Origin of the sequence: Kitasatospora sp. NPDC057692 (assembly GCF_042799475.1) — a bacterium.
Taxonomy (GTDB): Bacteria; Actinomycetota; Actinomycetes; order Streptomycetales; family Streptomycetaceae; genus Kitasatospora.
Map to the genome: position 1 here is coordinate 1 of NZ_JBHVIV010000013.1, position 113,194 is coordinate 113,194.

At 74.1% G+C, this 113,194-nt stretch carries 96 protein-coding genes, 1 tRNA gene and 2 riboswitches (1 of these 99 cut by a window edge); of the genes, 49 read left to right on the forward strand and 48 right to left on the reverse strand.

Features of this window, described 5'->3' with window-relative positions; genetic code table 11:
* Positions 1-299 precede the first annotated feature (299 nt).
* From ACFVFS_RS10595 to ACFVFS_RS10610, 4 genes are all read right to left on the reverse strand, one after another.
* Entirely contained in the window at positions 300-1,670 is a 1,371-nt protein-coding gene (locus ACFVFS_RS10595) for a S8 family serine peptidase (protein WP_380622375.1), read from the reverse strand.
* A 204-nt stretch (positions 1,671-1,874) separates the two neighbouring features.
* The gene (gene fabG, locus ACFVFS_RS10600; RefSeq protein WP_380622377.1) at positions 1,875-2,633 is read right to left on the reverse strand and encodes a 3-oxoacyl-ACP reductase FabG; all 759 of its coding nucleotides are present in this window, start codon (positions 2,631-2,633) and stop codon (positions 1,875-1,877) included.
* 110 nt (positions 2,634-2,743) lie between these two features.
* Entirely contained in the window at positions 2,744-3,931 is a 1,188-nt protein-coding gene (locus ACFVFS_RS10605) for a thiolase family protein (protein WP_380622379.1), read from the reverse strand.
* Positions 3,932-3,966: 35 nt separating this feature from the next.
* Positions 3,967-5,115, reverse strand: a complete 1,149-nt coding sequence (locus ACFVFS_RS10610; RefSeq protein ID WP_380622381.1) for an acyl-CoA dehydrogenase family protein — start codon at positions 5,113-5,115, stop codon at positions 3,967-3,969.
* Between the two features lie 124 nt (positions 5,116-5,239).
* Here ACFVFS_RS10610 and ACFVFS_RS10615 point away from each other — a divergent pair, with 124 nt between their 5' ends.
* On the forward strand, positions 5,240-5,989 hold the full coding sequence (locus tag ACFVFS_RS10615) for a TetR/AcrR family transcriptional regulator (protein WP_380622383.1): 750 nt from the start codon (positions 5,240-5,242) through the stop codon (positions 5,987-5,989).
* Here the strand turns inward: ACFVFS_RS10615 and ACFVFS_RS10620 are convergent.
* The 7 genes from ACFVFS_RS10620 to ACFVFS_RS10650 all read right to left on the reverse strand — a co-directional run bounded on the left by ACFVFS_RS10620 (position 5,932) and on the right by ACFVFS_RS10650 (position 14,231).
* Positions 5,932-7,212, reverse strand: a complete 1,281-nt coding sequence (locus ACFVFS_RS10620) for a nitric oxide synthase oxygenase (protein ID WP_380622386.1) — start codon at positions 7,210-7,212, stop codon at positions 5,932-5,934. The two genes, ACFVFS_RS10615 and ACFVFS_RS10620, sit on opposite strands and share 58 nt — an antisense overlap.
* A gap of 134 nt (positions 7,213-7,346) precedes the next feature.
* Positions 7,347-8,792 (reverse strand): sugar porter family MFS transporter, encoded by a 1,446-nt coding sequence (locus ACFVFS_RS10625; protein WP_380622388.1) that lies wholly within the window; start codon positions 8,790-8,792, stop codon positions 7,347-7,349.
* Positions 8,793-8,909: 117 nt separating this feature from the next.
* Entirely contained in the window at positions 8,910-9,905 is a 996-nt protein-coding gene (egtD, locus tag ACFVFS_RS10630; RefSeq protein ID WP_380622391.1) for an L-histidine N(alpha)-methyltransferase, read from the reverse strand.
* Positions 9,906-10,006: 101 nt separating this feature from the next.
* Positions 10,007-10,744, reverse strand: a complete 738-nt coding sequence (egtC, locus tag ACFVFS_RS10635; RefSeq protein WP_380622394.1) for an ergothioneine biosynthesis protein EgtC — start codon at positions 10,742-10,744, stop codon at positions 10,007-10,009.
* Positions 10,744-12,201: an ergothioneine biosynthesis protein EgtB gene (gene egtB / locus ACFVFS_RS10640; protein ID WP_380622397.1), complete on the reverse strand. Its 1,458-nt coding sequence runs from the start codon at positions 12,199-12,201 to the stop codon at positions 10,744-10,746. The genes egtC and egtB overlap by 1 nt, the downstream gene beginning before the upstream one ends.
* Positions 12,198-13,496, reverse strand: a complete 1,299-nt coding sequence (egtA, locus tag ACFVFS_RS10645; RefSeq protein WP_380622399.1) for an ergothioneine biosynthesis glutamate--cysteine ligase EgtA — start codon at positions 13,494-13,496, stop codon at positions 12,198-12,200. The genes egtB and egtA overlap by 4 nt, the downstream gene beginning before the upstream one ends.
* A 270-nt stretch (positions 13,497-13,766) precedes the next feature.
* Positions 13,767-14,231 (reverse strand): SRPBCC family protein, encoded by a 465-nt coding sequence (locus ACFVFS_RS10650; protein ID WP_380622401.1) that lies wholly within the window; start codon positions 14,229-14,231, stop codon positions 13,767-13,769.
* 177 nt (positions 14,232-14,408) lie between these two features.
* Here ACFVFS_RS10650 and ACFVFS_RS10655 point away from each other — a divergent pair, with 177 nt between their 5' ends.
* On the forward strand, positions 14,409-15,215 hold the full coding sequence (locus ACFVFS_RS10655) for an SAM-dependent methyltransferase (protein WP_380622403.1): 807 nt from the start codon (positions 14,409-14,411) through the stop codon (positions 15,213-15,215).
* Positions 15,212-17,344 carry a putative bifunctional diguanylate cyclase/phosphodiesterase gene (locus ACFVFS_RS10660; protein ID WP_380622405.1) on the forward strand — a complete coding sequence of 711 codons (2,133 nt, stop codon included), beginning with the start codon at positions 15,212-15,214 and terminating at the stop codon, positions 17,342-17,344. The genes ACFVFS_RS10655 and ACFVFS_RS10660 overlap by 4 nt, the downstream gene beginning before the upstream one ends.
* Positions 17,345-17,383: 39 nt before the next feature.
* Here the strand turns inward: ACFVFS_RS10660 and ribA are convergent, their stop codons facing one another.
* Positions 17,384-18,049 (reverse strand): GTP cyclohydrolase II, encoded by a 666-nt coding sequence (gene ribA / locus ACFVFS_RS10665; RefSeq protein ID WP_380622407.1) that lies wholly within the window; start codon positions 18,047-18,049, stop codon positions 17,384-17,386.
* Between the two features lie 331 nt (positions 18,050-18,380).
* Here ribA and gdhA point away from each other — a divergent pair, with 331 nt between their 5' ends.
* The 3 genes from gdhA (at position 18,381) to ACFVFS_RS10680 (ending at position 21,719) form a co-directional block, all read left to right on the forward strand.
* Positions 18,381-19,760, forward strand: a complete 1,380-nt coding sequence (gene gdhA, locus ACFVFS_RS10670) for an NADP-specific glutamate dehydrogenase (protein ID WP_380622409.1) — start codon at positions 18,381-18,383, stop codon at positions 19,758-19,760.
* Between the two features lie 260 nt (positions 19,761-20,020).
* Complete coding sequence (locus ACFVFS_RS10675) at positions 20,021-20,929, forward strand: NADP-dependent oxidoreductase (RefSeq protein WP_380622411.1); 909 nt, start codon at positions 20,021-20,023, stop codon at positions 20,927-20,929.
* A 13-nt stretch (positions 20,930-20,942) separates the two neighbouring features.
* Complete coding sequence (locus ACFVFS_RS10680) at positions 20,943-21,719, forward strand: VOC family protein (protein WP_380622413.1); 777 nt, start codon at positions 20,943-20,945, stop codon at positions 21,717-21,719.
* Here ACFVFS_RS10680 and lnt read toward each other — a convergent pair.
* Both lnt and cobN read right to left on the reverse strand, forming a co-directional pair.
* Positions 21,686-23,299, reverse strand: coding sequence for an apolipoprotein N-acyltransferase (gene lnt / locus ACFVFS_RS10685; RefSeq protein WP_380622415.1), 1,614 nt, complete (start codon positions 23,297-23,299; stop codon positions 21,686-21,688). The genes ACFVFS_RS10680 and lnt overlap by 34 nt on opposite strands.
* 76 nt (positions 23,300-23,375) lie before the next feature.
* On the reverse strand, positions 23,376-26,990 hold the full coding sequence (gene cobN, locus ACFVFS_RS10690) for a cobaltochelatase subunit CobN (protein WP_380622417.1): 3,615 nt from the start codon (positions 26,988-26,990) through the stop codon (positions 23,376-23,378).
* 243 nt (positions 26,991-27,233) lie between these two features.
* Positions 27,234-27,319, reverse strand: a riboswitch (cobalamin riboswitch).
* Between the two features lie 153 nt (positions 27,320-27,472).
* Between cobN and ACFVFS_RS10695 the strand changes: the two genes are divergently transcribed.
* The 3 genes from ACFVFS_RS10695 to ACFVFS_RS10705 are packed head-to-tail and all read left to right on the forward strand — an operon-like array spanning position 27,473 to position 30,902.
* Positions 27,473-28,768, forward strand: a complete 1,296-nt coding sequence (locus tag ACFVFS_RS10695; protein WP_380622419.1) for a hypothetical protein — start codon at positions 27,473-27,475, stop codon at positions 28,766-28,768.
* On the forward strand, positions 28,765-29,391 hold the full coding sequence (locus ACFVFS_RS10700) for a precorrin-8X methylmutase (protein ID WP_380622421.1): 627 nt from the start codon (positions 28,765-28,767) through the stop codon (positions 29,389-29,391). The genes ACFVFS_RS10695 and ACFVFS_RS10700 overlap by 4 nt, the downstream gene beginning before the upstream one ends.
* Positions 29,388-30,902, forward strand: coding sequence for a precorrin-2 C(20)-methyltransferase (locus ACFVFS_RS10705; RefSeq protein WP_380622423.1), 1,515 nt, complete (start codon positions 29,388-29,390; stop codon positions 30,900-30,902). The genes ACFVFS_RS10700 and ACFVFS_RS10705 overlap by 4 nt, the downstream gene beginning before the upstream one ends.
* 36 nt (positions 30,903-30,938) lie before the next feature.
* On the opposite strand, the gene ACFVFS_RS10710 is transcribed toward ACFVFS_RS10705, so the two are convergent.
* Both ACFVFS_RS10710 and ACFVFS_RS10715 read right to left on the reverse strand, forming a co-directional pair.
* The gene (locus tag ACFVFS_RS10710) at positions 30,939-31,205 is read right to left on the reverse strand and encodes a type II toxin-antitoxin system RelE/ParE family toxin (RefSeq protein ID WP_380622425.1); all 267 of its coding nucleotides are present in this window, start codon (positions 31,203-31,205) and stop codon (positions 30,939-30,941) included.
* Positions 31,202-31,465 (reverse strand): type II toxin-antitoxin system Phd/YefM family antitoxin, encoded by a 264-nt coding sequence (locus ACFVFS_RS10715; RefSeq protein WP_380622427.1) that lies wholly within the window; start codon positions 31,463-31,465, stop codon positions 31,202-31,204. Before ACFVFS_RS10715 ends, ACFVFS_RS10710 begins: the two co-directional genes overlap by 4 nt.
* A 129-nt stretch (positions 31,466-31,594) precedes the next feature.
* Here ACFVFS_RS10715 and ACFVFS_RS10720 point away from each other — a divergent pair, with 129 nt between their 5' ends.
* Positions 31,595-32,725 (forward strand): cobalt-precorrin-5B (C(1))-methyltransferase, encoded by a 1,131-nt coding sequence (locus tag ACFVFS_RS10720; protein ID WP_380622429.1) that lies wholly within the window; start codon positions 31,595-31,597, stop codon positions 32,723-32,725.
* A 150-nt stretch (positions 32,726-32,875) separates the two neighbouring features.
* A complete protein-coding gene (locus ACFVFS_RS10725; RefSeq protein WP_380622431.1) occupies positions 32,876-34,405 on the forward strand; it encodes a UDP-N-acetylglucosamine 1-carboxyvinyltransferase in 1,530 nt (509 codons plus the stop codon).
* 49 nt (positions 34,406-34,454) lie between these two features.
* Here the strand turns inward: ACFVFS_RS10725 and ACFVFS_RS10730 are convergent, their stop codons facing one another.
* From ACFVFS_RS10730 to cbiE, 5 genes are all read right to left on the reverse strand, one after another.
* Positions 34,455-36,611 (reverse strand): hypothetical protein, encoded by a 2,157-nt coding sequence (locus ACFVFS_RS10730; RefSeq protein ID WP_380622433.1) that lies wholly within the window; start codon positions 36,609-36,611, stop codon positions 34,455-34,457.
* Between the two features lie 216 nt (positions 36,612-36,827).
* Complete coding sequence (locus tag ACFVFS_RS10735) at positions 36,828-37,361, reverse strand: DinB family protein (RefSeq protein ID WP_380622435.1); 534 nt, start codon at positions 37,359-37,361, stop codon at positions 36,828-36,830.
* A gap of 82 nt (positions 37,362-37,443) precedes the next feature.
* A complete protein-coding gene (locus tag ACFVFS_RS10740; RefSeq protein WP_380622598.1) occupies positions 37,444-38,184 on the reverse strand; it encodes a cobalt-precorrin-6A reductase in 741 nt (246 codons plus the stop codon).
* Positions 38,184-38,945 carry a precorrin-4 C(11)-methyltransferase gene (gene cobM, locus ACFVFS_RS10745; RefSeq protein WP_380622437.1) on the reverse strand — a complete coding sequence of 254 codons (762 nt, stop codon included), beginning with the start codon at positions 38,943-38,945 and terminating at the stop codon, positions 38,184-38,186. Before cobM ends, ACFVFS_RS10740 begins: the two co-directional genes overlap by 1 nt.
* The gene (gene cbiE, locus ACFVFS_RS10750; RefSeq protein ID WP_380622439.1) at positions 38,942-40,201 is read right to left on the reverse strand and encodes a precorrin-6y C5,15-methyltransferase (decarboxylating) subunit CbiE; all 1,260 of its coding nucleotides are present in this window, start codon (positions 40,199-40,201) and stop codon (positions 38,942-38,944) included. Before cbiE ends, cobM begins: the two co-directional genes overlap by 4 nt.
* Before the next feature lie 167 nt (positions 40,202-40,368).
* On the opposite strand from cbiE, the gene ACFVFS_RS10755 reads away from it, so the two are divergent.
* On the forward strand, positions 40,369-41,829 hold the full coding sequence (locus ACFVFS_RS10755) for a catalase (protein WP_380622441.1): 1,461 nt from the start codon (positions 40,369-40,371) through the stop codon (positions 41,827-41,829).
* An 84-nt stretch (positions 41,830-41,913) separates the two neighbouring features.
* Here the strand turns inward: ACFVFS_RS10755 and ACFVFS_RS10760 are convergent, their stop codons facing one another.
* On the reverse strand, positions 41,914-42,354 hold the full coding sequence (locus tag ACFVFS_RS10760; RefSeq protein ID WP_380622443.1) for a gamma-glutamylcyclotransferase family protein: 441 nt from the start codon (positions 42,352-42,354) through the stop codon (positions 41,914-41,916).
* 131 nt (positions 42,355-42,485) lie between these two features.
* Here ACFVFS_RS10760 and ACFVFS_RS10765 point away from each other — a divergent pair, with 131 nt between their 5' ends.
* On the forward strand, positions 42,486-43,505 hold the full coding sequence (locus ACFVFS_RS10765; protein WP_380622445.1) for an EamA family transporter: 1,020 nt from the start codon (positions 42,486-42,488) through the stop codon (positions 43,503-43,505).
* On the opposite strand, the gene ACFVFS_RS10770 is transcribed toward ACFVFS_RS10765, so the two are convergent.
* Positions 43,459-44,055, reverse strand: a complete 597-nt coding sequence (locus tag ACFVFS_RS10770) for a dihydrofolate reductase family protein (RefSeq protein ID WP_380622447.1) — start codon at positions 44,053-44,055, stop codon at positions 43,459-43,461. The two genes, ACFVFS_RS10765 and ACFVFS_RS10770, sit on opposite strands and share 47 nt — an antisense overlap.
* Before the next feature lie 172 nt (positions 44,056-44,227).
* Between ACFVFS_RS10770 and ACFVFS_RS10775 the strand changes: the two genes are divergently transcribed.
* Positions 44,228-44,803, forward strand: coding sequence for a TetR/AcrR family transcriptional regulator (locus ACFVFS_RS10775; protein ID WP_380622449.1), 576 nt, complete (start codon positions 44,228-44,230; stop codon positions 44,801-44,803).
* A gap of 6 nt (positions 44,804-44,809) precedes the next feature.
* Here the strand turns inward: ACFVFS_RS10775 and ACFVFS_RS10780 are convergent, their stop codons facing one another.
* Positions 44,810-45,889: a PhlD gene (locus tag ACFVFS_RS10780; protein ID WP_380622451.1), complete on the reverse strand. Its 1,080-nt coding sequence runs from the start codon at positions 45,887-45,889 to the stop codon at positions 44,810-44,812.
* Positions 45,890-46,031: 142 nt separating this feature from the next.
* Here ACFVFS_RS10780 and ACFVFS_RS10785 point away from each other — a divergent pair, with 142 nt between their 5' ends.
* On the forward strand, positions 46,032-46,367 hold the full coding sequence (locus ACFVFS_RS10785) for a hypothetical protein (RefSeq protein WP_380622453.1): 336 nt from the start codon (positions 46,032-46,034) through the stop codon (positions 46,365-46,367).
* A gap of 7 nt (positions 46,368-46,374) precedes the next feature.
* Here the strand turns inward: ACFVFS_RS10785 and ACFVFS_RS10790 are convergent, their stop codons facing one another.
* The 6 genes from ACFVFS_RS10790 to ACFVFS_RS10815 form a co-directional block, all read right to left on the reverse strand.
* Positions 46,375-46,938 (reverse strand): EF-hand domain-containing protein, encoded by a 564-nt coding sequence (locus ACFVFS_RS10790; RefSeq protein WP_380622455.1) that lies wholly within the window; start codon positions 46,936-46,938, stop codon positions 46,375-46,377.
* Positions 46,939-47,075: 137 nt separating this feature from the next.
* A complete protein-coding gene (locus tag ACFVFS_RS10795) occupies positions 47,076-47,609 on the reverse strand; it encodes a hypothetical protein (protein WP_380622457.1) in 534 nt (177 codons plus the stop codon).
* A 115-nt stretch (positions 47,610-47,724) separates the two neighbouring features.
* Complete coding sequence (locus tag ACFVFS_RS10800; protein ID WP_380622459.1) at positions 47,725-49,512, reverse strand: dipeptide ABC transporter ATP-binding protein; 1,788 nt, start codon at positions 49,510-49,512, stop codon at positions 47,725-47,727.
* A gap of 28 nt (positions 49,513-49,540) precedes the next feature.
* The gene (locus ACFVFS_RS10805) at positions 49,541-50,533 is read right to left on the reverse strand and encodes an ABC transporter permease (protein ID WP_380622461.1); all 993 of its coding nucleotides are present in this window, start codon (positions 50,531-50,533) and stop codon (positions 49,541-49,543) included.
* A gap of 98 nt (positions 50,534-50,631) precedes the next feature.
* Positions 50,632-52,386: an ABC transporter substrate-binding protein gene (locus ACFVFS_RS10810; RefSeq protein WP_380622463.1), complete on the reverse strand. Its 1,755-nt coding sequence runs from the start codon at positions 52,384-52,386 to the stop codon at positions 50,632-50,634.
* Positions 52,387-52,495: 109 nt separating this feature from the next.
* Positions 52,496-53,476, reverse strand: a complete 981-nt coding sequence (locus ACFVFS_RS10815) for an ABC transporter permease (RefSeq protein WP_380622465.1) — start codon at positions 53,474-53,476, stop codon at positions 52,496-52,498.
* Positions 53,477-53,794: 318 nt separating this feature from the next.
* Positions 53,795-53,892, forward strand: a riboswitch (ZMP/ZTP riboswitch).
* Between the two features lie 21 nt (positions 53,893-53,913).
* Here ACFVFS_RS10815 and ACFVFS_RS10820 point away from each other — a divergent pair.
* Positions 53,914-55,371: a glycine hydroxymethyltransferase gene (locus ACFVFS_RS10820; RefSeq protein WP_380622467.1), complete on the forward strand. Its 1,458-nt coding sequence runs from the start codon at positions 53,914-53,916 to the stop codon at positions 55,369-55,371.
* Between the two features lie 174 nt (positions 55,372-55,545).
* Here the strand turns inward: ACFVFS_RS10820 and ACFVFS_RS10825 are convergent, their stop codons facing one another.
* On the reverse strand, positions 55,546-56,994 hold the full coding sequence (locus ACFVFS_RS10825; RefSeq protein WP_380622469.1) for an aldehyde dehydrogenase family protein: 1,449 nt from the start codon (positions 56,992-56,994) through the stop codon (positions 55,546-55,548).
* Between the two features lie 719 nt (positions 56,995-57,713).
* Between ACFVFS_RS10825 and ACFVFS_RS10830 the strand changes: the two genes are divergently transcribed.
* Positions 57,714-58,715, forward strand: coding sequence for a class I SAM-dependent methyltransferase (locus ACFVFS_RS10830; protein WP_380622471.1), 1,002 nt, complete (start codon positions 57,714-57,716; stop codon positions 58,713-58,715).
* Here ACFVFS_RS10830 and ACFVFS_RS10835 read toward each other — a convergent pair.
* A complete protein-coding gene (locus ACFVFS_RS10835; RefSeq protein ID WP_380622473.1) occupies positions 58,681-59,088 on the reverse strand; it encodes a hypothetical protein in 408 nt (135 codons plus the stop codon). The two genes, ACFVFS_RS10830 and ACFVFS_RS10835, sit on opposite strands and share 35 nt — an antisense overlap.
* Positions 59,089-59,696: 608 nt before the next feature.
* On the opposite strand from ACFVFS_RS10835, the gene lysA reads away from it, so the two are divergent.
* Both lysA and ACFVFS_RS10845 read left to right on the forward strand, forming a co-directional pair.
* Complete coding sequence (gene lysA, locus ACFVFS_RS10840) at positions 59,697-61,094, forward strand: diaminopimelate decarboxylase (RefSeq protein WP_380622475.1); 1,398 nt, start codon at positions 59,697-59,699, stop codon at positions 61,092-61,094.
* A 209-nt stretch (positions 61,095-61,303) separates the two neighbouring features.
* Positions 61,304-62,239: a LysR family transcriptional regulator gene (locus ACFVFS_RS10845; RefSeq protein WP_380622477.1), complete on the forward strand. Its 936-nt coding sequence runs from the start codon at positions 61,304-61,306 to the stop codon at positions 62,237-62,239.
* Positions 62,240-62,298: 59 nt separating this feature from the next.
* Here the strand turns inward: ACFVFS_RS10845 and ACFVFS_RS10850 are convergent, their stop codons facing one another.
* From ACFVFS_RS10850 to ACFVFS_RS10880, 7 genes are all read right to left on the reverse strand, one after another.
* Positions 62,299-63,315: a serine hydrolase gene (locus ACFVFS_RS10850; protein ID WP_380622479.1), complete on the reverse strand. Its 1,017-nt coding sequence runs from the start codon at positions 63,313-63,315 to the stop codon at positions 62,299-62,301.
* Entirely contained in the window at positions 63,312-65,033 is a 1,722-nt protein-coding gene (locus ACFVFS_RS10855) for an amidohydrolase family protein (protein WP_380622481.1), read from the reverse strand. The genes ACFVFS_RS10850 and ACFVFS_RS10855 overlap by 4 nt, the downstream gene beginning before the upstream one ends.
* Entirely contained in the window at positions 65,033-65,794 is a 762-nt protein-coding gene (locus tag ACFVFS_RS10860) for an amino acid ABC transporter ATP-binding protein (RefSeq protein WP_380622600.1), read from the reverse strand. Before ACFVFS_RS10860 ends, ACFVFS_RS10855 begins: the two co-directional genes overlap by 1 nt.
* Before the next feature lie 20 nt (positions 65,795-65,814).
* Positions 65,815-66,798 (reverse strand): amino acid ABC transporter permease, encoded by a 984-nt coding sequence (locus ACFVFS_RS10865; RefSeq protein ID WP_380622483.1) that lies wholly within the window; start codon positions 66,796-66,798, stop codon positions 65,815-65,817.
* Positions 66,799-66,881: 83 nt separating this feature from the next.
* Positions 66,882-67,778: an ABC transporter substrate-binding protein gene (locus ACFVFS_RS10870; RefSeq protein ID WP_380622485.1), complete on the reverse strand. Its 897-nt coding sequence runs from the start codon at positions 67,776-67,778 to the stop codon at positions 66,882-66,884.
* Positions 67,779-67,959: 181 nt separating this feature from the next.
* Complete coding sequence (locus tag ACFVFS_RS10875; RefSeq protein WP_380622487.1) at positions 67,960-69,621, reverse strand: APC family permease; 1,662 nt, start codon at positions 69,619-69,621, stop codon at positions 67,960-67,962.
* Positions 69,622-69,911: 290 nt separating this feature from the next.
* A tRNA-Leu gene (locus ACFVFS_RS10880) sits at positions 69,912-69,999 on the reverse strand.
* A 330-nt stretch (positions 70,000-70,329) separates the two neighbouring features.
* Between ACFVFS_RS10880 and ACFVFS_RS10885 the strand changes: the two genes are divergently transcribed.
* Positions 70,330-70,803, forward strand: coding sequence for an ATP-binding protein (locus tag ACFVFS_RS10885; RefSeq protein ID WP_380622489.1), 474 nt, complete (start codon positions 70,330-70,332; stop codon positions 70,801-70,803).
* A gap of 27 nt (positions 70,804-70,830) precedes the next feature.
* On the opposite strand, the gene idi is transcribed toward ACFVFS_RS10885, so the two are convergent.
* On the reverse strand, positions 70,831-71,544 hold the full coding sequence (gene idi, locus ACFVFS_RS10890) for an isopentenyl-diphosphate Delta-isomerase (RefSeq protein ID WP_380622491.1): 714 nt from the start codon (positions 71,542-71,544) through the stop codon (positions 70,831-70,833).
* Positions 71,545-71,905: 361 nt separating this feature from the next.
* Between idi and ACFVFS_RS10895 the strand changes: the two genes are divergently transcribed.
* The 15 genes from ACFVFS_RS10895 (at position 71,906) to ACFVFS_RS10965 (ending at position 89,905) form a co-directional block, all read left to right on the forward strand.
* On the forward strand, positions 71,906-72,661 hold the full coding sequence (locus ACFVFS_RS10895) for a sugar phosphate nucleotidyltransferase (RefSeq protein WP_380622493.1): 756 nt from the start codon (positions 71,906-71,908) through the stop codon (positions 72,659-72,661).
* Positions 72,649-73,722 (forward strand): iron-containing alcohol dehydrogenase family protein, encoded by a 1,074-nt coding sequence (locus ACFVFS_RS10900; protein WP_380622495.1) that lies wholly within the window; start codon positions 72,649-72,651, stop codon positions 73,720-73,722. Before ACFVFS_RS10895 ends, ACFVFS_RS10900 begins: the two co-directional genes overlap by 13 nt.
* A gap of 91 nt (positions 73,723-73,813) precedes the next feature.
* Complete coding sequence (locus tag ACFVFS_RS10905; protein WP_380622602.1) at positions 73,814-74,551, forward strand: CDP-alcohol phosphatidyltransferase family protein; 738 nt, start codon at positions 73,814-73,816, stop codon at positions 74,549-74,551.
* Positions 74,552-74,685: 134 nt separating this feature from the next.
* Positions 74,686-75,531 carry a glycosyltransferase family 2 protein gene (locus tag ACFVFS_RS10910; RefSeq protein WP_380622604.1) on the forward strand — a complete coding sequence of 282 codons (846 nt, stop codon included), beginning with the start codon at positions 74,686-74,688 and terminating at the stop codon, positions 75,529-75,531.
* A gap of 154 nt (positions 75,532-75,685) precedes the next feature.
* Complete coding sequence (locus ACFVFS_RS10915; RefSeq protein ID WP_380622497.1) at positions 75,686-76,621, forward strand: ABC transporter permease; 936 nt, start codon at positions 75,686-75,688, stop codon at positions 76,619-76,621.
* Positions 76,622-76,682: 61 nt separating this feature from the next.
* A complete protein-coding gene (locus tag ACFVFS_RS10920) occupies positions 76,683-77,459 on the forward strand; it encodes an ABC transporter ATP-binding protein (RefSeq protein WP_380622606.1) in 777 nt (258 codons plus the stop codon).
* A 288-nt stretch (positions 77,460-77,747) separates the two neighbouring features.
* Positions 77,748-78,782: a squalene synthase HpnC gene (hpnC, locus tag ACFVFS_RS10925; RefSeq protein WP_380622608.1), complete on the forward strand. Its 1,035-nt coding sequence runs from the start codon at positions 77,748-77,750 to the stop codon at positions 78,780-78,782.
* Positions 78,783-78,823: 41 nt separating this feature from the next.
* Positions 78,824-79,681, forward strand: coding sequence for a presqualene diphosphate synthase HpnD (hpnD, locus tag ACFVFS_RS10930; protein WP_376085942.1), 858 nt, complete (start codon positions 78,824-78,826; stop codon positions 79,679-79,681).
* 166 nt (positions 79,682-79,847) lie between these two features.
* Positions 79,848-81,284 (forward strand): hydroxysqualene dehydroxylase HpnE, encoded by a 1,437-nt coding sequence (gene hpnE / locus ACFVFS_RS10935; protein WP_380622499.1) that lies wholly within the window; start codon positions 79,848-79,850, stop codon positions 81,282-81,284.
* 170 nt (positions 81,285-81,454) lie between these two features.
* Positions 81,455-82,543: a polyprenyl synthetase family protein gene (locus tag ACFVFS_RS10940; RefSeq protein ID WP_380622501.1), complete on the forward strand. Its 1,089-nt coding sequence runs from the start codon at positions 81,455-81,457 to the stop codon at positions 82,541-82,543.
* A 7-nt stretch (positions 82,544-82,550) separates the two neighbouring features.
* The gene (gene shc / locus ACFVFS_RS10945; protein ID WP_380622503.1) at positions 82,551-84,644 is read left to right on the forward strand and encodes a squalene--hopene cyclase; all 2,094 of its coding nucleotides are present in this window, start codon (positions 82,551-82,553) and stop codon (positions 84,642-84,644) included.
* Positions 84,641-85,336 (forward strand): 1-hydroxy-2-methyl-2-butenyl 4-diphosphate reductase, encoded by a 696-nt coding sequence (locus ACFVFS_RS10950; protein ID WP_380622505.1) that lies wholly within the window; start codon positions 84,641-84,643, stop codon positions 85,334-85,336. The genes shc and ACFVFS_RS10950 overlap by 4 nt, the downstream gene beginning before the upstream one ends.
* Before the next feature lie 2 nt (positions 85,337-85,338).
* The gene (gene hpnH, locus ACFVFS_RS10955; protein ID WP_380622507.1) at positions 85,339-86,364 is read left to right on the forward strand and encodes an adenosyl-hopene transferase HpnH; all 1,026 of its coding nucleotides are present in this window, start codon (positions 85,339-85,341) and stop codon (positions 86,362-86,364) included.
* A 135-nt stretch (positions 86,365-86,499) separates the two neighbouring features.
* Positions 86,500-88,437 (forward strand): 1-deoxy-D-xylulose-5-phosphate synthase, encoded by a 1,938-nt coding sequence (gene dxs, locus ACFVFS_RS10960; protein ID WP_380622509.1) that lies wholly within the window; start codon positions 86,500-86,502, stop codon positions 88,435-88,437.
* Complete coding sequence (locus ACFVFS_RS10965) at positions 88,427-89,905, forward strand: aspartate aminotransferase family protein (RefSeq protein WP_380622511.1); 1,479 nt, start codon at positions 88,427-88,429, stop codon at positions 89,903-89,905. The genes dxs and ACFVFS_RS10965 overlap by 11 nt, the downstream gene beginning before the upstream one ends.
* Positions 89,906-90,050: 145 nt before the next feature.
* On the opposite strand, the gene ACFVFS_RS10970 is transcribed toward ACFVFS_RS10965, so the two are convergent.
* Entirely contained in the window at positions 90,051-90,323 is a 273-nt protein-coding gene (locus tag ACFVFS_RS10970; RefSeq protein ID WP_380281329.1) for a DUF6343 family protein, read from the reverse strand.
* A gap of 125 nt (positions 90,324-90,448) precedes the next feature.
* Here ACFVFS_RS10970 and ACFVFS_RS10975 point away from each other — a divergent pair, with 125 nt between their 5' ends.
* Positions 90,449-90,637, forward strand: coding sequence for an I78 family peptidase inhibitor (locus ACFVFS_RS10975; RefSeq protein WP_380622513.1), 189 nt, complete (start codon positions 90,449-90,451; stop codon positions 90,635-90,637).
* Here the strand turns inward: ACFVFS_RS10975 and ACFVFS_RS10980 are convergent.
* Together ACFVFS_RS10980 and fabG (ACFVFS_RS10985) are read right to left on the reverse strand one after the other, a co-directional pair.
* A complete protein-coding gene (locus ACFVFS_RS10980; protein WP_380622515.1) occupies positions 90,588-91,379 on the reverse strand; it encodes a phosphatase PAP2 family protein in 792 nt (263 codons plus the stop codon). The genes ACFVFS_RS10975 and ACFVFS_RS10980 overlap by 50 nt on opposite strands.
* A gap of 232 nt (positions 91,380-91,611) precedes the next feature.
* Entirely contained in the window at positions 91,612-92,379 is a 768-nt protein-coding gene (fabG, locus tag ACFVFS_RS10985) for a 3-oxoacyl-ACP reductase FabG (protein ID WP_380622517.1), read from the reverse strand.
* Between the two features lie 573 nt (positions 92,380-92,952).
* On the opposite strand from fabG (ACFVFS_RS10985), the gene ACFVFS_RS10990 reads away from it, so the two are divergent.
* Positions 92,953-93,819: a MarR family winged helix-turn-helix transcriptional regulator gene (locus ACFVFS_RS10990; RefSeq protein WP_380622519.1), complete on the forward strand. Its 867-nt coding sequence runs from the start codon at positions 92,953-92,955 to the stop codon at positions 93,817-93,819.
* A 205-nt stretch (positions 93,820-94,024) separates the two neighbouring features.
* Here the strand turns inward: ACFVFS_RS10990 and ACFVFS_RS10995 are convergent, their stop codons facing one another.
* The gene (locus ACFVFS_RS10995; protein ID WP_380622521.1) at positions 94,025-94,888 is read right to left on the reverse strand and encodes an aldo/keto reductase; all 864 of its coding nucleotides are present in this window, start codon (positions 94,886-94,888) and stop codon (positions 94,025-94,027) included.
* Between the two features lie 269 nt (positions 94,889-95,157).
* Between ACFVFS_RS10995 and ACFVFS_RS11000 the strand changes: the two genes are divergently transcribed.
* From ACFVFS_RS11000 to ACFVFS_RS11050, 11 genes are all read left to right on the forward strand, one after another.
* Positions 95,158-96,930 carry an ABC transporter transmembrane domain-containing protein gene (locus ACFVFS_RS11000; protein ID WP_380622523.1) on the forward strand — a complete coding sequence of 591 codons (1,773 nt, stop codon included), beginning with the start codon at positions 95,158-95,160 and terminating at the stop codon, positions 96,928-96,930.
* A gap of 118 nt (positions 96,931-97,048) precedes the next feature.
* Complete coding sequence (locus tag ACFVFS_RS11005) at positions 97,049-98,821, forward strand: ABC transporter ATP-binding protein (RefSeq protein WP_380622525.1); 1,773 nt, start codon at positions 97,049-97,051, stop codon at positions 98,819-98,821.
* A gap of 116 nt (positions 98,822-98,937) precedes the next feature.
* Positions 98,938-99,180 carry a lipopolysaccharide assembly protein LapA domain-containing protein gene (locus ACFVFS_RS11010; RefSeq protein ID WP_380622527.1) on the forward strand — a complete coding sequence of 81 codons (243 nt, stop codon included), beginning with the start codon at positions 98,938-98,940 and terminating at the stop codon, positions 99,178-99,180.
* Positions 99,181-99,224: 44 nt separating this feature from the next.
* Positions 99,225-99,959: an amino acid ABC transporter ATP-binding protein gene (locus tag ACFVFS_RS11015; protein ID WP_380622611.1), complete on the forward strand. Its 735-nt coding sequence runs from the start codon at positions 99,225-99,227 to the stop codon at positions 99,957-99,959.
* Between the two features lie 10 nt (positions 99,960-99,969).
* Complete coding sequence (locus ACFVFS_RS11020) at positions 99,970-100,869, forward strand: glutamate ABC transporter substrate-binding protein (protein ID WP_380622529.1); 900 nt, start codon at positions 99,970-99,972, stop codon at positions 100,867-100,869.
* Between the two features lie 14 nt (positions 100,870-100,883).
* Entirely contained in the window at positions 100,884-101,528 is a 645-nt protein-coding gene (locus ACFVFS_RS11025) for an amino acid ABC transporter permease (RefSeq protein WP_380622531.1), read from the forward strand.
* Positions 101,525-102,394 carry an amino acid ABC transporter permease gene (locus tag ACFVFS_RS11030; protein WP_380622533.1) on the forward strand — a complete coding sequence of 290 codons (870 nt, stop codon included), beginning with the start codon at positions 101,525-101,527 and terminating at the stop codon, positions 102,392-102,394. The genes ACFVFS_RS11025 and ACFVFS_RS11030 overlap by 4 nt, the downstream gene beginning before the upstream one ends.
* 196 nt (positions 102,395-102,590) lie before the next feature.
* Complete coding sequence (locus tag ACFVFS_RS11035) at positions 102,591-103,496, forward strand: LysR family transcriptional regulator (protein WP_380622613.1); 906 nt, start codon at positions 102,591-102,593, stop codon at positions 103,494-103,496.
* Between the two features lie 93 nt (positions 103,497-103,589).
* Positions 103,590-104,150 (forward strand): cysteine dioxygenase, encoded by a 561-nt coding sequence (locus ACFVFS_RS11040; RefSeq protein ID WP_380622615.1) that lies wholly within the window; start codon positions 103,590-103,592, stop codon positions 104,148-104,150.
* A gap of 7 nt (positions 104,151-104,157) precedes the next feature.
* Positions 104,158-105,216, forward strand: a complete 1,059-nt coding sequence (locus ACFVFS_RS11045) for a YeiH family protein (RefSeq protein WP_380622535.1) — start codon at positions 104,158-104,160, stop codon at positions 105,214-105,216.
* Positions 105,217-105,321: 105 nt separating this feature from the next.
* Positions 105,322-106,029 carry a spermidine synthase gene (locus ACFVFS_RS11050; protein WP_380622537.1) on the forward strand — a complete coding sequence of 236 codons (708 nt, stop codon included), beginning with the start codon at positions 105,322-105,324 and terminating at the stop codon, positions 106,027-106,029.
* A 33-nt stretch (positions 106,030-106,062) separates the two neighbouring features.
* Here ACFVFS_RS11050 and ACFVFS_RS11055 read toward each other — a convergent pair whose 3' ends face one another.
* From ACFVFS_RS11055 to ACFVFS_RS11070, 4 genes are all read right to left on the reverse strand, one after another.
* Positions 106,063-108,366 carry a glycosyl hydrolase family 18 protein gene (locus ACFVFS_RS11055; RefSeq protein ID WP_380622539.1) on the reverse strand — a complete coding sequence of 768 codons (2,304 nt, stop codon included), beginning with the start codon at positions 108,364-108,366 and terminating at the stop codon, positions 106,063-106,065.
* A gap of 317 nt (positions 108,367-108,683) precedes the next feature.
* Complete coding sequence (locus tag ACFVFS_RS11060; RefSeq protein WP_380622541.1) at positions 108,684-110,606, reverse strand: hypothetical protein; 1,923 nt, start codon at positions 110,604-110,606, stop codon at positions 108,684-108,686.
* Between the two features lie 133 nt (positions 110,607-110,739).
* Positions 110,740-111,606: a TetR/AcrR family transcriptional regulator gene (locus ACFVFS_RS11065; protein ID WP_380622543.1), complete on the reverse strand. Its 867-nt coding sequence runs from the start codon at positions 111,604-111,606 to the stop codon at positions 110,740-110,742.
* A 10-nt stretch (positions 111,607-111,616) separates the two neighbouring features.
* On the reverse strand, positions 111,617-112,162 hold the full coding sequence (locus ACFVFS_RS11070) for an NUDIX hydrolase (protein WP_380622545.1): 546 nt from the start codon (positions 112,160-112,162) through the stop codon (positions 111,617-111,619).
* A 61-nt stretch (positions 112,163-112,223) separates the two neighbouring features.
* On the opposite strand from ACFVFS_RS11070, the gene ACFVFS_RS11075 reads away from it, so the two are divergent.
* Positions 112,224-113,194: the 5' portion of a serine hydrolase domain-containing protein gene (locus ACFVFS_RS11075; RefSeq protein ID WP_380622547.1), read on the forward strand. The gene runs 250 nt beyond the window's last position; the window shows 971 of its 1,221 coding nt (coding positions 1-971); it begins with the start codon at positions 112,224-112,226; its stop codon lies beyond the right edge, outside the window.

Genomic DNA, 113,194 nt, shown 5'->3' on the forward strand with positions numbered 1-113,194 from the left:
GAGGTGGCGGGCCTTCCCCCCCCGCCCCCCCACCCCCCCCTACCCCGCCCCCCCAACCCCCCGCCCTCCCTGTACCCCCCGGGGCCCCCCCAACCCCCCGGGCCCCCCACGGCGCTGCTCCGTCACGACCGTTCGCCTGCAGCCTAGCGGTGCCTGGTTAAGGACAAGTCCGGCCCCAAGCTCGCCTTCTCTCCGGCCGCTTGGCGCTCCTTCGTCGAGTTCACACAGACGATCTGACGGAAGCGCAGCGGCCGTCCCCCGTCGGGGGACGGCCGCCCTCTGCACTGCTCCGCCGGGACCTACCGCCCGGCGAGGGCGTGGACGAAGCGGTGGGCGTCGATGGTGCCGAGGCCGCTGGCGAGGTCGTAGCCCCTGGTGGCCCGGTAGCCGGTGACGCCGTCCCAGGAATTGTCGCCGGTGGTCACGTCGACCAGGCCGCTCCACTGCTGCGGGAGCAGATCGAGGCCGTAGAGACGCCAGTTGAGCTGGCCGAGGCGACGGCCGGCGAGCTGGTCGGCGAGGGCGACCACGCCGGAGAAGATCGGCGCCGCCTCGCTGGTGCCGCCGGTGAGGTGCCAGCCGACCCGGGTGGGGTCGTAGGACTCGTAGGTCCAGGCGCCGCCGTCGACGGCCGCGCTCATGCTGATGTCCGGGGTGCCGCGGTGGTTGCCGGTGACCTTGGCGACGCCCGCCTGGTACAGCGGCCGCTCGAACACGCCGGATTCCCCGCCGCCGCCCGCGCCGTACGCGTCGTGCCAGACCTTGTCGGGCGCGGTGCGCTTGCCGGCGTCGTCCAGGGTGAGCTGGGTGCCGCCGACGGAGGTGACCAGCGGGTCGGAGGAGGGCCAGGAGTTGACCCGGTACGGGTAGAGGTCGGCGCCGTTCTGCTGATAGTCGGTGGCGCCGGCGTCGCCGGAGGAGGCGAGCACGGTGACGTCGTGCGCGGCGGCCTCCTTGAAGGCGTAGCGCAGGTCGGTCAGCGAGCGGAAGTCGCCCTTGTCGAAGCCGGGGAAGGTGTTCTCGGTGGCGCCGAAGCTCTGCGAGATGACGTCGGCCCGGCCGGAGCGGATGAGGGCCTGCTCGGCGTCCATCATCTCGGGCAGGCCGGTGGTGCCCTCGGTCTCGGCGACCCCGGTCTCGACCAGGATGATGTGGGCGTCCGGGGCGATGGCGTGGGCGTACTCGACGTCGAGGGTGGCCTCGCCCGCCCAGCCGGTGTGGTCGGGGTTGGTGGGGTCGAACGGCGGGACGTTGCCCCACTTCATGATCTCGACCTGGGTGTCCGGCAGGCCCCACTGCTTGTCGAAGACCTCCAGGTCGTGCTGGATGGTGGGGGAGCCGAAGGAGTCGACGATGACGATGGTGCGGCCCTTGCCGGTGACGCCCTCCTGGTAGAGGGGGTTCAGGTGGTAGGCCTCGCGGTACTGGAGCGGGGAGTAGCAGTGGATGCCGAGTTCGCTGACGCACTGGGAGGTGGTCAGCGGCGCCGTGCGGCCGGCGGCGTTCACCCGGCCGGCCGAGGCGGGGCGAACGTGGACGCCGGCGGCGCTCGGCGCGGTGGTCGCGGTGGTGGCCGCGCCGGAGCCGGTGGAGACGGTGCCGGCCGCGAGGGCGGTAGCCCCGACGGCGAGCAGGGCCAGGGCGCGGCGGAGGGTGCGGGGGCTGCCCATGGGACTCCTAGGGACGCTGGGCCCGGCCGGGATCGGACGGGTCGGTCCGGCCATCCCATCGAGTGCCGCATGATCATGCCATAGTCATTTCATGCTGTCGGCATGGTCGCCTCCGGCCACCGAAAAAGGTCAAGACCGTCCCAGGTGAAGGTAACCCACCACCAGGGACGGTCACCTGATGGACCGTCAGCAAAATTGCGCGTGTCAGCGCGCCCCGCCGTTGACGTACAGCGTCTGGCCGCTGACGTACGAGGCGTCCTCGCTCGCCAGGAAGGCGACGACCGAGGCGATCTCCTCCGGCTGCCCGACCCGCCGCAGCGGGGTGCGGGCGGCCACCTCGGTCTGGTGGTCCTCGGCTGTGGCGCCGACCCGGGCGGCCGTCGCGGCGGTCATCGCGGTGGCGATGTAACCGGGGGCCACCGCGTTCACGTTGATGTTGAACGGGCCGAGTTCGATGGCGAGGGTGGCCGTCAGGCCCTGGATGCCGGCCTTGGCGGCGGCGTAGTTCGCCTGGCCGCGGTTGCCGAGCGCCGAGCGCGAGCTGAGCGAGACGATCTTGCCCCACTTCTGCGCCACCATGTACTTCTGCGCCACGTGGCTGCAGTTGTAGGCACTGGTCAGGTTGACCGTCAGCACCGCGTCCCAGTCGGCCTTGGGCATCTTGAAGAACAGGTTGTCCCGGGTGATCCCGGCGTTGTTGACCAGGATGTGCAGGGCGCCGAAGTCCTCGTTGATCCGTGCGAACACCTCCTCCACGGCGTCGTAGTCGGCCACGTCGCAGCCGTACGCCCGGGCGGTGCCGCCCTTGGCGGTGATCTCCGCGGCCGTTCCGGCGGCCCGCTCGGCCGAGAGGTCGACCACGGCCACCGCCGCGCCCTCCTCGGCCAGCCGGCGCGCGGTCGCCGCGCCGATGCCCTGCGCGCCGCCGGTGACGACGGCGACCTTGCCTGCGAAACGCGTCATGGTGCTGCTCCTCGGGGAGAGGTCCGGCTGACAGCTGACAGAATCTGTCATCTGAAATCTGTCAGCTGTCATCTGATATCTGTCAGTTGTCAGTTGTCAGCCGTCAGCCGTCAGGCGGACTCCACCAGCACCGCCGTGCCCTGGCCGACACCCACGCACATGGTGGCCAGACCGCGGCGCCCGCCGGTACGGCGCATCCGGTGCAGCAGGGTGGTGAGGATCCGGGCACCGGAGCCGCCGAGCGGGTGGCCGAGCGCGATCGCTCCGCCGGTCGGGTTGACCAGCTCCGGGTCGATCCCCAACTGGTCGACGGAGGCCAGCACCTGGGCGGCGAAGGCCTCGTTCAGCTCGGCCTCCTCGACCTCCTCCAGCGACCAGCCGGCCCGGGCGAGCACCTTGCGGGTGGCCGGCACCGGCCCGATGCCCATCACGTCCGGATGCACGCCCGCCGAGGCGCCGGCCACGTACCGGCCGAGCGGCTCCAGGCCGAACTCGCCGAGCGCCTCCTCGCTGACCAGGACCAGCCCGGCCGCGCCGTCGTTCATCGGCGAGGCGTTGCCCGCCGTCACCGTGCCGCCGGGGCGGAAGGCCGGCTTGAGCCGGGCCAGCTTCTCCAGGCTGGTGTCCTCGCGGATCGACTCGTCCTCGCCGACGGTCACCCCGTCGGCCCGCTCGACCGGGATCAGCTCGGCGTCGAAGCGGCCGTCCTTGCGCGCGGCGGCGGCCCGCTGGTGGCTGCGCAGCGCGAAGGCGTCCTGGCGCTCCCGGGTGATGCCGAACCGGGCGGCCACCTGCTCGGCGGTCTCGCCCATCGAGAGCACACCGTGCAGCTCGGCCATCCGCGGGTGGGTGAGCCGCCAGCCGAGCCGGGTGTCGTAGGTCTCGATCCGGTGCGGCAGCGCCTCGTCGGGGCGGGGGAGGACGAAGGGGGCGCGGGTCATCGACTCGCAGCCGCCGGCGAGCACGACGTCCGCCTCGCCGGAGCCGATCGCCCGGGCGGCCATGGTGACCGCCTCCAGTCCGGAGGCGCAGAGCCGGTTGACGGTGGCCCCGGGGACGCTGTCGGGCAGTCCGGCGAGCAGGACGGCCATCCGGGCGGCGTTGCGGTTGTCCTCGCCGGCCTGGTTGGCGGCGCCCCAGTAGACGTCGTCGATCCGGGCCGGGTCGAGGGCGGGCAGGTCGGCGAGCAGGGCGCGCAGCACGGTGGCCGAGAGGTCGTCGGGGCGGACCGTGGCGAGCGCTCCGCGCAGTCGGCCGATGGGTGTGCGGCGGGCTGCGGCGAAGTAGACAGGACGCACGACGTCGGGCTCCTAGTCGAGAGGGGGGCGGTGGGTCAGAAGGCGCTGACGCCGGTGAGCGCGCGCCCGATGAGCAGCTGGTGGATCTGGCTGGTGCCCTCGTAGAGGGTCATCACCCGCGCGTCGCGCAGGTACTTGCCGACGGGGTACTCGTCGACGAAGCCGTAGCCGCCGAACACCTGGAGGGCGTTGTTGGCGGCCCGCACCGCCGCCTCGCTGGCGAACAGCTTGGCGACGGAGGACTCGGTGGCGAACGGCAGGCCGCGCTCGATGTGGTCGGCGACCTTCCAGGTGAGCAGCCGGGCGGCCTCGACGTCCACGGCGATCCCGGCGAGCAGCTGCTGGACCAGCTGGTGCGAGGCGATCGGCGCGCCGAACTGCTCGCGTTCGCCGGCGTACCGGACGGCGGCGTCCAGGCAGGCCCGGGCGATGCCGACGCAGCCGGCGGCGACCGACATCCGGCCCTTGGCGAGTGCGGCCATGGCGACGGTGAAGCCCTTGCCGAGCTCGCCGAGCCGGGCGGAGTCGGGGACGCGGACGCCGTCGAAGGTGAGCTCGGCGGTCGCCTGGCCGCGCAGGCCGAGCTTGCCGTGGATCTCGGTGCGGGTGAAGCCGGGCAGGCCGGTGGGCACCAGGAAGGCGGTGATGCCCCGGTGGCCGGGTTCGCCGGTGCGGGCGAAGACCAGCGCGACGTCGGCCCAGGTGCCGTTGGTGATGAAGGTCTTGCCGCCGCTGATCAGCCAGTCGGCGCCGTCGCGCACGGCCCGGGTGGTGAGGTTGGCGGCGTCCGAGCCGGTGCCGGGCTCGGTGAGGGCGAAGCAGCCGAGCGCCTCGCCGGAGGTGAGCCGGGGCAGCCAGTGCCGCTTCTGCTCCTCGGTGCCGAAGGCGTTGACGGACTTGGCGACCAGGCCGAGCGAGACCGAGACGATGCCGCGCACGGCGGAGTCGCCCCGGCCCAGCTCCTCCAGGACCAGGCAGTAGGCGAGGTGGTCGCCGCCGCTGCCGCCGTACTCCTCGGGGACGGTCAGGCCGAGGAAGCCGACCTCGCCGAGCCGGCGGACGATCGTGCGGTCGACCGACTCGGCGCGGTCCCAGGCGGTGGCGTGCGGGACGATCTCGCGGTCGGTGAAGGAGGCCGCGAGTGCGCGGACGGCGGCCTGTTCCTCGGAGAGTTCCAGGTCCATCGGGCGCCCCCAGTTAAACTAGCGCTGCAAGTTTTATGGGGGGACTGTAGCTCCGACCGGCCGTGCTGGGAAGGGGCACCTGCCAGAATCGGTCCACCCCCACCCGACCGGAGGAGCCGCGCCGATGCCCCGCCCGCGCACCCCCCTGCTCAGCCGCGAGCGCATCGTCACCGCCGCGCTGCGGCTGGTCGACGAGGAGGGGCTGGCCGCGCTCTCCACCCGCCGGCTGGCCGCCGATCTCTCGGTGAGCGGGCCGTCCCTCTACAACCACTTCGCCACCAAGGACGAGTTGCTGGACGCGGTGGTGGACGGTGTGATGGGCGAGGTCGACCTGTCGATGTTCGCCGCCGGCGCGCCCTGGCCGCAGGCGCTGCGCGACTGGGCCCGCTCCTACCGCGCCGCGCTCGCCGCCCACCCCCACATCGTTCCGGTGCTCGCCCAGGGCCCCGGGCGCCGGCCGAACGCGCTGAGGCTGGCCGACGCCGTCTTCGGCCACCTGGTGGAGGCCGGCTGGCCGCGCGGGCAGGCGACCAGGATCGGTGCGCTGATGCGCTACTTCGTCACCGGCTCGGCGCTGGCCTCCTTCGCGGCCGGCTTTCCGGAGGACGCCGGGGTGTACGACGCGGCCGACTACCCGCACCTCGGCGAGGCACACCGGCTGGCCGAGCACCGCGCGGCCGTCGACGAGGGCGCCTTCGAAACGGGGCTGGAGGCGCTCCTCGACGGACTGGTGCTGCGCTTCGAGCGGCTGGAGCTTCCGGAGCGCCAGGGCCGCCGGCGTCACCAGGACCACCGGGGAGACCGGGGAGACCGGGCTCACCAGGGCTCGCGGGCCACGAACGCCGGGCGCAGCGCGGGGTCCACCGGGTCGTAGTACCGGTGGTAGACGGGGGTCAGTCCGCCGGAGACCGGCGGCACGATCCAGCTCCAGTCGGCGGGCGTCGGCCGGCCGGCCCGCTTCTCCCGTGCCACGTGCCGCAGGAACCGCTCGGACTCGGTGTGGTGGTCGGACATGGTCACCCCGGCCTCCTGGAAGGAGTGCAGCACGGCGACGTTCAGCTCCACCAGCGCGCGGTCCCGCCAGAGCGTGCGGTCGCTGGAGGTGTCCAGGCCGAGCCGTGCGGCGACGGTGGGCAGCATGTCGTAGCGGTCGGCGTCGGCGAGGTTGCGGGCGCCGATCTCGGTGCCCATGTACCAGCCGTTGAACGGCGCGGCGGGGTAGCGCACGCCGCCGATCTCCAGCGTCTGGTCGCTGATCGCCGGCACCGCGTACCAGCGCAGGTCCAGCTCGGCGAACCACGGGTGCCCGGGGTGGGAGAGCGGGACCTCCAGCGTGGTGTCCTCGGGCAGCTCGTACCAGGCGGGCCGTTCGCCGGGCCGCTCCTGGACGAGCAGCGGCAGCACCTCGAACCGCTCCTCGCCGCCCTTCCAGCCGAGGTCCCGGGCCCGGGCGGCGAGCTGCCCGCCGGCCGGGTCGCCGGTCCACCGGCCGTCGGGGCCGGGGTGGCCGGCGTAGCGGACGAGCTGCTGGTTGAGGATCCGGGCGGCCGGACGGCCGGGCCGGTCGGGGGCGAACACCGAGATCACCGGGCGGATCCGGCCGCCGTTGGTGGCGGTGCGCAGGTGGGTGAAGCACTCGGTGGCGAGGTCGTCGGCGGAGGACAGGTGGCGCAGGTCGCGCACCACCAGGCTGCGCCAGTAGAGCCGGCCGATGCAGCGGGCGGCGTTGCGCCAGGCGAGCCTGGCGCCGTGGGCGAGTTCGTCGGGGGTGTGCTCGTAGGTTCCGGTGCGGTCGATCTCGTCGAGGACGGCGCGGATGCGGGCCTGCGGGTCGCCGGCGGCGGGTTGCTCGGCGTGGAACCGCCGGATGAAGTCGGCGGCCTGCTGCGGGTCGGTGAACGGTCGGTCGGTGAACGGCCGGTCGGTGAACGGCGGTTCGGCGGCGGGCTCCGGGGGCTCCTCCGGGACCAGGTGGCCGTGGACGTGGGCGTGCGAGTAGGGGCAGGCGCCGCCGGGTGCGGCGGCGGGGCGGCGTGTGCCGCGCTCACCGCTCCGGTTGCCGCTGCGGGTGCGAAGCCGGTCGAAGATCAAGGACATCCCTCCTGCCGGACAGGGATACCGGAGGTGCGCGCGGCATCGCAGGGAGTGAACGATTCGGCCCCCGCCCCCGGCGTCTTCGCGCTAGGGTGCGGGGGCCGGGCGCCAGGGGCCGGGGCCGCCGAGGGCGGCGGTCAGCCCATGTCCTCCAGGCGGACGCCCTTGGTCTCCTTGAGGAAGCGCGCCACGAAGACCACCGACAGCGCCGCGAACACCGCGTACGCGAGGTAGGTGGCCGAGAGGTTCCAGCGGGAGAGCGCCGGGAACGAGACGGTGATCGCCCAGTTGGCGATCCACTGCGCGGAGGCGGCCAGCGAGAGCGCCGCGGCGCGGATCCGGTTGGGGAACATCTCGCCGAGCATCACCCAGACCACCACGCCCCAGGAGAGCGCGAAGAACAGCACGAAGGCGTTGGCGGAGATCAGCGCCACGGTGCCCTGGAGGTCGGGCAGGGTGACGTCGTCGCCGCTGCCGGTGGCGGAGGAGAACGCCCAGGCGCAGGCGCCGAGGGCGACGGCCATGCCCGCCGAGCCGATGAGCGCCAGCGGCTTGCGGCCGATCCGGTCGACCAGCAGGATCGCGATCACGGTGCCGAGGATGTTGATGACCGAGCCGATGAAGCCGATCAGCAGCGAGTTGGACTGGTCGATGCCCACCGACTGCCAGAGGATCGACGAGTAGTAGAAGATCACGTTGATGCCGACCAACTGCTGGAAGACCGACAGGCCGACGCCGGCCCAGACGATCGGCAGCAGGCCGAAGCGCCCGCCGAGCAGGTCGCGGAAGCGCGGGCGATGGTCGGAGGCGATCAGGCCCCGGATCTCGGCGATCCGGGCGTCGGCGTCGACCTCCCGGCCCTCGACGTCGGCGAGGACGGCGCGGGCCTCCTCCAGGCGGCCGGCGGAGATGAGGAAGCGCGGCGACTCGGGAATGGTCGAGGCGAGCACGAAGTAGACGGCGGCGGGGACGACGCAGATGCCGAGCATCCACTGCCAGGCCTCCAGGCCGAGCAGGTGGCCGCGGGTCTCGCCGCCGGCGGCGTTCGCCAGCATCCAGTTCACCAGCTGGGAGATCGCGATGCCGAGCACGATGGCGGCCTGCTGGAAGGAGGCGAGCCGGCCGCGGTAGCGGGCCGGGGCGACCTCGGCGATGTAGGTCGGGGCGATCACCGAGGCGATGCCGATGGCCGCTCCGCCGAGGACCCGCCACAGGGCGAGGTCCCAGGCGGAGAACGGCAGCATCGAGCCGATCGCGCTCACCGCGAAGAGCAGCGCGCCGGCCTTCATCACGGTGGTCCGGCCGTAGCGGTCGGCGAACCGGCCGGCCAGGGCGGCGCCCACCGCCGAACCCAGCAGCGCGGAGGAGACGATCAGACCGGTCACGCCGTCGCCGACACCGAACTTCTCCTGGATTCCGGAGACCGCGCCGTTGATGACGGAGCTGTCGTAGCCGAACAGGAAGCCGCCGAGGGCCGCGGCGGCGGTGATGAAGACGACGAAGCCGAGCCGGCCGGACGGGGCCGGCCCGGTCTCCGCCTCCGGGGGCCCGGAGGGCTCCGCGGACTGCTGGGTGACGCTCACGATCTTGACTCCTGGTACTCAACGCTGAGTTCGGTGCCGCGATCGTAACCCCTCAATGTTCAAGTGTTGTACATGGGATAGCCATCAAGGCCCGTTTGAAATTAGTAAAGTGAACGATCAAATAGCGCTCCCGCCGGAGTCGGCCACCGGCTGGGCCAGCGAGAGCCCGAACCTCCCGGGCTCGTCGGTCCACCAGGCCGCGAGCCGCAGTCCGGCCGCCGCCAGCTCCTCGGCGACCCGCTCCCGGCGGAACTTCGCCGACACCTCGGTGCGCAGCTCCTCGCCCTCGGCGAAGTGCACCGGCAGGTCCAGCGCCGGGATCTTCACGGTCTGCGAGGCCAGCGAGCGCAGCCGCATCTCGATCCACTCCTGCTCGGGGTCCCAGTGCGCGACGTGGGCGAACGCCTCCGGCTCGAAGTCGGAGCCCAGCTCGCGGTTCAGCACGTTGAGCACGTTGCGGTTGAACTCCGCGGTCACCCCGGCCGCGTCGTCGTAGGCGGCGACCAGCGTCGCCGGATCCTTCACCAGGTCGGTGCCGAGCAGCAGGAAGTCGCCCGGGTCGAGCGCGGCGCGCAGCCCGCGCAGGAAGGCGGCCCGCTCGGGCGGCAGCAGGTTGCCGAGGGTGCCGCCGAGGAAGGCGACCAGGCGCGGCCCGCCGGCCTGCGGCAGGTCGAGGCGGTCGGTGAAGTCGGCCAGCAGGCCGTGCACCGCGAGGCCCGGGTACTCGGCGGCGAGCGCCTTGCCGGCCGCGGTCAGCGCGCTCTCGCTGACGTCCACCGGGACGTACGCCTCCAGGGTGCCGAGGCCGCGCAGCGCGTCCAGCAGCAGCCGGGTCTTCTCCGAGGAGCCGGAGCCGAGCTCGACCAGGGTGCGGGCCCGGGTGGCGGCGGCGATCTTGCCGGCCCGGGCGGTGAGGATCGCGCGCTCGGCCCGGGTCGGGTAGTACTCCGGCAGCCGGGTGATCTCCTCGAACAGCTCGCTGCCCCGCGCGTCGTAGAACCACTTGGGCGGCAGCGTCTTCGGCTCGGAGGTCAGCCCGGTCCGGACGTCGTGCCGCAGGGCGGTGCTGAAGTGGTCGGCGGGCAGCAGCCGGGTGAGATCAAAGGTGCTCATGACAGGTCGATCCTCTGTTCAGGCGTTCAGGAAGTGAAGAGACGGAAACCGCGAGTCGATGGCGGTCCCGCCGCGGACCCGCCGCGGCGGGACCGTCGCGGTCAGAGCGGTTTGACGGTCACCCCGTCCGGTCCGGCCAGCAGCAGCGACCGGTCCGGCACGGCCGTCCAGTCGGGATGGTCGTCGGAGGGCTCGGAGGCGACCAGCACGCCGAGCCCGGGCACCGTCCGGTGGTGCAGGGTGTCGCCCCAGGCGGTGGCGGCGATCTCCCGGCCGTCGGTGAGCAGCAGGTTGATCCGCCCGGTGGTGTGGGCGGCGGCCTCCGCGACGGTGTCGGCCAGCGCCTCGCCGAGGCCGGCGCCGGCGCGCAGCCGGTGCAGTGCGAGCGCCCACAGCAGGGCCGAGTCGGTGCGCGCGACCAGGTCGAGCAGTTCCTGCGGCGGCAGCAGCGCGGCGAGCGCGCCGGTCCGCTCCGGCCAGCCGGCCAGCGCCCCGTTGTGGCTGAACAGCCAGCGTCCGGCGGCGAACGGCGCGGCCGCCTCCTCGCCCGCCGCACAGCCCTCGGTGGCCGAGCGGACCGCCGCCAGCAGCGCCCGGGTGCGCAGGACCCGGGCGAGATCGGCGAACGCGGCGTCCGCCCAGATCGGCCCGGCCCGCCGGTAGCGGGCGGGTACCTCGTCGCCGTCCGCGTACCAGCCGAGGCCGAAGCCGTCCGCGTTGACGGTGCCGTACTGCTGCAGGCGCGGCGCCCAGGACTGCCGGTGGAGCCCGGACGGCGGCTCCACCAGCAGGGTCCGGGGCGCGACCGGCTCGCCGAGGTAGGCGAGGTGGCGGCACATCAGCCGGCCTCCGCGCGGGCGTCGGGCCGCCCGCCGTCGTCGGGGTCGACGTCGGCGGCGGTGCGGAACCCGGAGAAGATCTGCCGGCGCACCGGGTAGTCCCAGTTGCGGAAGGTGCCCCGGCAGGCGACCGGCGCCACCGCGAAGCAGCCGCCGCGCAGCACCTTGTACTCCGGGCCGAAGAACACCTCGGAGTACTCCCGGTAGGGCCAGGCCCGGAAGCCCGGGTAGGGCTGGAGGTCGCTGGCCGTCCACTCCCACACGTCGCCCATCAACTGCCGTACGCCGTAGGGCGACTGCCCCTCCGGGTAGCTGCCGGCCGGGGCCGGGCGCAGGTGCCGCTGGCCCAGGTTGGCGTGCTCGGGGCCGGGCGCGCCGTCGCCCCACGGGTAGCGCCGGGAGCGGCCGGTGGCCGGGTCGTGCCGGGCGGCCTTCTCCCATTCGGCCTCGGTCGGCAGTCGGCGCCCGGCCCAGCGGGCGTAGGCGTCCGCCTCGTACCAGCTGACGTGCAGCACCGGCTCGTCCAGCGGTACGGGCTCCAGCACGCCGAACCGGCGGCGCAGCCAGCCGCCGTCCGCGCGCTGCCAGAACAGCGGTGCGCTCAGCGAGGCCTGCTGCCGGTGCGCCCAGCCCTCGGGAGTCCACCAGCGCGGCTCGTCGTAGCCGCCGTCCTCGATGAAGCGCAGGTAGGCGGCGTTGGTGACCGGGGTGGTGTCCAGCCGGTAGGCGGGCAGGTGGACGCGGTGGGCGGGGCGCTCGTTGTCCAGCGCCCACGGCTCGGTGTCGGTGCCCATGGTGAACCGGCCGGCCGGGATCAGCACCTCGGCGGGAAGCGCGGCGGCGTCCGCCGGGGCGGGCGGCGGCGGGGGAGCGGCCAGCACGGGCTCGCCCCTGCGGAGCTGATGGGTGATCAGCATCGTTTCGTCGTGCTGCTGTTCGTGCTGGGCGATCATGCCGAAGGCGAACCCGGCGGTCAGCAGCGGCGGGCCTTCCAGCGGGCTGGCGGCGAGCAGGTCGAGCACCCGGCCGCGGACCTCGCCCGCGTACGCCCGGGCCTCGGCGGGCGGCAGCAGCGGCAGGCTCGGCCGCGCGGCGCGCGGGTGCTCGAAGGCGTCGTAGAGCGGGTCGATCTCCGGGTGCATCGGGTCCCGGCCGCCGACGTTGCGCAGCAGCCAGAGCTCCTCCTGGTTGCCGATGTGCGCGAGGTCCCAGACCAGCGGGGACATCAGCGGGGAGTGCTGGGCGGTGAGGTCGCGCTCGTCGACGCAGTCGGTGAGCGCGGCGGTGCGGGCGCGGGCGGCCAGCAGCTCGACGGCGATGGTCTCGCGCAGCACCTCCGGCGCGAGGGCGTCCAGTGCGGGGGCGGCCGGCGCGGGGGCGCCCGCCGGGGGAGCGGCCGACGGGGGAGCACCGCCGTCCTGGCGGGCGGTCCCGGTCTCGCGGGCGTCGTCGATCATGGTGCGGCCTCCTCCGGGGGAGTGCGTCGGGTGCCGGCGCGCAGGGCGTCCAGCTGGTCGTCGGCCGGGCAGCGGCCGCGCGCCGGGTAGCGCTCGGCGAAGGCGGCGACGGTGGCGCGCAGCCGCTCGGCGTCGGGCAGGCGGCCCAGGGCGGCGTCGGCGGCGGCGAAGCAGGCGAGGGCGGCGCGGCGCAGCGCGGGGTCGGCCGTGGCGAGGCCGGCGGCCCGGCGCCAGAGGCCGCTGCGCGGCGGCCGCGGGTCCTCCTCGCCCGGGGACGGACCCAGCGGCTCCAGGGCGGCGAACGCGGCGTCCGTGGCGACGGGGTCGTCCAGCAGCGCGGTGACCAGGGCGGTCGGCACGATCCAGCCGTCGCCCGGCTGGGCGTCGATCATCCGCAGCTCCAGGTGGCCGCGCGGGCGCACCGGCGGGAAGAGCGTGGTGCGGTGGTAGTCGAGGTCGGCCAGGGTGGGCGGGCGCTCGCCGGCGCCGCGCAGCCAGTCGCGGAAGGTCAGCCCGCGCGGCGCGGTCCACGGCGCGTCGTCGTGGCGGCGCACGCAGAGCACCTCGGCGTCCAGCACGTACCCGGCCCAGGACTCGCGCGGGTCGCCGTGGTCGGGCGCGGGGGCGAGGGTGCGGGTGGGGTCCATCCGGGACCAGACGGTCTGCCGGGTGGACCGGTACCCGGTGGGGCGCCCGTCCAGCAGCGGCGAGTTGGCGAACGCGGCGACCAGCACCGGGCCGAGCCGGTGGGCGAGCCGCCAGCGGCGCTCGAAGGCGTGCGGCCCGTCCGCGGCCCCGGCGTCCAGGCAGACCTGGAGGGAGGCGGTGTCGGTCATCATGATCCGGCCCCAGGGGCCCGCCGCGTCGAAGTGGCGCTCCATCGCGAGGTAGCGCGGATGGTCCAGGACCATCGGGCGGGGGCGGTCCAGCGGATCGGTGCCGGTGCCGGTGAGGCGCAGGCCCTGGGCGGCGAAGGCGGCCCGCAGGGCTCCGAGGTCGCGCCGGGTGTCGGCGACGCAGGCGGTGAGGCCGTCGGCGGGCGGGGAGCTGAGCTCGACCTGCCCGCCGGGTTCGAGGGTGAGGCGGGAGCCGGACGGGAGCGAGGTCCCGTCGGGGCCGCCGAGCGGAAGTGCGTCCAGCGCGGCGTGCAGCCGTTCCGGGGCGATCGGTCGGTCGGGACATCGGTCGTCGTGGACGAACCATTCGACCTCGACGCCCACCAGCCGGGGCGGTCCGATCTTGAAGCAGACGCCCGCCACGTGGCTGCGTGCGGCCGATTCGGTGAGCGGCGTCACCGAATCGGGGGGCGGTTGCGGGCTCGTGCGGTCGGTCGGGTTGGGCGGGCGGAGCGGTATCACCGGACTCACCATCCTCGGGGCACGGGTGCGGCCCGGACTACCCTGCCCAGTCTGCCCCGGACCATGCGGGGCCGCCGGACAAACATTCGGAGGAGGCGGATCGCGGCGGGAAGGGGCGGAGCGAACGGGTGAACGGCGGGTGGGGCGGGGGTCGGCGTCGGCCGTTCCGGGGCGCCCGGCGCACCGGGAGGCGCGGGGGCGGACGGTTCAGCCGCCCGGCGCGGGGCGGGCGGCCAGGTGCGCCGCCAGGCCGCGCCGGCCGCGCCGCATCATCACCGCGTGGTTGGCCCGGAACAGCGGCCGGGCGGGCAGCGCGAGGCGGCGCAGCAGCGGTTTGGCCGGGCGGGTGTCCTCCTCGAACAGGGCCAGGGCGCCGCCCGCGCCGTCCGCGGTGACGGTCCAGCGGGACCAGCCGGTGAGGTCCCCGTGCATGGCCGCCTCCAGCACCCCGGCGGCCGGGTCCTGCCGGACGGCGGTGAGCCCGATGACCAGGTGGTAGGGGAGCAGCGCGCGCACCAGCACCTCGCCGCGCCGCGGCCCGGTCTCCCGCACCGCGCGGATCTCCGGCCACCAGCGCGGGTAGCCGGCGACGTCGGCGAGCGCCGCGTACACCGCCGCCGGCGGTGCGGCGAGCCGCCACACCCCGCGGAACCGGTAGTGGTTGGGGTCCACGGGGGCACTGTAGCGGCGCTCCTCGAAGGCGCCCGGCGCGGCACCGGGAGGAGGGCGGCACTCCGCTTGCACGCGTTCGGCGTGCAGGGGAGGATCTTTTGTGCTTGTAGTCTCATCAGTCACAGCTGCCACATCGCTGGCAGCGGCCACCGGCACCGGAGCGAAGGAGACCCGAGGATGCGGCAACCGAACTGGGTACCGGAGGGCACGGACCTGGACAAACCGAACGCCGCACGGGTCTACGACTACTACCTCGGGGGCTCGCACAACTTCGAGGTCGACCGGGAGATGGCCCGCAAGGCCATCGAGCTGTGGCCCGAGCTGCCGCAGATCATGCGCTCCAACCGGGCCTTCCTGCGCCGCGCCGTCCAGTTCGCCGCCGAGCGCGGCATCGGGCGCTTCCTCGACATCGGCTCCGGCATCCCGACCTTCGGCGCCGTCCACGAGATCGCCCGCGCGATCCGCCCCGGGGCGCAGGTCGTCTACGTGGACCGCGACCCGGTCGCCGTCGCCCACAGCCGCCTGCTGCTGGAGGACGACCCGGGCAGCTCCGTCGTCCAGGCGGACGTACGGGACGTCGAGGACCTCATGTCCCGCCCCGAGGTGACCGCGCTGCTCGCCGCCGGCGAGCCGGTGGCCGTCCTGCTGGTCGCCGTCATGCACTTCGTCCAGGACGCCGAGGACCCGTGGAAGCTGATCGCGGTGATCCGCGACGCCCTCCCGCCCGGCAGCGCCCTCGTCCTCTCGCACGCCTCCCTGGAGGGCCGCCCCGACCAGGCCGAGGACCACCAGCGGCTGTACCGGATGACGCCCACCCCGCTGACCATGCGCACCCATGAGCAGATCACCGCGATGTTCGAGGGCTTCGAGCTGGTCGAGCCCGGCGTCGTCTACCTGCCGCAGTGGCGCCCGGACCAGCCCGAGGCGGTCGGCGAGCACCCCGAGCGGATGACCGGGGTGGCGGGCGTGGGGCTCCGTCAGTGACGGAGGCACCGGAATCGGGCAGCGGCGCCGAGCGGTTCCACGAGGACTGGGCGCGGCTGCTCTCCGGTGACCACGGCACGGCGGTCCACCCCGGCCTGCTCGACCGGCTCGTCTCCCGGACCGCCGGGCTGCTCCACCGCGCCCAGCTGGACCACCCCTTCGAGCCGCAGCTGGCCGCCGCGGCCGGCGCCGAACTGGTCGACGCCCAGTACACCGACCCGGTGGTGCTCGCCCGGGCGGTCGAACTGCTCCAGCGCCACCCCGCCGCGGACGGCCGCGGCCCCGCCCTGAGCGGCGCCTTCGCGGCCGGCTGGGCGGCCGCGCTGCGCGAGCGCACCCTGCGCGAGCAGGAGGCCATCCGCACCGCCGCCGACGTCGCCCGCAAGGAGGCCGAGCGGGCGCTGCGGGCCTCCGAGGCCCGGTTCCGCGCCCTGTTCGAGAGCGCCGCCATCGGCATCGGCATCGGCGACACCGACGGCAACATCCTGGCCGTCAACAAGGCCCTCCAGGAGCTCTTCGGCGCCGGCCCGGACGACATGATCGGCCGCCGGGTGGGCGACCTCGTCCACCCCGAGGACACCGACGGCGTCTGGGAGGCCTACGAGGAGCTGATCAGCGGCAAGCGCGACTACTTCCAGTTCGACAAGCCGTACTACCGCCAGGACGGCGAGATCGTCTGGACCCACCTGACGGTCTCGCTGATCCGCGACGACGACGGCCTGCCGCAGTACCAGGTCGCCATGCTGGAGGACGTCTCCGACCGCTACCGGCTCCAGGAGCGGCTGCGCCACCAGGCCACCCACGACCCGCTGACCGGCCTGCCCAACCGGGCCGCGTTCTTCGAACGGCTGGAGAAGCTCTTCGAGGACCCGGACCCGGGCGCCCGGTTCGGCCTCTGCTACGTCGACCTCGACGGCTTCAAGGTGGTCAACGACAGCCTCGGCCACGACACCGGCGACCAGCTGCTGTGCGCCGTCGCGGCCCGGCTGAAGGCCGCCCTCGGCCCGCTCGGGCACCTGGTCGCCCGGCTCGGCGGCGACGAGTTCGTCGTCCTGCTGGAGAACAGCCGCGGCGAGCAGGAGGCCGTCGCCGCCGCCAGGACGGTGCTGAAGTCGCTCGCCGGCCCGGTCCTGATCGGCGACCACAAGCTGGCCGTCGGCGCCAGCGTCGGCGTCCTGGAACGACGGGTCTCCACCACCACCCCCGGCGCCGCCGTGCGCGCCGCCGACCTCACGCTCTACCGCGCCAAGGAGGCCGGCCGGGGCCGCTGGACGCTCTTCGACCCCAAGGAGAACGCCCGCGCCGTCTCCCGCTACGCGGTCTCGGTGCGGATGCCCGCCGCCCTCGACCGCGGCGAGTTCTTCATCGACTACCAGCCGCTCTACGCGCTGGCCGACGGCCGGCTCGCCGCCGTCGAGGCGCTGGTGCGCTGGCGCCACCCGCAGCTCGGCGTGCTCGGCCCGGACGAGTTCGTCACCACCGCCGAGGAGACCGGGCTGATCATGCCGCTCGGCCGCTGGGTGCTGGAGCAGGCCTGCGGCCAGGCCGCCGACTGGATCAAGCGGTTCGGCGACGCCGCGCCCCAGCTCAACGTCAACCTGGCGGTCCGGCAGGCCCGCAGCGCCGCCCTGGTCGGAGACCTCGGCCGGATCCTCGACACCACCGGCCTCGACCCGGCCCGGCTCCAGCTGGAGATCACCGAGTCCACCGTGGTCGGCCCGGAGGACGAGGCGTTGCGCACCCTGCACGGCCTGGTCGGCCTCGGCGTCTCGCTCGCCGTCGACGACTTCGGCACCGGCTGGTCCAACCTCGCCTACCTGCGCGACCTGCCGGTCTCCGGGCTGAAGATCGCCGGCTCCTTCGTCGGCGACCTGCACGACCCGGCCAAGGACGAGGAGACCGGCTGGCGGATCGTCAGCGGACTGGTCTCGATGGCGCACGCCCTCGGTCTGACCGTCACCGCCGAGGGCGTGGAGACCGGCCGGGACGCCGAGCGGCTGCGGGTGCTCGGCTGCGACTGGGCGCAGGGCTGGCACTTCGGCCGCCCGGTGCGGCCGTCCGAGATCGCCCGCCGGATCGCCGAGGAGCCGCAGGGCCGCCCGGTCGCCGACTGGCCGGTCGTCGGCTGAGCGGCCGAGCGGACGCTCGACCGGCGACCGGCGACCGGCTCAGCCCACCAGCCGGGACAGCTCGATCGAGTGCCCGGTCCGCTCCGCCTTGGCCCGCAGGTAGCGGACGTTGCTCTCGGAGACGTGCACACCGGTGGGCACCCGGCGGCGCACCGTGACGCCCAGGGCGCCCAACTGGGCGTCCTTGTCCGGATTGTTGCTCAGCAGGTCGATCCCGGCGATCCCGTCGACGCCGAGCGCGCCGAGCATCTGGGCGGCGGCGGTGTAGTCGCGGCCGTCCTCGGGCAGGCCGAGCGCGGTGTTGGCGTCGTAGGTGTCGAGCCCGGAGTCCTGCAGGGCGTAGGCGTCCAGCTTGTTGTACAGCCCGATGCCGCGCCCCTCCTGACGCAGGTACAGCAGGTACCCGCCGGCGGTGGCGATCCGCTCGACGGCCTCGCGCAGCTGCGGGCCGCAGTCGCACCGGGCGGAGCCGAACACGTCGCCGGTCAGGCACTCCGAGTGCAGCCGCACCAGTGGCACGGCGCCCTCGGGCACCGTGCCGAGCGCCAGCGCGAGGTGCTCCGCCCCGTCCGCCAGCCCGTGGAAGGTGGACACCTGCGCCTCGGCCCGGTACCCGTCCGGGAAGACCAGCGGGATCCGGACCCGCGACCGGACCCGCGCGGCGCCGTCGGCCTGCGGGGAATCGTTCTGCTGCACCTGCGGCATGGCCGGGCCTTTCGTGACGGAGGGTTCCGGTGGTACTCGGCTGTCGACGGTCGACGGTACTAGGTAGTTCCAATTTGAACAACATAGGAGGTCGACGAAGGGTCGGTGCAGCTCACGAACGGGTTGCCGGAGGAGGTCCGGGGGGATAGGGGCGGACAAACGGGGGGTGGCAGTGAGAGACTGTGCCCGCGCGAGCGGTCCAGGAGTTGCCGCGCCGGTGTTCGTGCGCCGTGACGCCCTCAATGGCGAGGGGACCGCCGGTGCTCTCCCCCTCCGGGATGACGGGGGAGGCGCCCTGTCTGTCGATTCAGACCATGGAAGGTCCTCAGAGATGTCGGCTACCCCCGTGCCCGCTGCGTCCCACGACGCCGGGAACCCCGCCATTGAGTCGCTCTACGCCGAGGTGCTCCGCCGCAACCCCGGCGAGCCCGAGTTCCACCAGGCGGTGCACGAGGTCGTGGAGACCCTCGGCCCGGTCCTGGAGCGCCGCCCCGAGCTGGCGGACGCCCGGATCGTCGAGCGGATCGTCGAGCCCGAGCGCCAGGTGATCTTCCGCGTGCCGTGGACCGACGACCAGGGCCGGATCCACGTGAACCGCGGCTTCCGGGTCGAGTTCAGCAGCGTGCTCGGCCCCTACAAGGGCGGCCTGCGCTTCCACCCCTCGGTGAACCTCGGGATCGTGAAGTTCCTGGGCTTCGAGCAGATCTTCAAGAACGCGCTGACCGGCCTGGCCATCGGCGGCGGCAAGGGCGGCTCCGACTTCGACCCCAAGGGCCGCTCGGACGCCGAGGTCATGCGCTTCTGCCAGTCCTTCATGACCGAGCTGTACCGCCACCTGGGCGAGCACACCGACGTCCCGGCCGGGGACATCGGCGTCGGCGGCCGGGAGATCGGCTACCTGTTCGGCCAGTACAAGCGGATCACCAACCGCTACGAGTCGGGCGTGCTGACCGGCAAGGGCATCGGCTGGGGCGGCTCGCAGGCCCGCACCGAGGCCACCGGCTACGGCTGCGTGCTGTTCACCCAGGAGATGCTGCGCGCCCGCGGCGAGGAGCTGGACGGCCTGCGGGTCTCCGTCTCCGGCTCCGGCAACGTCGCGGTGTACGCGATCGAGAAGGCCCAGCAGCTCGGCGCGACCGTGATCACGGCCTCCGACTCCACCGGCTTCGTGGTGGACGAGAAGGGCATCGACCTCGCCCTGCTGAAGGAGGTCAAGGAGGTCCGGCGCGGCCGGCTCACCGAGTACGCGCGGCTGCGCGGCGGCCACGTCCGCTACCAGGAGGGCACCGGCGTGTGGAGCGTCCCGGTGGACGTGGCGCTGCCCTGCGCGACCCAGAACGAGCTGGACGAGGCGGACGCGCTGGCGCTGGTCCGGGGCGGCGTGCGCGCCGTCGCCGAGGGCGCCAACATGCCGACCACGCCGGAGGCGGTCCGGGTCTTCCTGGAGGCCGGGGTGGCCTTCGGCCCGGGCAAGGCGGCCAACGCGGGCGGCGTCGCCACCAGCGCGCTGGAGATGCAGCAGAACGCCTCGCGCGACGTCTGGTCCTTCGAGCGGACCGAGGAGCGGCTGGCCGGGATCATGCGGAACATCCACACCGCCTGCTACACCACGGCGGAGAAGTACGGCCGCCCCGGGGACTACGTGCTGGGCGCCAACATCGCCGGCTTCGAGCTGGTGGCGGACGCCATGCTGGCCCAGGGCCTGATCTGATCCGACACCGGGCGGCCGAGCCGCGCCGTGCCACCTCCCCGACCGGCCGCGACGGCGCCGGCCAGGGAGGTGGCGGCCTTTCGGCGGCCCGGCGGCCCGGTGGCTCGCCGGCGGCCACCCGACCGGAGCGGGCACCGGATACCGGCTCCGGGCGGGCGGCCGCCGATCGCCCGCGCCCGGATGGCCCAGCACGAGCCGCCCCCGGACGGCCCCCGCCCCCATGCTGGGGCGGGGGCCGTCGAGCGGAGAGTGGAGCGGGGATGGCCAAGGCGTTCGGGTTCGTCGACTACGGCGGACCGGAGAAGCAGGAGTTCCTGGACCGGCCGGTGCTGGAGCCCGGGCTGGGCCAGCTGGCGATCGCCGTCCGGGCCGCCGGGGTGAACCCGGTCGACTGGAAGGTCCGCCGGGGCTGGCTCGGCCAGGTGCGCGAGCTGCCCGCCGTGATGGGGTCCGAGGCGGCCGGCGTGGTCGAACGGGTCGGCCCCGGCGTCACCGGGTTCACCCCGGGCGACGAGGTCTTCGGGATCACGGCGGCCGGCGCGTTCGCCGAGCAGACGCTGCTGGCCGCCGCGTCCAGCGCGGTGAAGCCGGCCAAGGTCGGCTTCGACCAGGCCGCCACCCTGCCGGTGGCGGCCGCGACCGCCGACGACGCGGTCCGCGACGTCGGCGTGGGCGCCGGGCAGACCCTGCTGATCCTCGGCATCGCCGGCGGCGTCGGCGGCATGGCCGCCCAGATCGCCCGCAGCCGCGGCATCCGCGTCATCGGCACGGCGGGCGACGCCAACCGGGCGTACGTCGAGTCGCTGGGCGCGGTGCAGCTGCGCTACGGCGAGGGCGTCGCCGACCGGATCCGGGCGGCCGCGCCGGACGGCGTGGACGGCATCCTCGACCTGGTCGGCGGCGACGACGCCCGGGCCGCCGCGGCGACCCTGGAGGACCGCTCCCGGCTGGTGTCCACCTCCGACCCGACCACCGCGGAGGAGCTCGGCGGCCGCTACATCACCCGGTCCACCAGCCCCGGGACGCTCGCCGCGCTGGCCGAACTGGTGGCCGCGGGCGAGCTGGACCCGCACATCGTCAGCCGCTACCCGCTGTCCCGCGCCGACGAGGCGGTCGCGCTCGTCGAGTCGGGGCACGCGCGCGGCAAGGTCGTCCTGGACATCGGCTGAGCGGAGGCCCGCGATGAAGCAGCAGACCGTCACCACCGGCGGCCCGTGCTGGGTCGAGCACGGCAGCGCCGACCCGCAGGCGGCCCGGCGGTTCTACGGCGAACTGTTCGGCTGGCAGCCGGAGACCGACGAGCGCCCGGAGGCCGGCGGCTACACCTTCATGCGGCTGGGCGGCCGGATCGCCGCCTCGGTGACCCCGCTCTACGGCGAGGGCCAGCCGACCGCCTGGAGCGTCTCCTTCCTGGCCGAGGACGCCGACGCCGCCGCCCGCCGGGTCACCGGGGCGGGCGGGAGCCTGGTCGTCCGGCCGACGGACGCGCTGGACTACGGCCGGTTCGCGATCGCGGCCGACCCGTCCGGCGCGGTGTTCGGCCTCTGGCAGCCCGGCCGGCTGCGCGGCGCCGAGGTGCTCAACGCGCCCGGCGCGCTCGGCTGGGTGGAACTGCTCACCCGGGAGCCGGACGCCGCCCGCGCCTTCTACCCGGCGGTGTTCGGCTGGCGGGTGAGCCCGTCCGAGCAGTACACCCAGTGGGGCCTGGCCGACGGCGACTTCGGCGGCATGCTGACCATGGGCGAGAACTTCCCGCCGCAGGTGCCGCCGCACTGGCTGCCGTACTTCTCGGCCGCCGACGTGGACGGCTCGGCGGCCCGGGCCGGCAACCTCGGCGCGGGCGTGCTGATGGCGCCCGTCGACGTGCCCGGCGGCGGTCTGCGGATCGCGGTGCTGCGCGACCCTCTGGGCGCGGCGTTCGGCCTCTACCACCGCTCGGAGACCAGGGGCGCGGGCTGACGCCTGCGCACCGCGACCGCCGCCGCGACCGCCGTCACCAGCACGGCCGCCATCGGCACCACATCACCCGCCCGGGTGTACCAGGTGGAGGTGCCCGGCGCGGTCAGCGGCAGCCCGACCACCAGCGCGCCGGTGTCGTCCGTGCTCAGCCGGGCCAGCTCCCGGCCCTGCGCGTCGAAGGCGGCCGACACCCCGGTGAGCGAGGCCTGCACGGCCGGCCGGCCGGTCTCGGCGGCCCGGATCGCGGCCAGTGAGACGTGCTGCTCGGGCGCCCAGCTCCGCTGGAAGGTCGAGGTCGACGCCTGGTAGACCAGCACCCGGGCACCGCCCCGGGCCGCCGTCCGCGCCATGTCGGGGAACGCCGACTCGAAGCAGATCAGCGCCGCGACCGGCAGCTCGCGCCCCGAGCGGTCCACCGCCGGCAGCAGGTGCTGGCCGCTGCCGGGCGCCCGGTTCTCGCCCGCCGCACGGCTGACCCCGGCGACCCAGCCGAGCACCGGCCGCAGCGGGATGTACTCGCCGAACGGCACCAGCCGGATCTTCCGGTAGCGGTCGACCACGCCGTCCGGCGAGACCAGCACCGCGTCCTTGGAGATCCGCCCGTCGGCCTTGCGCGCGTCCTCGCCCGCCATGAGCTCGGCGCCGGTCGCGGCGGACAGCGCCCGCAGCCGCCCGAGCGCCGCCGGATCGCGGTCGAGGTCGGCGGTGGTGCTGGACTCGCCCCAGACCACCAGGTCCACCGGGGGCTGCCCGACCAGTGCGGCGGTGGCGCGGGCACTCGCCTCGAAGCGGGCCTGCGGATCGTCCACGATCCCCGGCTGGACCAGCGCGATCCGCACCTCCTCGGCCCCTCCGGGGGCGGCCGGCGGCGCCGGCCGCAGCGCGAACAGCAGCGGCCCGGCCACCAGGGCGCCGACGGCGAGCAGCGCGGCCGCCGCCCGCGGGCGCGGGTCGACGGCGGTGAGCACCACCAGCACGGCGGTGTTGACCGCCACCACGGCGGCGCTGACCAGCCAGATCCCGCCGGCCGAGGCCAGCGCCAGCACGGCCGGGTGCTGCCACTGGGTCGCCCCCAGCAGCGCCCACGGCCCGCCCAGCGCGGGCCAGGAGCGGGCGTACTCGGTGGTCAGCCAGACCGCGGCGACCACCGGCGGCGCGAGCAGCGCCCGGCGGACCGTCAGCGGCGGGCGCAGCAGCCGCCACACGGCGGCGCCCACCCCGGCCTGGAGCGACCCGAACACCACCGCGATCAGCGGCAGCGCGGGCCCGACGGAGGACAGCAGCCAGGACATCCCGGTCAGGATGAACCCGGCGCCGAACCACCAGCCGCGCACCGCCGCCTCGCGCGCCCCCGGGGCCCGCTGCATCAGCAGCAGGCCGGGGACGAGCGCGACCCAGGCGAGCGCCGCCACCCCGGGCGCGGGGAAGGCGAGCACCGGCAGGGCCCCGGCGGCGAGCGCCGCCAGCCGGGGCCGGTACCGGGCGGCGGCCCGGCCGGGGCGGTCGGTGGGCCGGGCGGCCGCCGCGGTGGCGGGGCCGGAGGGGCCGTCGGGGCCGGTGAGCAGGGGAGGGCGCGGCATGACCCGTATTGTCCGCTCGGCGCGGGCCCGTCACCAGCCCCGTGTTCACCCGAACGGCCTACGCCATCGGCACGGGTTACTCCCCGTCGCCCTCCAGGTCGCCCTCGGTCTCCAGGAACGCGGCCTGCAGCTGCTCGATCAGCTCCGGGTCCGGCCGCTCCCACAGCCCGCGGCTCGCCGCCTCCAGCAGCCGCTCGCTGATGCCGTGCAGCGCCCACGGGTTGGCGCCGGCCAGGAACTCCCGGTTGACCGGGTCCAGCACGTACTCCTGGGTGAGCTTCTCGTACATCCAGTCCGCGACCACGCCGGTCGTGGCGTCGTACCCGAAGAGGTAGTCGACGGTCGCGGCCATCTCGAACGCGCCCTTGTAGCCGTGCCGCCGCATCGCCTCGATCCAGCGCGGGTTGACCACCCGGGCGCGGAACACCCGGGCCGCCTCCTCGGTCAGGGTGCGGGTGCGGACCGTCTCGGGGCGGGTCGAGTCGCCGATGTAGGCGGTCGGCGCCTTGCCGGTGAGCGCCCGCACGGTGGCCACCATGCCGCCGTGGTACTGGAAGTAGTCGTCCGAGTCGGCGATGTCGTGCTCGCGGGTGTCGGTGTTCTTCGCGGCGACGGTGATCCGCTTGTACGCGGTCTCCATCTCCTCGCGGGCCGGCCGCCCGTCCAGCCCGCGCCCGTAGGCGTAGCCGCCCCAGACCGTGTAGACCTCGGCGAGGTCGGCGTCGGTGCGCCAGTCGCGGCTGTCGATCAGCTGCAGCAGGCCCGCGCCGTAGGTGCCGGGGCGGGAGCCGAAGACGCGCACGGTGGCCTTGCGCTCGTCGCCGTGCACGGCCAGGTCGGCCTGGACGTGGGCGCGCACGTAGTTGTCGGCCTCGGCCTCCTCCTGGGCGGCGGCCAGCCGGACGGCGTCGTCGAGCAGCGCGACCACGTGCGGGAAGGCGTCCCGGAAGAAGCCGGAGATGCGCAGCGTGACGTCGATCCTCGGGCGGCCCAGCTCCTCCAGGCCGATCGCCTCCAGGCCGGTGACCCGGCGGGAGGCGTCGTCCCAGACCGGGCGGACGCCGAGCAGCGCGAACGCCTCGGCGATGTCGTCGCCGGCGGTGCGCATCGCGCTGGTGCCCCAGAGCGACAGGCCCACCGACGGCGGGTAGACGCCGTCGTTGTCGGCCCGGTAGCGCTCGATCAGCGAGGCGGCGAGCGCCTGGCCGGTCTCCCAGGCGAGCTTGCTGGGCACCGCCTTGGGGTCGACGGAGTAGAAGTTGCGGCCGGTCGGCAGCACGTTGACCAGCCCGCGCAGCGGCGAGCCGGACGGGCCGGCCGGGACGAAGCCGCCGCGCAGCGCGTGCAGCACGGCGTCCAGCTCCCCGGTGGTGGCGGCCAGTCGCGGCACGACCTGGCCGGCGGCGAAGTCCAGGACCTCGCGGACGGCCTCCGGGTACCCGGCGGCGACCTTCTCCACCGCCTCCGGCGCCCAGTCGGCGGCCTCCATCGCCTCGACCAGCTCGCGGGCCCTGGCCTCGGCCGCGTCGGTGGCGCCCAGGGTGAGCGCGGCCTCGTCCAGGCCGAGCGCCTCGCGCAGGCCGGGCAGGGCGCTGACGCCGCCCCAGATCTGCCGGGCGCGCAGGATGGCGAGCACGATGTTGACCCGGTCGGTGCCGGCCGGCGCCTGGCCGAGGACGTGCAGGCCGTCGCGGATCTGGGCGTCCTTGATCTCGCAGAGCCAGCCGTCGACGTGCAGCAGGAAGTCGTCGAAGCCGTCGTCCTCGGGGCGCTCGTCCAGGCCGAGGTCGTGGTCGAGCTTGGCGGCCTGGATCAGGGTCCAGATCTGGGCGCGGATCGCGGGCAGCTTGGCCGGGTCCATCGCGGCGATGTTGGAGTGCTCGTCGAGCAGCTGCTCCAGGCGGGCGATGTCGCCGTAGGAGTCGGCGCGGGCCATCGGCGGCACCAGGTGGTCGACCAGGGTGGCGTGGGCGCGGCGCTTGGCCTGGGTGCCCTCGCCCGGGTCGTTGACCAGGAACGGGTAGACCAGCGGCAGGTCGCCGAGCACGGCGTCCGGGCCGCAGTCGGCGGACAGCGCGGCGGTCTTGCCGGGCAGCCACTCCAGGTTGCCGTGCTTGCCGAGGTGGACCACGGCGTGCGCGCCGAAGCCGCCGTCGGCCTCGGCGGCCGCGATCCAGCGGTAGGCGGCCAGGTAGTGGTGGGACGGCGGGAGGTCGGGGTCGTGGTAGATCGCGACCGGGTTCTCGCCGAAGCCGCGCGGCGGCTGGATGAGCACCAGCAGGTTCCCGGAGCGGATCGCGGCGAGCACGATGTCGCCGTCCGGGTTCTGCGAGCGGTCGACGTACAGCTCGCCGGGGGCCGGGCCCCAGTGCTCCTCGACCCGGGCGCGCAGGCCCTCGGGCAGGCCGGTGTACCAGCGGCGGTAGTCCGCGGCCGGGATGCGCACCGGGTTGCGGGCCAGCTGCTCCTCGGTGAGCCAGTCCTGGTCGTAGCCGCCGGCCGCGATCAGGGCGTGGATCAGGGCGTCGCCCTCGTGGCCGTCGTCCGTGTCCGTGTCCAGACCGGGCAGGTCGGTTCCGAGGTCCATGCCCTCGGCGCGCAGCGCGGTCAGCAGCCGGATCGCGCTGGCCGGGGTGTCCAGGCCGACGGCGTTGCCGACCCGGGCGTGCTTGGTCGGGTACGCGGACAGCACCAGCGCGAGGCGGCGCTCGGCGGCCGGGACGTGCCGCAGCCGGGCGTGCGCGACGGCGACGCCGGCGACCCGGGCGGCGCGCTCCTCGTCGGCGGCGTAGACGGTCAGGCCGTCCTCGTCCAGCTCCTTGAAGGAGAACGGGACGGTGATCAGCCGGCCGTCGAACTCGGGCACCGCGATCTGGGTGGCGGTGTCCAGCGGGGACAGGCCGTCGTCGCTGGCCTCCCACTGGGCGCGCGACCAGGTCAGGCAGAGCGCCTGGAGGATCGGCCGGTCCAGCGCGGCCAGCGCGCCGGCGTCCCAGGCCTCCTCGTCGCCGCCGGCCTGTGCGTCGGCCGGGCGGGTGCCGCCGGCGGCGAGCACGGTGGTGACGAGCGCGTCGGCCTCGCCGAGGGCGGCCAGCAGCTCCGGCTCGGCGCCGCGCAGCGAGGCGCAGTAGTACGCGCGGGCCTGCGCGCCCTGGTCCTCGACGGCCCGGCAGAGGGTCTCCACGAAGGCGGTGTTGCCGCTCATGTGGTGGGCGCGGTAGTAGAGCACCGCGACGGTCGGGCCCTCGGAGGTCCGGGCCTCGCGCTCCAGCGGGCCCCAGGCGGGGGCGGAGGCGGGCGGGGCGAAGCCGTGGCCGGTGAGCAGCACGGTGTCGGAGAGGAAGGCGCCGAGTTCGGCGAGGTTGGCCGCGCCGCCGTGCGCCAGGTAGGCGTGCGCCTCGGCGGCGATGCCGGCCGGGACGGTGGACAGCTCCATCAGCTGGGCGTCGGGGGCCTGTTCGCCGGTCAGCACGACCACCGGGCGGGGCCCGGCGAGCAGCGCGTCCAGGCCCTCCTGCCAGGCGCGGCGGCCGCCGAGCAGGCGGACCACGACCAGCTCGGTGCCCTCCAGCAGGGCGGGCAGCTCCTCGGCCGCCAGCCGGGCCGGGTTGCCGAGGCGGTAGCGGACCGGCCCCTCGGCGGCGCGGGCGCTCAGCAGGTCGGTGTCGGACGTCGACAGCAGCAGGATCATGCGAAGGCCCTCCCGGCCTCGGAGCCGCCCCGAGCCGAAGGGCGCGCCGGCGTTGAAAGTGACGAGTGACAAGCGACTGACGAAGGAAGGAGCGCCGGAGCGGGATGCGTCAACGGCGGGTTCGGGCGCCCGGAGGCAAGCGGGCGAGCGCCTGCGGGCATGGGCCCAGGCACGGACATGCGACGGGGCATGGCTTTCTAGCCTTCCTCGGGGTCCGCGCCCCGGGCCGGTGGAGGACGGCAGGAGTTCCTGGCTCCCGCGGCTCCCCGGTGTCCCGGTGAACCGCGGTCACAGTGGCGGGACCGCACCGGGTTCGCACCGGTTTCCTCCCCTGCGCCGTCGCTGGCGTCGGACGGTCCGCGGGGACCGTCCGCCTGCATCGTACGGGGTGCGGCCGACCCGGGGGAGGGGAGGCCGCCGGGGTGCCGGGCGAGGCCGGAGATGTGAGCGACGGTACGGCGGCGACCGATCGGATCATCTGTATGCTCGCCGCCATGCCTCCCGAACCCGACGCCGCCGCGCCGGGCGCCGCCGTGCCCGACCGGGCGCGCCCGGACGCCTGCCCCGGGGCCCTCCGTCTGCACCCCGCCGACGACGGCGCCCTGGCCCGGATCCGGCTGCCCGGAGGCCTGCTGACGAACCGTCAGGCCCTGGCGCTGGCCGACGCGGCACGGGAGCTCGGTGACGGCCGGCTGGAGGTCACCTCGCGCGGCAACGTCCAGCTGCGCGGCCTGGCTTCGGACTGCGGCGGCGAACTCGGCGGGCGGCTGCGCGCCGTCGGCCTGCTGCCCTCCGACACCCACGAGCGGGTCCGCAACATCGTCGCCTCGCCCGGTCCGGCCGCCGGCCTCGCCGATGTGCGGGCCTGGGCGCGCGCCCTCGACCTGGCCCTGTGCGCCAGCCCCTGGGCGACCGGCCTCTCCGGCAAGTTCCTGTTCGTCCTGGACGACGGCGGCGGCGACGTCGCCGCGCTGGACGCCGATGTGACATTGATCGCAGGCCCGGACGGCACCGCCCTGCTGCGGCTCGGCCGGGCGGCCACCGTGCGGCCGGTGCGCGCCGACCACGCGGTCTGCGCGGCCCTGGACGCCGCCCGCGAGTTCCTGGAGGCGCAGCGCGCCGCCGGGGTGCGGGCCTGGCACCTGCGCGAGGTGCCCGAGCTGCTGCCGCCCGGCCCGCTGCCGATGCCGGTGCTGGCCGGCACCCGGCCGCCGCTGGGCGCCCTGCCCGGGGGCGGGCTGCACGTCGGCCTGCGCTTCGGTCTGGCCGGCGCCGACCAGTGGCGGGCCCTGGTGGACGCCGCCGAGGGCGAGCTGCGGCTCACCCCGTGGCGCGGCGCGGTGCTGCCCGGCGCCCCCGCCGGGCGGCTGGCCGCTCTTGCGGAGGCCGGCTTCCGGACGGCGGCCACGGCCTGGGACGGCGCGAGCGCCTGCACCGGGCTGCCGGGCTGTGCGAAGTCGCTGGCCGACGTCCGGGCCGACGCGGCCCGGGCGCTGGACGGAGCGCCGGCTGCCGCGGGTGCGTCGGGCGCGTCGGCTGCCGCGGGCGCCGAGGGTCTCGCGGGTGTTCCGATGGCCGCCGGCGGCCTGCCGGTGCACTGGTCGGGCTGCGAGCGCCGCTGCGGCCACCCCGCCGGACGGCGGGTGGATGTGCTGGCGACCGGGCAGGGGTACCGGGTGGCGGTGGAAGGGCCGCACCCGGGGCGGGTCACCGCCGTGGAAGTGACGAACGAGGAGATGGCCGCGGCGGTCGCCGCGGCCCGGAGGACCACCACGTGATCGAGTACGAGAAGGACGGCGCGTCCATCTACCGCCAGTCCTTTGCCACCATCAGGGCCGAGGCCGACCTCGCCGCGCTGCCCGCGGACGTCGCCCAGGTCGCGGTGCGGATGATCCACGCCTGCGGCATGGTCGACCTGGTCGAGGACCTGGTGTACTCGCCGGGCGTGGTCGCCTCCGCGCGCGCCGCTCTGCGCGCCGGTGCGCCGATCCTGTGCGACGTCAACATGGTCGCCAGCGGCGTCACCCGCAAGCGGCTGCCCGCCGACAACGAGGTGATCTGCACCCTCACCGACCCGGCCGTGCCCGAGCTGGCCCGGGCGATGGGCAACACCCGCAGCGCCGCCGCGATGGAGCTGTGGCTGCCCCGGCTGGAGGGCGCCGTGGTCGCCGTCGGCAACGCGCCGACCTCGCTCTTCCGGCTGCTGGAGCTGATCGAGGCCGGAGCCCCGCGCCCGGCCGCGGTGATCGGCGTGCCGGTCGGCTTCATCGGCGCGGCCGAGTCCAAGGAGGCGCTGGCCGTGCACCCGGCCGGCCTGGAGCACCTGGTGGTCCGGGGCCGGCGCGGCGGCAGCGCGATGGCCGCCGCCGCGATCAACGCGATTGCGAGCGAGGAAGAGTGACGGAGAATCAGCAGACCGGCCGGCTCTACGGGGTGGGCCTCGGCCCCGGCGACCCCTCGCTGGTGACCGTCCGCGCCGCCGAACTCATCGGCAAGGCCGACGTGGTGGCCTACCACAGCGCCCGGCACGGCCGGTCCATCGCCCGGTCCATCGCCGAGCGTTATCTGACGGGCGGTCAGATCGAGGAGAAGCTGGTCTACCCGATCACCGTCGAGACCACCGACCACCCCGGCGGCTACCGGGGCGCGCTGGACGACTTCTACGAGGAGGCCGCCGCCCGGCTGGCCGCCCACCTGGACGCCGGCCGCGACGTCGTGGTGCTCGCCGAGGGGGACCCGTTCTTCTACGGCTCCTACCAGCACATGCACAAGCGCCTGGCGCACCGCTACCCGACCGAGGTGGTGCCCGGCGTGACCTCGGTCAGCGCCGCCGCCGCCCGGCTCGGCCAGCCGCTCACCGAGGCCGAGGAGACGCTCACCGTCATCCCCGGCACGCTGCCCGAGGAGGAGCTGACCGCGCGCCTGGCCGCGGCCGACTCCGCCGTCGTGATGAAGCTCGGCCGCACCTTCCCGACCGTGCGCCGCGCCCTGGAGCGGGCCGGCCGGCTGGCCGACGCCCAGTACGTCGAGCGGGCCTTCATGGAGGGCGAGCGGACCGCGCCGCTGGCCTCGGTCGAGGCCGAGGACGTCCCGTACTTCTCGGTGGCCGTACTGCCCAGCAGGGTCGCCCCGCTGGAGGCCCCGGCGCCCGACCTGAGCGGTCCCGGCAGCGTCACCGTGGTCGGCACCGGCCCGGCCGGCCCGCTCTGGCTCACCCCGGAGGCGCGCGGCGCCCTGTCCGCCGCCACCGACCTGGTCGGCTACACCACCTACCTGGACCGGGTGCCGGTGCGCCCGGGGCAGGTTCGGCACGGCTCCGACAACAAGGTGGAGTCCGAGCGCGCCGAGTTCGCCCTCGACCTGGCCCGCCGCGGCCACCGGGTGGTGGTGGTCTCCTCCGGCGACCCGGGCGTCTTCGCGATGGCCACCGCCGTCCTGGAGGTCGCCTGCGAGGAGGCCTACCGGGACGTCCCGGTGCGGATCGTCCCCGGCATGACCGCCGCCCACGCGGCCGCCTCCCGGGCCGGCGCCCCGCTCGGCCACGACTACGCGGTGGTCTCGCTCTCGGACCGCCTCAAGCCCTGGGACGTCGTCGCCGCCCGCCTGCGCGCCGCGGCGGGGGCGGACCTCGTGCTCGCCCTCTACAACCCCGGCTCGCAGTCCCGCACCACCCAGGTCGGCCGCGCCCGCGACCTCCTCCTGGAGTACCGGGCCCCCGAGACCCCGGTGGTCATGGCCCGCGACGTCGGCGGCCCCACCGAGCGCGTGCGCACCGTGCGCCTCGCCGACCTGGACCCCGCCGAGGTCGACATGCGCACCATCCTCCTCATCGGCTCCTCCCAGACCCGCCACGTCCCCCGCTCCCCGCACCCGGACGTCACCTGGACCCCCCGCCGCTATCCGGAGGCCTGACACCCCGCCTCCCGGACCCCCGAGGTCCGGGAGGCGTCAGGACCAGGTGCGGCAGATCTCGGAACGGTGGCCGATCCGGATCGCCAGGACGATCAACTGCCCGCCGTCGACGGTGTAGATCACCCGGGGGTCGCCGACCCGCAGCCGTCGGTTCTCGGGCGAGCCGACCATCGCGGTCGTGTGGAAGCCGTAGGGGTCCTGCTCCAGGTCGGCGAGCTTGCGCAGGATCTGTATCGCCGCCTGCCGGGGGAGTTCGCGCAGTTCACTGCGGGCGGACTCGATGAAGCGGGCGCTGTACTTCACTCCGGCCTGGCCAGGGTCTCGGCCACGACCTCTTCCAGGGAGTAGGTGGGTTCGCCCCGGCGCTCCTCGATGAGGCGCACCAGTTCGCGCTCCTCCCATTGCCGGTACTCGCGAAGCAGCTCTATCGGGACGACGGCGGCCACCTCCCGTCCGCGCCGGGTGATCACGGTCGGTTCGTCCCGCTCGGCACGGTCCACCACGTCGGCGAGGTGCTCTCGCGCTTCTCGGATCGATACGGTCCGGACGGGCTGCTCACTCATGAGTCGAGTGTACTGAGTGGCCCATGTGTACACACCGCCCCCGTGGGCCCGTCCCGAGTGTGGGGCGTGCGGGGAGGCGGGGGACCATGGACCCGATCGGTAACGGGACTGCAAGGAGGACGGTGCGGCATGGGTGAGGTCGGTGGGCGGGCCGGGCAGCTGAGGAGCAGCGGGCTGCGGCCCGGCTGGACGACCGGGGCGTGCGCCACGGCGGCGACCAAGGCCGCGTACCGGGCGCTGCTCACGGGGGTGTTCCCGGATCCGGTGGAGATCGTGCTGCCCAAGGGGCAGCGGCCGGCGTTCGCTCTCGCGGTGGAGGGGATCGCCGAGGAGCCGGGCGGGCGGCGGGCGATGGCCGGGGTGGTGAAGGACGCCGGGGACGACCCCGATGTCACGCACGGCGCGCTGGTGCGCTCCACGGTGTGGGCGGGGGAGCCGGGCGCGGGCGTGGTCTTCCGGGCCGGGCCCGGGGTCGGCACCGTCACCAAGGCCGGGCTGCCGCTGGCGGTCGGCGAGCCGGCCGTCAACCCGGTGCCCCGGCAGCTGATCCGGGAGGCGGTGGCCGAGGTGGCGGCCGCCTGCGGCGGCAGCGGGGACGTGGTGGTGGAGATCTCCGTCGACAACGGCGAGGAGATCGCCCGCTCCACCTGGAACCCCCGGCTCGGCATCCTCGGCGGGCTCTCCATCCTCGGCACCACCGGGGTCGTCGTCCCCTACTCCTGCTCGGCCTGGATCGACTCGATCCGGCGCGGGGTGGACGTGGCGCGGGCCGCCGGGCGCACCCATGTGGCCGGCTGCACCGGGTCGACGTCGGAGCGGACGGCCGTCGCCGTGCACGGGCTGCCCGAGGACGCGCTGCTCGACATGGGCGACTTCGCGGGCGCGGTGCTCAAGTACCTCAAGCGCCACCCGGTGCCGCGGCTGACCATCGCCGGAGGCTTCGCCAAGCTCTCCAAGCTCGCCGTCGGCCACCTCGACCTGCACTCGGCGCGCTCCCAGGTGGACACGGGCTACCTGGCCGGGCTCGCCCGGGCGGGCGGCGCGGGCGCTGAGCTGACGGCGGCGGTCGCGGCGGCCAACACCGCGCTGGAGGCGATCCAGCTCTGCCGGGCGGCCGGGGTGCCGCTGGGCGACCTGGTGGCCGAGGCGGCGCGGGCCACCGCCCTCGGGGTGCTGGTCGGTTCGCCGGTCGCGGTGGACGTCATCTGCATCGACCGGGCCGGGACGATCGTCGGCCGGGCGGAGCCGCTGGGGCCGTGAGCGGGCCGCGGCTTTCGTCTCAGGCGTGTCCCGGGAACTTCGCCGTGATGTGAAGATCTGACGTGCATACGGGGTGAGAAACGGACAAAAGTTACGCCACGCCAGGGGTTGGTTCTGTCGCTATCTCAACCATGAGATATGGTCTGGCGAGTGACAGGCGACTACCTCACCCGTATCGGCACCCTCATCCGTACCGCGCGTCAGCACCGTGGTTGGTCCCAGGCCCAGCTCGGCGAGGCCCTCGGCACCAGCCAGAGCGCGGTCAACCGCATCGAACAGGGCAAGCAGAACGTCAGCCTTGAGATGATCGCCCGCATCGGCGAAGCGCTCGACAGCGAGATCGTCTCCCTCGGCTACGCCGGCCCGATGCACCTGAGGGTCGCCGGTGGCACCACCCTCTCCGGCGCGATCGACGTCCGCAGCAGCAAGAACGCCTGCGTGGCCATCCTCTGCGCCTCGCTACTGACCACCGGTCGCACCACCCTGCGCAGCGTCGCCCGGATCGAGGAGGTCTACCGGATCCTGGAGGTGCTCACCAGCATCGGCGTCAGGAGCCGCTGGATCAACGACGGCCGCGACCTCGAACTCACCCCGCCCGCCGAGCTCGACCTCGCCGGCATGGACGTCGAGGCCGCCCGCCGCACCCGCAGCGTGCTGATGTTCCTCGGCCCGCTGATGCACCGCGCCGACACCTTCGCCATCCCCTACGCCGGCGGCTGCGACCTCGGCACCCGCACCGTCCAGCCGCACCTCACCGCGCTGCGCCGGTTCGGCCTGGAGGTCGCCACCACCGGCGGCGCCTACCACGCCTCCGTGCAGTCCGGCGTCCCGCTGGACCGCCCGATCGTGCTGACCGAGCGCGGGGACACCGTCACCGAGAACGCCCTGCTCGCCGCCGCCCGCCACGACGGCGTCAGCGTCATCCGCAACGCCTCGCCCAACTACATGGTCCAGGACCTCTGCTTCTTCCTGGAGAAGCTGGGCGTGCGGATCGAGGGCATCGGCACCACCACCCTCACCGTGCACGGCGTCCCGCAGATCACCTGCGACGTCGACTACACCCCGGCCGAGGACCCGGTCGAGGCGATGAGCCTGCTCGCCGCCGCCGTGGTCACCTCCTCCGAGCTGACCATCCGCCGGGTGCCGATCGAGTTCCTGGAGATCGAGCTCGCCGTGCTGGAGGGCATGGGCCTCGACTACGACCGCACCCCCGAGTACCCGGCCCACAACGGCCGCACCCGGCTGGTCGACCTCACGGTGCGCCCCTCCAAGCTCACCGCGCCGATCGACACCATCCACCCGATGCCCTTCCCCGGCATCAACATCGACAACGTGCCGTTCTTCGCCGCCATCGCCGCGGCCGCCCACGGCACCACGATGATCCACGACTGGGTCTACGACAACCGCGCCATCTACCTCACCGAACTCACCCGCCTCGGCGCGGACATCAAGCTCCTCGACCCGCACCGGGTGCTCGTCCAGGGCCCCACCCGCTGGCGCGCCGCCGAGATGGTCTGCCCGCCCGCCCTGCGCCCCGCCGTCGTCATCCTCCTCGCGATGCTCGCCGCCAAGGGCACCTCGGTGCTGCGCAACGTCTACGTCATCAACCGCGGCTACGAGGACCTCGCCGAGCGCCTCAACTCCATCGGCGCCCAGATCGAGACCTTCCGCGACATCTGAGCCCGGATCCACACCGTGCCCGGCCCCGGAACCCCGGGGCCGGGCACGATCAGCGGTCGCCCCGGGCCAGCTTCAGGAACAGGTCACCGTCGACATGCAGGTTGAGGATGGACTTCGGCGGCAGGTCGGCCGGGAGGAAGGGGCGCCCGGGGCGGGTCGTGCTCATCTCCACGATGCTCCGTATGGACCGGACGCCGTGGCGGTACGTCGGAACCTTGAGCAGGGCCTCCAGGATTCCGGGGTCGACGTCGAACTCCTTGCCGCTGTTCTCCTTCCGCGCGATCGCCTGCGCGGTGAAGAGCGCATGGAGGACCAGGGCGCGCCGGATCAGGTAGGAGGAGTCCTCCGGCTCCGGATTGACCCCCGCGATGTCGATGTAGCCGCGCAGGCGACTGAGGAAGTCGGGCACCTTGAGCTCCCGCTCGGCCTCCGGGGCGGCTTTGCTGAAGTCGTCGAAGCTGTGGAAGGTGCCGCCGCCGAACACGAAGATGCAGGGACCGACCCGGTGTACGGTGCCCTTCTGCCGGAAACTGCCGTCCTGGATGGGGGAGAGGAAGTGCCTCAGCCAGCCGAGACGACTTCCGTCGAGCTTCGTGTCGAACTCGTCCCAGAAGGCGACCGGGAGGTTTCCGGCCAGGGCGGTGTCGCGAACCCGGTGCAGCGCGACCACGAGGTCCGACGGCCCTCCGAACTGTGACAGGTTGAATTCGAGGAACCTGATCGAGGCCTTGTCCTGTCCGGATATCTCGCTCTCCACCAGCTGCTCGACAGCGAACGACTTCCCGGATCCGGGGGCGCCGAAGACCGCCAGGGCCAGTGGCTGCTGGCCGAACCTGAGTCCGTCGCGGTACCTGGCGATGATGTTGCGGATCGCATGCAGGCCCTCGATCTCCCGGCGGTCGACCACGGTGAGCTTGCCGAACCGTCCTACCGGCACATTCGCCAGAACCTGGTCCCCCATGGTGGCGACACGCTTGGGAAGGTCGGCGGATTCGGGGTTCTTCAGCCTTCTGCTGTCAAGGAGGAGGAACGAGAGCGAGTGGCTCGGGCTCCGGGTGATGGAAATGTTCTTTGCCGTGGCGAGCCGCAGGCCGTCCTTGGGCTTGGCGGACGGTGGTTCGAATATTTTCGATGCGGGGCAGTGGAATTCGTTGGTCTTCTCCCGGTTGTCGTTCCCGAGGTCGAATCCCTGGTCGTACATCGACTGCATCGCGGTGAGCCCCGAACGCATGGCCCGGACGAGCTTCGGCCGGTCGGCCGACCTGGCGAGTTCGGCTGCCACCGCGCCGCAGAGCGCGCTCCCGTAGCCGAACATGGTTCCCTGGCCGTTCTTCCGCCGCCAGGAACGCTCTGTCCGCTCGCGGTCGAACACGAGGGTGTAGCTCGGGCCGGAGGCCTCGGTCCGGTCGATCAGCAGCGCGCCGGACGGCCCGAAGGAGACGATGAGCCGACGGCAGTTCGACAGTTCGTGGAGCCGTTTGTGGAGTTGGAGTTCCAGCGCGGTGTCCTGGGCGGACCGTTCCCATGAGATGTCTCGGCTGATGCCGGCCCCGGCGTCCCGTAGCCGCGATGCCGAGGTGACCGCGATGAAGCGGCTGGCCAGGGTGTCGTTCTGGTCGCGCAGGCGCTTGTTGAAGTACGACCAGATCTCACCTTCGGCGATGCGGTGGCTCATCTTGAGCAGGAGCCACGGGCCGTGGTCCTTGCTCGTCAGGCCCGGGAGGACGTCGTCGCCGGGTGGACCGTCCTTCCACGTGTCCCGATAGCCCAGGGCGGAGTCGTCGAGCACGATGATGTCAGGGGGCGCCTGGACGTCGATTCCCTGATAGAACCGTTCGGGAAGCAGCGGGTTGATGTCGACGGCGTCCGATCCGAAGCCGAGGTATTCCTTGACGCGCCACCGCTGGACCTCGTTCTCGGCCGGTTCCACCGGATATTTGGAGATGATCGCGAACGAGTGGTTGTAGGGATTGTCGAATGCTCTCAGGGCACCTTCTTCCGGCCGATCGGGCCGATGTACGTGGACGGTTCCGCGGGTGGCTGCCTCGATCATGTCGGCGAGCAGGAATGCGCCGCCGGTGAGCCACCGTACGTTGACCAGTGTCTGTAACCGGTCCTCGGCGTCACTGATCGGCGGCATGCTGTTCTCTCTGAGTGCCCAATCGATCGTCAGATCGCCGGTGACGACGATGTGCTTCTTTCCCACGGGGATCATCTTCTTGCGGCAGGCTCGGGGTGGATCCGAATCGCTCCTCCTCCTATTGGACACCCGACCCGGGAGTGATTTCCAGGCCCGGGCGGGCAGGAAAGGCGGCCACAAGTGACTCTGCTTCGAGCGGGAACCTTCCCTGTCGACAGTTAGTGCCCGGAGCGGGACCCTCCGCGACTGTCGGGGAATCCGCTGATCCGCCCGCACTCCGGGTCACTCGCCGGTGCGGCCGTCGAGGTGTTCGCGGAGGAGGTCGGCGTGGCCGTTGTGGCGGGCGTACTCCTCGATCATGTGGGTGAGGATCCAGCGCAGCGACCAGCTCTCCTCGCCGTGGGGGCCGCGGTAGTGCCCGGGGACGTCCAACGACGGGGCGGCGGCGACGAGTTCCCGGGCGTGGGCGCACTCGCGGCGCCAGACGGCGAAGGCCTCGTCCGGGTCGGCGTCGTCGACGTCGAACTCGGCGAAGCTCCCGTCCGGGTGCTTCCAGAAGCCGGGGCGGGCCTCGTTGTTGAGGGTGTTGCGGAACCAGCCGCGCTCGACCTCGGCGAGGTGGCGGGCCAGGCCGAGCAGGGAGAGCGCGGAGGGGGCCAGCGGGCGGGCGCGGAGCTGCTCGGTGGTCAGCCCGGCGCACTTCCAGGCGAAGGTGTCGCGCTGGTGGTCCAGGAAGGCGGTGAGGGTGGCGCGCTCGTCGCCGAAGTTCGGGGTCTCGGTGCGGGCGGCGTCGGCGAGGGCGTAGGCGTCGGTCATGCGGTCATGGTGGCAGGAACGGCCCGGCGCGGTCCGGGAATTAACGCCCGGGGATTGACGCCCGGGAGTCGGCGTCCGGGGATCACCGGTCGGCGAGCCAGGCCAGTGCGGCCTGGACGGTCTCCGCGACCGGGACGCCGGCCGGGGCCGGCGGGCGGTCCACGACCACCACCGGCAGGCCGAGTTCGCGTGCCGCGGTGAGCTTGGGCGCGGTGGCCGCGCCGCCGCTGTCCTTGGTGACGACGACGTCGATCCGGTGCTCGCGCAGCACCGCCCGCTCGCCGTCCAGGGTGAACGGGCCGCGGTCGAGCAGGACGTCGAGCGAGGCGGGCAGCGGCGGCTCGGGCGGGTCGACCGAGCGGGCCGTGAAGTGCAGGCCGTCGAGGTGGGCGAAGGCGCCGATGCCCTGCCGGCCGCTGGTGAGCAGGATCCGACGGCCGAGGGACGGCAGCAGGTCCGCCGCCGACGCCAGCGAGGGGACGCGGTGCCAGCGGTCGCCCGGCACCGGTGCCCAGCCGGGGCGGCGCAGGGCGAGCAGCGGTACGCCGGTCGCCGCGGCGGCCTCGGCGGCGTTGCGGGACATCGCGGCGGCGAACGGGTGGGTGGCGTCGACCACCGCGGTCACCCGTTCGGCGCGCAGCCAGGCGGCGAGGCCCTCGGGGCCGCCGAAGCCGCCGATCCGCACCTCGCCGACGGGTAGCCGGGGCTCGGCGACCCGCCCGGCGAGCGAGCTGGTGACCCGCCCGGCGGGGTGTCCGGCGGCCAGCGCGGCGGCGAGGGCGCGCGCCTCGGTGGTGCCGCCGAGCAGCAGGACGTGGGCCATCACGCGCCGCAGGGCTCGTGCGGGCGCTCGCGGTCCGCGGAGTAGAGGTGGCTGTCGCGGAACTGCTCGGCGCCGAGCGTGCGCCCGACGATGATCACCGCGGTGCGGACGATGCCGGCCGCCTTCAGCTGCCCGGCGATGTCCCCTACGGTGCCGCGCAGCACGACCTCGTCGGGCCGGCTGGCCATCGCGACCACGGCGGCCGGGCAGTCCGCCCCGTAGTGCGGCAGCAGCTGCTCGACCACGTCGTCGACGTAGCCGGCGGCCAGGTGGAGGACGAGCAGGGCGCCGCTGCGGCCGAGGGTGGCGAGGTCCTCGCCCTCCGGCATCGGGGTGGCGCGCTTGGCGATCCGCGTGAGGATGACGGTCTGGCCGACGGTCGGCACGGTCAGTTCGCGCTTGAGCGCGGCCGCCGCGGCGGCGAAGGCCGGCACGCCGGGCACCACCTCGTACGGCACCCCGGCGGCGTCCAGCCGGCGCATCTGCTCGGCGACGGCGCTGAACACCGAGGGGTCGCCGGAGTGCAGCCGGGCGACGTCCTGCCCGGCGGCGTGCGCGCGGACCAGCTCCCCGGTGATCTCGTCGAGCGTCAGGTTGGCGGTGTCGACCAGCCGGGCGCCGGGCGGGCACTCGGCCAGCAGCTCGCGCGGCACCAGGCTGCCGGCGTAGAGGCAGACCTCGGCGCGGGCGAGGATCCGCTGGCCGCGCAGGGTGATGAGGTCGGCGGCGCCGGGGCCGGCCCCGATGAAGTGGACGGTCACGAGGCGTTCTCCTGAGGGGTGGACGGCGCGGGGGACGCGGCGGGCTTGACGGCGGACCACTGGGTGACCGGCATCGCCTGGCGCCAGCCGGTGAAGCCGCCGACCGGGACGGCGTGCGCCACGGCGAGCCGCAGCAGCTCCCCGCCGTGCCGCCGGTACCAGGCGGTGAGCAGCGCCTCGGACTCCAGGGTGACCGTGTTGGCGACCAGCCGGCCGCCGGGGGCCAGCGCGGCCCAGCAGGCGTCCAGCAGGCCGGGCGCGGTGAGCCCGCCGCCGACGAACACGGCGTCCGGCGCGGGAAGGCCGTCGAGCGCCTGCGGGGCGGCGCCGGTGACGACCCGCAGCCGGGGGACGCCGAGCGCGGCGGCGTTGCGGGCGATCCGTTCGGCGCGCACCGGGTCGCGCTCCACGGTGACGGCCAGGTTGTCGCGGTGGGCGCGCAGCCACTCGATCGCGATCGAGCCGGAGCCGCCGCCGACGTCCCAGAGCAGCTCGCCGGGGACGGGCGCCAGGGTGGCCAGGGTGGCGGCGCGCACGTGCCGCTTGGTCAGCTGGCCGTCGCTCTCGTAGGCGCCGTCGGGCAGGCCGGGGACGACGGGGGTGCGCGGGCCGTCGGCGGGGAGGTCGACGGCGATGACGTTGAGCGGGTCGCCGGGCGGGTGCGGCCAGCCGTCGGCGGGGCCGTCCAGCCGCCGCTCGCCGGGGCCGCCGAGCTGTTCCAGGACGCGCAGCCGGGCAGTGCCGTGGCCGGCCGCGGCGAGCAGTCCGGCGACGGCGGCCGGGGTGGCGGCGCCGGCGCTGAGCACCAGCAGCCGGCGCCCGGGGTTGAGGGCGAGCCGCAGGGTGTCCAGCGGGCGGCCGACCAGGCTGACCACCTCGGTGGACTCCAGCGGCCAGCCGAGCCGGGCGCAGGCGTACGCGACGGAGGAGGGGTGCGGCAGGACGCGCAGCCGTTCGGCGCCCGCGGTCTCGGCGAGGGTGCGGCCGATGCCGTAGAACATCGGGTCGCCGCTGGCCAGTACGGCGAGCGGGCGGTCGGCGTACCGGTCGAGCAGCCCGGTGACGGCCGGGCGCAGCGGCGACGGCCACGGCACCCGTTCGGCGGCGACCTCGTCCGCGGGCAGCAGGTCGAGCTGCCGGGGGCCGCCGATCACCGCCCCGGCCGCCCGCAGCGCGGCACGGGCGGGGCCCGCGAGGCCGGGCCAGCCGTCGGCCCCGATCCCGACGACCGTGATCGGGGGTGGCTGCTGGGGCACCGGCGGGCTCCTCGGGGCGGGTCGTGGACACAGTGGACACAGGGGCCCGGGCAGCCTATCTGGCGGCGCCCGGATCGCGATCAGCCAGGGTGCGGGCCCGGTCGCACGGGGTTAGCGTCGTGCCGGGAAGACCTCCGGGGGGACCTCAGCACGCAACGGAGGACAGCATGTCCGAGTCAGCGGTCCCGTACACCACCAACAACGCCGGCGTCCCGGTGCCGAGCGACGACAACTCGCTCACGGTGGGCAGGGACGGCCCGATCCTGCTCCACGACCACTACCTGATCGAGAAGATGGCCCAGTTCAACCGGGAGCGGGTGCCGGAGCGGGTGGTGCACGCCAAGGGGGCCGGGGCGTACGGCGTCTTCGAGACGACGGAGGACGTCAGCCGCTACACCAAGGCGACCCTGTTCCAGCCGGGCAGGCGGACCGAGATGCTGGCCCGCTTCTCGACCGTGGCGGGCGAGCAAGGCAGCCCGGACACCTGGCGCGACCCGCGCGGCTTCGCGCTGAAGTTCTACACCGAGGACGGCAACTACGACCTGGTCGGCAACAACACGCCGGTCTTCTTCGTCCGCGACACCATCAAGTTCCAGGACTTCATCCGCTCGCAGAAGCGCCGCACCGACAACGGCCTGCGCGACCACGACATGCAGTGGGACTTCTGGACGCTCTCGCCGGAGACCGCCCACCAGGTCACCTGGCTGATGGGCGACCGCGGCATCCCGAAGTCGTACCGGCACATGAACGGCTACAGCTCGCACACCTATCTGTGGGTCAACGCGGGCGGCGAGCGGTTCTGGGTGAAGTACCACTTCAAGACCGACCAGGGCGTCGACTTCCTCACCCAGGCGGACGCCGACCGGCTGGCCGGCTCCGACCCGGACCTGCACCGCCAGGACCTCTGGCAGGCCATCGAGGGCGGCACCCCGCCGTCCTGGACGCTGCACGTGCAGGTCATGCCGTTCGACGACGCGCCCGGCTACCGGTTCAACCCCTTCGACCTGACCAAGGTCTGGCCGCACGGCGACTACCCGCTGATCCGGGTCGGGACGATGACGCTGAACCGCAATCCGGAGGACTACTTCGTCCACATCGAGCAGGCCGCCTTCGAGCCGTCCAACCTGGTGCCCGGGATCAGCGTCTCGCCGGACAAGATGCTGCTCGGCCGGATCTTCTCCTACCCGGACACCCACCGGTACCGGATCGGCCCCAACTACGCGCAGCTGCCGCCGAACCGGCCGCACGTGCCGGTGCACTCCTTCGCCAAGGACGGGCCGATGCGCTTCGACCCGGCCCGGACGGCGGCGCCCTACGCGCCGAACTCCAAGGGCGGCCCGGCCGCGAACCTCGCGCGGTACGACGACCCGGCGGCCGGCTGGCACAGCTCGGGCGACATGGTGCGCGAGGCCTACTCGCTGCACGCCGAGGACGACGACTGGGGGCAGGCGGGCACCATGGTGCGGCAGGTGCTGGACGACGCGGCGCGCGACCGGCTGGTCTCCAACATCGTCGGGCACCTGCTGGGCGGGGTGAGCGACCCGGTGCTGGAGCGGGCCGTGCAGTACTGGCGCAATGTCGACAAGGCGCTGGGCGACCGGGTCGCCAAGGGCGTCGGCAAGGACTGACGGCTGTTCGGCCGGTTCCGGTTCCGGTTCCGGTTCCGGCTTCGGCGCCGGAGCCGGGGGCGCGGGTCCGTGGGGCCCGCGCCCTCAGGCGTCCGCGCCGTCGCGCCGGCGCCAGTCGCCGGAGGCGACGAGCGCCGGGTGCGTGCGCAGCCGGGCGGCGACGGCGGGCCCGGCCAGGTACACCCAGGCGTCCACCGCCGCGCCGTCCGCCGTCCGGACGGCGAGCCGCTCGCGGACGTACGTGCCCAGGCCGTCCGGGCGGCAGTCCTCCAGCCGGTCCAGCGCCGCGAGCGCCGCCGGGTGGGCGGCCGGGTGGACGGTGACCAGCTCGCCGCTGATCCGCCGCCCCGGCGCGGGGTCCGGTACGGCGTAGGGGAACCCGGGCCCGTCGTGCAGGGCCGCGCCCTCCAGCACCGCCGCCCGCACCCCGGTGCACCGGCCGGCCAGGAAGGCGGCGTGGTTGCGTTCCCCGGTGAGCAGGGTGCCGTAGACGAAGAAGGGCAGGGCGGGGGGTTCGGCGGGCACGCGGGGTTCCTCCTGGGCGGGGGCCGGTCGACAGTCGATGGTGCCCGGTCGGTGATACCCACTGGCGCGCGGGGTGGCCGATGCGGTGTCATGGCGGATGCAACTGCCAGCACCGTCCAAGGGGGACACCCATGACAGCACCCGCCGAGCGCGTACCGGCCGCGTCCGCGGACGCCGCTCCCACGGACGCCGCTCCCACGGACTCCGCTCCCGCGGACCCCGCTCCCGCCGCGGCGCGGCTCGGCGCGGGCGTGTGGGTGGCGCTCGCCATCGTCTACGTGGTGTGGGGCTCGACGTACCTGGGGATCCGGATCACCGTCGAGACGATGCCGACCTTCCTCTCCGCCGCCGCGCGCTTCCTGGTCGCCGGACTGCTGCTCGCCGGGTTCGTCGCCGTCCGACACGGCCGCAACGCCCTGCGGGTGGACCGGCGGCAGCTGGGCTCCGCCGCCCTGGTCGGTGCCCTGCTGCTGACCGGAGGCAACGGGCTGGTGGTGCTCGGCGAGAACTCGATCCCGTCGGGCCTGGCCGCCCTGCTGGTCGCCGCCGTGCCGCTGTGGATGGTGCTGCTGACGGCGGCCGGCGGCGACCGCCCGAGGCCGGCCGAGCTGGCCGGGGTGCTGCTCGGGCTGGTGGGCCTGGGGGTGCTGTCCGCTCCGGCGATCGGCGGCGACATCGCGCCGGTCGGGGTGGTCGCGGTACTCGTCGCCACCGTCAGCTGGGCGCTCGGCTCCTTCGCGTCCAAGCGCATCCGGATGCCCGACAACGTGATGGCCTCCAGCGCCTACCAGATGCTGGCCGGCGGGCTCGGCAACGTCCTGATCGGACTGGCCCGCGGCGAGCAGCACGGCCTGCACCCCGGCGACATCTCCACCCGCTCCTGGCTGGCGCTGGCCTTCCTGGTGGTGTTCGGCTCCCTGGTCGCCTTCACCGCGTACGCCTGGCTGCTGCGCTCCGCCCCGCTGACCCTGGTCGCCACCTACGCCTATGTGAACCCGGTGGTGGCCGTGCTGCTGGGCTGGCTGGTGCTGGCCGAGCCGCTGACCGGCCCCACCCTGCTGGGTGGGGCGATCGTGGTCGCGGGCGTCGGCCTGGTGGTGAGCGTCAGCCGGTCGTCGACGCGCTCGTCCGCTCGTAGGTCAGCACGGTGACCCCGTTGCCGAAGCCGTGGGACCCGGTGAGCGCGAAGGTGTGCGGGGCGTAGCCCGCGCGGAACAGCGGCACCCCGGCGCCGATCGCCACCGGGTACTGCTTGACGATCAGCTCGTCGATCTCCGGCAGCAGCCGGCCGGCCAGCTCGCCGCCGCCGCAGAGCCAGATGCCGAGGCCGTCCTGCCGCTTGAGCTCCCGGACCAGCTCCAGCGGGTCGGCCGCGGTGACCTCCACGGCGGGGTCGGGGCTCTCGGCCAGGCTGCGGGAGAAGACGATCTGCCGCAGGTGGGCATAGGGGCTGGTGAGGCCGACCGCCAGCCCCGGATCGTAGGTGCCGCGGCCCATGACGACGGTGTCGAAGCGCTTGTTGGGCGCCTCGGCGATCCCCATCGCGGCCCGTCCGGGGGTCGGCACGGTCTCCGGGTACTCCGCGCACATGTGGGAGAGGTAGTCCCCGCCGACGTACGGCATGAGGAACTGGTAGTCGCCGTCCGGGGCGGCGATGAAGCCGTCGATGGTGGCGCCGACGTAGTACGTGAGCTTTCGCATCCACATCCTTGGAACGTGTTGGTCGATTCGGTCCGCCCCGCGGTCCCCGGCGGGCCTGTCGTGGCCGTCGGGGCGCTGGGTCGCTGGGGCGCTGGGGCGCTGGGGCGAACAACGACAGTTATAGTACTTCGGACATAGTGGTTGCAAGAGATTTCCTGAGGGAGCTTCAGCGATGGCCCAGAACCCCGCCCGGCGCACGGCGCTGACCGACGCCGCCGTCGACGTCCTCGCCGACCAGGGGGCGCGCGGACTCACCTTCCGCGCCGTGGACGTCCGGGCGGGCGTTCCGGCCGGCACCGCGTCCAACTACTTCGCCAGCCGCGACGACCTGCTCGACCAGACCGCCCGGCACATCCACCACCGGCTCACCCCCGACCCGGTGATCATCGGCGAGCTGCTGCGGGCGCCCCGCGACCGGGCCCTGGTCACCGCCCTGATGCACGACCTCGTGCGCCGGATCGACGCCGACCGGTCCGGCTACCTCGCGATGCTGGAACTGCGCCTGGAGGCCACCCGCCGCCCGGAGATGCGCGCCCAGCTCACCGCCACGATCCGCGAGCAGCTGGAGGCCAACATCGCCTACCACCTGGACGAGGGCTTCCCCGGCGACCGCGAGACCGTCGTCGTGCTCTACCTCGCGATGACCGGCCTGCTCGTCGAGCACCTCACCCTTCCCGGCGTCCTCGGCGCCGACGCCGTCCCGGCCCTGGTCGACACCCTGGTCGCCCGCACCGTTCCGGAGGCCTGACGAAGGTCAGGACCAGGTGGCGAGGAGGGTGCTCAGGGTGACGCCCGGGCCGAGGCCGAGGACCAGGCCGCGGGCGCCCGGGGGCGGGGGCGTGCGGTGGGTGCGGGCGAGGACGGAGAAGACCGTCGCGCCGCCCAGGTTGCCCTCCTCGGCCAGGACGTCCCGGGAGTGCCGCAGGAAGGCCGCGTCCACGTCGAGCAGCGCCCCGAGCCGCTCCAGGATCGCCGGGCCGCCCGGGTGCAGGACCCCGAAGTCCAGCGCCCGGCCGCCGTGCCGGTCCAGCCAGTCGAGCAGGGCCGGGCCGAGGTCGGTGACCGAGCGCAGCGACGCCCGGGTGGACGCGAAGTGGTCGCCGCGGTGGTCGGTCAGCTTGCGGTAGCGGTCGGTGGTGCGCGGGATGGTGTACTCGAAGCAGTCCTCCAGCCGCAGCCCGGGCGTGCGCCGCTCGGCGGTGACCACGGCGGCGGCCGCCGCGTCGCCCCACAGGCCCTTGTAGATCTGGTCCTCCACCGCGGTGCGGGTGTTCTGGTACATCGAGGAGAGCGACTCGGCGGCGACCACCAGCACCACGCCCGCCGGGTTCCAGGCCAGGAACCGCCGGGCCGCGATCAGCACGTGCGCGCCGCCCGCGCAGGCCAGTTGGCTCATCGGGAGGCGGCTGACGTCGGGCCGCAGGCCGAGGTTCTGCTGGAGGTGGACGTCCAGTCCGGGGACGGCGTCGCCGGTCGCGCTGGAGACGATCACGCAGTCCACCCGCTCCGGCGGCACCCCCGCGTCCGCCAGCGCCTCGGCGGCGGCGCGCCCGGCGGCGGCCAGCAGGTCGGCGAACGTGCTGGTCTTGCGCTCGGCGGCGGTCCGCTCGGGGGAGGCGACCGTCTCGTAGGGCCGGAAGTAGCGGCGGGTGCCGGGCAGGTTGCCCAGGGCCAGCCGGACGGTCTGGGCCTGGCGCGGCGGGTAGTCCGGGTTGCGGGCGAGGATGTCCTCCCGGATCCGCTCGGCCGTCACGGTGTGGGGGCCGAGGACGAGCGCCGGGCGGCTGACATGGGCGACGGGGGGCGTAGGGGGCGTGGGGGCGGTGCTGGGCATGCGGGCGGTTCCTTGCAGGCGGTGCGCGCCGGGCCCGGCCGGGCCCGGCGCGGCCACGCTACCCGCCGGCCCCGCCCCGCCCCCGGGCCGGGATCCGCGAAGCGCCTGCACCGGCCGGGATCATTCGAGTACCGTCCATCGGGTGCCGGGCCCGGCGGGGGAGCCGGGGCCGGGGAGGCTGGCGGTGGCGGCCGGGCTGATCGCCTGCGGCATCACCGCCTACAACATCGCCCAGGTCGGTCTCCGGCAGGCGGTGACCCCGGCGGCGCCGCAGGCCCGGATGAACGCCTCGGTGCGCTTCGTCATCTGGGGCACCCTGCCGCTCGGCGCGGCCGCCGGGGGCCTGCTCGGGTCGGCGGTCGGGCTGCGCCCGGCGCTCTGGGCGGTCGCCGCGGTGGCGCTGCTCTCCGTGCTGCCGCTGCTGCTGACCCGGGACATCCGCTCGCTGCGCGACTTCCCGGAAGGCGCCGGGGATTGACGGACCGTCAGGAAAGGTAGGGCGGCCGTCCGGCCCACCAGTGGCCGGGGGCCTCGGGGGCGCGGCTGGTCCAGAACTCGATGAGGCCGGAGACGAACTCCTCGGTGGAGAGGGTGCCGTCGCCGTCCAGGTCGAGCCGGCGGAACGCCTCGTCCGCGTCGTCGCGGGAGAGGGCGGCGAAGTGGCCGCGCTGGAAGACGAAGAACTCGCCCGCGTCCACCGTCCCGCTGCCGTCCACGTCGGCGACGGCCAGGAACGCCTCGGCGAGCGCCCCGAAGACGGTCCGCGCGGCCACCTGGTCGTCGGCGAGCGCGCGGGTCGAGGCGACGAACTGGCGGCGGCTGATCGCCGTGGTGCCGATCGGCAGGTGGGAGACGTGCAGGTCCCGCCAGATGGCGAGGTAGGCGGCGATGATCCGCTGCTCGGCGCCCGACCCCTCCCGGTGCCCCAGCGACCGGGCCACCGCGCGGCCCATCAGCACGTGGTCGTGCTCGGTCAGCAGGCCGTCCCCGTCGGCGTCGAGGTGGTCGAACCCGTGGTTGATCCTCGCGAGCAGCAGTTCCTCGGACACGTCTCCCCCGGCTGGTCGGTCCCGGCAAGCACAACAGAATCATTCACAACTCTCGGACGCAGCACGCTAACCCGCCGGGCACCGGGTGCGCAGCCGAAGCGGCGAAGTGGCGCCCGGCGGGATCCGCGGCCCGCCGTTCAGCCCGCGTTCCGGAGCGCCGCGTCCGCCAGTCGCTCGGCCAACTCGCCGATCGCCTCCTGGAGTTGCTCGTCGGCGATGCCGTTGGCGTAGCCCTGGAAGGCGAGGGCGGCCTGGGCCTGGACGGCCGGGGTGGCGTAACCGGGGTCGATCGGGAGCGGGCCGCCGGGCGGCCAGGGGAGCGGCCAGTGCCGGGGCCACGGGATCCGGCCGTGCGGGGTGCCGCACCAGTCGTCGCCCGCCTCGGTGAGGATCCGCCGGGCGTCGCCGTCGGAGACGCGGGCGGTGATGGCGGCGTTGGCCACGGCGCCGACGGTGCGGGCGACGGCCAGCCGCAGCACGGCGGCGACCGGCGGCAGCGGCTGCGGGTTCAGCCCGACCGCGTCGCCGCCGCCGTCGGCGCGGGCCGCGGGGCGGACGCCCGGGGCGGCGCCGTGGGCCGGCTCGTGGGGGATCAGGCCGTCCCAGGCCGAGGGATCGAGGCGGCCCACGAGCGAGACCAGGGTGACGGATCGGCGGACGAGCGTGGTCATCGGGTGACCCCTTCTCCGGGGGATGGCCGTGTGTGTGCGGCCGGTGACCGATCGTAGGCGGAGCGGTCGCGGAGAAGGGGGACCGACACCGGCGGCCGCCGCTCGGTGGGCGGGCTCAGTGGGCGGCGGCGAGCAGTTCCCGGGTGTACTCGGTGTGCGGGGCCGCGAAGAGCCGGTCGCGGTCGGTGGACTCGACCAGCCGGCCGTGGTGCATCACGGCGACGCGGTCGCAGAAGTGGCGCACCACCGCGAGGTCGTGGGAGACGAACAGGAAGGCGACGCCGAGGCGTTCGCGCAGCTCCATCAGCAGGTTGAGCACCTGGGCCTGGACCGAGACGTCCAGGGCGGAGACCGGTTCGTCGGCGATGATCAGCCGCGGTTCGGGGGCGAGCGCCCGGGCGATGCCGATCCGCTGGCGCTGGCCGCCGGAGAACTCGTGCGGGTAGCGGTCCAGGTGGGCGGCCGGCAGGCCGACCTGCTCCAGCAGCTCGGCGGAGCGCTCGCGCCGCTGCCCGGCGTCCAGCGCGGTGTGCAGCCGCAGCGGGGTGTCCAGGGTCTGGGCGACGGTGCGGCGCGGGTTGAGCGAGGCGTACGGGTCCTGGAAGACCAGCTGGACCTCCTTGGCGAGCCGCCGCCGCAGCGCCCGGTCGGGCCTGGTGGCGTCCACGCCGTCGTAGCGGACGGTGCCGGCGGTGGCGGGCTGCAGGCCGGCCAGGACCCGGGAGGTGGTGGACTTGCCGGAGCCGGACTCGCCGACCAGGCCGAGCGTCTCGCCGGGCGCGATGCGCAGGCTGACGCCCTCGACCGCCCGGACGGGCTGAGGCCGGCCGCGCCCCGGCAGCGGAAGGCCGCGGCGGCCGGGGAAGTGCACGGCGAGGTCCTCGACCTCGACCAGCCACGGGCCGGACCGGCCGGAGGCGGTCGGCGCGCCCCGGCCGGCGGCGGGCCCGGACGACCCGTACGCGGCGGGCCCGGACGACCCGGACGCGGCGGGCCCGGACGCGGCGGGCCGGGGCGCGGGCGACGGGTCGTCGACGGTCGGCAGCGGCGCGCCGGGCACGGAGTCCAGGGTGAGCGCCGCGCCCACCAGGGCCCTGGTGTAAGGCTCGCGGGGCGCGGCCAGCAGCGCGGCGGTCGGCGCGGTCTCCACCGGCCGGCCGCCGCGCAGGACGAGCGTGCGGTCCGTGGTCCCGGCGACCACCCCGAGGTCGTGGCTGACCAGCAGCACCGCGGTGCCGTGCTCGCGCTGCAGCTCGCCCAGCAGGTCCAGCACCTGGCGCTGGACGCGGGCGTCCAGCGCGGTGGTGGGCTCGTCGGCGATCAGCACGTCGGGGTCGTTCATCAGCGCCATCGCGATCATCACCCGCTGGCGCATGCCGCCGGAGAACTGGTGCGGGTAGTCGCGCACCCGGGCGGCCGGGATGCCGACCCGGTCGAGCATCTCCGCCGCCCGCCGGCGGGCCTCGGCGCGGCCCGCGTCGCGGTGGTGCAGCCGGTACATCTCGGCGAGCTGGGCGCCGACGCCGTGGAAGGGGCTGAGCGAGGTGAGCGCGTCCTGGAAGACCAGGGCCGCCCGGCCGCCGCGCACCCGCCGCAGCACGTCCTCCCCGGCGCCCACCAGCTCCTGCCCGGCCAGCCGGATCGAGCCGGTGACGGTGGTGGTGCGCGGGTCGTGCAGGCCGAGCACGGCGAGCCCGGTGGCGGACTTGCCGGAGCCGGACTCGCCGACCAGGCCCAGGACCTCGCCGCGGGCGAGGTCGAAGGAGAGGCCGCGCACGGCGGTGACGGGCGCCCCGCCGCGCGGGTCGGCGAAGGTGACGGACAGGTCCCGGACGCTGAGCGCCGGCGGCTGGGCGGGCGGCTGCGCCGACGGCTCGTCGGCGAGGACGGGGGAGGGGGTCATGGCGGCGGGCTCCAGAGGGGCGGGGCGGTCAGCTGAGGCGGATGCGCGGGTCGAGCCAGGCCACCACGAGGTCGGCCAGCGCGACGAACAGCACGACGAAGCAGGCGGCGACCAGGACGGCGCCGACCACGGCCGGCAGGTCCTGCCCCTCGACCGCCTCCAGGGCGAACCGGCCGACGCCGTTCAGCCCGAAGACCGTCTCGGTGATCACCGCGCCGCCGAGCAGCGCGCCCGCCTCCAGGCCGAGCAACTGCACCAGCGGCCCGGCCGCGCCGCGCGAGGTGTACTTCAGGTGCGCGCGCAGCCGGCCGAGGCCCTTGCCGCGGGCGGTGCGGACGTACTCCTCGTCCATCGTCTCCAGCAGCTGGGAGCGGGTGAGCCGGGCGAACACCGCGGAGTTGACGAAGCCGAGGACGATCCAGGGGAGCAGCATGCCGCCCGCCCAGGCGAGCGGGTCGGTGGCCGGCGGGGTGTAGGAGGGCAGCGGCAGCAGCCCGGTGGTGTAGACCAGCCCCCACTGGGCGACGTACCCGAGGAAGTAGATCTGCACGCTGGCGCCGATCAGGGTGAAGCCGGAGAGCAGCCGGTCGGTGCGGGTGCCGTGCCGCAGCGCGGCGACGAAGCCGGTGCCGAGCCCGAACAGGACCAGCACGGCCAGCGCGCCCGCCGCCAGCGAGGCGGTGACCGGCAGGTGGTCGGTCAGCGCCTCGGTGACCGGCTGGTGCAGCCGGTAGGAGTAGCCGAGGCAGGGTGCGTCGCAGTGGATCGTGGAGCCGTCGACGTCCTGGACGTCCCGGCCGGCGAGGATCCCGGCGAGGTAGTCGGTGTACTGGGTGAGCAGCGGCTGGTCCAGGCCCATGCTCGTGCGGACCGCCGCGACCTGGCCGGTGTCGCAGCGCGGGCCGCAGGCGGCCCGGGCGGGGTCGGCGGGGCCGGCGTAGAAGAGGGCGAAGGCGGCGGCGGAGACCGCGGCCAGGACGGCGAGCGCCTGGAGGATCCGCCGCAGGGCGAAGGAGAGCATGGTGGCCGGTCCGGTGTCGGGGGGCGTCGGGGCGGCGGCCCCGCCGCGCGCTCCTCGGGGGGAGGCGGGCGGCGGGACCGTCCGGGGACTTCGGGGTGTCAGGACTTCAGGTAGAGCCAGGCGAGGCTGACCGACCCGTAGATCGGGTGGATGAACGAGCCGCCGACGTTCGAGCCGTGCAGCTGGTCGACGTTCGGGTAGACCCACGGCAGCACCGGCAGGTCCTTCATCACCGTCTGCTCCAGGGCGTACAGCTCCTTGGCCTTGGCGTGCGGCTCGCCGATCTGGTTGATCCGGTCGATCTCCTTGTCCACCTCGGGGTTGCGGTAGCGGGCCGAGTTGAGGTCGGTGCCGGCGCGGCCGTCGAAGGAGAACGGGATCAGGGTGGAGGGCGTCGGCCAGTCGACCGAGGAGGTCTCCTCCCACAGGTCGTACGGGGAGTCGGCGCGGTGCGCCTCGTCCAGCAGGGCCTTGGGGTCGATCGGCTTGGGCACGACGGTGATGCCGGCCTTGGCGAAGCCGTCGACCAGCACCTGGGCGACCCGCTGGCCGCTCGGCGTGTTGGCGTAGGCGTAGGTGAGCGCGGCGGGCGGCTGCTTGGCCTTGGCCAGCGCGGCCTTGGCGGCCTCCGGGTCGCCCTCCGGCTTCGCCGGGTTCAGGTCGTACTTCTGCCAGTCGACCAGGGCCGGCGAGCTGAGGGTGCTCGCGAGGTCGCCGGCCCGGCTGCCGCCCTCGACCTGGCGGGCCTGCTGGCGCGGGTAGGCGAGGTTGAGGGCCTTGCGGACCTCGACGTCGTTCACCCGCTCGTTGTTGATCATGAGGTAGGTGACGAAGGCGCCCTGCCGGCCGGAGGTGACCAGCTCCTTGGCCTTCGGGTCGGTGTCCACCGTCTGGTACAGCTCGGGGGACAGCGGGGTGGAGACCGTGGTGGCGTTCGCGCCGCCGTCGCGCCCGGAGAGGATCTCCTGGTTGATGTTGAGCGCTTCCTTGCCGAAGGAGAAGACGAACTTCTCCGGGTACTGGTTGCGGATCGGGTCCGTCTCCGGCTTCCAGTTCGGGTTGCGCTCCAGCACCAGCCGGGTGTTCTGGACGTGCTCGACGATCCGGTACGGACCGGTGGCGAACGGCTGGCGGTCGTAGTCGGTGCCGGTGTCCTTGTCCTGGCGCACCGGCGAGGAGGAGGACTGCGCGGCCATGTACGGCACGTCGGCCTGCGGCTGCGGGAAGTGGAAGACGATGGTGCGCTCGTCCGGCGTCTCGATCGCGGCGAGGTCGCCGTCCTGCGGGCCGCCGTACTTCTTGCGGGCGTCGTCGTAGCTGGCCTCGCCGGTGAGCCACTGCGCCCAGTACGGCGGGCCGACCTCGTAGCCCTTGCCGAAGGAGCGCTCGATGCCGTACTTCACCTGCTGGGAGGTGATCGGCTGGCCGTCCTCCCAGGCCACGCCCGCCTTCAGCTTGTACGTCCAGGTGCGCCCGCCGTCGGTGGAGGTGCCGGTGTCGGTGGCGAGGTCGCCGACCAGCTTGGCCTTGCCGTCCACCACCTGGTACTGGGTCAGCTGGCGGCCCCAGAGCAGCGAGGTGTTGTAGGCGGCGCCCGCGTAGACCTTCTGCGGGTCGAGGTGGCGGAAGTCGGTGGCGTTGTAGACGTTCACCGTGCCGCCCTGGCGGGCGCCGGGGACGGCGGGGGCCGGCCCGGCGCTCTCCTGCTCGGTGCCGAGCGCGGCGGTCAGCGGCGAGGTGTCCTTGGCCGCACCGGGCCCGGCGGTGGAGGAGGTGGAGCCCGCGCCGGCCGAGCAGGACGTCGCCAGCAGGGCGGTCGCGACGACGGCGAGTGACGGTTTGATCCAGCGCATGGCGAAATCTCTCCTTGGCCCGGGAGCTCCGGGGTCGGGTCGGGTGAACTGCGGAAGGTGAAAGCCGAAAGGTGAAAGCCGAAAGGTGGGAGACGGGAGGCGGGCGGCCTCAGCACGCGGCGCGCGGGTCCAGGGCGTCCCGGACGGCGTCGCCGAGCAGGTTGAAGGCGAGCACGAACAGCAGCAGCGCGAGGCCGGGGAAGAACATGTACGTCGGGTCGGCCTGGAAGACCTCGGAGCCGCGGGAGATCATCCGGCCCCAGTCCGGGACCGGCTCGTTGACGCCCACGCCGAGGAAGGACAGCACCGCCTCGGAGGCGACGAAGGTCGGCACCGCCATGGTGGCGTGCACCAGCAGCTGCGCCCGGACATTCGGCAGGAGTTCACGGAAAACGATGTGGAATCCGCTCGCGCCCATCGCCCGGGCGGACTGCACGAAATCCCTTTCCCGGAGCGAGCGGACGGTGGCCCGCAGGGAAAGCGCGAGCGGAATCCAGCCGAACGCGGAGAAGACCAGGACGAGCACCAGGAACTGCATCCAGGCCGGTTCCGCGGTGCCCGGGTCGACCAGCCGGGACTGGATCACCGGGCTGAGCGCGAGCAGCAGGAGCAGCGTCGGAAAGGCCAGCAGGACGTTCGACAGGAAGCCGAAGAGCCGGTCGGTGATCCCGCCGAGGTAGCCCACCGCGACCCCGGCCAGCACCCCGAGGGTGGTGGTCACGGCGGCCGAGAGGAAGGCGATCAGCAGCGAGGTGCGGATGCCGTACAGCAGCTGGGTGAACACGTCCCGCCCGAGGCCGGGCTCCAGGCCGAACCAGAACTCCCCGGAGATGCCGCCGTTCGGCGCGATCGGCAGACCGCCGTCGCTGAGCAGACCGGGCGTGTTCTGGCCGTAGTGCTCGGTGGGGTTCTTGCCGTACAGCGCGGCGATCAGCGGGGCCGCCAGGGCGAGCAGCAGGAAGAACACCACGACGCCGAGCGCGACGGCCCCGGTGCGGTCGCGGCAGACGCGGCGCAGCAGGCTCTTCGGGGCGGGCACCGGCGACGGCGCCGGGGCGTCCGGTGCTGCGACTTGTTCGACCACTGCCATGAGAGGCGTACTCCCCGAATTCTGTGCCGCCCCGTGGGTGAGGGTGCGTCGACGTGCATTTACGGCCGGCCGTTCCCGGGGGTTTCCCGGAAGGCCGACGGGCGTCATCAGATCGGATGCCGAGGAGTTTCCGCAAATCATTCCGAAGGCCCCCGCGGAGTGGTTCGGGTGCTTTGTTTCGGGCATCGTGACGGCTTCATTCCGCCGCAATACTCCTGTAGCAGTAGAACGGACATATCGGGGCGAAGGGAGTGTCATGTCCGCCGCCGTCCCGCATGGTGAGATCTCCACCACAGGCCGCCCGGCATTGGTACGATTCCGGCGGGCCGCGACTGGCGCGCACGGATGGAATCGACCATCGGGAAGCGGCCCCGTGCCGATTCACGACGCAGTTGCCGAGCGCCTGGGCCTCCCGACCTCCGCACCAGGAGACCGCCATGGCCCCGCAGCCGCACACGGCCGCCACCCCCGCCGCCAACACCGCCTTCCGCTCCGCCCTCGACGTGGTCCGCGAGGTCGAGCCGCGGATCGCCGCCGCCATCGGCCAGGAGATCGACGACCAGCGCGCCTCCCTCAAGCTCATCGCCAGCGAGAACTACGCCTCCCCGGCCGTGCTGCTCGCCATGGGCAACTGGCTCAGCGACAAGTACGCCGAGGGCACCGCCGGCCGCCGCTTCTACGCCGGCTGCCGCAACGTCGACACCGTCGAGACCATCGCCGCCGAGCACGCCCGCGCCCTGTTCGGCGCCGACCACGCCTACGTCCAGCCGCACTCCGGCATCGACGCCAACCTCACCGCCTTCTGGGCCGTCCTCTCCCAGCGCGTCGAGAGCCCCGCCCTGGAGCGCGCCAAGGTCCGCAACGTCAACGACCTCACCGAGCAGGACTGGGCGCGGCTGCGCCAGGAGCTGGGCAACCAGCGGATGCTCGGCATGTCCCTGGACACCGGCGGCCACCTCACCCACGGCTTCCGCCCCAACATCTCCGGCAAGATGTTCGACCAGCGCAGCTACGGCACCGACCCGGCCACCGGCCTGATCGACTACGCCGAGCTGCGCGCCACCGCCCGCGAGTTCCGCCCGCTGATCCTGGTGGCCGGCTACTCCGCCTACCCGCGGCTGGTGGACTTCGCCAAGATGCGCGAGATCGCCGACGAGGTCGGCGCCACCCTGATGGTCGACATGGCGCACTTCGCCGGCCTGGTCGCGGGCAAGGTGCTGACCGGCGACTTCGACCCGGTGCCGCACGCCGACATCGTCACCACGACCACCCACAAGTCGCTGCGCGGCCCGCGCGGCGGCGCGGTGCTCTGCACCTCCGAGCTCGCCGAGCACGTCGACCGCGGCTGCCCGCTGGTGCTCGGCGGCCCGCTCTCGCACGTCATGGCCGCCAAGGCGGTCGCCTTCGCGGAGGCCCGCCGCCCCGAGTTCCGCGACTACGCCCGGCAGGTCGTCGACAACGCGCAGGCGCTCGCCGAGGGCCTGCTGCGCCGCGGCGGCACTCTCGTCACCGGCGGCACCGACAACCACCTGGTGCTCGCCGACGTCTCCGGGTACGGCCTGACCGGCCGCCAGGCCGAGGCCGCGCTGCTCGACTCCGGCGTCGTCACCAACCGCAACTCCGTCCCGCAGGACCCGAACGGCGCCTGGTACACCTCCGGCGTGCGGATCGGCACCCCGGCGCTCACCACCCGCGGCCTCGGCACCGCCGAGATGGACGAGATCGCCGCCCTCATCGACACCGTGCTGCGCGCCACCGCCCCGGCGGCCACCGCCTCCGGCGCCCCGTCCAAGGCCCAGTACACCCTGGACCCGGCGGTCGCCGAGGGCGTCGCCAAGCGCGCCGCCGACCTGCTCGCCGGCTTCCCGCTCTACCCGGGCGTCGACCTGGTCTGACGCGCCGCGTCCCGCCGTCGTTCCTCCGCCGTCCTCCCCGTTCCGCCGCCCGTTCCGCCGCCCGGTCGGATCGCTCCGGTCGGGCGGCGGGGTCGGGCGACGGCGGGGCCGGGCGGCTGGGCGGGCCGGGCCGGTACTGCACCCCTGGTGCCGCCGGTACTACTGGTGGTGCCGCTAGTACTGCAGCGACTTGGGCTGCAGGAACTCCTCCAGGCCGTGCCGACCCAGCTCGCGGCCGAGGCCGGAGTTCTTGTAACCGCCGAACGGTGCCAGGGGGTTGAAGCGCCCGCCGTTGAGGTCGATCTGCCCGGCGTCCAGCCGGTGGGCGAAGCGGGCGGCGGCGTCGGTGTCGGCCGCCCAGACCCCGGCGGCCAGGCCGTACTCGGTGGCGTTGGCCAGCTCGGCGGCGTGGTCCTCGTCCTCGTACGCCAGGACGGCCAGCACCGGCCCGAACACCTCCTCCCGGGCCACCGCCATGTCGGGGGTGACGTCGGCGAGCACGGTCGGGCGGACGTAGAAGCCGGTGGCGAGGCCGTCCGGGGCCTCGGTGCCGCCGGTCACCAGGCGCGCGCCCTCGGCGAGCGCGCCGTTGATGTGCTCGCGCACCCGCTCGCGCTGGCGGGCGTTGACCAGCGGGCCGATCCGGGTCGCCGGGTCCGCCGGATCGCCCGGGACGTACTTGGCGGCCGCCTTCGCGGCGAGCTCCACCGCCTCGTCGTACTGGTCGCGGTGGACCAGCAGCCTGGTCCAGGCGCTGCAGGTCTGGCCGGCGTTGGTGAACACGTTGGCGACGTTGACGTTCACCGCGCGCGCCAGGTCGGCGCCCGGCAGCACCACGTTGGCGGACTTGCCGCCCAGCTCCAGCGACACCCGCTTGATGTCGCGCCCGGCGGTCTCGGCCACGGTCCGCCCGACCGCCGTCGAACCGGTGAACGACACCACGTCCACGTCCGGGTGGGCGGCCAGTGCCGCGCCCGCCTCCGCGCCGGTCCCGGTCACCAGGTTGAACACCCCGGCGGGGAAGCCCGCCGCGTCGACCAGCCGGGCGAACAGCCGGGCCACCAGCGGGGTGTCCTCGGCCGGTTTGAGGACCACCGGACAGCCGGCCGCCAGCGCGGGCACCACCTTGGCGGTGATCTGGTGCAGCGGGTAGTTCCACGGCGTGATCGCCGCGACCACCCCGGCGGGCTCGGCGTGCACCACCGAGTTGCCGATCCGCTCCTCGAACGGGTACCCGGCCAGCAGCTCCAGGTACGACTCGGTGATCGTCAGCGGCAGCGTGGCCTGCACGGCGGTGGCGAAGGCGATCGGCGCGCCCAGCTCGGCCGACACGGTGGCGGCGATCTCCTCCTGGTGCGCGGCCAGGCCGTCCCGCAGCCGGGTCAGCGGCGCCAGCCGCTCGGCGGCGGTGGTCGCGCCCCAGCCGCGGGCCGCCCGGCGGGCCGCGGCGACGGCGGCGTCGACGTCCGCCGCGCCACCGGCCGGGACGGTGGCGAGCAGGCGCTCGGTCGCCGGGTCCAGTACCGGGATCGACCCCTGGTCGAGGGCGGGCCGCCAGGCGCCGTCGATGTACTGGTCCGTGTACTCGGCGTACCCCTCGGCCCGCTCCGTGTCGTCCGCCATGCGCTGCCCCTTCACGTGGAATCCGCTGCTCGCGGTGCCCTTGCGGCCCGTCGTAGGGCCGGCCCCGGACCAGTCATACGGTGCGCGCCCCGGGGGACGCAAGGCCCGACCCGCCCCGCGCGCCGACGTGCTACCGGGGCGCCGCCGGAGCGCCATCGGGGCGCGCACCGGCTCGTGTGCGCGGCGAGCCGCCCGACACCCAGGGCGGCGCGCCGCTCGTCCGCCGCCGCCACTGCCGCCACTGCCGCCACCGTGCGGCCCTCGGCGGCCATCCGGAGCAACGCGCCCAGGCCGGGCCCGTGGCCGCCGGCGGTCCTGCTCCCCGTCCTCCCCGTCCTCCCCGTCCGTCCGGCCGCCCCGGGCGGGCCGGCCGGACCACGGGAGGCGGCTCCGGACAGGTGAAGATCGTTTCCCGTGGCGACGGCAAACCGGCTGGTCCGGCGGCAGCGTCGACGGCCGTGTCGACGACCCGGCCGCCGTTCGGAGCAGCCCGCGGTCAAGTCCGCCCACAACCGTGCCGGGCGGCGACACTCTTCCCGCCGACTTTCACCGACTTCGCCCAAGTCCGCTCGGCGGCGCGTGGATTGCGGCGAACCCGGGCACTTCGGACTACCGTTGGCCGCAGGTCAGGTTCTGTTCACGTGCCCGCGGCGGCCCCCTGCCCCTCCCGGCCCGAAGATCCTGCCCATGGTCGTTCGTACCGACTTAGGAGCCGCCCCGTGACCGACGCCGCACTCAGTGCCGACCCTCAGCAGCCGGCGGAACCGGCGGTGCTCGACGACGTCCCCGGCTGGTTCTGGGAGCACGACCGCCACCTCTTCGACTGGTTCCTCGGCCGCCAGGAGAAGGCCGGCCTCTCCGGCGACCTCCTGGAGATGGGCGCCTACCTGGGCCGCAGCGCGATCGTCATCGGGGAGCACCTCCAGGCGGGTGAGACCTTCACGGTCTGCGACCTCTTCGACTCGGACGCCCCGGACGACGACAACGCCGCCGAGATGGACATGTCCTACCGCAGGACGCTGACCCGCACCGCCTTCGAGACCAACTACCTCGCCTTCCACGACCGGCTGCCGGAGATCGTCCAGGACTCCACCGAGGTCCTGGCCGGCGACCGCATCCCGCCCGGCGCCTTCCGGTTCATCCACATCGACGCCTCGCACCTCTTCGAGCACGTGGCCGGCGACCTCCAGGTGGCCCGCACCGCGCTCGCCCCGGAGGGCGTCGTGGTCCTGGACGACTACCGCTCCGCCCACACCCCGGGCGTCGCCGCCGCCACCTGGGAGGCGGTGTTCGCCCACGGCCTGCGGCCCATCGTGCTCACCGACACCAAGTTCTACGCCACCTGGGGCGACCCGGAACCCGCCCAGCTCGACCTGCTGGCCCGCCGCGGCACCCTGCCGCACTGCGACATGACCAACGAGATGATCGCCGACCACCGGGTCGTCCGGATCGGCGGCAGCGCCGAGGGGACCGAACCGTTCCGGGTCTCCCGCCACCACGCCCGGCTGACCGTCGAAGCCGAACGCCGCGACCTCGCCCGGGCCGCCGAGGAATCCCTGCGCGGCGCGGAGCGCGAGCGCGACGAGGCCCTCCGCGACCTCGCCGCCCGCCGCGCCCGCGCCGCCGAGCACCGCCGCCCGGCCAACGTCGCCAAACGCGCGGTCCGCGACCTCCTCCCACCCGTCCTCACCTCCGCCCTCCGCCGAGCCCGCCGCGGCTGACGGCCCCGGCACCGCCGCGGCGGGCTCTCCGTGGTGTTGGTGGGCGTCGGGTTGTCCGGGCCCGCTGCCCCGGTGGGACAGCGGGCCCGGTACTACCCCCTGCCAGTGCCTCAAGGGCGCTGGCAGGGTGAGCCGGAAACTGGCCAGGCGTCAGGTGCGGCTTCAGGGCCTGGACGAGGTCGCCCAGGGGAGTGCCGCCCAGGTCGTCCGGCTCGTCGTACTCCTGGGCCACCCGCGTCCAGCCGTCCCAGTTGTCGCCGACCAGCACCTCGTGGTCGGTCTTCTTCCGGGCCGTCTTCAGGGTGTTGTGGGCGGCCCGGTAGAGGTAGCCGGCCGGGTTGGTCATGGGAGGCAGACGGCCTTCGAAGGCCATGGTGACCATCGTGGCCAGTGCCTCGCAGACCGCGTCCTCGGCGTCCTGCTGTGATGGACTGTCAGTTCAATTCGCGGGCCCTTCACTTGAGCCATGCGTCGGTGCCCCGCAACGTGCCCCGAACCTTCCGGCCGAGGTCTGACCCAGGCCCGCCATCGGCGCCGATGGCGGGCCTGGGCGACCAGTCCACCGGGCCGTTCGGATCGGTCGCCTCCTGGACCTTCTCGACCGTCTTGGGGGTCGTGACGGCACCAGCCTCGGGTGGTGCCGTCGTGTGGGGTGCTGTCGGTTGTGGCCCTGTCCCGACTGCTGTTGTCTCCAGCGCCAGCCCGGTCCGGCACAGCTGATGGCCTACCGGGCTGTGCCCGGCCCAGCTCGGCGGGTCGTTGCAGAGGGTGGCCGACCCGGCTGCGCCCGCTCACTGCGCCGCGGACTCTCCGCTGTCGAGGTGCGAGGTCGGCGGGCCCCGGCGCTGTGGTCGTGCCGGTCGCTGCCGACCGTTTCGGGAGCATCGAAAGCGGTACTGCTGAGGGTCGGAAGAATGCGCTTTTCCGACCCCTCCCGCCGGGCCGAGGATGGCAGGCGAACCAGCCCGCCGGGAGGAATCCGTGTCGTCTGTCTCGCCCGCCGCCCAGTCGCCCGCCGACGCCCGTCCCGTGGCCGAGCCGCCCGTCGGCGCGGGGTTGCTGCCGCTCACCGCCGAGGCGGGCCCCGGGGGGCTCGCCGTCGGCGGGGTGCCGCTGACGGAGCTCGCCCGCCGGTTCGGCACTCCGCTCTTCGTCTACGACGAGGAGCACCTTCGCCGCCGCTGCCGGGAGGCCGTCGCCGCCTTCGGCCCGGGCAACGTCGCCTACGCCTCGAAGGCGTTCCTCTGCACCGCGATGGCCCGGCTCGCCGCGGAGGAGGGCCTGCTGCTCGACGTCGCCTCCGGCGGCGAGCTGCGCACCGCCCTGCACGCCGGGGTCTCCCCGGAGCGGATCGTGCTGCACGGCAACAACAAGAGCGAGGCCGAACTGCGGACCGCGCTCACCGTCGGGCTGCGGCACGTCGTGGTCGACAGCTTCGACGAGCTGGACCGGATCGAGCGACTGGTCGCGGAGGAGGGCCTGCCGCCGGCCCGGGTCCAGCTGCGGGTGGCGCCGGGGGTGGCGGCGGGCGCCCATGAGGCGATCCGCACCGGCGGGCACGACTCCAAGTTCGGCTTCGGCCTGGCCGACGGCGCCGCCGAGGCCGCCGTCCGGCGGGCCGCCGCGTCGTCGGCCGTCCGGCTGGAGGGCGTGCACGCGCACGTCGGCTCACAGGTGCTGGACCCGGCCGAACTCGCCGACGGCGCCGCCGCCGTGGCGCGGTTCGCGGTGGACTCCGGGGTGGCCCGGCTGACGGTGGGCGGCGGACTCGGCGTGGCGTACCTGGCGGGCCAGAGCGCGCCGTCCTTCGCGGTGTGGGCCGAGCGGGTCCGGGCGGCCGTCCGCGGGGCCGGCTGGGCCGGGGAGTTCGGCGTCGAGCCGGGGCGTTCGATCACCGCCAGAGCCGGGCTGACCCTCTACCGGGTGGGCACGGTCAAGCGGATCGCCGGCGTCCGGACGTACGTGAGCGTCGACGGCGGGATGAGCGACAACCTCCGTCCCGCCCTGTACGGCGCGCGCTACGAGGCGTTCCTGCCGCGCTGCCCGCAGGAACCCCGACCGCTGCGCGCCCGCCTGGTCGGCAAGCACTGCGAGAGCGGGGACGTCATCATCGACGACGCCGCCCTCCCGGCCGACCTGCGGATCGGCGACGTGCTCGCCACCCCGGTCACCGGTGCGTACGGGTACGCGATGGCGTCGAACTACAACAAGCTGCCGCGTCCGGCCGTGGTCTTCGTCCGGGACGGCGACGCCCGGGTGGTGGTGCGCCGGGAGACCGAGGAGGACCTGCTCCGACTGGACGTCGGCCCCGACGCCGACGGGTCGGCCGAAGCGCTCGGACGGGTCCCGGGCGCCTGGCGCCAGACCGCCGACGCGTGACTGTCGACCGCTGAGCGCTGAGCGCTGAGCCCGCCGAATATGTAGACCGGTCTACCTCCTGCGCCTCCCCCTGAGCAAATAGGTAGACCGGTCTACTTCTTTCCCGCACTGAATATGCAGACCGGTCTACTGAATCGAGAAGAACCGACCGACCGGTCTACAGAGTCGTCCTCCGTCCCTGACCAGCCACGATGACCTACCCTGGCCCGATGCTGAACAGCGCCCGTCTGCTCGTCCTGTTGGAGATCGCCCGCCGCGGCACCATCGTGGCCGCGGCGCAGGCGCTGCACCTGAGCCCGTCCGCCGTCTCCCACCAGCTCGCCCGCCTGGAACAGGAACTGGGCGTCGCCCTGGTCGAGCGTCAGCCCCAGTCCCTGCGGCTGACCCCGGCGGGCGTCCGGCTGGCCGAGCACGCCCAGGCGATCGCCGACCTCATGGCCGTCGCCCAGGACGACCTGCGCGCCCACTCCGAGGGCACCGCGGGCGTGCTGCGCCTGGGCTTCTTCGCCTCGGCCGGCCTCGACCTGCTGCCCCGCGCGCTCACCGCCTTCTCGGCCCGGCACCCGCAGGTCGAACTGGAGCTCATCATGGGCCAGCCCCACGAACTGCTCCCCGACCTCGAAGCCGGCCGCCTGGACGCCGCGGTGGTCTTCGAGCACCCGCTCGACCCGTGGATCCGGCAGGCCGGCCGCCAGGGCGTGGCCGAGGTCGAACTCTACTTCGACGAGCCGCAGTTGGTGATCGTTCCGCTGCGCCATCGGCTCGGTCGGCGCACGCTGGTCCGGCTCGCCGAACTCGACGGTGAGAGCTGGATCGGCACCCACGGCGGTTCCACCGGCGAACCGGTGCTGGAACGCGCCTGTGCCGCCGAGGGGTTCCGTCCCCGGGTGCGCTGCCGCAGCGACCACTACCAGGTGACGATCAACCTCGCCCGGGCCGGTATGGGCGTCGCCCTGATCCCGGCCCTCGGCCTGGCCGACAGCGCCGGTGTCCACGTCTGCCGTCTGGACCACCCGCAGCTGCACCGCCGGATCGGCGTGGCCACCCGGGCCACCAACCGCAACCCCGCCGTCCGCGCCTTCCTCACCGAACTGCGGGCGGCCGCCGGGGAGGTCCGGTCCCTGCTCGAACTGCAGTGGTCCTGACCTCCCCGGCGGCCGCCCGCCGCTCACCCTCCGACGCCCGCTCACCCTCCGACGCCCGCTCAGCCGCCCGACTGCCGCAGTAGCGCGCACGTGGCCGGCTCGCCGCGCAGCGCGCCCGTCGCGAGCGCTCGCCCGACCTCGCGGATGGCGTGCACCGCCGCCCGCTCCGTGCTCGGCCCGAGTGCCACGTCCCAGTGCGCGATCACCGCGTACGCCACCCGCCGGGTGCCGATCAGCACCCCCGCGTCGGCCCGCACCCCGGTGTCGGTCCCGGTCTTGTTGGCGACCAGTAGTCCGCCGGGCAGCGGATCGGGGAAGCACTCCGCGTACGGGTCGTGCTGGACGAGCGCCGGGACCAGCCCGTGGTCGGTGTTGGAACGCATCCACTCCAGCAGCCGCGCCGACGCGCCGGGCGTGACCAGGTCGCCCCGGACGGCCAGCGCGACCAGCCGCGCGAGGTCCCGGGCCGTCCCGGTGGCGAACACCGGCGGCACACCGGGCCCGCGGACGTCCCGGACCCGGTCGTGCAGGGTGAGCCGCTCCAGCCCGAGCTGCCGGGCGAGCCGCTCGGTGGCGGGCAGGCCGACCGTGCGCAGCAGCGCGTTGGTGGCGGTGTTGTCGCTGACCGAGGCGGTCAGCCAGGCCAGGTCCTCGACCGTCCAGCCGCACGCGCCCCCGCGCGCGAGCCGCCGCAGCAGCCCGGTGCCCCCGGCCACGTCCTCGTCCTCGATCGGCACCACCGCGTCCGCCCGCAGCTCCCCGGCGTCCAGCCGCCGCGCGACCTCGGCGAGCAGCAGCAGCTTGGACGCGCTGGCGACCGGCAGCACCACCGTGTCGTCCACCCCGACCGCACTCCCACCGGCCCCGTCGACCCCGTCGACCCCGTCGGCCCTCGCGCCCCCGCCCGTGCCTTCGCGGGCGAGCGCCCCAGCCCCAGCCCCGGCCTCAGCTCCCGCCCCCGTCCCAGTCCCCGCCTCAGCCTCGGCCTCCGCGTCCACATCCACCGCCGCGACCGCCAGGGTCAACGGCAGTGCGGCCGCCGACCGTGCGGCGGCCGCCACCTGCGCCAGGATCATCGGACCCGTACCACCTCTCCGGCCCGGGCACCCGTGGGCCGCCCGTCGCGCACCGCGACCTGCCCGGCGACCACCACGGCCGCCACCCCCCGCGGCGGCAGCAGCGGCCGCTCGAAGGTGGCCGCGTCCAGGACGGCGCCCGGGTCCAGGACCACCAGGTCCGCCACCGCGCCGTCGCGGACCACCCCGCGCCCGGCGAGCCGGAAGCGCGCCGCCGGCAGCCCGGTCATCTTGTGCACCGCGCTCTCCAGCGGCAGCAGCCCCTCGTCCCGGCCGTAGTGGCCGAGGACCCGGGCGAAGCTGCCCGCCCAGCGCGGGTGCGGCCGCCCGGGCTTGGGCACACCGTCCGAGCCGATCATCGACAGCGGACTGGCCAGCACCCGGCGGACGTCGTCCTCGCGCATCGAGTGGCTGATGATGGTCACCTCTCCCTGCGAGTCGAGTAGTAGGTCGCACACGTAGTCGACCGGGTCGGCGCCGCTCGCGGCGGCCAGGTCGGCGATCCGGTGGCCCTCCGCCGCGCGGCGGGCCGGGGCGGCGGCGACCGCGATGAGGTCCCAGCCGCCGTTGCCGACGGTGTTCTCCCAGCCGTCGACGCCGCCCGCGATGTCCGCCCGGATCCGCGCGCGCACCTCCGGGCGGCGCAGCCGCTCCAGCAGCGCACCGACCCCGCCCTCACTGGTCCACGGCGGCAGCATCGCGTGCAGCACCGTACTGCCCGCGGTGTAGGGGTACACGTCGCACAGCACGTCGAGGCCGTCCGCCCGGGCCTGTTCGAGCCGGGGGAGGGTCCGCAGGGTGGCGCCCCAGGCGTGCCGGCCGGCCGTCTTGTGGTGGGAGACCTGGAGCGGTGCGCCGGAGCGTTCGGCGATCTCCAGCGCCTCCTCCAGGGCCTTCTCCACCTGGGACATCTCGTCCCGCAGATGGGTGACGTACGGCTTGCCGTGCCGGGCCGCGACGCGGGCGAGCGCGACGATCTCGTCGGTGTCGGCGTACGTGCCGGGCGGGTAGATCAGACCGGTGGAGAACCCGGCCGCGCCCTGGGTGAGGGCGCGGTCGAGCAGTTCGCACATCGCGGCCAGCTCGTCCGGGCGGGGCGGGCGGTCGGCGAAGCCCATCACCCCGGCCCGCAGCGTGCCGTGGCCGACCAGCGAGGCGAGGTGGTTGCGGCGCAGCTCGGGCCGCTGGGCGGCGGCGAAGGCGGTGAAGTCCTCGGCCGGGCGGACCGGGCCGATGCCGAAGGTGACCCGCAGGTGCTCGGCCAGCTCCGGCAGCCGCTCGGGCAGGCAGGGGAAGAGGCTGCTGCCGCAGTTTCCGCTGATCTCGGTGGTCACGCCCTGGAGGAGCGGGGCGAGCCGCAGCTCCTCCAGGGCGTCCCACGCGGTGTCCGCGTCGTCGACACCCGCGCCCGCACCACCCGCACCAGTCGCACCACCCGCACCACCCGCGCGACCCGGACCGCCGACGGCGGCCAGCGCGTCCGAGTGCGTGTGCACGTCGATGAACCCGGGGGTGACGACCAGCCCGGTCGCGTCGATGACCGGCACCGAACGACCGGCGGCGTCACCCGCCCCGCCCGCACCCGCCCCGCCCACGTCCGCGCCGGGCGGCAGCACGGTGACCCGCCCGCCCGCCACCGCGAGGTCGGCGGGCCGCGCCGGCGCCCCGGTGCCGTCCACCAGCAGTCCGCCGCGCACCAGGAGTTCCACGGCCGCCATCACAGCACCGTCGCCAGGAAGGCCCGGGTGCGCTCGTGGCGCGGGGCGGTGAACACCTCGTCCGGGTGCCCGGCCTCGACGACCGCGCCCTGGTCCATGAAGACGACCCGGTCGGCGACCTCGCGCGCGAACCCCATCTCATGGGTGACGACGATCATCGTCATCCCGCTGCGGGCGAGGTCGCGCATCACGCCCAGCACCTCCCCGACGAGCTCGGGGTCGAGCGCCGACGTGGGCTCGTCGAAGAGCATCAGGGTCGGCTCCATGGCCAGTGCCCGGGCGATCGCCACCCGCTGCTGCTGGCCGCCGGAGAGCTGGCCGGGGTAGTGGTCGGCGCGGTCGGCGAGGCCGACCCGGTTCAGCAGCTCGCGGGCCTGCCGCTCGGCCTCGGCCCGGCCGCGGCCCTGGACGGCGACCGGTCCCTCCATCACGTTCTGCACCGCCGTGCGGTGCGGGAACAGGTGGAACCGCTGGAACACCATGCCGATCCGCTCGCGCTGGCGCTGGATGTCCTTGGGCCGCCGCTCGCGCACCGTGGTGCCGCCGGAGCCGGCCGGCTCGTAGCCGATCAGCTCGCCGTTGACGGCGATCCGCCCGGCGTCGACCTTCTCCAGGTGGTTGAAGCAGCGCAGCAGGGTGGACTTGCCCGAGCCCGAGGGCCCGATCACGCAGAGCACCTCCCCGCTCCGCACCTCCAGGTCGATCCCGCGCAGTACCTCCAGCTCGCCGAATCGTTTCCGCACGCCGCGCGCCGAGAGGATCACCTCGTCCGTCGCCACCGTCACTTCCCCGCCCCCTTCTTCGTCACGTCCGTCTTCCCCACGTCGGTCTTCCTCACGTCCGCCCTCCGCGTGCCGGGCCGCAGGTTCCGCAGCACCCGCTGCCCCAGCGCCGGGCGCGCCGTCTGCGCCCCGGGACTGAACCTCCGCTCCACGGCGTGCTGCGCGACGCTCGCGATGGTGGTCAGCACCAGGTACCAGATCGACGCCACCACCAGCAGCGCGATGACCTCGAAGTTCGCCAGGTACAGGTGCTGCGAGACCGTCATCAGGTCGGCGCCCGCGATCACCGAGACCAGCGAGGTGGTCTTCAGCATCGAGATGAACTGGTTCCCGAACGGCGGGATGATCACCCGCATCGCCTGCGGCAGGACCACCCGGACGAGGATCTTCCGGTTGGACATGCCCAGCGCCGCCGCGGCCTCCCGCTGCCCGGGGTCGACGCTCTGGATGCCGGCCCGGACGATCTCCGACATGTAGGCGCCCTCGTTGATCGACAGGCCCAGCAGCGCCGCGACGAACCCGGTGATCAGGGCGTTCGTCTGCCAGGTGACCAGCTTCGGCCCGTCGAACGGGATCCCGATGCCGATCTCCGGGAAGAGCAGCGCGAGGTTGAACCAGAAGATCAGCTGCACCAGCAGCGGCGTCCCGCGGAAGAACCAGGTGTACGCGCCGGCCGTGGTCCGCAGCACCGGGCTGTCCGACAGCTGCATCACCGCCGCCAGCACACCGATCACGATGCCGGCCACCTGGGAGATGAGGGTCAGCTGGACGGTGACCCACAGGCCCTCCAGGACCACCCCGTCGAACTGGTACTTCGCGATGACGTCCCAGTGCAGATTGGGGTTGACGATGATCGTGTACGCCAGCCAGACGGCCGCGAACGCCGCCACCAGCACGGCCACCCACCGCCCGGGCCGGGGCCGCCCGGTGACCCGCAGCGACAGGTCCTCCTCCGCGGGCGCCACCGGCGCGGCCTTCGTCACGACACCCGCTCCCGCGCCGGCCGCGCCCCCGGCACCGCCCCCCGCGCCGTCGCCCGCTCTCATACCGTCGCCCGCCACCGCACTCACTGCCCGACCGTGTTGACGGTGGCCTTGGTGACGGCGCTGCCGGCGACCTCGTACCGGTCCAGCACCGTGCGGTACTCACCCGAGTCGATCAGCTCCTGGAGCGCCCGCTGCACCGCGTCGCGCAGCCCGCTCTCCTTCTTCGCCACCGCGATGCCCCACGGCGCCGTCCCGTACTGCTCGGGCAGCACCTGGTACGCGGTGTTCTTCTGGGCGAACATCTGCGCCACCGGGTAGTCCACGATGGTGGCGACGGCCCGCCCGCTGTCCAGCTGCAGCAGTCCGGTGGGCGCGTCCTCGCTCTGCGAGATGGTCATCTTCTCGGCGCACTCGGTGTTCTGCCGCTCGCCGATCTCCAGGTTGGAGCTGCCCTTGGCCAGCACCACCTGCTTGCCGCAGAGGTCCTTCAGGGACTTGATGCCCTGCGGGTTGTCCTTGGTGGTCATGACGACCCCGCCGGTGCGGAAGTAGTCGACGAAGTCGACGGCCTGGCGGCGCTGCTCGCTGTCGGTCATCGAGGACATCACCAGGTCGAACCGGCCGGCCTGGAGGCCCGGGATCAGCCCGTCGAACGAGGCGTTGGTCATCTCCAGCTTCAGCCCGAGCTTCGCCGCGACCGCCGCGGCGAGGTCCGGGTCGACACCGGTCAGCTCGGTGGTGCCGGGCTTGTACATCTCCATCGGCGGGTACCCGACGGCGGTCGCCACTCTCAGCACGCCGGCCTGCTTGTACTTGCCGGGCAGCAGCTCGGCCGAGCTCTTCCCGGCGGTGTCGCCGGCCCCGGCGGCCGCACCCGGCGCGGCGGCGGAGCCCTGGTCGGAACGCCCGCAGGCGGTGGCGGCCAGGGCCACCAGCGCCAGCGCGGCCAGACAACGCAGAGGACGGGGGCGGTTCATCGGCATCTCCCTCAGGCGGTGACGGTCCGCCGATGCTGGCAGCCGCCCCCGGCTGAATGGAAGATGATGAAACTATTGCCCCCTGACCAACGAAAAACGTACGCCTCCCCCCCCCGTCCGCACATGTGAAAGCGCCGACCGGACATCGCCCGGTCGGCGCTTTCACGAGGTGCGGCGGGCCTCAGACCCGGGAGGGTGCTCCGCTCTCCGGGGCGCGGGGGGCCGGGTCGGTGGCGGCGTCGGCTTCCAGCAGCTCGCGCTTGACGGCGGCCAGGCTGGGGTTGGCCCAGGCGCTGCGGACGCCCCAGGCGTAGAAGGCCAGGCCGATCGCGGCGACGACGAGGAGGTCCCAGCCCTCCGGCAGGTAGCCCCGGCCGCCGAAGTCGGCGGAGCCGGCCCAGGAGACGGCGGCCATCACGAAGAGGTAGGCGATCATCCAGGCACCCGCCTTGAGGTGCGGCTTCAGCTCGGTGAACGGCTTGCGCAGCTCGTACCAGGCCCAGATCGGCAGGCCGGCGGCCATCAGCAGGATGACCTTGCCGGTGAGCGGCCAGCGGGCCCAGTACAGCACCAGCGAGCCGAAGACCATGGCGACCGGGGCGATCACCGGCATCGCGCGCAGCCGGACCGGGCGCGGCAGCTCGGGGGCCAGGCGGCGCAGCGCCATCACGGCGACCGGGCCGGTGATGTAGGAGATCACGGTGGCCACCGAGACGATCTCGGCGAGCGAGCCCCAGCCGCGGAAGACCGCGAGGAAGCCGAAGGCGACGACCAGGTTGAGCACCAGCGCCGGACGCGGGATGCCGGTCCTGCGGTCGACCCTGCCGAAGACGGAGGGCAGGTGGCCGTTCTCCTGGACGCCGTGGATCATCCGGGAGGTGGTGGCGGCGTAGATCATGCCGGTGCCGCTGGGGGAGACGAAGGCGTCCGCGTACAGCAGCAGCGCGAGCCAGTTCAGGCCCCAGGCGATGGCCAGGTCGGCGAGCGGCGAGGTGTAGCCGAGGCCGCCCCAGCCGTTGGCCAGGTCGGCGGTCGGGACGGCGCCGAGGAAGGCGATCTGCAGCGCGACGTAGATCACCAGGGCGATCAGGATCGAGCCGATCACCGCCTTGGGCAGCGACTTGCCGGGGTCGCGGGCCTCGCCGGCCAGGTTGAGCGGGGACTGGAAGCCGTTGAACGCCCAGACGATGCCGGAGACGGCCACCGCCGTGAACACCGCGCTCCAGCCGTTCGGCGCGAAGCCGCCGTGGTCGGTGAAGTGCTTGGTGTCGAAGTGCGAGAGCAGCAGCGCCCCGGCGGTGAGCGAGGGCACCACGATCTTGAACACGGTGATCGCCGTGTTGGTCTTGGCGAACAGGGTGATCGCGAACCAGTTCAACGCGAAGTAGACCAACAGCAGCACGCTGGCCAGCGCCACCCCGCTGACCGACAGCTCCTGCCCGTCGTACAGGCCCTTGGCCCAGCCGAAGTCCCAGGAGCTCATGTACTGCACCGAGGCGGTCGCCTCACCGGGGATGACCGACACGATGGCGATCCAGTTGGCCCAGGCGGCCAGGTACCCGGCCAGCGAGCCGTGCGAGTACTGCCCGTACCGGACCATGCCGCCGGCCTTGGGGAACATCGACCCCAGCTCGCTGTAGGTGAGCGCGATGGTCAGGGCCACCGCGGCCCCGATCACCCAGGCGACGATCGAGGCCGGCCCGGCCAGCCGCGCCGCCCGCTCGGCCCCGAAGAGCCAGCCGGACCCGATGATCGACCCCAGCCCGACCGCGGTGAGGCTGATGGTGCCGAGCGAGCGGCGGTAGTGCTGGTGTGATGCCGTCGTCGACTCGGGTTCACTCACCGTATCGGTCCTCTGTCTCGTCGTGTCATTTGGTTTTCCGGACAAACGGAGACAGCCTAAACGGCGAAATCGGGCGAAACCTCTGATCAGCCTCAAATGCGAGCGAAAACACCTGATCGTTGTCATCTCGTGCTCGAACCATCACGCCATTGGCGGTATGTCGCACAGGCGTGACGCAGGGGCCGCGAGCGGCTGCCGGGAGGGCCGATGGGGCCGATGGGGCCGAGGAAAGGGTGCGGAAATGAAAAAATTCCCCGCGGAAACTCTTTCGAGTTCCCACGGGGAATCCGTGGTGTCCGAGGGGGGACTTGAACCCCCACGCCCGATAAAGGGCACTAGCACCTCAAGCTAGCGCGTCTGCCATTCCGCCACCCGGACGGGGTGTGTGCTTCGGGGGTTTTTCGTTCGCCCCCTCGGCGACAGAGAGAACATTACCAGGGTTTCGGCGTGCTTCTCACCTGCGTTTCCCCGGTGGGGATGGTGGGGTTCGGGGGGATGGGTCGCAGGTGTGCGCGAAGCGGTGGTTCGACGGCGGTAAACGGTCGAGTTGCGGACGGTGAACGGTCAGGAACGGGCGGGGGTGGTCCGACACGGGCAACTTGTCGACGGTGCCCCGGTCGCGGGGGCGGCTCTCCTAGCCTCTGTGCACCGAGGGCGCCATGAGCGGAACGCCTGATTCCCGGGGTCGCGGACGAAGGACGGCTGGACGTGGAGCGGATCAGCGAGGACGAGGCGGCGGCGCGGGGCGGCCCCGTCGAGGGGGTGTGGCGGTTCACCGTGCCGGCCGAGCAGGCCTCGGTGCCGCGCACCCGGCACGCGGTGCGCGACCGGCTGCTGGCCCAGGGGCTGGCGGAGATCCGCTACCAGGAGCTGGTGGACGACCTGCTGCTGATCGTCTCCGAGCTGGTCGGCAACGCGGTGACGCACGCCGCCGAGCTGTCGCCGGAGGTGACCACCGAGCTGGCCGTGCGGGGCGGCTGGGTACGGGTCTCCGTCGAGGACGGCGACCCGTACCGGCCGAAGGCGCTGGCGGCCGACACCGGGCGGACCGGCGGGCGCGGGCTGCTGCTGGTGAAGAGCGTCACGCTGCAGGCCGGCGGGGTGTGCGACGTGGAGAAGGCGGGGGAGGGCGGCAAGGTCATCTGGGCCTCGCTGCCGCTCCCCCAGGGGGGCCGGGGCTGACCGAACGGGGTCCGGCGGGCGGAGGGCCTACCAGGAGTTCCCGGCGATCTCGCGGATCCCCGGCAGGGCGGCCTCGAAGACGGTCCGGAACCACACCGAGAACGGCCGCTCCGCCTCCAGCGCGCGCAGCTCCTCGGCGGTCACGAAGGCGTAGTCGTCCACCTCCTCCGGGGCCGGCCGCACCGGCGCGGTGACCAGGCCCACGAACAGGTGGTTCCACTCCCGCTCGATCAGCCCGGACGCCTCGTCCGGCAGGTCGTAGCGGACCGTGCCCGCCTCGCAGAGCAGCGCCGGGGCGACGCCCAGCTCCTCCGCGGTCCGCCGGGCGGCGGCCACGAAGGGCGGCTCGTCGGGGTAGGGGTGGCCGCAGCAGGTGTTCGACCAGACGCCGGGGGAGTGGTACTTGCCGAGCGCCCGGCGCTGGAGCAGCATCCGGCCCTGGCGGTCGAAGAGGAACACCGAGAACGCCCGGTGCAGCCGGCCGGGCTGCTGGTGGGCCCAGAGCTTCTCCGCGGTGCCGATCGTCACGCCCTCGTCGTCGACCAGCTCCAGCAGGATCTCCCCCGGAGCGCCGGAGGGCCGCGCGCCGGCGTCCACGTCCGTCTCGACGTCCAGACCGGTGTCCACGCCGGTGTCCAGCCCGGCGCCGAGCGGGGCCGCGGAACCGGCGCCGGAGCCCGCGCCGGGGCCGCCCTCCGGGTCGAGGGGGGTCGGGTGGTCGGTCGGCAGGCTCTGGGGCATGAGGCCTCTTTCGGCAGCTTCGGGAGCACTTCGGGAGCACGGGGAGCAACCACGGCTCGCACCGGTGGCGTCGCGCCCCAGTCTGCCGTACGGGTGGCGCCGCGCAGAGGTCCCACGCACAACCGGGCGGGACGGGGGCGTCCGGAGGCCGGGGAAGAGCGCCGAACTAGCAATCATGTTCGGAATGTGTTCGATCCGTGTTCGACGCTCGGACCGCGTTCGGGCTGGTCGTCGTGGTCGCCTACCATCACATAGGACACCGCGGCCGCATCTCGCGGCCCCGGCGCGCCATCGCCGGTCACCCGGAGACTCCCGGTAGCCGCGCGCGGCCGCGCACCGCACGACGGATCAGGAGACCCGCATGATCGGCCTCGTTCTGGCAGCCGGCGCAGGCCGCCGACTGCGCCCGTACACCGACACCCTGCCCAAGGCGCTGGTGCCGGTCGACGGGGAGCGGACCGTGCTGGACCTCACCCTCGGCAACTTCGCCGAGGTCGGCCTGCGCGAGGCCGCGATCGTGGTCGGCTACCGCAAGGAGGCGGTGGAGGAGCGCAAGGACGCCCTGGAGCGGAAGTACGGCGTCAGGCTCACCCTGGTCGAGAACGACAAGGCCGAGGAGTGGAACAACGCCTACTCGCTCTGGTGCGCCCGCGACCTCTTCACCGAGGGCCTGCTGCTCGCCAACGGCGACACCGTCCACCCGGCCTCCGTCCAGCACACCATGCTGGACGCCAACGCCAGGCTGGCCGCCGAGGGCCGCGAGCCCGGCATCCTGCTCGCCCTCGACACCGTGAAGCGGCTCGCCGACGAGGAGATGAAGGTGGTCGTGCACCCGACCGCCGGCATGCGCCGCATCACCAAGCTGATGGACCCGGCCGAGGCCACCGGCGAGTACATCGGCGTCACCGTGATCAACCCGTCCGCCGCCGCCGACCTCGCCGACGCGCTGCGCGCCACCTACGAGCGCGACCCGCAGCTGTACTACGAGGACGGCTACCAGGAGATGGTCGACCGCGGCCTGCGGATCGACGTCCAGCCGATCGGCGAGGTCTCCTGGGTCGAGGTCGACAACCACGACGACCTGGCGAAGGCGCGGGAGATCGCGTGCCAGTACTGACCCGGCTGGTGCCCTCGCCGGTCTTCGTGGAGATCCGCCCGGGCGCGCTGGACGCGCTCGGCGGCATCCTCGCCGACCAGCGGCTGTCCGCCTCGGGCCGGATCGCGGTGGCGATCAGCAACGGCTCGGGCTCGGTGCTGCGCACCCGGCTGGAGCCGGCGCTGCCCGGCGCCGACTGGTACAGCGTCGAGGACGGCAGCCTCGACAGCGCGGTGCGGCTGGCGGACGACATCCGCGGCGGCGTGCACGGCGGCCACTACGACACCGTCGTCGCCCTGGGCGGCGGCAAGATCATCGACGCGGCCAAGTACGCCGCCGCGCGGATCGGCCTGCCGCTGGTCTCCGTCCCGACCAATCTGGCCCACGACGGCATCTGCTCGCCGGTCTCCACCCTCGACAACCTCGGCGGGCGCGGCTCCTACGGGGTGCCCAGCCCGATCGGCATCGTGATCGACCTGGACGTGATCCTGGGCGCCCCGCCGCGCTTCGTGGCGGCCGGCATCGGCGACATCGTCTCCAACATCTCGGCCTGCGCCGACTGGGAGCTGTCGCACGCCGAGACCGGCGAACCGGTGGACGGACTGGCCGTGGCGATGGCCCGCTCGGCCGGGGAGAACCTGCTGCGGCACCCGGGCAACCTCCAGGACCGGGGCTTCCTCACGGCCCTCGCGGAGGCACTGGTACTGTCCGGCATCGCGATGAACATCGCGGGCAGCACCCGGCCCTCGTCGGGCGCCTGCCACGAGATCTCGCATGCCCTGGACGTGCTGTATCCCAAGCGGTCCGCCCAGCACGGCGAGCAGGTCGGCCTCGGTGCCGCCTTCGCCAGCTTCCTGCGGGGCGAGCGCGAGCTGACCGGTCTGATCGTGGAGCGCCTGGCGCACCACGGGCTGCCGGTGACCGCCGCCCAGATCGGCTTCACCGAGGCGGAGTTCACCGAGGCGGTGCACTACGCTCCGAACACCCGGCCGGGCCGCTTCACCATCCTTGAGCACCTCGACCTCTCCCCTTCAGCCATCAGGGACGCGTACGCCGACTATGTCCAAGCCGTCAACAGCTGACCGCTCCGCCGCGGGGGCCGCGCCGCCGCCGGTGGACCTGACCCGCCGGCCCTCGATCGAGGAGCTGCGCGCGGTGATCCACCCGGAGGGCATGCTCCAGCGCCGCAGCGCCGAGCACTGGGCCGGCCGGCTCTACATGCGCAGGATCTCGCTGCGGATCACCCGGGTGCTGTCGACGGTGACGGCGATCACGCCCAACGGCCTGACCTACCTGATGATGCTCACCGGCGTGCTGGCCGGTGCCGCGCTCGTCGTCCCGGGGATCGCGGGCGCCGTGCTGGCCGCCCTGCTGATCCAGGTGTACCTGCTGCTGGACTGCGTGGACGGCGAGGTGGCCCGCTGGCGCCGGCAGACCTCGCTGACCGGCGTCTACCTGGACCGGGTCGGCCACTACATGTCCGAGGCGGCGCTGCTGACCGGCCTCGGCCTGCGCGCCACCGACCTGCTCCACCGCGAGGGCTCCGCCGCGCACTGGGAGTGGGCGTTCCTCGGCACCCTGGCCGCGCTCGGCGCGATCCTGATCAAGTCGGAGACCGACCTGGTCGACGTCGCCCGCGCCCGCAGCGGCATGACGGCGGTCGAGGACAGCGCCTCGGTGCCGCGCTCGGCCGGCGTCGCCAAGGCCCGCCGGGCCGCCTCGTTCCTCAAGTTCCACCGGCTGGTCGGCGCGGTCGAGGCCTCGCTGCTCATCCTGGCCGCGGGCGTCGCCGACCTGGTTCACGGGGGTCTCTTCCTCACCCGGATCGCGGTGGTCGTGCTGGCCGCGATCGCCATGCTGCAGACCGTCCTGCACCTGCTGAGCATCGTTCTGTCGAGCAGGCTCCGGTGAGCGGCGTGGCAGGGGCCGGCGTGACGGGGACCGTCCCGGCGGGGCCGGGGACCGCGAGCGAGACGACGGAGAGCACCGTGCAGAGCACCCCCACCGCGGCCGACGCCTTCCGGCTCGGCGCGGTGATCATCACCATGGGCAACCGCCCGGACGAGCTGACCGCGCTGATCGAGTCGGTCCGCGCCCAGCAGGGACCGGCCGTCGAGCTGGCCGTGGTCGCCAACGGCGCCCCGCTGCCCCCGCTCCCGCCGGGGGTGCGCGCCGTCGAGCTGCCCGAGAACCTCGGCATCCCGGGCGGGCGCAACGTCGGCATCGAGCTGTTCGGCCGCGACGGCCGGGACGTCGACGCGGTGCTGTTCCTGGACGACGACGGCCGGCTGCCCGGCACCGACTCGGCCCGCCTGCTGCGCGAGGCCTTCACGGCGGACCCGGAGCTCGGCATCGTGAGCTTCCGGATCGCCGACCCGGACACCGGCGTCACCCAGCGCCGGCACGTGCCCCGGCTGCGCGCCAGCGACCCGCTGCGCTCCTCCCGGGTGACCACCTTCCTCGGCGGCGCGAGCGCGGTGCGGTGCGCCGTCTTCGAGAACGCCGGACAGCTGCCCGCCGAGTTCTTCTACGCGCACGAGGAGACCGACCTCGCCTGGCGCGCGCTGGACGCCGGCTGGGCCATCGACTACCGGGCCGACGTGGTGCTCCACCACCCCACCACCTCGCCCGCCCGGCACGCCTCGTACTTCCACAACGTGGCCCGGAACAGGGTTTGGCTCGCCAGGCGGAACCTTCCGGCCCTGTTGATGCCTCTATACCTGGGAACCTGGTTCCTGCTCACGCTGGCCCGCCGCCCCTCCCCGGAGGCGTTCAAGGCCTGGCTGGGCGGGTTCAAGGCGGGCTGGCGCGAACCCTGCGGTGCGCGGCGGCCCATGCGATGGCGTACCGTGTGGCGGCTGACCCGGCTGGGCCGGCCGCCGGTCATCTGATCGGTCCGGCGGCCGTACGGTAGGACGGCCGCCACCAGGCCGGTGGCCACACACCGGCCCCACTCCCCCCGATATCCGAGTGGATCCCCATCGGTGCCAGGCCGGCGGACCCCCGCCGACCGGCCACCCCGACGATCCCGCGCGAAGGACGAATGTGTCGACAGTGAGTGAACCCGTCAGCCTCTCAGCCCCGAGGGGGGCGGACGCGGGCCTGACCCCCAAGCAGCTTGCGGACAAGTACGGCCTGACGGTGAGCGGCAGAAGGCCCGGCCTGATCGCCTACACCAGGCAGCTCTGGGCCCGCCGTCACTTCATCTGGGCCTTCGCCACCGCGCGCCTGGTGGCCCAGTACACCGACGCCAAGCTCGGCCAGGTCTGGCAGGTCGTGACGCCGCTGCTGAACTGCGCGGTGTTCTACCTGGTCTTCGGCGAGATCCTGAGCAACAAGGACGACAACCCGTACTACGTCGCCTGGCTCTGCATCGGCGTCTTCATCTTCCAGTTCACCCAGAACGCCGTGCAGTCCGGCACCCGGGCGATCTCGGACAACCTCGGGCTGATCCGGGCGCTGCACTTCCCGCGCGCCTCGCTGCCGGTCGCGTTCACCGTGATCCAGCTCCAGCAGCTGCTGATCTCGATGGTCGTGCTGTTCGCCGTGGTGCTGCTGAACGGCATCGAGCCCGGCCGGACCTGGATCCTGGTCGTCCCGGCGCTGGTGCTGCAGTCGATGTTCAACACCGGTGTCGCCCTGATCTTCTCCCGGATCGGCGCCAAGACCAGCGACATCTCCCAGCTGATCCCGTTCGCGATGCGCGCCTGGCTGTTCCTGTCCGGCGTCATGTACAGCATCTCCGACAAGATCAAGGAATGGCCGGAGTTCTGGCAGAAGGTGATGGAGCTCAACCCGGCCTCGGTCTACATCGACCTGGTCCGCCACGCGCTGGCTCCGATCATCTACAACAAGCACCAGCAGCAGTTCCTGGAGTTCCCGCCGCACCAGTGGAAGTACGGGATCGCGTGGGGTGTGGGCATGCTGGTCATCGGATACGTCTTCTTCTGGAAGGCTGAGGAGGAGTACGGCCGTGGCTGACACCGAGGTGCGGGGGAACGACCTGCGCAAGGACCTGAAGGACGCCGCTCCGCGTCGCAAGGTGTTCGACGCCGACGTGGCCCGCGAGCCCACCGTCGTCGTCGACGACGTGCACATCGTCTACCGGGTGCACGGCGCGGGCTCCGGCAAGGGCAGCGCCACCTCGGCGCTCAGCCGGATCATCAGCCGCAAGCGCGGCTCCGGCATCCGCGAGGTGCACGCGGTCAAGGGCGTCAGCTTCACTGCCTACAAGGGCGAGGCGATCGGCCTGATCGGCTCCAACGGCTCCGGCAAGTCCACCATGCTGGCGGCCATCGCCGGCCTGCTGCCGACCGAGCAGGGCGGCATCTACACCAACGGCCAGCCCTCGCTGCTCGGCGTCAACGCCGCGCTGATGAACGAGCTGACCGGCGAGCGCAACGTCGTCCTCGGCTGCCTCGCCATGGGCATGTCGCCGGCCGACGTGAAGCGCCGCTACCAGGACATCGTCGACTTCTCGGGCATCAACGAGAAGGGCGACTTCATCTCCCTGCCGATGCGCACCTACTCCTCCGGCATGGGCGCCCGGCTGCGCTTCGCGATCGCCGCGGCCAAGGCCCACGACGTGCTGCTCATCGACGAGGCGCTGGCCACCGGCGACCAGGCCTTCCAGGCCCGCAGCAAGAAGCGGATCGCGGAGCTGCGCGAGGAGGCCGGTACGGTCTTCCTGGTCAGCCACGACAACGCGTCGATCCGCGAGACCTGCGAGCGGACCATCTGGATCGAGGCCGGCGAGCTCATCATGGACGGGCCGACCGAGGAGGTCGTCCGCCGCTACGAGCGCGGCGAGCGCCCGTAGCACCGCGCAGGAACGACGCAGGACCGCGCCGGGGGCCGGTCCCGGAACCGCTCCGGGACCGGCCCCCGGCGTCGTTCGTGCGCCCCCGGCCCGCCCCGTCGTGCCCCGGGTGGCCCGCCGCCGGCCGGGTGAGCGCCCCGTGCGCCGGGTGAGGCGCTCTTCTCCGGCGCGGCCGTTGGTGTCAGGCTGTAGGCGCGGGGGCGGTGTGCCGGAGGGGACTCCCGTGATCGGACGCGTGTCCGACTCGGGCCGGTCACCGGAGCGGTGTAGAACGGGGGAGTGACAGCAGTGTCGGCTTCGGCCCAGCCCAACAGTGAAACCCCGCCCGCGGAGGGTGGTGCCGCGGGAGCGGCGACCCTCGCCAAGGCGAGCGCGGAGAACTTCCCGGTCGCCCCGTTCTTCCTGCCCGCCGCGTGGCGCGACGACCTCATGACGGTCTACGGCTTCGCCCGGCTGGTCGACGACGCCGGTGACGGCGACCTCGCCGACCCGGCCGGCACCGCCGCACTGCTCGGCGTGCCCGCCCCGACGCCCCAGGAGCCCGCCCCCGGCGCCGGGTCCGGCACCGCCGCCCCGCACCGGCCCGGACCGGCCGAGACCGCCTTCCGGCTCGCCCTGCTGGACGGCCTGGAGCGCGACCTCGACCGGGTCTTCGAGACCGCCCTCGCCGCGGCCGCGACCGACGGGGCGGCCGCGGCCGACGGGGGCCCCCGCCACCCGCTGATGCGCCCGCTGGTCCCGCTGGTCGACCGGCACGGCCTCACCCCGGAGCCCTTCCGCCGGCTGATCCAGGCCAACCGGGTCGACCAGACCACCGACCGCTACGCCACCTACGACGACCTCCGCGGCTACTGCACGCTCTCCGCCGACCCGGTCGGCCGCCTGGTGCTCGCCATCGCCGGCGTCGCCACCCCCGAGCGGATCGCGATGTCCGACGCCGTCTGCACCGCCCTGCAGATCGTCGAGCACCTCCAGGACGTCGCCGAGGACCTCGCCCGCGGCCGGATCTACCTGCCCGCCGAGGACCTCGACCGGTTCGGCGTCACCGAGGAGGACCTCGCCGCACCGGCCGCCGGGCCCGCGGTGCGCCGGCTGATCGCCTTCGAGGCGGACCGTGCCCGCACCCTGCTCGACCGCGGTGCGCCATTGGTAGGTACGGTTCGGGGGAGGCTTCGACTGCTCCTGGCGGGATTCACCGCGGGCGGCTACGCGGCCCTGGCGGCCGTCGAGGACGCCGGGTACGACGTGCTCGCCCAGCAGGCGAAGCCGGACAAGCGCCGCCTCGCAGCGAAGGCGGCGGCCATCTTCGCGAAGGGAAGGTGAACGCCCGAGTGGCGGCATCACCACTGGCGTCCGCGCCTGTCATGGCGGCGTACCGGTACTGCGAGGCAGTGACCGGGCTGCAGGCCCGCAACTTCAGCTACGGCATCAGGCTGCTGCCGGAGCCGAAGCGGCTGGCCATGTCGGCCCTGTACGCGCTCGCGCGCCGGGTGGACGACATCGGCGACGGCGACCTCCCGGACGACCGCAAGGCCGAGGCCCTGCTGCGCACCCGCGAGCTGCTCGACGAGATCCGGGCCGGCTCCGTCGCGGAGGACGACACCGACCCGATCAAGGTCGCGCTGGCGGACGCGGCCCGGCGGTTCCCGATCCCGCTCGGCGGCTTCGACGAGCTGATCGACGGGGTCGAGATGGACCTCAAGGGCGCCGAGTACCAGACGTTCGAGGAGCTCAAGGTCTACTGCCGGTGCGTGGCCGGGGCGATCGGGCGGCTGTCGCTCGGCGTGTACGGCTGCGAGGACCCCGAGCGCGGCGCCCGGTACGCGGACACCCTGGGCCTGGCGCTCCAGCTCACCAACATCCTGCGCGACCTGCGCGAGGACGCCCTGAACGGCCGGACCTACCTGCCGACCGAGGACCTCGTCCGGTTCGGCTGCCAGGAGGGCTTCGCGCAGTCCCGGCCGCCGGTCGGTGCCGACTTCACCGGCCTGATCGCCTTCGAGGCGGCCCGCGCCCAGGCGGCCTTCGAGGAGGGCCTGCGGCTGCTGCCGATGCTGGACCGCCGCAGCCGGGCCTGCACCGCCGCGATGGCCGGGATCTACCACCGGCTGCTCGGCCGGATCGCCGCCGACCCGGAGTCGGTGCTGCGCGGCCGGGTGTCGCTGCCGGGCTGGGAGAAGGCGTACGTGGCGCTTTCCGGGCTCGCCGGGGGGCGTTCTTGATTCTTGCCACAGTTCTGTCACGCTGTGTCAGCGGGGAATCACTTTTGGGTAGAGCCCTGTTGACGGCTGTGCCGGATCCGACCGTCGTGGTCCCGGGTCCGACCGCATTGACCACGGGCGCTCCGGCCAGGACCGGACCGGGCGCGGGACGCGAGGGGGAGAGCCGATGACCGGGCGAGCCGACGCCGCGCGCCCGGCCGCCGTCGTGGTCGGCGGCGGCCTCGCGGGCATCACCGCCGCACTGCGGCTGGCCGAGGCCGGCCACCGGGTCACCCTCGCCGAGGGCCGCCCCCGGCTGGGCGGCCTGGCCTTCTCGTTCCAGCGCGGGGAGCTGACCGTCGACAACGGCCAGCACGTCTACCTGCGCTGCTGCACCGCCTACCGGGGCCTGCTGGAGCGGCTCGGCGCCAACCGGCTGGTGCACGTCCAGGACCGCCTGGAGGTGCCCGTGCTGGGCGTCTCCGGGCCCGCCGACGCCCCGGTGCGCACCCTGGGCCGGCTGGAGCGCGCCGCGCTGCCGGTGCCGCTGCACCTGGCCGGCAGCCTGGCCCGCTACCCGCACCTGGGCCCGGCCGACCGGGCCCGGGTGGTCCGCGGCGCGCTGGCGCTGCGCCGCCTCGACCTGGCCGACCCGGCGCTGGACGAGGTCTCCTTCGGCGACTGGCTGCGCGGACAGGGCCAGAACGAGCGCACCCTCGCCGCGCTGTGGGACCTGGTCGGCGTGGCCACCCTGAACGCCCGGGCCGACCAGGTGTCGCTGGCGCTCGCCGCCATGGTGTTCAAGACCGGGCTGCTCTCCGACCCCGGGGCCTCCGACATCGGGACGGCCACCGTCCCGCTCGGCGTGATCCACCACGACCGGGCGCTCGCCGAACTGGAACGCGCCGGCGTGAAGGTGCTGCTGCGCGCCCGGGTGGCCGAGCTCAAGCCGGCCGTCCCGCAGCACGCCGTCCGGCTGGAGGGCGTCGACGAGCCGCTCGCCGCCGACACCGTGGTGCTGGCCGGCGCCCAGGACACCGCGGCGGCCCTGCTGCCGCCGGACGCGATCACGGGGCAGGACCGGCTCGCCGCCTTCGGAACGGCGCCGATCCTCAACGTCCACGTGATCTACGACCGCCAGGTGCTGCGCAGGCCGTTCTTCGCCGCCCTCGGCTCGCCCGTCCAGTGGGTCTTCGACCGCACCCGGCACTCCGGCCTGGCCGGCACCGCGCTCGGCGCCGCGCACCCCGGTGCCCAGTACCTGGCGCTGTCGCAGTCCGCCGTGCAGGACGAGATCGACCTGCCGGTCGCCGAGCTGCGCCGGCGCTACCTGCCGGAGCTGGCCCGGCTGCTGCCCGCCGCCGGCGGGGCCGAGGTGCTGGACTTCTTCGTCACCAGGGAGCGCACCGCCACCTTCGACCCGGCCCCGGGCACGGCGGCGCTGCGGCCAGGTCCGCGCACCGCCGTCCCGGGCCTGCTGCTGGCCGGCGCGTGGACGGCCACCGGCTGGCCCGCGACGATGGAGGGAGCCGTGCGCAGCGGCCACGCCGCCGTCGACGCCGCCCTCGCCGACGCCGGCCGGCGTCGGCCCTCGGACCGCGGCGACGGGAGGTGGCCGCGGTGACCGGCTCCCCGCGTGCCGGGGACCGAGGCGAGCCCGCGAGAGCGGGCGTTCACCCGTTCGGTCCCGGCGGCGCTGCCGCCCGTGCCGGCCGTGGCCCCACCGGCCGCACCACCACCGCCAGCGTCCGGCCGTCCCACGCGGCCAGGCACCACCAGGGAGAGGGAACGTACGTGGAGTCACGCATCGGCACGGCCGTCGGAGGCACGGCCCATGCCGAACCGGTCTCGGTGCCGGAGCTGCTCAACCGCACCCGCGCGCTCTGCACCCCGCCGCTGAGGGCCGCCGTCGCCCGTCTGGCGGCACCGATGGACACCGTCGCGGCGTACCACTTCGGCTGGATCGACCAGGACGGCACACCGGTCGCGGGGGACGGCGGCAAGGCCGTCCGCCCGGCCCTGGCGCTGCTCTCGGCCCAGGCCGCCGGCGCCCCGGCGGAGGCCGGGGTGCCCGGTGGGGTCGCTGTTGAACTGGTGCACAACTTCTCCCTGCTCCATGATGATCTGATGGACGGTGACGAGACCCGGCGCCACCGGGCCACCGCCTGGACGGTCTTCGGTCCGGCCCAGGCGATCCTGGTCGGTGACGCCCTGGCGACGCTCGGTACGGAGGTGCTGCTCGACGCCGCGACCACGGGCGGCGCGAGCGCCGCCGACGCCGCGCGCGCCGTCCGGCTGCTCAACACCGCCAGCCGCCGGCTGATCGACGGCCAGGCGATGGACGTCGCCTTCGAGCAGCGGGACACCGTCACCGTCGCCGAGTGCCTGGAGATGGAGGGCGGCAAGACCGCCGCCCTGCTCTCCGCGGCCTCGGCGCTGGGCGCCGTCCTGGCCGGCGCCGACGACCGGGCCGCGGACTCCCTCCAGCGGTTCGGCGAGCACCTGGGGCTGGCCTTCCAGGCGGTCGACGACCTGCTCGGCATCTGGGGGGCCACCGAGGTCACCGGCAAGCCGCACTGGGGCGACCTGCGCCAGCGCAAGAAGTCCCTGCCGGTCGCCGCCGCCCTCGCCGAGGGCGGCGAGGCCTCCCGCGAACTGGCCGAACAGCTCGCCGACCCCAAGGGGCGCGGCGAGGAGAGCGAGACCGAGCTGGCCGCCCGCGCCCTGCTGATCGAGAAGGCCGGCGGGCGAGCCTGGACCCAGGAGGAGGCCCGCCGCCAGCACACGACTGCCCTCGCCGCTCTGGACGAGGTGCCCATGCCCGATGTGGTGCGCGAGCACTTCGTCGCACTCGCCGAATTCGTGGTGGTACGAGAGAGGTGACGTTACGTTGACAGCAACCGCGGACGGCCGGCTCGACCCTGAGTACGATTCCGAGCCGGTCGCGGTGGGCGGCCTCCCCCCGGCGCTCCTGAGCGCCGGGCGGTGGCAGCCCGAAGGATCCGCCCCGGACGCCCCGGCCGGCCGGACCGATCAGCAGCAGGACGGGGCCGCCTCCGCCGAGGAGGCGTTGGCCCGTGCCACCACCCATCTGCTCTCCCTGCAGAGCTCCGAGGGGTGGTGGAAGGGCGATCTGGAGACCAACGTCACCATGGACGCCGAGGACTTACTGCTCCGCCAGTTCCTCGGGATCCTCGACGAGGAGCAGACCAAGGCCACCGCCGAGTGGATCCGCTCGCAGCAGCGCGAGGACGGCACCTGGTCCACCTTCCACGGCGGGCCGGCCGAGCTCTCCACCACCGTCGAGGCGTACGTCGCCCTGAAGCTCGCCGGCGACGACCCGAACGCCCCGCACATGGCGGCCGCCGCGCGCTGGATCCGCTCCGCCGGCGGCATCGCCGCCGCCCGGGTGTTCACCCGGATCTGGCTCGCCCTCTTCGGCTGGTGGCCGTGGGAGCGGCTGCCCGAGATGCCGCCGGAGATCATGTTCCTGCCGAAGTGGCTCCCGCTGAACATCTACGCCTTCGGCTGCTGGGCCCGGCAGACCATCGTCCCGCTGACCATCGTCTCCGCGCACCGCCCGGTGCGTCCGGCCCCCTTCGCGCTCACCGAGCTGCACACCGACCCGGACGACCCCTACCCCGCCCGGCCGCTCGCCCCCGCGACCAGCTGGGACGGCCTGTTCGAACGCCTCGACAAGGTCCTGCACGCCTACCACCGGCGCGCGCTGCGCCCGCTGCGCCGGCTCGCGCTCTCCCAGGCCTGCCGCTGGATCGTCGAGCGCCAGGAGGCCGACGGATGCTGGGGCGGGATCCAGCCGCCCGCCGTCTACTCGCTGATCGCCCTGCACCTGGAGGGCTACGAGCTCGACCATCCGGTGATGCGGGCCGGGCTCGCCTCCTTCGACCGCTTCACCGTGCACACCCCCGACGGCCGGCGCTGGCTGGAGGCCTGCCAGTCCCCGGTCTGGGACACCTGCCTGGCGACCATCGCGCTGGTCGACGCCGGCCTGCCGGCCGACCACCCGGCGCTGGTCTCCGCCGTCGACTGGATGCTCGGCGAGGAGATCACCAAGCGCGGCGACTGGTCGGTCCAGCGGCCCTCGCTCGCCCCCGGCGGCTGGGCGTTCGAGTTCGAGAACGACACCTACCCGGACATCGACGACACCGCCGAGGTGGTGCTCGCCCTGCGCCGGGTCGCCCACCCCGAGCCCGCCAAGGTGGCTGGCTCGGTCGACCGGGCGGTGCGCTGGAACCTCGGCATGCAGTCCAAGAACGGCGCCTGGGGCGCCTTCGACGTCGACAACACCAGCACGCTGCCGAACAAGCTGCCGTTCTGCGACTTCGGCGAGGTCGTCGACCCGCCGTCGGCGGACGTCACCGCGCACGTCGTGGAGATGCTCGCCGAGGTCGGCCGGGCGCACGACCCGCGCACCCGGCGCGGCGTCGAGTGGCTGCTGCGCAACCAGGAGGCGGACGGCTCCTGGTTCGGCCGCTGGGGCACCAACTACATCTACGGCACCGGCTCGGTGCTGCCCGCCCTGGTCGCGGCCGGCGTCCCGGCCGAGCACCCGGCGATCCGCCGGTCGGTGCGCTGGCTGGAGGACCGGCAGAACGCCGACGGCGGCTGGGGCGAGGACATGCGCTCCTACGACGACCCGGCGCGCTGGGCCGGGCGCGGCGACTCCACGGCCTCGCAGACCGCGTGGGCGCTGATGGCGCTGCTCGCGGCCGGCGAGGGGCCGGACGGCCGGGCCAACCCGGCGGTGGAGCGCGGCGTGGACTGGCTGGTGAGCACCCAGCTGCCGGAAGGCACCTGGGACGAACCGCAGTTCACCGGCACCGGCTTCCCGTGGGACTTCTCCATCAACTACCACCTGTACCGGCTGGTGTTCCCGGTCACCGCGCTCGGCCGCTACCTGCACGGCAACCCCGCCACCGGCCGCCCGGCCGGCGGACCGGCGGCGATCGGGGCGTCCCGGTGACCGCTTCCCCGCTGCTGGTCCTCTGCGCGCTCGGCCCCGAGGTGTGGGCCCTGCGCGGCGGGGACTGGCGTGGCGCGGCGGGCGGCCCGCCCGTCGTGGTGCGGACCGGGGTCGGCCGGCGGCGGGCCTCGCTGACCGTCAGGAGGCTGCTCACCGCGGCCCCCGGCGGCTACGGCGCCGTCGTGGTGGCCGGCTTCGGGGCCGCCGTCGCGCCGGGAATAACGCCCGGTGACGTGATCGTTGCCGACGGCGTGCGCGATGCCGAGGGCAACCACTTCGCGGTCGACTCCGGCCCGGCGCTCACCCGGGCGCTCACCGTGCGCGGCCTGACCGCGCACACCGGCGTGCACCACACCGCCGACCACGTGGTGCGCGGCCTGGAGCGGCGCGCCCTGCACCTGCAGGGCGCGCTCGCCGTCGACATGGAGGCCGCCGCCGTGATGGCGGCCCTGCGCGAGCTGCGCCCCGGCCTGCCCGCGGCCGTCCTGCGGGTCGTGGTCGACACGCCCGAGCGCGAACTGCTGCGCCCGGGCACCCTGCCGGCCGGCGTCCGCGCCTGGCGGACGCTGCGCTCCACGGTCCCCGCCCTGGTCGACTGGCACCTGCGCAACGACCGGCCGCCCCGCGGCCGGGCCGCGCCCGCCGCCCTGAACCACCCCACATCCTCGACGCTCCCCCAGGAGGCGAGCTAGCCATGGCCATGCCGCTGCGCCAGACCGTGCGGGTCGGCACCTACCTCATGCAGCAGAAGCTCAAGCGACGCGAGAAATTCCCGCTGATCGTCGAACTGGAACCGCTCTTCGCCTGCAACCTGGCCTGCGAGGGGTGCGGCAAGATCCAGCACCCGGCGGGTGTGCTGAAGCAGCGGATGCCGGTCGCCCAGGCGGTCGGCGCGGTGCTGGAGTCGGGCGCGCCGATGGTCTCGATCGCCGGCGGCGAGCCGCTGATGCACCCGCAGATCGACGAGATCGTCCGGCAGTTGGTGGAGCGCCGCAAGTACGTGTTCCTCTGCACCAACGCGCTGCTGCTGCGCAAGAAGCTGGACAAGTTCAAGCCCTCGCCGTACTTCACGTTCACCGTGCACATCGACGGGCTGCGCGAGCGGCACGACGCCTCGGTGGCCAAGGAGGGCACCTTCGACGAGGCGGTGGAGGCGATCAAGGAGGCCAAGCGGCGCGGCTTCCGGGTGACCACCAACTCCACCTTCTTCAACACCGACACCCCGCAGACCATCATCGACGTGCTCGACTTCCTCAACGACGACCTCAAGGTCGACGAGATGATGATCTCCCCGGCGTTCGCCTACGAGAAGGCGCCCGACCAGGAGCACTTCCTCGGCGTCGAACAGACCTGCGAGCTGTTCCGCAAGACCTTCGCCGGCGGTCGGCGGCGGCGCTGGCGGCTCAACCACAGCCCGCTCTTCCTGGACTTCCTGGAGGGCCGGGTCGACTTCGAGTGCACCGCCTGGGGCATCCCCAACTACTCGCTGTTCGGCTGGCAGCGGCCCTGCTACCTGATGGCCGACGGCTACGTGCCGACCTACCGCGAGCTGATCGAGAAGACCGACTGGGACAAGTACGGACGCGGCAAGGACGCCCGCTGCGCCAACTGCATGGCGCACTGCGGCTACGAGCCGACCGCCGTCCTCGCCACCATGGGCTCCCTCAAGGAGTCCCTGCGGGCGATCACCGAGACCGTCGGCTCCAACCGGAGCCGCTGAGCGGACTCCCGGCGGCCGGCGCACCGCGCCGCCCGCCCCCGTCCGGCCCGGGCCGCCGACCCGGGCCGGACCACCCCGCGCGGCGCGGCCACGGCGGGGCACCACCGCACCGCTCCGAGTCGTGAGGTGAAAGCCATGTCACTGCTCTCCAGCGTCACGTCCCCGGCGGACCTCAGAGCCCTCCCGGCCGCCGAGCTGCCCCGGCTCGCCGACGAGATCCGCGACTTCCTGATCGACGCCGTCACCCGCACCGGCGGCCACCTGGGGCCCAACCTCGGCGTCGTCGAACTGACCATCGCCCTGCACCGGGTCTTCGACTCCCCGCGCGACCGGATCGTCTGGGACACCGGCCACCAGAGCTACGTCCACAAGCTGCTCACCGGCCGCCAGGACTTCTCCCGGCTGCGGGCCAGGGGCGGCCTGTCCGGCTACCCCTCGCGCGCCGAGTCCGAACACGACCTCGTCGAGAACTCGCACGCCTCCACCGCGCTCTCCTACGCCGACGGCCTGGCCAAGGCCAACCAGCTGCTCGGGAAGAACGACCCCGTGGTGGCCGTCATCGGCGACGGCGCGCTCACCGGCGGCCTCGCCTGGGAGGCGCTCAACAACATCGCCGACGCCAGGGACCGGCCGCTGGTCATCGTCGTCAACGACAACGAGCGCTCCTACGCCCGCACCATCGGCGGACTCGCCAACCACCTCGCCGCGCTGCGCACCACCCAGGGCTACGAGCGCTTCCTGTCCTGGGGCAAGGAGGCGCTGCAGCGCACCCCGGTGGTCGGCCAGCCGATCTTCGACGCGCTGCACGGCGCCAAGAAGGGCTTCAAGGACGCCTTCGCCCCGCAGGGCATGTTCGAGGACCTCGGCCTGAAGTACCTCGGCCCGATCGACGGCCACGACCTCACCGCCCTGGAGTCCGCGCTCACCAAGGCGCGCGGCTTCGGCGGCCCCGTCATCGTGCACTGCCTCACCGTCAAGGGCCGCGGCTACCGGCCCGCCGAGCAGGACGAGGCCGACCGCTTCCACGCCGTCAACCCGATCGACCCCTACACCTGCCTGCCGATCGCGCCCAGCGCCGGCGTCTCCTGGACCTCGGTGTTCGGCGACGAGCTGCTGGCCGTCGGCGCCGAGCGGCCGGACGTGGTGGCGATCACCGCGGCGATGCTCCAGCCGGTCGGACTGGCCAAGTTCGCCAAGGCCCACCCCGAGCGGACCTTCGACGTCGGCATCGCCGAGCAGCACGCCGTCACCAGCGCGGCCGGCCTGGCCACCGGCGGCCTGCACCCGGTCGTGGCGGTGTACGCGACCTTCCTCAACCGGGCCTTCGACCAGGTCCTGATGGACGTCGCCCTGCACAAGCTGGGCGTCACCTTCGTGCTGGACCGCTCCGGCGTCACCGGCAACGACGGCGCCTCGCACAACGGCATGTGGGACCTGTCGATCCTCCAGGTCGTCCCCGGTCTGCGGCTCGCCGCCCCGCGCGACGCCGACCAGCTCCGCGCCCAGCTGCGCGAGGCCGTCGAGGTCGACGACGCCCCGACCGTGGTCCGCTTCCCCAAGGGCACCGTCGGCCCGGCCGTCCCCGCCGTCGAGCGGATCGGCGGCGTGGACGTCCTGCTGCGCACCGGGGAGCTGCCGGAGATCCTGCTGGTCGCCGTCGGCACCATGGCCGGCGCCGCGCTGGACGCGGCCCGGCTGCTGCTCGCGGAGGGGTTCACCGCGACCGTCGTCGACCCGCGCTGGGTGAAACCGGTCGACCCGGCGCTGCCGGCCCTCGCGGCCGGGCACCGGCTGGTGGTCACCGTCGAGGACAACGGCCGCACCGGCGGGGTCGGCACGGCGATCGCCCAGGCGCTGCGCGACGCGGACGTGGACGTCCCGGTGCGGGTGCTGGGCCTGCCGCAGGAGTTCCTCGGGCACGCCGCGCGCGGCGAGATCCTGGAGGAGACCGGGCTGACCGGCACCGGGGTCGCCGCCCAGACCGCCGCCTTCGCCAAGCACCTGCTTCCGGCCCGAGGACTACCGGACCGGGGACTTCCGAACCGAGGAGCGAACCAGCACCATGCCGGCTGACCCCGACAGCACCGACCGCCTCGACCGCCTCGACGGTCCCGGCCGCCCCGAGCCCCTGGACCGCGTGAACGGCGCGGGGAAGGGCGGGCCGCGCTTCGACCTGGCCGCCCTGCTCGCCGAGCGCGGCGGCGAGCGGTACGAGCTGCAGAGCCGCTACCTGAACCCGCAGCTGGCCCGGATGCTGCACACCATCGGCTTCGACAAGCACTACGAGCGGGCCCGGGGGCAGTACTTCTACGACGCCGAGGGCAACGAGTACCTCGACATGCTGGCCGGCTTCGGCATCTTCGCGCTGGGCCGCCACCACCCGGTGGTCCGCTCCGCCGTCCAGCAGGTGATGGACCTCGACCTGCCGGACCTGGTCCGCTTCGACTGCTCGCCGCTGCCGGGCCTGCTCGCCGAGCGCCTGCTGTCCCACGCCCCCGGGCTGGACCGGGTCTTCTTCGGCAACAGCGGCACCGAGGCGGTCGAGACCGCGCTGAAGTTCGCCCGGTACGCCACCGGCCGCCGGCGGATCCTCTACGCCGACCACGCCTTCCACGGGCTGACCACCGGCTCGCTGTCGGTGAACGGCGAGAGCGGGTTCCGCAAGGGCTTCGACCCGCTGCTGCCGGACACCGCGATCCCGCTCGGGGACCTCGGGGCGCTGGCCAAGGAGCTGAAGCGCGGCGACGTCGCGGCGCTGATCGTCGAGCCGATCCAGGGCAAGGGCGTGCAGGCGGCCCCGCCCGGCTGGCTGCGGGCCGCGCAGGAGCTGCTGCACGACCACAAGGCGCTGCTGATCTGCGACGAGGTGCAGACCGGCATCGGGCGCACCGGCGACTTCTTCGCCTACCAGCACGAGGACGGCGTGCTGCCGGACCTGGTCTGCGCGGCCAAGGCGCTGTCCGGCGGCTACGTGCCGGTCGGGGCGACCCTCGGCAAGGGCTGGATCTTCGAGAAGGTGTACTCCTCGATGGACCGGGTGCTGGTGCACTCGGCCAGCTTCGGCTCCAACGCGCAGGCGATGGCGGCCGGACTGGCGACCCTGGAGGTCATGCGGGACGAGCGGGTGGTGGAGAACGCCCGCAAGGTCGGCGACCACTTCCGCGAGCGGCTGACCGCGCTGGTCGACCGGTACGAGCTGCTCGCCGAGGTGCGCGGGCGCGGGCTGATGATCGGCATCGAGTTCGGCCGGCCGAAGTCGCTGAAGCTGCGGACCGGCTGGACGGCGCTCCAGGCGGCCCGCAAGGGGCTGTTCGCGCAGATGGTGGTCGTCCCGCTGCTCCAGCGGCACCGGATCCTCACCCAGGTGTCCGGGGACCACCTGGAGGTGATCAAGCTGATCCCGCCGCTGATCATCACCGAACAGGACGTGGACCGGTTCGTGGCGGCCTTCACCGAGGTGATGGACGACGCGCACCGGGGGAGCGGGCTGATGTGGGACTTCGGGCGGACGCTGGTCAAGCAGGCGGTCAGCAACCGCTGAGGGCGCGGACCGGCCGGGTGCGCGCCGGAGTGCCGGTCGCGGCGTGCGCCGGGACGCCTGTCAGGACGTGCGCCGGGACGTGCGCCGGGACGTTCGCCGGGGTGGGAGGCCGGGGCCGGCTTCCCACCCCTCGGGAGACACCGCGTCAGAGCTCGGTCCGGCGGCGCCGGACGACGATGACGAGGTCGACGACGGCGAACAGGGTGAGGATCCCGCAGGCCACGGCGAAGCCGGTGAGGGTGCCCCGGCTCGGCGCTCCGAACGCGGGGGCGTTCGCGGCCCAGTACGCGAAGGCCGCGGTGGCCAGCGCGAACAGCGGGGTGAAGGTCAGCGAGAGCAGGTAGCGCAGCTTGAGGTCGCTGCGGGCGGTGGCGGGTTCGGAGCCGCTGCGCCACCGTCGCGGGGTGGTGGCGGGCATCCGCGGTCACCTCCCGGTGCTGCCGTGGCGGCCGGTCCGCCCGGTTCCGCCGGTCGGCCCGGCCGGATCCGTGCGGTCGGTCTACGATTCCAGCGTACGTCCGCTGGGCGAGCCGGGGAGGGGCGATGTCGGACACGGACGCGGAGGGTTACGCGGGCCTGCGGGTCGAGCGGGCCGAGGAGCTGGCCCGCCGGCACGGCTGGGCCTCGGTGCGGGTGCTGCCGCAGGGGGCGGCGATGACCATGGACTACCGGGAGGGGCGGCTCAACCTCTCGGTGCGCGACGGGGTGGTGGTCCGCAGCTGGGAGGGGTAGCCGCGGTCCGGCGCCGGGTCAGCCGGTGCTCGGCGGCGTGCACCAGGGGCTCCAGCAGCGGGAGCGAGAGCAGCACCAGCAGGCCGGCGGCCCAGCCGGCCAGCACGTCGGTGACCCAGTGGGTGCCCAGGTAGACGGTGGTGAGGCCGACCGACCAGGCGGTGGCGCCGGCCAGCAGGGCGCCGGTGCGCCGCCAGCGGACCGCCAGGTAGGCCAGCACGCCCCAGGTGACCACCGCGTTCGCGGTGTGCCCGGACGGGAAGATGGTGCCGCCGGAGAACAGCTCGGGCGAGCCGACGTAGTGGGCGTAGTGCGGGCCGAGCCGGCCGGTGACGATCTTGACCCCGCCGACCGTGAGGTTGAGCAGCAGCAGGGCGGAGCCCATCACCAGCAGCGGCCGGATCCGGCCCAGCCGGCGCGCGCGCCAGCCGAGCCAGGCGAACGCGGCGAGCGCGGAGGGTCCGCGCTGTCCGGCCACCACCCAGTTGTCGAGCAGGGGTTGCAGGTCGGGCCAGTGCTCGTAGGGCCGGTACAGGCGTATCTTCCAGTCCAGGTCGACCAGCGAGGTGTCCAGCAGGACGGCGGCGACCACGAGCAAATAGCCGAGCGCGGTCAGGCCCAGCAGGGCGGCCTGCCGGCGGCCCAGGGGCGGCCAGGCGGGTTCGCCGGGGGAGGGTCGCGGGCGCTCGCGGCGGGCGGTCAGGTGCTCCGGGCGGCCCGGCAGTTCACTCGGCGCTTGCACGGCGGTGACCCTACCCAGCAACGCAGGGTGATTCCCCGCCTCATTCGGAATTCCCCGGCAAAGCCGTTCTCCGATCGGCCGCGGTCTGTTTCAGGACGATCCAATGCCGTTTTCGGATCGAATGTCCGTAAGGGGTTCGTGTGCTTTTCCCCAAGTCCGGGCAAAAGGAGCGGGGCGGGAGACCGGCCGCGCCGGTTCCCACCCCGTGGTAACCCTGTGTAGGTTCGGTGGCTCAGTCGAGGGGGCCGCCGGCCACGTACACCACCTGTCCGGAGACGAAGCCGGCGCCCTCGGAGACGAAGAACGCGATGGCGTGGGCCACGTCCTCCGGCGCGCCGACCCGCTGGACCGGGATCTGGGTGGCGGCCGCGGCCTTGAAGTCCTCGAAGTCCATGCCCACCCGGGCGGCGGTGGCGGCGGTCATGTCGGTGGCGATGAAGCCCGGGGCGACCGCGTTGGCGGTGATGCCGAACCTGCCGAGCTCGATGGCCAGGGTCTTGGTGAAGCCCTGCAGACCGGCCTTGGCGGCGGAGTAGTTGACCTGTCCGCGGTTGCCCTGGGCGGACGAGGACGACAGGTTGACGATGCGTCCGAAACCGGCGTCCACCATGTACTTCTGGACCGCCCGGGTCATCAGGAACGCGCCGCGCAGGTGCACGTTCATGACCGTGTCCCAGTCGGATTCGGTCATCTTGAAGATCAGGTTGTCGCGGAGCACGCCCGCGTTGTTGACGAGGACGACCGGGGCGCCGAGCTCCGCGGCGATCCGCTCGACGGCGGCCTGGACCTGACCGGCGTCCGAGACGTCGGCGCCGACGGCCAGGGCCCGGCCGCCGGCGGCGGTGATCCGCTCGACGGTCTCCCGGCCGGCGGACTCCTCCAGGTCGAGGACGGCCACGGCGTAGCCGTCGGCGGCCAGGCGGACGGCGGTGGCGGCGCCCAGTCCGCGCGCGGCGCCGGTGACGACGGCGACCCGGGGGGCGGTGGTTTGCTCGGTCATGCTCGGTCTCGTCTCTCTCGGAGGCAATCGGGCGTTGTTGCAGGTCAGTTGCAGGTGGCGAGGGATTGCAGCGCGGCCGGTCCCGCGTCGGTCGCGCTCCGCAGTCGGCCCGCAGGCGGCCCGCGGGCGGGCCGGTCGGCGGGCCGGGGTCCAGGAAACTCCCAGGAACCGCTCGGGGGGCACTCGGGTTCCACCGGGCCGCTCCGGAGGTCGGATCCGCCTCGACGGCCACACCTTACCGGCGAGTAGGGGGTGCGGCCAGGGTGAAGGCGCAGGTGACCGTGGGTAAGGACCGGCCGGTCGGCTTTCTCCTGCGAACGGGTTACCGGCGGGTCGGCGCGGCGAGTAAATATGCCAATGTTGCCGAACCTGCGTCTACTATCCGCCCCTGCCTGCCAGCGAGGGCCTGCCGTTTGTATAGTGTCCGCCAGCAGCCACCGGCTGCACGGCTGGAGCGCCCTCCCGAACAGCGGGACGCCCACTCGCCGTTACTGCCCCACCCGGGTGTCCCACACACACCGGGTGTGACATCGGGACGGATACATGGTGCTGGGGGAGATCCCGACGACCCGCGTGTCCGCGCGACTGCAGCAGTCGCCCGGACACCTCATCCGCGTTGCACAGCAGGTCCACACCCGTCTGTGGTCCGAACACGTCGGAGCCGACCTCACGGCTCCGCAGTTCGCTGTCCTGCTGGTCCTCGCCCTCGAACCGGGCGCCGACCAGCGCACGGTGGGCGAGCGTGCCTCGCTCGACAAGGCCACGATGGCCGAGATGGTCGCCCGGCTGGTCCGGCGCGGCCTGGTGCTGCGGCGCCGAGACCCGGCCGACGGCCGGCGCAAGCTGCTCGCTCTCTCGCAGAGCGGCGCCCAGGCTGTCCGCGAGGCCACCGGCGGAGTGGTCCGCGTGCAGCGCACGCTCTTCGAGCCGCTCACTCCGGAGGAGCAGCTGGAGGTCGTCCGCGTGATGGCCAAGATAGCCAGACTGGAGCCGGCCCAGGTCGCCGTCCTCACGGACGCGCGACCGATGCTGGACGCCCAGCGGGCGATCGGCTACCTGATCCGGGTGAGCCAGCAGGTGCACACCAAGCTCTGGTCGGAGCACGTCGGTTCGGAGCTGACGGCGCCGCAGTACGCGGTGCTCGACGCCCTCGAACTGGAGCCGGGCGCCGACCAGCGCACGGTGGGCGAGCTGGCCTCGCTGGACAAGGCCACGATGGCCGAGATGGTCAGCCGGCTGGTCCGGCGCGGCCTGGTCCAGCGTCGCCGCGACCCCTCGGACGGACGGCGCAACCTGCTCTCGCTCTCACCGGCGGGACAGGACCTGCTGCACCGCTCGGCCGCGGGCGTGGCCCGCGTCCAGCAGCTGCTGCTGGCGCCGCTGGAGGAGGAGGAGCACGAGGCGGCGCTCGCGCTGATCGCCAAGGCGGCCCGGCTCTAGCCGGAACGCAGTGGTTGTCAGCCAAAACGATTCACCAGTCGGTCGCCGGTCGGTCGCCAGCCGCCCGCCGGTCGCTCAGGGCCCGCCGATCCCGGGCCGGTGACGGTGCGCACGGGTCAACACGGTGAAGGCCGCCCTCCCTGCTCGGGGGAGGGCGGCCTTCACCGTTGACACGCGGTCGGGCGGCCGCGGGCCGCCGGGGCGGTCAGTTCCAGTCGAAGCCCTGCGGGTCCGGGCCGATCCGGGTGCCGGTGGCGATGCCGGCGATCGCGGCGAGGTCCTCGGCGTCCAGCTCGAAGCCGGAGACGTCCAGGTTCTCCTTGATCCGCGACGGGGTGACCGACTTCGGGATCGCGATGACGCCGCTCTGCAGGTGCCAGCGGAGCACCACCTGGGCGACGGTGCGGCCGTGCTTGGCGGCGATCCGGACCAGCTCCGGCTCGGACAGCAGCTCCTTGCCCTGGCCGAGCGGGCTCCACGCCTCGGTGGCGATGCCGTGCTGCGCGTGGAAGGCGCGCAGCTCCTGCTGCGGGAAGTACGGGTGCAGCTCGACCTGGTTCAGCGCCGGGAGGAGCGAGGACTCCTCGACGATCCGGGTGAGCTGCTCGGTGCCGAAGTTGGAGACGCCGACCGAGCGGACCCGGCCGTCGGCCTTCAGCTGCTCCAGCGCCTTCCAGACGTTGAGGTAGCTGCCGTGCATCGGCCGCGGCCAGTGGATGAGGTAGAGGTCGAGGTAGTCCAGGCCGAGCCGGTCCAGCGAGGCGTCGAACTCGCGCAGCACGGCGTCGCGGCCCTGCTCGCCGGACCAGTCGCGGGTGCCGGAGTTCCACAGCTTGGTGGTGATGTAGAGGTCCTCGCGGGCGACGCCGCCGGCCAGGGCCTCGGTGATCGCCTTGCCGGTGCCGGACTCGTTCTCGTAGATCGCGGCGGTGTCGATCGAGCGGTAACCGACCTCGATCGCGGTGCGGACGGCGGCGGTGGCCTCCGCGTCCGGCACCTGCCAGACCCCGAAGCCGAGCTGGGGGATCCGGGTGCCGTCGTTGAGCGTGACGCTGGGGATGTTGCTCACGGAAGGAGTGCCCTCTCCTGGTCGTCCCTGTGGTTCTGATGGCGCGACCGGTGCGGAGGCCGGAGGCGTTCCCCGGTGAGGGAATTTTCCGACGCCTGCTACCGGCGCATGCATAACCCTAAGCCGTCGGCCGGGTGCCCGGAAAACCTGTTGCGCAGGTCACATCCGAATTGGCAGTCTCGCTGCCATGACCTCCTGACGAACCCACGGCCGTGACCCTACCGGCCGCCCCCGCCTCCCTCGCCCGCACCGCCCCGGATGGGAGCGTCATGCTGCTCAAAACCCTTCCCCTGGCCGATCCCGGTCGGCCCGACCTCTCCTCCCCACTCGCCCTCCTGCGCTGGCTCCAGCGCGGCCAGCGGCGCGGGCAGGTGCTCGCCACCTGCTGGGCGCTGGTCGAGATGGGCTGTCAGGCCGCCCTGCCGGTGCCGGTGGGCCTCGGCGTCCAGGCCGTCGTCGACGGGGACTCCGGCGCCCTGTGGCGGGCCGGTGCGCTCGCCCTCGCGCTGGCCGCGGTGTCCGCGCTCGGCACCGTGCTGCTGCACCGCCAGGCGGTCTGGAACTGGATCCACGCCGCCACCCAGGTCCGCCAGCTGGTCGCCCGCCAGGCCTCGCACCTCGGCGCCGGGCTGTCCCGGCGGATCGCCACCGGTGAGATCGTCGCGGTCGGCAGCGGGGACGTCGAGAAGATCGGCTGGTACGTCGAACTCGTCGCCCGGCTGCGCGGGGCGGTCGCCGTCTGGCTGGCGGTCAGCGCCGCGGTGCTGACCGTCGAGCCGGTGCTCGGGCTGGCCGTGCTGCTCGGGGTGCCGGTGCTCGCCGTCTCGGTCTGGCCGCTGCTCGGACCGTTCGAGCGCCGCTACACCGAGCAGCGCGCCCTCGGCGGCAAGGCCACCGAGCTGGCCGCCGACACGGTCGCCGGGCTGCGGGTGCTGCGCGGCATCGGCGGCGAGGAGCTCTTCCTCGAACGGTACCGGGCCGCCTCCCAGAAGGTCCGCACCGCGGCCGTCCGCTCGGCCCGGATCTGGTCGCTGATGCAGGCCCAGCAGGTGCTGCTGCCCGGTCTCTTCGTGGTCGGCATCACCTGGTACGGCGCCCGTCTGGCGGCCGACGGGCGGATCTCGGTCGGCACCCTGGTCGCGGTCTACGGCGCCACGGCCTTCCTCGCCGCGCCGCTGCGGATCCTCGGCGAGGCCGCGCACGCGTGGAGCGTGGCCCGGGTCTCCGCCGGGCGCGCCGTGCGGGTGCTCTCGCTGGCCCGGACGGAGGGCACCGGGTCCGGCGCCCTGGCCGACCCGGCGCGCTCCGACCTGTTCGACCCGGTCACCGGGCTGACCGCCCGGGCCGGCGAGCTGACCGCCGTGGTCTGCGGCGACCCGGACCTCGCCGGGGCGCTCGCCGAACGGCTCGGCGGGCACGTCCCGGTGGCGGAGGACGGGCGGGCGCAGGCGTCCGTCCGGCTCGGCGGCACCGAGCTGGACGCCGTCCCGCTGGCCGAGGCGCGGGCCGCCGTGCTGGTGCACGACAAGGAGCCGGTGCTGCTCTCCGGCACCCTGGCGGCGCTGTTCGACGTGCCCGCCTCCGGCCGGGTCGATCCCTGGGAGGCCCTTGCCGCGGCCCGCGCCCAGGACGTCCTGGACGCCTTGGCGGACGGGTCGCCCGAGGTCGCGGGCGAGGTGATGGCGGCGGAGATCACCGAGCGAGGGCGGTCGCTGTCCGGCGGGCAGCGGCAGCGGTTGGCGCTGGCCCGTTCGCTGCTGGCCGACCCGCCGGTGCTCGTGCTGGACGAGCCGACCAGCGCGGTGGACGCGCACACCGAGTCCCGGATCGCCGCCGGGCTGCGGAAGAACCGCGAGGGGCGCACCACGGTGCTCTTCGCCACCAGCCCGCTGCTGCTCGACCAGGCCGACCGGGTGGTACTGGTCCGCGACGGGCGGGTGGCGGCGGCCGGCGTCCACCGGGAGCTGATGCGCGGTGAGCCGGCCTACCGGGCGGTGGTCACCCGCGCGGAGGAGCCGGTGCCGGACGGGGAGCGGCGGTGAACCGTCGGCGGCCTCCCGGCCCGGCGGCGCGGGCTGTCCGGGCCGTTCAGGCCGTCAGCACCGCCGGTGCCGGGTGCGCCGGGTGGGACAACCACCGGACCGAGTCGAGGAGTGACGCATGAAGCCCCCCGTCCACCAGGAGCAGCGGCCGGCCACCACCCTGCCGGTCGGCTCCCCGGCCGCCGTGCGCGGCTATCTGCGGCTGCTGGCCCGGCGTCACCGGGCCGCCTTCTCGGGGGTGGTCGGGCTGCACTCGGTGGCCACGGTGGCCGGGCTGGTCGGCCCCTGGGTGCTCGGCACGCTCGTCGAGTCGCTGGCCACCGGCACCGCGGGGTCCACCATCACGGTCGCCGTGGCGTGGTACCTGCTGGCGCTCGCGGTGCAGTCCGCGTTCACCTGGTGGTCGCGGCTGCGCGGCGCCGTGCTCGGCGAGCGGGTGCTGGCCGATCTGCGGGAGGACTTCCTGGTCCGCTCGGTGGCGCTGCCGACCGGCGTCCTGGAGCGGGCCGGGACGGGGGACCTGGTCTCCCGGGGCACCACCGACATCGACCGGCTGGACAAGTCGGTGCGCGAGGCGGTGCCGGAGCTGGCCGTGGCGATCGTCTCGCTGCTGCTGGTGCTCGGCGCGCTGGTGGTCACCTCGCCGCTGCTCGCGCTCACCTCGCTGATCGGCCTGCCGCTGCTGCTGGTCTCCTCCCGCTGGTACTTCCGGCGTGCCCCGCAGTCCTACCGCAACGAGTCGGCGGGCTACGCGGCGGTGAACTCCGTCCTGGCCGAGACGGTGGACGCCGGACGGACGGTGGAGGCGCTGCGGCTGGGCGAGCAGCGGGTCCGGCTGACCGACCGCAAGCTGGCGGAGTGGATCGCCTGGGAGCGGTACACCCTCTGGCTGCGCTCGGCCTGGTTCCCGACCGTCGACGCGGCGTACACGCTGGCCGTGCTCGGTCCGCTGGTGTTCGGCGGGCTGTTCGCCCTGCGCGGCTGGATCACCGTGGGCCAGCTCACCACCGGGGTGCTCTACGCCCAGGCGCTGGTCGCGCCGGTCGATCTGATCCTGCGCTGGTACGACGAGCTGCAGATCGGGCAGGCCTCGCTGGCCCGGTTGGTCGGCGTGCACGAGGTGCCGCCGGAGCGGGGCGACGACGAGGTCCGGCCGAGCGGGCGGCGGGTCGAGGCGCGGGACGTGCGCTTCGGCTACCGGGAGGGCGCCGATGTGCTGCACGGCATCAGCCTGGACGTCGCGCCCGGCAGCCGGGTGGCGCTGGTCGGGCCGTCCGGGGCGGGCAAGTCCACCCTGGGCCGGCTGCTGGCCGGGATCTACGCGCCCGGCCGGGGCAGTGTGACGCTCGGCGGGGCGGCGCTGTCGCGGATGCCGGCCGAGCGGGTGCGCGCCGAGGTCGCGCTGGTCAACCAGGAGCACCACGTCTTCGTCGGCACCCTGCGCGACAACCTGCGGCTGGCCTCGCCGGGGGCCGACGACGCGGAGCTGCGCGGGGCGCTGGACGCCGTGGACGCCGGGGCGTGGGTGGACGCGCTGCCGGCCGGGCTGGACACCGAGGTCGGCTCCGGCGGCACCGCGCTGACGCCGCCGCAGGCCCAGCAGCTGGCGCTGGCCCGGCTGGTGCTGGCCGATCCGCACACCCTGGTGCTGGACGAGGCCACCTCGCTGCTGGACCCGCGGGCCGCCCGGCACCTGGAGCGTTCGCTCTCCCGGGTGCTGGAGGGGCGGACGGTGATCGCCATCGCGCACCGGCTGCACACCGCGCACGACGCGGACGTGATCGCGGTGGTCGAGGACGGGCGGATCAGCGAGTACGGCAGCCACCCCCAGCTGGTGGCGGCGGGCGGTCCGTACGCGGCGCTCTGGCGCTCCTGGCGCGACGAACGCTGACGGAGCGTGGCGGGGAGTGACGGGAGGTGAGTCCGCACGGGCCCGGAGGGTCCCGTGCGGGCGACTCCCGGCCGCGTATACGGGCAAATGCGCCCAAGCGCCCGCAGAATGCTCGGGTGACCAAGATTTCGGACTCCTCCGGTGCCAAGCGCAGTGAGATCGGCGGGATTCCCACCCGCTACATCGGGATCGGCGTCATCGTCGTCCTCGCGGTGTGGTTCCTGTTCGCCAACCTCGACAAGGTGAAGATCCAGTTCTGGGTGTTCACCGTGACCGCTCCGCTCTGGATCGCGCTGCTGGCCACCCTGGTCGCCGGTGTGGCGCTCGGGTGGCTGCTGAAGGGGCGGCGCGGGAGGTGAGCGCCGCCGCCGAGCCGCCCGCCGCGCCCGGCCCCGGCGGCTTCATCCCGTTGATCGAGCTGCGCGGCGTCAACAAGCACTTCGGGGCGCTGCACGTCCTGCAGGACATCGAGCTGACCGTCGGCCGGGGCGAGGTCGTGGTGGTGATCGGCCCCTCCGGCTCCGGGAAGTCCACGCTCTGCCGGGCCATCAACCGGCTGGAGCCGGTCGAGTCGGGCTCCATCGTGATCGACGGCCGGCCCCTGCCGGAGGAGGGCAAGGGGCTGGCCCGGTTACGTGCCGAGGTCGGGATGGTCTTCCAGTCCTTCAACCTGTTCGCGCACCGGACCGTGCTGCAGAACGTCTCGCTGGCACAGGTGAAGGTGCGCGGGCGGAGCCGGGCGGAGGCCGATGCCAAGTCCCGGGCGCTGCTGGAGCGGGTCGGGCTGGCCGCGCACGCGGACAAGTACCCGGCGCAGCTCTCCGGGGGCCAGCAGCAGCGGGTGGCGATCGCCCGGGCGCTGGCGATGGACCCCAAGGCACTGCTGTTCGACGAGCCGACCTCGGCGCTCGACCCCGAGATGATCAACGAGGTGCTGGACGTGATGCGCCGGCTGGCGCACGAGGGCATGACGATGGTCGTGGTGACCCATGAGATGGGGTTCGCCCGCGCCTCCGCCAACCGGGTGGTCTTCATGGCCGACGGGCGGATCGTCGAGGACCGCGCCCCGGAGGACTTCTTCGGCGCCCCGGAGAGCGAGCGCGCCCGGGACTTCCTCTCCAAGATCCTGAAGCACTGAGGCCGGGCCCGTGAAGAGGATCGTGACCCTGGCGGCCGCCGCGGTACTGCCGGCCCTGCTGCTGTCCGGCTGCGGCAAGGAGGGCACGCCGCCGCCCAAGGGGCCGCAGCCCAGCGCGCTGCCCAGCTACCAGGTGGCGGCCGGGACCCCGGTGAGCGGCTCGCCGACCCTGGACGCGGCCCGCGAACGCGGGCACCTGGTGGTCGGCGCCAAGGAGGACCAGCCCTACCTGGGCCAGAAGAACCCGGCCACCGGCGAGTACTCCGGCTTCGACGTCGAGATCGCCAAGATGGTCGCCGCCGACCTCGGGTTCGGCCCGGACCGGATCGAGTTCCGGACCATCGCCTCCGCCAACCGCGAGACCGCGCTGCAGAACGGCCAGGTGGACTACTACGTCGGCACCTACACCATCAACGACAACCGCAAGAAGCTGGTCGGCTTCGCCGGACCGTACTTCCTGGCCGGGCAGTCGCTGCTGGTGCGCAAGAGCAACAAGGACATCAACGGCCCCGAGGACCTGGACGGCCGGAAGGTCTGCTCGGCGGCCGGCTCCACGCCGTACCAGCGGATCCAGAAGCAGTACCCGAAGGCGAAGCTGATCGGCTACGACACCTACTCGGCCTGCGTGGACAACCTGATCACCTCCCAGGTCGACGCCGTCACCACGGACAACACCATCCTGCTGGGCTACGCGGCCAAGGTGCCGGACGAGCTCAAGGTGGTCGGGCCGCTGTTCTCCCAGGAGCCGTACGGGATCGGCACGCCGAAGAACGACACGGTGCTGCGCGCCGCGCTCAACGACGCGCTGGCGCACCACGAGGAGAACGGCGACTGGAAGAAGGCGTTCGACGCGACCCTCGGCCTGTCCGGGGAGCCCGCGCCCGCCCCGCCGCCGATCGACCGGTACTGAGGAGGGGCCGGGCTGTGAAGACGCTGACCGACAACTGGTCGACCTACTGGGACGGCTTCCTCGGCACCCTCCAGCTGTTCGCGGTGAGCGCCGTGCTGGCGCTGGTGCTCGGGGTGCTGATGGCGAGCTTCCGGGTCTCCCCGGTGCGGCCGCTGCGGGTGTTCGGCACCGTCTGGGTGACCCTGCTGCGCAACACCCCGCTGACCCTGCTGTTCTTCATCGTCGTGCTGGGCCTGCCGCGGTTCGACATCACCCTGCCGTTCTTCACCTTCGCGGTGCTCGCGCTCGGCTGCTACACCTCCGCGTTCGTCTGCGAGGCGATGCGGTCGGGCGTCAACACCGTGCCGGTCGGGCAGGGCGAGGCGGCGCGCAGCCTGGGCATGACCTTCGGCCAGACGATGGGGCTGGTGGTGCTGCCGCAGGCGTACCGCTCGGTGGTGGCCCCGATCGGCAGTGTGATGATCGCCCTGGCGAAGAACACGGCGATCGCCGGCTCGTTCAGCGTCACCGAACTGCTCGGCAGCTACCGGACCATCAACGAGCTGGGCTACAGCATCGTCTGGACCTTCGTCTGGATCGCCGTCGGCTACCTGATCATCACCCTGGCCATCAGCGCCGTGTTCAACCTGCTGGAACGACGACTGGCGGTGTCGCGATGACGGCGGAATCCTCGGCGCTGTACGACGTCCCCGGCCCGAAGGCGCTGGCCCGGCACCGGCTGTACGGCGGCATCGCGCTGCTGGCGATCGCCGCGCTGATCGGCTGGATCGTCTACATGCTCTTCCACACCCACCAGTTCACCGCGGCCAAGTGGACGGCCTTCCAGTACAAGGGCGTCCAGGACCTGCTGCTGCGCGGGCTCGCCAACACCCTCAAGGCCTTCGGCTGGACGGTGCTGTTCGCGCTGCCGTTCGGTGCGCTGTTCGCCGTCGGGCGGCTCTCCGACCACCGGGTGGTGCGCCTGCTGTCCACCCTGGTGGTGGAGTTCTTCCGGGCCATGCCGGTGCTGGTGATGATCTTCTTCATCTTCGTCGCGCTCAAGGTCGCCCCGCTCTGGGCGCTGGTGGCCGGGCTGGTGCTCTACAACGGCTCGGTGCTCGCCGAGGTGTTCCGGGCCGGTGTGCTGGCGGTGCCCAAGGGGCAGGGGGAGGCCGCCTTCGCGCTCGGGATGCGCAAGTCCCAGGTGATGGCGTACGTGCTGGTGCCGCAGGCCGCCCGGGCGATGCTGCCGGCGATCATCAGCCAGCTGGTGGTGGCGCTCAAGGACACCTCGCTGGGCTTCCTGATCACCTACGAGGAGTTCCTGCACGCCGGCAAGCTGATCGCCGCCAACCTGGACTACGACCTGCCGTTCATCCCGGTGGTGATGGTGATCGCGCCGGTCTACATCGGGATGTGCCTGCTGCTCTCCTGGTTCGCCCACTGGGTCGAGCGGCGCAGCCGGCGCAGCCCGAGCGCGCGCGGCGGGGCCCCGGTGGCGCCGGCCGAGGTGTCGATGGGGCTGCCGCCGTCCGCCCGGGCGTGAGCGGGGGCGAGCGGCGGCGAGCGGCCGCGGACGGCGGTGGGCGACCGCGGGCGGTCCGGGTGCGGACGGGTGGCCGGGGGCGGGCGGTTCGCCGGTAAACCATAGGTACGGCCGAGGTCTGGATCGGTACCTCCAAACTCTGCTTATGATTGCCGGACAGCGACGCGACGGCCGGGCGGAGGGACACATGGAGCCGGTGTTCGACTCACGGCACATCAGGACCTTCCACGAGGTCGTGCGGGCCGGCTCCTACTCGGCGGCCGCCCGTGAACTCGGCTACACCCAGCCCGCCATCACCCAGCAGATGAAGGCCCTGGAGCGCACCGTCGGCTTGCCGCTGTTCACCCGGGCCGGGCGCGGGCTGCGGCTCACCGAGGCCGGCGAGGCGCTCGCCCGGCACGCCGAGCAGATCCTCGGCAGCCTCTCCGCCGCCCAGCAGCAGCTCGCCGCGCTGGGCCGGCTGCGGGCCGGACGCGTCCGGGTCTGCGCCTTCCCCAGCGCCAACGCCACCCTGATACCGGAGGCGATGGCCCGGCTGCTCGCCGAGCACCCCGGTGTGCGGGTCGAACTCCTGGAGGCCGAGCCGCCGGACTCGGTGCAGCGGCTGCTGCGCGGCGAGTGCGACATCGCGCTGGCCTTCCGCTACCCGGGAGCGCCCGCCGAGGTGCCCGACGAGCTGGACGAGATCCCGCTGATGGAGGACCTGCTGACGGTGCTGCTGCCGGTCGGCCACCCGCTCGGGCGCCGGCACGCCGTCCGGCTGGCCGACCTCGACCGCGAGCGCTGGATCGCCGGCTGCCCGCGCTGCCGGGCCAACCTGCTCCAGGTCTGCGCCGAGCAGGGCTTCGCCCCGGACATCGTGTTCTCCACCGACGACAACCTCGCCGTGCAGAGCCTGGTCGCCGCCGGGGTCGGGATCGCGCTGATGCCCGCCCTGGTGCTCTCCTTCATGTGCCACCGCAAGGTCACCGGCCGGGCCGTCGAGCCGCACCTGCGGCGCGAGGTGAGCGCGTACGTGCTCCGGGAGCACCGGAGGATCCCGGCGACCGCGCTGGTCCTGGACCACCTGCGGCAGGCCGCCGCGGCGCGGGTGGGCTGCTGACCGCGCCCCGATCCATAAGCTCCGGTGGGGGAACGGCGAAAGAACCCTCCTTGGACGTGATGGGTCGGCGGCGACCAACCTGCTGGCATGACAATGTCAGCGACGGTCGGCCCTGGCCGGCTCACCGAGCGCATGACCGCACTCGTCGGCGGGATCCGCGCGGTCGTGGACCGCGGCCTGCCGCCCGAGCTCACCGCCTACCTGGTCGGCGAACGGCTCGCCCCGCACCTCGGCGACGCCGAACTGCTCACCGCGGACCAGCGCGAGGGCGACCCGGCGCGCTACCGCCAGCACGTCCTGCACGCCGAGAGCGACGGATCCTTCTCCGTCGTCGCCCTGGTCTGGCTGCCCGGCCAGTCCACCCCGATCCACGACCACGTCTCCTGGTGCGTGGCCGGCGTCCACGAGGGCCAGGAGAGCGAGACCCGCTACCGGCTGGTCTCCGACGGGCGCACCGCGCACCTCGTCGAGACCGAGCACGTGGTCGGCCCGGTCGGCAGCGTCGCCGCCTTCGCCCCGCCCGGGGACATCCACCTGGTGCGCAACGCCTGCGGCTCCACCGCGATCTCCCTCCACGTGTACGGCGCCGACGTCTCCCGGCTCGGCACCAGCATCCGGCGCGTCTACCGGCTGCCCGCCGACGAGCAGCGGTGAGCCCCGCATGGCCCTGACCCTCCGGGACCGCGCGGTCCGCCCGTCCCGCACCCGCACCCTGCCCCCGCTCGGCGGGGACGTCCCCGGCCTGCTGCTCGCCGCGCTCGGCGTCGCCGCCGCGATCGCCGTCCACCGGGCCGTCCCCGCCGTGCCCAAGCTCACCGCCGCCGTGCTGCTCGGCGTCGCCGCCGCCCACCTGCCCGGTCTGCGGCCGGTGGTCCGCGGTGTCGCCCGGCCCGGGCTCTCCACCGCCGGCAAGCGGCTGATGCGGGTGGGCATCGTGCTGCTCGGCCTCAAACTGAGCCTCGACGACGTGCTCGGCCTCGGCTGGGCCACCGTCGCCATGGTCCTCGCGGTGGTCACCGCCACCTTCGCCGGAACCCTCTGGCTCGGGCGCCGGCTCGGGCTGCCCGGCGACCAGCCGCTGCTGGTCGCCACCGGCTACTCGATCTGCGGCGCCTCGGCGATCGGCGCGGTCAGCCAGGCCGCCGGCAGCGAGGAGGAGGACGTCGCCGCCTCCGTCGCCCTGGTGACCCTCTGCGGCACCCTGGCCATCGCCGTGCTGCCGCTGCTCCAGCACCCGCTGGGCCTGGACGCGAGCGGCTTCGGCCGCTGGGTCGGCGCCAGCGTGCACGACGTCGGGCAGGTGGTCGCCACCGCGCAGACCGGCGGGGCGGGCGCGCTGCGCGAGGCCGTGCTGGTCAAGCTGATGCGGGTGGTCCTGCTCGCGCCGCTGGTCGCCGGGGTCGCGGTGGCCGTCCGGCGCTCCCACCGGCGCGCCGGCACCGGGCCGGCCACCGGCAAGCGGCCGCCGCTGGTGCCGCTGTTCGTCGCCGGGTTCCTGGCCATGATCGCGCTGCGCACCACCGGGGTGCTGCCCGAGCGGACCCTCACCCTCGCCGGGGACGCCCAGGAACTGCTGCTCGCGGCCGCGCTGTTCGGGCTCGGCAGCGCCGTCCACCTGCCGACCATGGTGCGCACCGGGGGCCGGATCGCCCTGCTCGGGCTGGGCTCCTGGGTGGTCGTCGCGGGGGTCTCGTATGTCGGGGTGCTGGCCACGACGTGAAAACGCGGGGCGGCCGGCGGCGGTTGGGACTATCCTCGGCCGGGCGGTCCGGCGGTCGGCCGGCCCGTGCACCCGTGTCCCCGAGCACCGCGGAGGAACCGCCGCATGTCGACCGCACTGCCCGACCGGGACGGCTCCGCGGCCGTCGTCACGCTCGACCGGCGCGAGGGCCCCTTCGGGGAGGTGGTGCTGCGGCGCCGCGGCGGCCACTACGAGATCATCGCCAACGGCTGCTTCCTGATGGACACCGCCGACGGGCGCTCCGAGCGGCTGCTGGTCGCGGCGGCGCTGGACGAGCTGGACCGCACCGGGCCGGTGGCGGAGCCCTCCGTGCTGATCGGCGGGCTGGGCGTCGGCTTCTCGCTGGCCCACGCGGCGGCCGAGCCGCGCTGGGGGCGGATCGCCGTGGTGGAGCGCGAGAGCGCGGTCGTCGACTGGCACCGGGGCGGCCCGCTGGCGGCCTTCTCGGGCGGCGCGCTGGACGATCCCCGGGTCGAGGTGCTGTCCGTCGACCTGCTGGCGTACCTGGCCGACGGCGACGGTGCCCGCTACCACGCGCTCTGCCTGGACGTCGACAACGGTCCGGACTGGACGGTCACCGACGCCAACGCCGGGCTGTACGGCCCGGACGGGCTGGCGCTGCTCCGGCACCGGCTGGAGCCGGGCGGGGTGCTGGCGGTGTGGAGCGCCCGGCCGTCCCCGGCCTTCGAGGAGGCGCTGCGGGCGGCCGGCTTCACCGATGTGGAGACCCGCGAGATCGCGGTGGCCCGGGGTGTTCCGGACGTCGTGCACCTGGCCCGCCGCGCGCGGTGAGCGCGGGACGGGCCAGGTGCGGCCGGACCCGGCCTACTTGAGGCCGTTGTCCACCGCGGCCATCAGCTCGCCGCTCGGGGTGTCGCCGTCGAAGGCCCAGATCATCGCGCCGGCCAGCCCCTGGGACTTGATCCAGGCGGTCTTGCGGGCGATCTCGATCGGGTCGTCGTAGGTGTAGAAGACGGTCCCGTTGTAGATGTAGGCGTGACCGGCCACCGGGTCGCGGTAGATGGTGTACCCGCCGCCGGCCGCCATGTCCTTCAGCTTCTTGTAGTCCTCGAAGCCCGCCTCGTAGCTGCCCGGGCCGGGGCCCGTCGCGGTCTGGAACAGGCCGTTGGTGGTGCCGCGCGGCACGCCCGTCCAGCCGCGCCCGTAGAACGGGATGCCCAGGGTGAGCTTGCTCTTCGGGGCGCCGCCGTCCACGTAGGCGCCGATCGCGACCTCGGAGCTGAACTGGCGGGCCGGCGGGTTCGGGTCGCCGGCGGCGACCTTGATGCCGGACTGCTGGTTGGTGACCATCTCCCAGCCGCCGTGGTAGTCGTAGCCCTGGATGGTGGCGAAGTCGAAGGCGGCGAACAGGCCGGGGACGTCGATGCCGGCGGCGATCTTGCCGGGGTCGGCCGGGAGGAAGGCGCTCAGCGTGTAGTGCTTGCCGGTGGTGGCCCCGAGGGCGTCCAGCTGGCGGCGGAACTCCTGGGCCAGCAGGACGTAGTTGGCCTTGTCGGCGGGCCGGAAGACGTTCCCGGCGTGGCCGTCGGAGTTCGGCCACTCCCAGTCGAGGTCGATGCCCTCGAAGATGCCGGCCGCGCTGCCCGCGCCGCCGCGGCCGTCGATCACCGGCAGGTTGCCCTTGATGTACATGTCGATGCAGGAGCTGACCAGCGCCTTGCGGGAGGCGTCGGTGGCCGCCGCGTCGGAGAAGTACTTGCTGTAGGACCAGCCGCCCAGCGAGATCTGCATCTTGAGGTTGGGGTACTTGGCCTTGAGCTGCTTCAGCTGGTTGAAGTTGCCGGCCAGCTTCTGGTCCCAGGTGTCGGTGGTACCGGCCACCGAGTTGCCGGCGTCCCAGCCCTTGCCGAAGTCGGCCCAGGCGTCACCGGCGCCGTCGCCCGCGTTCGGGTCGTTCTCCGGCCCGGCCGCCTTGTTGGTGATGAAGCACTGCTTGGTGCTCGGGTGGATGTTGGCGAAGGCGTAGTTGAGCACCGAGAGCCGGCCGGCCGAGCCCGAGGTGTCGAGCTGCTTCACGCTGTAGCCGCGGGCGTAGATGCTCCACTGGGTGAAGTAGCCGATCTTCAGCGCGCCGCCGGTGCCGCCCTTCTTGGTCCGGCCGGTGACCGGGCCGGAGACCGGGGAGACGTTGCCGGCCGCGTCGCGGGCCTTCACGGTGAAGGTGTACTCGGTGTCCGGGGCCAGGCCGCCGACCGTGCCGGAGGGGCTGGTGACGGTGGTGACCACGCCGTTGCTCGCGGAGATGTCGTAGGCGGTGACGCCGACGTTGTCGGTGCTGGGCGCCCAGCCGAGCGAGATCGAGCCGGAGTCCGAGCCGGTGACGGTCGGGGTGCCGGGGGTGGTCGGCGCCTCCTTGTCCTCGATCGGCGGCGGGGTGGTGACGCCTAGCGGACCGGCCGCCGCCGAGCGGTTGCCGGCCGCGTCGAAGGCCTGGACGGTGAACTGGTAGGTGGTGCCGCCGGTCAGGCCCTGCACGGTGACGGCGGTGGTGGCGCCGTCGGTGGTGGCCGCCTTGACGCCGTCCTTGAACACGTCGTACCCGGTGACGCCGACGTTGTCGGTGCTCGCCGTCCAGGAGAGCGCGGCCGTGGTCTGGGTGACGGTGCCGGACTTCAGGGCGCCCGGGACGGTCGGCGGGGTCAGGTCGTCGCCGCTGCCGTCGCACGGCTTGCCGTTCAGCTTGCAGTTCGCCAGGGGCTGGTAGGCGCCCGAGTAGGCGATGTTGAAGCCGACGTTGTAGGTGCCGCCGGCCGGCAGGGTCGAGGCCCAGCCCGGGTTCTTGACCGTGACGTGGGAGGCCGCCGTGGTGTAGGAGGCGTTCCACAGGCCCGCGACGGTGTTGCCGGAGGGCAGGTCGAACTCCAGGGTCCAGCCGTTGACCGCGGCGCTGGAGCCGTTGGTGATGGTGTAGCTGCCCTCGTACCCGCTGCCCCAGTCGCTGCCCTTGGTGAGGGCCGCGGTCAGGGACCCGGCGGCGGCCTGGGCGGCGGCCCGGGCGGCCGCGTCGGCGGAGGCGTGGGCCAGGGTGGCGGGGAGGGCCGCGCCGAGCAGGGGGACGAGCAGGGTTCCGGCCGCGAGGAGCGGCAGGCCGATCCGACGTCTGCGCATGGATGGGCTCCTGTCCTGGGGGCCCGGGCAGGACCGGACGCCCCGTTCCCGTGGGGAGGTGTCAGGTGCGTGGAGCAGCGTGCTCCGGACCGTGGGGGCGGCGCGGAACCGGTCCTCGGGCCGTCGGGTGCCGCGGAGGATCCTGAGCCGAGGGTAGGGAGCGGAGGATGAACTGGCAATGGGTCTGTACCACTTGTCGATCGTGGACATGACCCGGGGTGGACGGCGAACGCCCTGACGGCGGAGGTCGTCAGGGCGTTCGCGCGCCGGCGGTCCGGGGCCGGCGGGCAGGACGCGGCAGGCGGGGTACGGCGGGCTCAGCCGAAGGGGTCCTGCTCCGGCGCGGCGGCCGGCGGCGGGGCCGGGGCGGCGTCGGGCTGCGGGGCGAAGGGGTTGAAGTCCGGCGGCGGGACCATCACCGGGGTGCCCTTGGCGGGGCCCGGGCCGGTGGCCGGGGCGGCCGCGGGGACGGTCGGCGGGGTGCTGGGCGGCGGCGGTACGGCCGCCGGCCGGGGGGCCGCGACCGTGGTGCCGAACGGGTCGCCGGCCCGGTCCGCGGCGGTCACCGTGCCGAACGGGTCGGCGGCCGGGGCGGCCGCGGGCTGCGGGGCGGCGGGCAGCGGGGCGGCGGGCAGCGGTTCGGCGGCCGGGGCCCCCAGGATGCCGAAGGGGTCGAAGTCCGGCGGAGGGACCATCACCGGCGTGCCCTTGAGCGGCTCCGGCGTATCGGGGGCCTCCGGGGCGACCGGGTCGGCGGCCGGGGCGCCGAGGATGCCGAAGGGGTCGAAGTCCGGCGGGGGCACCATCACCGGCGTGCCCTTGGGCGGGGCGGGCGGCTGCGCGGCGTCGTCCGGGACCAGGATCGGCTGGGCCGGGGTCGGGTCGGCGACCGGGGCGAAGGGGTTGAAGTCGGCCGGCGGGATGCGGACCGGCGTGGCGTCCTCCGCCGGAGCCGGAGCCGGAGCCGGAGCCGGAGCGGGCGCAGGCGCCGGGGGCGAGGCGGGGGCGGGAACCGGGGGAGCGGGCGGCACGTCGATGGCGGGTGCCGGGGCGACCGGGGCGGCGGGCACGCCGTCCCAGCCGAACTGCACGCTCTTCAGCAGCTCGGCGAAGACGTCCGTGTACAGCTCCCAGTCCTGCGACTGGGCGGTGGTCAGCTGCACGCAGAGCACCGAGACGCCGTCCGGCAGCGGGACGAACGCCTCCACCACCGAGGTGACCGCCCAGCGGCGCCCCCCGTCGGAGGCCAGCGGGCCGGGCACCGGGACGCTGCGGGCCTCGACCAGGACGGCGGCCGGTCCGGCGGGCAGCAGCACCGTCCAGACCTCGGCGTGCCGCCGCACGGTGGCCAGTTCGGTGGCGAGCCCGGTGATCGGCAGCGGGTGGCGGGCCAGCGAGACGACCAGGGTCGCGTCGGTCGGCCGGCCGTCCAGGTGGAAGGCGCCGACACCGGCGTAGACGGCGCCGGCGGCGGTCACGGTGTCGGCCAGGGCGGCGGCGATCACCGCGAAGTCGCGGCGCTCGCCGGAACCGGCGCCGCTGAACAGCTCCTCGGCGGTCTCGGCCAGGTGCGCGGTCAGCGCGGCGGCGGCCGCGCCGGTGGCCGGGGCGACCCCCCGATCGGCCGGGATGCCGTCCACCGGGCCGGTGGGCACCGTCCGGGCGGAGGCGCCGGGCGGGCCGTCCGGCGAGGTGAGCGCGTGGAAGCCGGGCGGGACGACCAGGCGGACCTCGGCGCCCGCGCCGGTGGGCAGTTCGACCGGCTGCCGGGTCTGCCGGCCGCCGGCCAGGGCGGCCAGCGCCGCGGCGAAGGCGGGGCGGAGCTTGGGGTCGGCGGGCTCGCCGGTCACCGGCAGCTCGAAGGACCCGGCGGTGAGCGCCCCGGCGGAACCGGCCGCCGCGCCGCGGACCGGGCCGGCGGCGCCGTAGCGGGCCAGCAGCGCGCCGGTCGCCAGCGGGGCGAGCGCGGCGCCGGTGCCCGGGCGGGCGGTGCCGGCGGTGACCACCGTGCCGAGCCGGTCGACGGCGGTGTGCACCGGGCCGTTCGGCGCCAGCGGCAGGTGGAACAGGGCGCCGGCGGCCGGGTGCGCGGTGGCCCGCAGGGCGGTCAGCGCGGCGGCGGGGTGGCGCGAGGTCCGGGCGCCGAAGAGGGCGTCGGTGAGGCTGCCGAGGGTCGCGGAGACCCGCTCCGCGGCCGCGAAGGGGCTGGCCTCCGCGCTGAACTGGCCGTCCTGGGTCACCTGTTGAGCCCCCCGCTCCGTTCGCTGTGCGTTTCCGGTCCGTGGACCCGGGCCCGGGGGTGACCGGCGGGCCGTCAGATCCGTGCACATTCCTATCAGAGGCCGCCGACGCGCCAGAACCGGCCGTCCGGCGTCAGTCGGTGTCCGGGGCCGCGGGCCGGACGGAGGGGCCGGACGCCGGCGGGCCGGCGGGGTCCGCGGCGGGGCCGGCGGCCAGGGCGGTGAGGGCGTCGGCCAGGCCAGGGACGGCCAGCAGGCCCGCCAGGTCGTGCACCAGCCGTCCGGTCGGGCCGTCCGGGCGCTCGTCGGTGAAGAAGCCCGCCAGCTCGGCGGCCAGCGCGGGCTCCCGGGCGGCGGTCAGGGTGAGCGCCGCCACGAACTCCTGCACCAGGTGCAGCTGGAGGTCCGCCAGCGGCACCGAGCGGTCGGCCAGCCACTCCAGCGAGGTGATCTCGGCGTTGGCGATCCAGGCCCGGACGGTCAGCCGCAGCCCCGGGCTGGGCGAGGGCAGCGCCAGGTGGCCGAGGATCTGGTCGTGCGCGGCCTGCCGGACCTCGTCGATCACCGCCGAGGTGTTGGTGCTGGCCGTCACCGAACCGCCGCGCAGCAGCGCCGCGAAGCCGGGGCCGTGGCTCTGCACGAAGTCCAGGTAGCGGCCCATCACCCGGTACAGGCGCTCGGACAGCGGCCCCTCGGCCGGCTCCTCGAACCGGGCCGCCAGCTCCCGGCCGGCCCGGCGCAGCGACTCCTCGTAGATCGCCTGCTTGCCCGGGAAGTAGTGGTACACCAGCGGCCGGGAGGCGCCCGCGGCGGCGGCGATGTCGTCGATCGACACCTCCTCCGGCGGGCGGTGGCTGAACAGCTCCAGCGCCACGGCGATCAGCTGCTCGCGCCGCTCGTCCACGCTGAGCCGCCGGCGCGGTCGCCCGGCGGTCGCCGGGCGGTCGCCGCCCGCGGCTGCGGGGGCAAGAGAGGGGGCCGACGGCGTGCGGGATGCCATGCGCGCCACCCTATCCGTCCCGTCGGGCCGCCCGGTGCTCCAGGTAGCGGCGGTAGGCCTCCCGGCCGTCCGGGACGAAGGTGTCGCGCTCCAGCCGTTCGGCCAGCTCGGCCGGGGTGAGCCAGGCGTGCCAGGCCACCTCGGACTCCTGCGGGGCGACCGGGCCGTCCCACTCGGCCTCGTGGACGTCGGACCACCAGGCGAGGCGCTCGCTCCGGAACAGGAAGCGGAACAGCGGGCGCGGGACGATCCCGGTGACGCCCAGCTCCTCCTCGGCCTCCCGGACGGCGGCGCGCCCGTAGGTCTCGCCGGCGCCCACCACGCCGCCGACGAACATGTCGTGCGCGCCCGGGGCGAACAGCTTGGTGTCGGTGCGCCGGTGCACGAAGATCCGCCCGGCCGGGTCGCGGACCAGGACGAAGACGCACCGGTGGAGCAGCCCCCGCCGGTACACCTCCCCGCGCCGCTCGGTCCCGATCACCCGGTCGTGCTCGTCGACGACGTCCAGCAGTTCGTCGGAGGGATCGGCGGGACTGGTCTGCGCAGGCTCGGTCATGACCGACAGGTTAGGGTTTCCGGACGGATCATGAACGGACGGACGACGGGAACGGCGCGCGGTGGTGGAGATCTGGGGCGAGACGGCCGGGGGCTTCGAACCGGTGCGGGAGGCCTTCGCGCGCAACTTCCGCGAGTACGGGGAGCTCGGCGCGGCGTTCGCGCTGTACGTGCACGGCCGCAAGGTGGTCGACCTGTGGGGCGGCGACGCCCGGCCCGAGGTCGGCGGGCGGCCCGCGCCGGCGGTGCCCTGGACGGCGGACACCGCGCAGGTGCTGCGCTCGGTCACCAAGGGCGTGACCGCGGCCACCGCGCTGCTGCTCGCCGAGCGCGGGCAGCTCGACCTGGACGCCCCGGTGGTCGCGTACTGGCCGGAGTTCGGGGCGGCCGGCAAGGGCGGCGTGCCGGTCGGCTGGCTGCTGTCGCACCAGGCGGGGGTGCCCGCCCTGGACGTGCCGCTGCGGCTGGAGGACGTGCTCACCTGGGAGCGGGCGGTGGCCGCGGTGGCCGCCCAGGAGCCCGCCTGGGAGCCCGGCACGGCGCACGGCTACCACCCGTACACCTTCGGCTGGCTGGTCGGCGAGGTGGTGCGCCGGGTGAGCGGGCGGACCGTCGGCCAGTACTTCGCCGAGGAGATCGCCCGGCCGCTCGGCCTCGACCTGTGGATCGGCCTGCCGGCCGGCGCCGCGCCGAGGGTCGGCAGGCTGGTCGACCTCCCCGCGCCGCAGGCCGCCCGGACCGGGCCGAGCGGTCTGCGGCTGCGCGCCAAGGAGTCGGTCCGGGAGGCCTACCGGAACCCGGCCTCGCTGACCGCGCGGGCGTTCGCCTCGGTGCGGCCCGGGGTGGACCTGAACGACCCGGCGGTGCAGGCCGCCGAGATCCCCGGCGCGGGCGGCATCGGCACGGCGCGCTCGGTGGCCCGGTTCTACGCGTCGCTGATCGGCGCGGCCCACCGGCACGGCAGCGGCGGCGGGACGCTGCCGCCGCTGCTCGGGCCCGAGGTGCTGGCCCGGGCGGTCGGGCCGGTGGTCAG

Excerpts from the sequence above, each read along its gene's own strand:
- ACFVFS_RS10595 (WP_380622375.1), bottom strand. The coding sequence starts at position 1,670 with ATGGGCAGCCCCCGCACCCTCCGCCGCGCCCTGGCCCTGCTCGCCGTC.
- fabG (WP_380622377.1), bottom strand. The coding sequence starts at position 2,633 with ATGACGCGTTTCGCAGGCAAGGTCGCCGTCGTCACCGGCGGCGCGCAG.
- ACFVFS_RS10610 (WP_380622381.1), bottom strand. The coding sequence starts at position 5,115 with ATGGACCTGGAACTCTCCGAGGAACAGGCCGCCGTCCGCGCACTCGCG.
- ACFVFS_RS10615 (WP_380622383.1), top strand. The coding sequence starts at position 5,240 with ATGCCCCGCCCGCGCACCCCCCTGCTCAGCCGCGAGCGCATCGTCACC.
- ACFVFS_RS10620 (WP_380622386.1), bottom strand. The coding sequence starts at position 7,212 with ATGTCCTTGATCTTCGACCGGCTTCGCACCCGCAGCGGCAACCGGAGC.
- egtD (WP_380622391.1), bottom strand. The coding sequence starts at position 9,905 with ATGAGCACCTTTGATCTCACCCGGCTGCTGCCCGCCGACCACTTCAGC.
- egtC (WP_380622394.1), bottom strand. The coding sequence starts at position 10,744 with ATGTGCCGCCACCTCGCCTACCTCGGCGAGCCGGTCGCGCCCCGGACC.
- egtB (WP_380622397.1), bottom strand. The coding sequence starts at position 12,201 with ATGATCGACGACGCCCGCGAGACCGGGACCGCCCGCCAGGACGGCGGT.
- ACFVFS_RS10655 (WP_380622403.1), top strand. The coding sequence starts at position 14,409 with ATGCGGCAACCGAACTGGGTACCGGAGGGCACGGACCTGGACAAACCG.
- ribA (WP_380622407.1), bottom strand. The coding sequence starts at position 18,049 with ATGCCGCAGGTGCAGCAGAACGATTCCCCGCAGGCCGACGGCGCCGCG.
- gdhA (WP_380622409.1), top strand. The coding sequence starts at position 18,381 with ATGTCGGCTACCCCCGTGCCCGCTGCGTCCCACGACGCCGGGAACCCC.
- ACFVFS_RS10675 (WP_380622411.1), top strand. The coding sequence starts at position 20,021 with ATGGCCAAGGCGTTCGGGTTCGTCGACTACGGCGGACCGGAGAAGCAG.
- ACFVFS_RS10680 (WP_380622413.1), top strand. The coding sequence starts at position 20,943 with ATGAAGCAGCAGACCGTCACCACCGGCGGCCCGTGCTGGGTCGAGCAC.
- lnt (WP_380622415.1), bottom strand. The coding sequence starts at position 23,299 with ATGCCGCGCCCTCCCCTGCTCACCGGCCCCGACGGCCCCTCCGGCCCC.
- cobN (WP_380622417.1), bottom strand. The coding sequence starts at position 26,990 with ATGATCCTGCTGCTGTCGACGTCCGACACCGACCTGCTGAGCGCCCGC.
- ACFVFS_RS10695 (WP_380622419.1), top strand. The coding sequence starts at position 27,473 with ATGCTCGCCGCCATGCCTCCCGAACCCGACGCCGCCGCGCCGGGCGCC.
- ACFVFS_RS10715 (WP_380622427.1), bottom strand. The coding sequence starts at position 31,465 with ATGAGTGAGCAGCCCGTCCGGACCGTATCGATCCGAGAAGCGCGAGAG.
- ACFVFS_RS10720 (WP_380622429.1), top strand. The coding sequence starts at position 31,595 with ATGGGTGAGGTCGGTGGGCGGGCCGGGCAGCTGAGGAGCAGCGGGCTG.
- ACFVFS_RS10735 (WP_380622435.1), bottom strand. The coding sequence starts at position 37,361 with ATGACCGACGCCTACGCCCTCGCCGACGCCGCCCGCACCGAGACCCCG.
- ACFVFS_RS10740 (WP_380622598.1), bottom strand. The coding sequence starts at position 38,184 with ATGGCCCACGTCCTGCTGCTCGGCGGCACCACCGAGGCGCGCGCCCTC.
- ACFVFS_RS10755 (WP_380622441.1), top strand. The coding sequence starts at position 40,369 with ATGTCCGAGTCAGCGGTCCCGTACACCACCAACAACGCCGGCGTCCCG.
- ACFVFS_RS10765 (WP_380622445.1), top strand. The coding sequence starts at position 42,486 with ATGACAGCACCCGCCGAGCGCGTACCGGCCGCGTCCGCGGACGCCGCT.
- ACFVFS_RS10770 (WP_380622447.1), bottom strand. The coding sequence starts at position 44,055 with ATGCGAAAGCTCACGTACTACGTCGGCGCCACCATCGACGGCTTCATC.
- ACFVFS_RS10775 (WP_380622449.1), top strand. The coding sequence starts at position 44,228 with ATGGCCCAGAACCCCGCCCGGCGCACGGCGCTGACCGACGCCGCCGTC.
- ACFVFS_RS10780 (WP_380622451.1), bottom strand. The coding sequence starts at position 45,889 with ATGCCCAGCACCGCCCCCACGCCCCCTACGCCCCCCGTCGCCCATGTC.
- ACFVFS_RS10795 (WP_380622457.1), bottom strand. The coding sequence starts at position 47,609 with ATGACCACGCTCGTCCGCCGATCCGTCACCCTGGTCTCGCTCGTGGGC.
- ACFVFS_RS10800 (WP_380622459.1), bottom strand. The coding sequence starts at position 49,512 with ATGACCCCCTCCCCCGTCCTCGCCGACGAGCCGTCGGCGCAGCCGCCC.
- ACFVFS_RS10805 (WP_380622461.1), bottom strand. The coding sequence starts at position 50,533 with ATGCTCTCCTTCGCCCTGCGGCGGATCCTCCAGGCGCTCGCCGTCCTG.
- ACFVFS_RS10810 (WP_380622463.1), bottom strand. The coding sequence starts at position 52,386 with ATGCGCTGGATCAAACCGTCACTCGCCGTCGTCGCGACCGCCCTGCTG.
- ACFVFS_RS10815 (WP_380622465.1), bottom strand. The coding sequence starts at position 53,476 with ATGGCAGTGGTCGAACAAGTCGCAGCACCGGACGCCCCGGCGCCGTCG.
- ACFVFS_RS10820 (WP_380622467.1), top strand. The coding sequence starts at position 53,914 with ATGGCCCCGCAGCCGCACACGGCCGCCACCCCCGCCGCCAACACCGCC.
- ACFVFS_RS10825 (WP_380622469.1), bottom strand. The coding sequence starts at position 56,994 with ATGGCGGACGACACGGAGCGGGCCGAGGGGTACGCCGAGTACACGGAC.
- ACFVFS_RS10835 (WP_380622473.1), bottom strand. The coding sequence starts at position 59,088 with ATGGCCTTCGAAGGCCGTCTGCCTCCCATGACCAACCCGGCCGGCTAC.
- ACFVFS_RS10845 (WP_380622477.1), top strand. The coding sequence starts at position 61,304 with ATGCTGAACAGCGCCCGTCTGCTCGTCCTGTTGGAGATCGCCCGCCGC.
- ACFVFS_RS10850 (WP_380622479.1), bottom strand. The coding sequence starts at position 63,315 with ATGATCCTGGCGCAGGTGGCGGCCGCCGCACGGTCGGCGGCCGCACTG.
- ACFVFS_RS10855 (WP_380622481.1), bottom strand. The coding sequence starts at position 65,033 with ATGGCGGCCGTGGAACTCCTGGTGCGCGGCGGACTGCTGGTGGACGGC.
- ACFVFS_RS10870 (WP_380622485.1), bottom strand. The coding sequence starts at position 67,778 with ATGAACCGCCCCCGTCCTCTGCGTTGTCTGGCCGCGCTGGCGCTGGTG.
- idi (WP_380622491.1), bottom strand. The coding sequence starts at position 71,544 with ATGCCCCAGAGCCTGCCGACCGACCACCCGACCCCCCTCGACCCGGAG.
- ACFVFS_RS10895 (WP_380622493.1), top strand. The coding sequence starts at position 71,906 with ATGATCGGCCTCGTTCTGGCAGCCGGCGCAGGCCGCCGACTGCGCCCG.
- ACFVFS_RS10905 (WP_380622602.1), top strand. The coding sequence starts at position 73,814 with ATGCTCCAGCGCCGCAGCGCCGAGCACTGGGCCGGCCGGCTCTACATG.
- ACFVFS_RS10910 (WP_380622604.1), top strand. The coding sequence starts at position 74,686 with ATGGGCAACCGCCCGGACGAGCTGACCGCGCTGATCGAGTCGGTCCGC.
- hpnD (WP_376085942.1), top strand. The coding sequence starts at position 78,824 with ATGGCGGCGTACCGGTACTGCGAGGCAGTGACCGGGCTGCAGGCCCGC.
- hpnE (WP_380622499.1), top strand. The coding sequence starts at position 79,848 with ATGACCGGGCGAGCCGACGCCGCGCGCCCGGCCGCCGTCGTGGTCGGC.
- hpnH (WP_380622507.1), top strand. The coding sequence starts at position 85,339 with ATGGCCATGCCGCTGCGCCAGACCGTGCGGGTCGGCACCTACCTCATG.
- dxs (WP_380622509.1), top strand. The coding sequence starts at position 86,500 with ATGTCACTGCTCTCCAGCGTCACGTCCCCGGCGGACCTCAGAGCCCTC.
- ACFVFS_RS10965 (WP_380622511.1), top strand. The coding sequence starts at position 88,427 with ATGCCGGCTGACCCCGACAGCACCGACCGCCTCGACCGCCTCGACGGT.
- ACFVFS_RS10970 (WP_380281329.1), bottom strand. The coding sequence starts at position 90,323 with ATGCCCGCCACCACCCCGCGACGGTGGCGCAGCGGCTCCGAACCCGCC.
- ACFVFS_RS10975 (WP_380622513.1), top strand. The coding sequence starts at position 90,449 with ATGTCGGACACGGACGCGGAGGGTTACGCGGGCCTGCGGGTCGAGCGG.
- fabG (WP_380622517.1), bottom strand. The coding sequence starts at position 92,379 with ATGACCGAGCAAACCACCGCCCCCCGGGTCGCCGTCGTCACCGGCGCC.
- ACFVFS_RS11000 (WP_380622523.1), top strand. The coding sequence starts at position 95,158 with ATGCTGCTCAAAACCCTTCCCCTGGCCGATCCCGGTCGGCCCGACCTC.
- ACFVFS_RS11005 (WP_380622525.1), top strand. The coding sequence starts at position 97,049 with ATGAAGCCCCCCGTCCACCAGGAGCAGCGGCCGGCCACCACCCTGCCG.
- ACFVFS_RS11030 (WP_380622533.1), top strand. The coding sequence starts at position 101,525 with ATGACGGCGGAATCCTCGGCGCTGTACGACGTCCCCGGCCCGAAGGCG.
- ACFVFS_RS11040 (WP_380622615.1), top strand. The coding sequence starts at position 103,590 with ATGTCAGCGACGGTCGGCCCTGGCCGGCTCACCGAGCGCATGACCGCA.
- ACFVFS_RS11045 (WP_380622535.1), top strand. The coding sequence starts at position 104,158 with ATGGCCCTGACCCTCCGGGACCGCGCGGTCCGCCCGTCCCGCACCCGC.
- ACFVFS_RS11050 (WP_380622537.1), top strand. The coding sequence starts at position 105,322 with ATGTCGACCGCACTGCCCGACCGGGACGGCTCCGCGGCCGTCGTCACG.
- ACFVFS_RS11055 (WP_380622539.1), bottom strand. The coding sequence starts at position 108,366 with ATGCGCAGACGTCGGATCGGCCTGCCGCTCCTCGCGGCCGGAACCCTG.
- ACFVFS_RS11065 (WP_380622543.1), bottom strand. The coding sequence starts at position 111,606 with ATGGCATCCCGCACGCCGTCGGCCCCCTCTCTTGCCCCCGCAGCCGCG.
- ACFVFS_RS11070 (WP_380622545.1), bottom strand. The coding sequence starts at position 112,162 with ATGACCGAGCCTGCGCAGACCAGTCCCGCCGATCCCTCCGACGAACTG.